This is a genomic window from Mesorhizobium sp. M7A.F.Ca.US.011.01.1.1, from assembly GCF_003998295.1.
Lineage (GTDB): Bacteria > Pseudomonadota > Alphaproteobacteria > Rhizobiales > Rhizobiaceae > Mesorhizobium.
The window spans coordinates 1-114,090 of sequence record NZ_RZRT01000014.1 but is presented as its reverse complement, the minus strand read 5'-3'; the positions used below and the strand labels follow the sequence as shown (position 1 = coordinate 114,090).

Here is a 114,090-nt window from a genome sequence, read left to right as displayed (position 1 = left end):
TGAAATGTCGGCGCCCGATTTCGCCATGCGCCTCGGCATGCTCAAATTGCGCCTTGCCACGGCCAGGGGCGACGACGCATCGCTCGACATTTCGGAGGAGATCCTCAATCACGTCGCCCGCACCGTGACCGGCAGCGGACGCGAGCTGGAAGGCGCCTTCAATCAGCTTTTGTTCCGTCAATCCTTCGAGCCGCAGATCACCATCGACCGGATCGACGAAATCCTCGGCCACATCTATCGGACCGGCGAGCCGAAGCGTGTCCGTATCGAGGACATCCAGCGCATCGTGGCGCGTCACTACAATGTGTCGAAGACCGAATTGCTGTCCAACCGGCGCACGCGCACCATCGTCAAGCCGCGGCAGGTCGCCATGTACCTGTCGAAGGTGATGACGCCGCGCTCGCTGCCTGAGATCGGACGTCGTTTCGGTGGCCGCGATCACACCACGGTGCTGCATGCCGTGCGCAAGATCGAGGACCTTTCCGGCAACGACAACACGCTGGCGCAGGAACTTGAGCTTCTGAGGCGGTTGATCAACGACCAGGCCTGATCCTCCGGGGATGGCCGAGCCGGAACAATACCGGAATTCAATGGCTTGCCAGTGCGGCGCTGGGCCTGGATCGGGCTCGTGGCGCCGCCTGGAAGCGATCTGGATTTCGGTTTTACGACACTGGCTCGCGGACTTCGGGCGCGTTATCCCCAGAAAGCCCGCGTAGCCGGCCTGAACCGGTGGCGCGGGCTTGCGTTCGCTGGTTTTTTCCTGTCAGTTTACGCAGATTCTGAGCCTGTTCAGACCTTTCGCGGGACGCCGCTCACTGGTGACCCGTCATTCATTCAAGCGAGCCTGTTTCGTCATGCGTGTTATCCTGGAACGGTCAAATCTCCTGAAATCGCTCAACCACGTCCATCGTGTGGTCGAGCGGCGAAACACCATACCGATCCTGTCCAACGTGCTGCTCAGCGCCGAGGGCGCCAGCCTTGAAATGAAGGCGACCGATCTCGACCTCGAGGTGACCGAAGCGACGCCCGCCAAGGTGGAGCGCGGCGGGGCGACGACGGTCCCGGCACATCTGCTCTACGACATCGTGCGCAAGCTCGCCGATGGCGCCGAGGTGATGCTGAAGACGGACGAGGACGGCAACGCCATGACGGTGACGTCTGGCCGATCGAGCTTCCGCCTTCAGTGCCTGCCGCAATCCGACTTCCCGGAGCTCTCGGCCGGATCATTCTCGCATATCTTCCGTCTCGACTCGGTTGCCCTGAAAGGCCTGATCGAGAAGACCCAATTCGCCATCTCCACCGAGGAGACACGCTATTACCTGAACGGCATCTACCTGCACACGCATGAGGTCGGCGGCAAGCTGAAGCTGCGCTCGGTGGCGACCGACGGCCACCGCCTGGCGCGCGCCGAGATCGATGCGCCAGCGGGTTCCGAAGGCATGCCGGGCATCATCATTCCGCGCAAGACGGTGAGCGAGCTGCAGAAGCTCGTCGACGATCCGGATGTCGCGGTCACCACCGAACTGTCGGACACCAAGATCCGCTTCACCATCGGCAGCGTGGTTTTGACCTCGAAGCTGATCGACGGCACCTTCCCCGATTATCAGCGGGTCATTCCGACCGGCAACGACAAGAAGCTCATCATCGACCGCCAGAGCTTTGCCGCCGCCGTCGATCGCGTCTCGACCATCTCTTCCGAACGCGGTCGCGCGGTGAAGCTGTCGATCAGCGAGGGTCAGGTGACGCTTGCGGTCAACAATCCGGATTCAGGCAGCGCCACCGAAGAACTGTCCGCCGACTATTCATCCGATCCGATCGAGATCGGCTTCAACGCCAAGTACCTGCTCGACGTTGCCGCGCAGCTGACCGGCACGGAGGCCAAGTTCATGCTGGCGGATGCCGGTTCGCCGACGCTGATCCACGACATGGCCGACGAGACCGCACTTTATGTGCTGATGCCGATGCGGGTGTAGCGGCGCGGTGTCAGCACTTCGGTCCTGTCGTGGACCGACGGCAAGCGCGATATTTACGGCGACTTCTAGAGCAATTCCAGGAAAGATGTGAAGCGGTTTTCCGTCCGGAATTGCGTCAAAACAAAGAGATAGAGCAGTTCTGCGTTTCCGTGAAACGATGGGTCGCTCTATAGGCGGATAGCGGTTGCCGGCACAGAACCATATAAGTAAGTTAACACTTACTAACTTCCGCAACTACGCGGCGCTGACGATCGATCTGGCGCCAGGTGCCGTGGTTTTTTCCGGCGACAACGGCGCCGGCAAGACCAATCTCCTCGAAGCGATCTCCTTTTTGACACCAGGGCGTGGCTTGCGCCGCGCCCCTTACGCGGATGTCGCCCGCGAGGGCGGCGACGGCGGCTTTGCATTGCATGCCCGGCTCGACGGACCTGACGGCCAGGTCGAGATCGGAACAGGCATTTCCGGCGGCGACACCGCCGGCGAAGGCGGCAGGCGGGTGCGCATCAATGGAGCTCCGGCGCGTTCGGCCGAGGACATGCTGGAATGGCTGCGCGTGGTGTGGCTGACGCCGGCCATGGACGCGTTGTTCACCGGGCCGGCCGCGGATCGCCGTCGTTTTCTCGACCGGCTGGTGCTGGCGATCGATCCCGGCCACGGGCAACGTGCGATCGACTACGAGAAGGCGATGCGCGGTCGTAATCGCCTGCTTACTGAAGGCTCTCGAGACGACCGCTGGTTCGACGCAATCGAGACGCAGATGGCCGAAACCGGTGTGGCGATCGCCGCAGCGCGGGCCGAAATGGTGCGCCTTCTGACCGCCATGATCGACAGGCTGCCCGACACAGGACCATTTCCGCAGGCCGATATCGGCCTTTCGGGAGACTTGGAAGCCGAAATTGCGACCGCGCCGGCAGTCGATGTCGAGGAGCGCTTCCGCCGGACCCTTGTCGAGGGTCGTGACCGCGATCGCGCTGCCGGGCGCACGCTCGAGGGCCCGCATCGTTCGGACCTGATGGTTCGGCACCGCCCCAAGGCGATGCCGGCCGAGCTTTGCTCGACAGGCGAGCAAAAGGCGCTGCTGGTCGGCATCGTGCTGTCGCATGCAAGGCTGACCGGCGAAATGTCGGGCATGACGCCGATCCTGCTGCTCGACGAGATCGCCGCGCATCTCGACAGCCGGCGCCGCACGGCGCTGTTTTCCATCCTGGAGGAACTGAACTGCCAGGCGTTCATGACAGGAACCGATGCTGCGCTGTTTTCCAGTCTCCAGGGACGCGCGCAATTCCTGACTGTCGACCATGGGACGGTTGGGCCAACCGAAGACCCCTGACAAGGTTTTTCAGTCCCTGTATGATCAGGCAATGACCACTGCCGCCCTGACCGCAGACGAGATCGAACGCTATGCCCGCCACATCGTGCTGCCGGAGATCGGCGGAGCCGGCCAGCAAAGGCTGAAACAGGCCCGGGTGCTGGTTATCGGCGCTGGCGGGCTGGGCGCGCCGGTGCTTGAATATCTCGCCGCCGCCGGCGTCGGCACGCTCGGCGTGGTCGATGACGACACCGTTTCGCTGTCCAATCTGCAGCGCCAGGTCATTCACGGCACCGACACTGTCGGCCTGCTGAAAACCGATAGCGCCAAGGCGGCAATCGCTCGCATCAATCCCAACACAATTGTTGAAGCGCACGCAATCCGGCTGACCACGGACAACGCGCCCACCCTCGTCGCCCGCTATGACATCGTCGTCGACGGCTCCGACAATTTCGAAACGCGCTATGCCGTGGCCGATGCCTGCGCGAGCGAAGGCAAGCCGCTGGTGCATGCCGCCGTCGGACGCTTCGACGGCTCCGTCACGGTGCTGAAGCCATTCGAAGACGGCAAGGACGGCAAGCCCAACCCGGGCTACCGCGATCTGTTTCCCGAGCCGCCGCCGCCGGGCTTGGTGCCGTCCTGCGCCGAAGCCGGCGTGCTTGGCGCGCTGACCGGCGTCGTCGGCACGCTGCAGGCCATGGAGGCGATCAAGCTGATCACCGGCGTCGGCGAACCGCTGGTCGGCCGGCTGCTGCTCTATGATGGGCTGGCGGCGCGCTTCGACACCATCCGCTACAAGAGAAGCTGAATTCTTGGACCGGATCGAAGCTGTCTCCACCGCGCGGATCCCGACCGATTTCGACCGCTGGGACGATGTGCTCGCATTGATCATGCGTGCCTTCGCCTCGATGGACGGCGTCATCGACCCGCCCTCCTCGGCCCACCTTTTGACCGCCGACACTCTGCGGGACAAGGCGCGGTGGGAGACCGGCTTCGTCGCGCTCAAGGGCGATCGGATCGTCGGCTGCGTCTTTGCCCTCGAGAGGGCGGCGGACCTTTATGTCGGCAAGCTCGCGGTCGCGCCGGACCGCCAGGGACAAGGTATTGGCCGGCGGCTGATGCAGGCGGTCGAAGACCTTGCCCGCAGCCGAGGCAAGGCGGCAATCGAGCTTCAGACGCGGATCGAGCTGACCGGGAATCATGCGGCCTTTGCTCGCCTCGGCTTTCGCGAAACTGAACGGACGGCGCACGAGGGCTATGTCAGGCCGACCTCGATCAAAGCTATCCCGTAAGGTTTATCTTACGGTTTGTGGGCCGCGACAGCGTCAGGTCCTGAGCGGCAGCACCCGATCCGGCGGGCGGTGGCCGTCGACGAAGGCGCGGATATTGATGATGACCTTCTCGCCCATGTCGATGCGGCCCTCGAGCGTCGCCGAGCCCATATGCGGCAAAAGCACGACCTTGTTCTTGGCGGCGAGCTTCAGCAGCTTGCTGTTCAAGGCCGGCTCATGCTCGTAGACATCGAGCCCGGCGCCGGCGATCTTGCCGTCCTGAATCAGCTTGACCAGCGCTTCCTCGTCGATGATGTCGCCACGTGCGGTGTTGACGACATAGGCAGTCGGCTGCAGCAGCGCCAGCCGCCGCGCTGAAAGCAGATGGAAGGTTGCCGGCGTCGAGGGACAGTTGACCGAGATGATATCCATGCGGGCCAGCATCTGGTCGAGGCTTTCCCAATAGGTCGCCTCCAGCCCGTCCTCCACGGCCGGCAGCACGCGGTGGCGGTTGTGGTAGTGGATCGACAGGCCGAAGGCCTTGGCCCGTCTGGCGACGGCGGTGCCGATTCGCCCCATGCCGACAATGCCGAGCCGCTTGCCCCAGATGCGCCGGCCCAGCATCCAGGTCGGCGACCAGCCGGCCCATTTCTTGTCACCGGTGAGCACATTGGCGCCTTCCGCCAGCCGCCGCGGCACCGCCAGCATCAGCGCCATGGTCATGTCGGCGGTGTCCTCGGTCAGGACATTCGGCGTGTTGGTGACGGTGATGCCCCTCTTGGCCGCGGCCGCGACATCGATCTTGTCGACGCCATTGCCAAAATTCGCGATCAGTTTGAGGTTGTCGCCGGCCTGGGCGATCAGTGCGGCGTCGATCTGGTCGGTTACCGTCGGCACCAGCACGTCGGCCTCCTTGACCGCCGCGACCAGTTCCGGCTGCGTCATCGGCCGGTCCTCGACATTCAGCCTTGCGTCGAACAACTCGCGCATGCGGGTCTCGACGGGGTCGGGCAGCTTTCGCGTGATGACGACGAGAGGCTTCTTTTTGCCTGCCATTGTTTCCCTCTCGAGTACTTGCCGCAATTCCGAACGCAAAACCGCTTCACACTTTTGCTGGAATTGCTTCTAACCCGATCTCGTTGAGACCTCTTTAACCAAGACCGGCGAAACTGAAAGCCGGTCGCGGTGCCGATTACTCCCTGTAACAAGCGGTGCCGCCGAAGACAAAGAAAAAGGGGCGCCGAGGCCGATGGGCAAGCGCCGAAAGGAATGAAAGTGTCTGGTTTCGCGTCGCTTCGCCTGATTGTCAGCGCAGCATTTCTCGGCGCTCTGCTTTATTCTCCGCTTGCGGGCGCGCAGAGCGCCGCTGCACCTGCCCAGGGCGTCGTCACGCTTGGTCCGAGTGGCCTGCCGCTGCCGCGCTTCGTCAGCCTGAAATCCGGCCGCGTCAACTCGCGCGTCGGTCCCGGGGCCAACTACTCGGTCGACTGGATGTATATGAAGGCCGGCCTGCCGATGGAGATCATCCAGGAATTCGACACATGGCGCCGCGTGCGCGATGCCGATGGTTCGGAAGGCTGGATCAACCAGTCGCTGCTTTCCGGCCGACGCACGGCAATCGTCGCACCATGGCAGCGCGGCAAGGGCGCCCAGATCGACCTTCTCAACAGTCCCGACAAGGACGCAAGAGTGGTCGCGATGATTGAACCTGGCGTCATGGGTACGATCAAATCCTGCGACGGCCAGTGGTGCGAAATGACGTTCGACGGCCACACCGGCTGGCTTGCCCAGTCGGTTGTCTGGGGCGCCTATCCCGGCGAACGGGTCAAGGACTGATTCTTTCACCCGTTGACCGCGACCTTTCGAAGGTTCGCGGTCGTGGTTTAGCCCCGATGCGGCCGAGATGGGTGTCCTGAAAGCCGGTCGACAGCTTCAGGCCGTAGCCCAGTGCTCGGTTGATGGCGATGTGGGCGATCCATATCAGCGCAACCGCCATTGCGGCCGCATTGCCCCACATGTGCCCGCCGAGCAGCAGCAGCACGGGCACGATCAGTATGTGCAAGGCGTTGTAGGCAAGGGCACCGACGCGTGGACCCGCCAGATAGCCTGATATCGACAGGTCCGGCGCCAGGATAAGCAATCCAAAGAGCCACAAGGACATACCGGTTGAGCCGTAGAAAACAACGGCTGCCACCGCCATGATTGCCCATTCAAGCCGGATGGCGAGATCGAGGCGTTTCATCCCTGGTCGAAGATTCTGGCCTGGTCGAAGATTCCGGCCTCGCCGGTCATTCGCGACGTTTGGGGCGCAGCCTCACCACGATGTCGACATTGGCGATCTCCATCCCTTCCGGCGGCTCCGGCAGGTTGGCAACCGTCACCGGACCGCTGTCGATGTCGAATATGCGGTTTTCGCCTTCGATGTAGAAATGGTGGTGGTCGGAGGTATTGGTGTCGAAATAGGTTTTCGCGCCCTCGACGGCGAGGATGCGCAACAGTCCCGCCTGGGTGAACTGGTGAAGGGCATTGTAGACGGCGGCCAGCGACACCGGCACGCCGGCGGCAACCGCCTCCTCGTGCAGTTCCTCGGCCGACAGATGCCGGTCGCCCTTGGCGAAAAGCAGATCGGCCAGCGCAATGCGCTGACGCGTCGGCCTCAGGCCGGCTTCACGGACCCGCTTGTCCACAGCGACATTTTCCTTCCGGCCGTCCAGGTCCATCTTCTCGTCGAACCCCACAGTTCCGCCTCAAGACACGCCCAGAATGGCAAAAAAATGAACGTCTGCCGAAACCGGACCTCTCAGGACATATATTCTGTCGCCCGAATGCGATCAATAGCGCGCATTGACCCAGGCAGACGAGCAGGCTAAGCGCAAACGCCGGTTTCCGGCCTGAAACAGATTGTGTTAGGAAACCAACGACAAGGGCACCCGATAGCCCGGAACGATATGGGATGAGATTGATGGCGGGTAAATCCAGCTACGAGTACGACGAATTGCTGGCCTGCGCCCGCGGCGAACTGTTCGGACCGGGCAACGCCCAGCTTCCTTATCCGCCGATGCTGATGTTCGACCGCATCACCGAGATCAGCGAGACGGGCGGCGCCTTCGAGAAGGGTTTCATCCGCGCGGAGTTCGACATCAAGCCGGACCTGTGGTTCTTTGCCTGCCATTTCATCGGCAATCCGATCATGCCGGGGTGCCTCGGCCTCGACGCCATGTGGCAATTGACGGGCTTCTATCTTGGCTGGCTGGGCGAACCCGGCAAGGGGATGGCGCTGTCGACCGGTGAAGTGAAATTCAAGGGCATGGTCACGCCCTCAGTGAAGAAGGTCGAATATGGCATCGACTTCAAGCGCGTGATGCGGGGCCGGCTGGTGCTCGGCATCGCCGATGGCTGGCTGAAGGCGGATGGCGAACCCATATACGCGGCAACGGATTTGAAAGTCGGTCTGTCCAAGCAGTCGGCGGTTGGCTGACCGGCATCCCTGGCCAACTCTCTGGCCAGCACCCCTGGAAGGAGTTGCGAATGAGACGTGTCGTAGTCACAGGCATCGGCATCGTGTCGTCGATCGGCAACAATGCCAACGAGGTGCAGACCTCTCTGCATGACGCCAAATCCGGCATCAGCTTCTCCGATTCCTTTGCCGAACACGGCTTCCGTTGCCAGGTCTGGGGAGCGCCGACGCTCGATCCATCGGCCATGATCGACCGCCGTGCGATGCGCTTCCTGAGCCAGGGGGCTGCCTGGAACCATGTCGCCATGGATCAGGCGATCGCGGATGCGGGCCTCGGCGAGAGCGACATCACCAATGAGCGCACCGGCATCGTCATGGGATCGGGCGGACCATCCACCCGCACCATCGTCGAAGCTGCCGAAACGACGCTGAAGAATGGCAGTCCCAAGCGCATCGGTCCGTTCGCGGTGCCGAAGGCAATGTCATCAACCGCATCGGCGACGCTTGCCACCTGGTTCAAGATCCACGGCGTCAACTACTCGATCTCGTCGGCCTGTTCGACCTCGGCGCACTGCATCGGCAATGGCTATGAATTGATCCAGTGGGGCAAGCAGGACATCATCTTTGCCGGCGGCCACGAGGATCTCGACTGGACGATGTCGGACCTGTTCGACGCCATGGGCGCGATGTCGTCGAAATTCAACGACAAGGCATCGACAGCTTCCCGCGCCTATGACGCCAATCGGGACGGCTTCGTCATCGCCGGCGGCGCCGGGGTGCTGGTGCTGGAAGAGCTTGAGCATGCCAAGGCGCGCGGCGCCAAGATCTATGCCGAGATCGTCGGCTATGGCGCGACGTCGGATGGCTACGACATGGTTGCTCCTTCAGGCGAGGGCGCGGTCCGCTGCATGCGCCAGGCGCTGGCCACGGTTTCCACACCGGTCGACTACATCAACACCCATGGCACCTCGACGCCGGTGGGAGATTCCAAGGAAATGGGAGCGATCCGCGAGGTGTTCGGCCCAGAGATGCCGTATATCACCTCGACGAAGTCGCTGACCGGCCATTCGCTGGGCGCGGCCGGCGTGCAGGAATCCATCTATTCGATCCTGATGATGCAGGGCGGCTTCATCGGCGAAAGCGCCCATATCGAGACCCTCGACCCCGAATTCGAGGGCATGCCGATCGTGCGAAAGCGCATCGACGACGCCAGGATCGATACTGTCTTGTCCAATTCCTTCGGCTTCGGCGGCACCAACGCCACGCTCGTTTTCCAGCGCTATTCCGCATAAGGATTTGCCGGCCATGGACGGATTGATGAAGGGCAAGCGCGGGCTTGTCATGGGTGTCGCCAACGATCATTCGATCGCTTGGGGAATTGCCCGGAAATTGTCCAAACATGGGGCGGAACTCGCCTTCACCTATCAGGGCGATGCCTTCGGACGCCGGGTCAAGCCGCTGGCCGACAAGCTCGGCGCCTCGCTGGTGGTGCCGTGCGACGTCGAGGACAGCGCTTCGGTCGCCGCCACATTCGAGACCCTGGGCAAGGAATGGGGCGGGCTGGATTTCATCGTCCACGCCATCGGCTTTTCCGACAAGAACGAGTTGAAAGGCCTCTACGCCGACACCAGCCGGGACAATTTCGTCCGTACCATGGTGATCTCTTGCTACTCCTTCACCGAGGTCGCCCGCCATGCAGCCACCTTGATGCAGGACGGCGGATCGATGATCACGCTGACCTATGCGGGCTCCGTCCGCGTCATGCCGAACTACAATGTCATGGGCGTCGCCAAGGCAGGGCTGGAGGCGAGTGTCCGCTACCTCGCCAACGATTACGGTCCGCGCGGCATCAGGGTGAACGGCATATCGGCTGGACCCGTACGCACGCTCGCCGGCGCCGGTATTTCCGATGCGCGCCATATGTTCTCCTATCAGCAGCGAAACTCGCCGCTGCGCCGCACGGTGACCATCGACGAGGTCGGCGGCTCGGCACTTTATCTGTTGTCGGATCTGTCTTCCGGGGTTACCGGCGAGATCCACTATGTCGATTCCGGCTATCACATCGTTTCCATGCCGACACTCGACGAATTGAAGCAGACCGACGGCGGACGAGACTAACGCCTGTCGCCCAAAGGTGCGCGGCGGTTTTGGAATGGCGACATTTGAAGACACGAAGCTTAAAGCGCGCCAACTGCATCCGTTTCAGCGCTAGGCGTATTGATCCGCTCAAGAAATACTTTCGGTCCAGTAAAATTGGATTCATTCGCCGAAACTCATTTTAAGGAGATATCCGCTAGAAAGCCCCGTACTCAGGGGAACTTTCAATGCTCGCCGTCAGCAACCCGAAGCGAACACCGGTGTTCCGACTGCTCACCATAGCGAGTTCGGGTCTCGGCAGTTTCGTCCTCGGGCTCTGGGGCCTGAAGCTCGGTCTCGGCGATGGTTTTGTCGGCATCTCCGCGGACATGATGGTCTCGGTGATGGCCGCTCTTTGCGCACTGGCGGCATCGGTCGCCGCGATGTCCTTCTTCGCCGGCGTCGATGAATCGGCGGATTTCGTCTTCACGGAAACCCATTTCGACAAGCTGACCGGCCTGGTGGCACGCCCGGCGATGGTCGGCAAGATTGCCGAGGCGGCATGCGCGACCAGCCGGACCGGCGAGCCGATGTTCCTCATCGATATCGACATCGACCGCTTCAAGCAGATCAATGACGCCATCGGCTACAGCCAGGGCGACGAGCTGATCCGCGCCTTCACCAAGCGCTTGAAGATGTGCGTGCCGCCGCGCGCGCTGATCGGACGCATCGGCGCCGGTGAATTCGCGATCCTGCTGCCCGACAATCAGGTGTCCGGATCGCTGGAAAGCACCGTCGAGAGGCTCATCGACGAGATGATGGAGCCCTATGATCTCGGTACGCACCTGCAATCGGTCAGCCTGTCGGTCGGCATCGTGGCGATGCCAAAGGACGGCGTCGATCCCGTCCTCATCCTGCGCCGCTCCAATCTGGCGCTGCAGAACGCGCGCGCCAGCGGCGTCGGCAACTGGTCGGTCTTCCATGCCGAAATGGGCAGGGTCGCCGACCATCGCCAATGGATCGAATCCGAACTGAATACAGCCTTCGAGCGCGGTGACTTCGACCTTCATTACCAGCCGCAGCTCGATCTCCCGACCGGCCGCATCGTCGGGTATGAAGCGCTTATCCGCTGGCGGCATCCGGAACGCGGCATGATCCCGCCGATGGAGTTCATTCCGATCGCCGAGGAAACCGGCATGATCGGCCCGATCGGCGAATGGGTGCTGCGCAAAGCCTGCAGCGACGCCCGGCATCTGCCCGACGATTGCTTCGTCGCCGTCAACATCTCGCCCGTCCAGTTCATGACCAAGGATTTCGTCGGCATCGTGCGCGACACTATGACGAGCACCGGCATCAAGCCGTCGCGGCTGGAGCTGGAAGTGACCGAGACGGCGATGATGCAGGACCGCGACCGCGCCGCCGCCATCCTGAAGGAGCTTGCGGATATGGGCATCTCGGTCGCCGTCGACGATTTCGGTACCGGCTATTCCAATTTGAGCTACCTGATCGATTTCTCATTCGGCAAGCTGAAGATCGACCGGTCCTTCGTCAGCCGCCTCGACACCGACTCCAGCTCCGGCGCGGTCGTCTCGACGATCGTCGGGCTTTCGCGCGCGCTCGGCGTCAGCATCATTGCCGAAGGCGTCGAGACCGAAAGCCAGGCGACGCTGCTCAGGGCAGCCGGCTGCGAGGTGGTGCAAGGCTACCTTTACGGCAGGCCCGCCCCCCTCAAGATCAGGGTCGGCGACGCGCATGTCACCGATGAGGTCCGGCGCGTCGCCAATCTGCATTGAGTGCGACGCGATGTCTGTTTTCGTCTGAGCATGACCTTTTCCGAAAACCGGTATCCACTTTTCGGGATCATGCTTCAACGACGAGCGACAAGCACCTTGAACATGCCGTCGCGAGCGAGTTCGGCATGGCTCGAAAAAGCGGCCGCCAGGATCGGCTCATAGGGAAGCTGGCGGTTGGCGACCATGAACAGCCGCCCACCTGGTTTCAAGGCCTTGGCCGCCGCGCGGATCATGCCGGCGCCGATCTCCGGCTCGGCCGCCCGGCTGCGGTGAAAGGGCGGGTTCATGGCGATCGCGTCGTAACGCTTCTCGACCGGTTCCTTCAGCAGATCGATCCAGAAGAAATTCCTGGCGATCGACTGGCCGACCCCTGCCAGATTGAGCTTTGCGGCTTCGAGCGAGGCGAAATCGGCCTCATAGAGGTCGAGCGCTGAAATGCCCGGTGAGCGGGCGGCGATCTCGGCAGCCAGATACCCCCAGCCGGCGCAGAAATCGGCAACGCTGCCCCGCAGATCATCGGGCAGGTTCTCGCCCAGCAATTTGGAGCCGGTATCGACCCGGTCGAAGGAAAACATGCCGGGCGCGGTGCGGAACCGGTTTTCAACCAGCAGAGCGGGATTGGCGGCGCGCAATTCTTCCGCGGCGGCCAGATCGGCGGGACGTCGCAACCAGAAGGCAATGCCGTGATATTTGGGCAAATGGCCTTCAAGCGGCACAAGCTCGTCAACGCGCTTGCGCAGGCTGGCAATGCCATCGTCCTTGCCGCCGGCAATGACGACCAGGCCGCCCGGCGCCACGCGCTCAAGCGCCTGCGCGAGGCGCACTTCGTTCAGGCCGCGATGTCGGCCGGCAAGCACAAGTGCCATATCGAAGCCATCGCCTTCCACTTGCGCGGTGACGACGAAGCCCGACGCCTGCAGCGCGCTAAAATGCGGCCGGAAGCCCTGTACGAGGTGAAGCGTCGCCTCAAAGCCTTCAGGCAGGCGAAAACCCGGCTCAGCGCCGAGAAACAGTGCGCGCGTGCCCTTTCCCGGCAGAGGAACAGCCTCCGCCTCGAAGGGATGGAAAAGCGTCTTCAACGGCTCGGCGGACATTGTTCGATCTCGACCTGTCTAGACGATCTGAAAGTGAAACGGAGCTAAAATGAAAACGGGCGCGACATAAGCCGCGCCCGTTTCGATTCATGGTCTCAGACCAATCAGGCGGCGTTTTCTTCGCCTTCGGTCTTCTTGTCGCGGGCGAGTTCCTTGCCGGTGGCCTGGTCGACGACCTTCATCGACAGGCGGACCTTGCCGCGCTCGTCGAAGCCCATCAGCTTGACCCAGACCTTATCGCCTTCCTTGACCACGTCCGAGGTCTTGGCGACCCGGTCGTTGGCAAGCTGCGAGATGTGGACGAGGCCGTCACGCGGACCGAAGAAGTTGACGAAAGCGCCGAAGTCCGCGGTCTTGACAACCGTACCTTCGTAAATCTCGCCGACTTCCGGCTCGGCGACGATGGTGTGGATCCACTTCTTCGCCGCCTCGATCTCCTTGGCGTTCGACGAGGCGATCTTGACCGTGCCGTCGTCCTCGATGTTGATCTTGGCGCCGGTCTTTTCGACGATCTCGCGGATCACCTTGCCGCCCGAGCCGATCACGTCACGAATCTTATCGGTCGGGATGTGCATCACTTCGATGCGCGGTGCGAACTCACCCAGTTCCGAACGCGCGCCGGTCAGAGCATGCGCCATCTCGCCGAGGATGTGCTGGCGGCCATCCTTGGCCTGGTCCAGCGCGATCTTCATGATCTCCTCGGTGATGCCTTCGATCTTGATATCCATCTGCAGCGAGGTGATGCCGCTGGCGGTGCCGGCGACCTTGAAGTCCATATCGCCGAGGTGATCTTCGTCACCGAGGATGTCGGACAGAACGGCGAAACGCTCGCCTTCCTTGATCAGGCCCATGGCGATACCGGCGACGGGCTTGGCCAGCGGCACGCCGGCATCCATCAGCGCCAGCGAGGTGCCGCAGACAGTGGCCATCGACGACGAACCGTTGGACTCGGTGATCTCCGAGACGACGCGCAGCGTGTAGGGGAACTGGTCGGCGCTCGGCAGCATCGGGCGAATGGCGCGCCAGGCGAGCTTGCCATGGCCGATTTCACGGCGGCCCGGCGAACCCATGCGGCCGGTCTCACCGACGGAGTAGGGAGGGAAGTTGTAATGAAGGAGGAACTTCTCCTTGTACATGCCGGTCAGCGAATCGACGTATTGCTCGTCCTCGCCGGTGCCGAGCGTGGCAACGACCAGCGCCTGGGTTTCGCCGCGGGTGAACAGCGCCGAACCATGGGTGCGCGGCAGAACGCCGACTTCGGAGACGATCTTGCGAACCGTGCTCAGGTCGCGACCATCGATGCGCGAACCGGTGTCGAGGATGTTCCAGCGCACGACCTTGGCCTGGAGTTCCTTGAACACGCTGCCGATCTGCTCGGAAGTGTATTTGGCGTCTTCGCCTTCGGCCGGGGCAAACGCTGCCTTGACCTTCGCCTTGACGGCGTCGACGGCGGCGTAACGCTTCTGCTTGTCGACGTTCTTGTAGGCATTACTGAGTTCGTCGCCGACGATCTTCAGCATCTCGGCTTCAAGCGCGGAATAGTCCGGCGCGGTGAAGTCGCGCGGCTCCTTGGCAGCAACTTCGGCCAGCTTGATGATGGCGTCGATGACCGGCTGGAAGCCCTTGTGGCCGAACATGACGGCGCCGAGCATCAGCTCTTCGCCCAATTCCTTGGCCTCGGACTCAACCATCAGCACGGCATCGCTGGTGCCGGCGACGATCAGGTCGAGCTTGGATTCCTGCATCTCGTCGACATGCGGGTTGAGCACGTATTCGCCGTTGATGTAGCCGACGCGAGCGCCGCCGATCGGGCCCATGAAGGGAACGCCGGAGAGCGTCAGGGCCGCCGAAGTGGCGACGATCGACAGGATGTCGGGATCGTTCTCGAGATCGTGCTGGACGACGGTGACGACGATCTGGGTGTCGTTCTTGTAGCCTGCGGCGAAGAGCGGGCGGATCGGGCGGTCGATGAGGCGGGAAACCAGCGTTTCCTTCTCGCTCGGACGGCCTTCACGCTTGAAATAGCCACCCGGGATCTTGCCGGCGGCGTAGGTCTTTTCCTGGTAGTTGACGGTCAGCGGAAAGAAATCGAGGCCGGGCTTCGGCTCCTTCATCGAAACGACGGTGGCGAGGACCTTGGTCTCGCCGTAGGTGGCGAGCACCGCGCCGTCTGCCTGGCGTGCGATCTTGCCGGTTTCGAGGATGAGCGGACGGCCGCCCCATTCGATTTCCACTTTGTGGTGATTGAACATGTCTTGTCCTTAATATGAGGAAAGGGCCGCGCCGTTTCACGGTGCGCGGAGATGCCCTTTCCCTGGCTTCCTTTCTCGGGCAGCCACGGGCAAGACAACGGGAGGCTCGGGTGATTTCGGCGCGGTGCGCGCGCGAGCGTCCTGCAATCCTGCCCCATGACCGTCCATGGGCGGTTTCGAGTGCCCTCTGCACGATCGAAACCGGGTCTGGCCAGTCGATGCGACTGGCAGAATGCGCGACCGGCGGGCTCTCCTTCGAAAGCCCGCCGGTCAATTCGTCAACGGCGCAGACCGAGCTTCTCGATCAGCGTCTGGTAGCGCGCGTCGTCCTTGCGCTTGAGATAATCAAGCAGGCTGCGGCGCTGGGAGACGAGAGCAAGCAGACCACGGCGGGAATGGTTATCCTTCTTGTGGTCCTTGAAATGGTCGGTCAGGTTCTTGATGCGCTCGGAAAGGATGGCCACCTGGACTTCCGGAGACCCGGTATCGCCCTTGGCGGTTGCGAATTCACCCATCAATTCCTGTTTGCGCTCGGCAGTAATCGACATCGTGTTTTTCCTTATCTGTTTGAGGAAACGGGTCGCCCTCAGCCGGGATGTCGTCCAGCAGGGGCCGGTGCAAGCAAAACGTCATAGCGCTATGCTGCGGCGCATATAGTGCAATTCCCCGGAAAACACCAGCCCAATTCACAAGCCGGCTTTTCAGGCCAAAATGGCAGGTTTTAGCCTTGTCAAAGCCATTTCTTCCATTTGAAGAAGGCAATCAGCCCGAACGCGACAAGCGCCATGAACAGCAGCGACAAGGGATAGCCATAATAGGCCTTCAGTTCCGGCATGTTCCAGGGCGAAGACTCCGGATCGAAATTCATGCCCCAGATGCCGACCAGGAAGGTGAGCGGCATGAAGATGACCGAGACGATGGTGAGATAGCTGATGACGTCGTTGGTGCGCGCCTGGCTCAGCGACAGGTGCATCTCGATCAGGCCGGTCAGCATGTCGCGCTGGGTTTCGACCAGCTCGATCAACCGTAGCGCATGGTCGAGCGTGTCGTTGAGGAAGATCTTGGTCTCGGCCTTCACATAGGGCACATCGTTGCGGATCAGCGTCGCCAGCGCATCGCGCATCGGCCACAGCACGCCTTTCAGCACGTTGGCGTCGCGCCGCAATTCATGCAGCTGCCGCATCTGATGCTTGTGCGGCGAATGCAGCATCTCGTCCTCGATGCTGTCGACCATGTCGCCGGCGGCCTCGATCGGCGGAAAGTAGCTGTCGACGATGGCGTCGATCAGCGCATAGGCGAGGTAATCGGCACCGCGGGCGCGCAACCGGTTGGGCACTGAGCTTTCGATGCGCTTGCGCACGGGATCGAACGGATCGCCTTCCCGTTCCTGAAAGGTGACGACGAAATTGTTGCCGAAGAAGACGGCGATCTGCTCATAGCGGTGCGAGGTGACATCGTCGATCATCCTGACGACGACGAAGGCATGGTCCTCGAAGAAGTCGACTTTCGGCCGTTGGCCGGTGTTGACGACGTCCTCCAGCGCCAGCGGGTGCAGGCTGAATATACGGCCGATCTCCTCGATCAGCGGGATGTTGGCGAGGCCGGTACAATCGAGCCAGAGGACCGGCCATTTATCGCAATGGGTGTTGAGATCGTCGATGCTGGCATTTTCGATGGTCTTGAATTTTTCAGGCGAGATCAGCGTCAGCCTGAGTTCGCTGCGCCGCGCCGAGGGGTCGGCGATCAGCGTGCCGGGCGACGCACCGACCGGCGGCCGCCGCGTTTTCACCGGCGCCCGCGTCTTCACGGTCTCAGCCTTTGCCATATGCCCCTCGTGCGAGTCCTCGCCTCGACATTAGACGACAGGAGTCACCCGGCAAAGACCCGCTTGGGCTTGAACATGCCTTGCTCGACGGCACCGATGGCGACCAGCTTGCCGCGCGCCGTGGCGCAGGCTTCCTCGGCTTCCACCGGTGCGTCGCGGCCGCGAATGATGACCGGGTTGCCAAGGCGGATCTTGGTCGCTGCATCGTCGCTGATGGCGATCTGCGGCAGGCAGTCGAGAGCCGCCGACGTATCGACCAGAAGCGCATCGATGGCGTCGAAGTCGATTGGTACTTCCACCTTGTCGACAGCCTCTGTCGTGTCAGCGGCTTCCGTTGCGTCAGTGACGTCCGTCGTGCTGTCTTCGTCCTGGACACCGAAACGGGCGGCTTCCAGTTCGGCGATGGTGACGAAATCCTCCGCCGTGAACGGCTCGACCTCGACCCGGCGCAATTCGGAAATGTGGCCGAAACAGCCGATGTCGCGGCCCATGTCGCGGGCCAGCGAGCGCACATAGGTGCCCTTGCCGCACTCGACCTCGAAAACAGTATGATCGGCGCCATGCTCGACAACGTCCAGACGGCCGATCTCGATCTCTCGCGCGGGTATGTCGACCGTCGCACCGTCGCGGGCCAGATCATAGGCACGCTCGCCCGCGATCTTGATGGCCGAGAATTGCGGCGGCGTCTGCATGATGACGCCAGTATATTTCGGCAGCAGGGCGAGCACTTGGGCTTGCGACGGGCGCAGGTCGGACTCTTTCGTCACCGGACCTTCGAGGTCATCGGTGGAGCGCTCCTGCCCCCAGGCAACGGTGAAGCGGTAGATCTTTGCGCCGTCCTGCACGTAGGGAACGGTCTTTGTGGCCTCGCCAAGCGCGATCGGCAGCATACCGGACGCCAGCGGGTCGAGCGTGCCGGCATGGCCGGCCTTTTCGGCCTGGAACAGCCATTTGATCTTGGAGACGGCTTCGGTCGAGCCCATGCCGACCGGCTTGTCCAGGATCAGCCAGCCCGAGATCGGCCGGCCCTTCTTCTTGCCGCGGCGCGCCACTATTCGGTGTCCTTGTTGCCGTCTTTGTCCTGGTCCGCGTTTTCCTGGTCCTCAGGACCCAGATCGCGCGCCACTTCCGGCGATTTCAAGAGGTCGTTGATCCTGGCAAAATTGTCGAAGGAGGTGTCGAGCTTGAAGCGGAATTCCGGCATGAACTTCATCTGCCGCAGCGCGCCGGAGACACGGCCACGGACGAATTTCGCATGCTTGTTCAGCGCCTCGACCACCGCATCGGTATCCTTGGCGCCGAGCGGCGAGACGAAAGCGGTAGCGACCTTCAAATCGGGCGACATGCGCACTTCCGAGACCGACACCACGGTGTTCTCGATCAGCGGATCGATGATCTCGCCGCGCTGCAGGGTTTCGGATAGCGCATGGCGCACCTGTTCGGCGACGCGCAGCATGCGCTGGGATGGGCTGGATGTGGTTGGACGGGGCATTTTTCTCTATCCTGAAAGCGTGAGGCGCGGGATGGGACCGTGCCGCATGTCTCATATGGGTCGTTCTCAATGGACCTCGGGCGGCGGCCTTTCGGCCACCGCCCGGTATGGACAAGTCATTCGAACTCAGAGTGTCCGGGTCACCATCTCGACGCGGAAGCATTCGATGACGTCGCCGACGCGCATGTCCTCGTAGTTCTGGAAGGCCATGCCGCACTCCTGGCCGCCGGGGACTTCCGAAACTTCGTCCTTGAAGCGCTTCAGCGTCTTCAGCGTGCCTTCGTGGATGACGACGTTGTCGCGGATCAGGCGCACGCCCGCACCACGCTCGACCTTGCCTTCGGTGACACGGCAGCCGGCGATCTTGCCGACCTTGGTGATGTCGAAGATTTCGAGGATCTGCGCGTTGCCGATGAAGGTCTCGCGACGCTCCGGCGACAGCAGGCCCGACAGAGCCGCCTTCACGTCATCCACGAGGTTGTAGATGATCGAGTAATAGCGAATCTCGATGCCAGCCGCCGCTGCGGCGGCACGTGCCTGGACGTTGGCGCGAACGTTGAAGCCGATGATCGCGGCACCCGAAGTCTCGGCCAGCGACACGTCGCTTTCGGTGATGGCGCCGGCGCCGGCATGGACGATGCGCGCACGCACTTCGTCGGTGCCGAGCTTGTCCAGCGCCGCGTTGATCGCTTCGATCGAGCCCTGCACGTCGCCCTTGATGACCAGCGGGAATTCCTTCAACCCGCTCGTTTGCAATTGCGACATCATCTGCTCGAGCGAACCGCGCTGGCCGGCATGCTTGGCAACCGCCTTCTCGCGCGCCAGACGCTGGCGGTATTCGGTGATCTCGCGGGCACGGGCCTCGTTGTTGACCACGGCGAAGCGGTCGCCGGCCTGCGGTGTGCCCTGCAAGCCAAGCACTTCCACCGGCATCGCCGGCGGCGCTTCCTTGATCTGCACGCCACGATCGTTGACCAGCGCACGCACCCGGCCCCATTCGTTGCCGGCAACCAGGATGTCGCCCGGCATCAGCGTGCCGGTCTGCACCAGCACGGTGGCAACGGGGCCACGGCCCTTGTCGAGCTGGGCTTCAATGACGACGCCTTCGGCGGTACGATCCGGATTGGCCTTCAGGTCGAGAATTTCGGCCTGCAGCAGGATCGCCTCGAGCAGCTTGTCGAGATTGGTGCCCTTGGTCGCCGACACTTCGACGTCCAGAACTTCACCGCCCATGGATTCGACGAAAACCTCGTGGCGCAGCAGCTCCGAGCGCACTTTCTGCGGATCGGCATCATGCTTGTCGATCTTGTTGATCGCCACGATGATCGGAACACCGGCCGCCTTGGCATGGCTGATCGATTCGATCGTCTGCGGCATGACGCTGTCATCGGCCGCAACCACCAGGATGGCGATGTCGGTCGCCTGGGCGCCACGAGCACGCATCGCCGTGAAGGCGGCGTGGCCGGGCGTGTCGATGAAGGTGATCTTGTGACCGTTCTTCTCGACCTGGTAGGCGCCGATATGCTGGGTGATGCCGCCGGCTTCGCCGGAGACGACATTGGCGTTGCGGATCGCGTCGAGCAGCGAGGTCTTGCCATGATCGACGTGACCCATGATCGTCACGACCGGCGGACGCGAAACCAGGTCCTCGGCATTGTCGGCGATGTTGAACAGGCCTTCCTCGATGTCGGACTCGGCAACGCGGCGGACCGTGTGGCCGAATTCGGTAGCAACCAGCTCGGCCGTGTCGGCGTCGATGACGTCGCCCGGCTTCAGGATCTGGCCCTGCTTCATGAAGAACTTGACCAGGTCGACCGCGCGCTCGGACATGCGTTGCGCCAGTTCCTGGATGGTGATGGTCTCTGGCAGGATCACTTCGCGCATGACTTTCTCGCGCGGCTCATTGTGCATCGCGCGCTTGAATTTTTCCTGGCGGCGACGCATCGACGACAGCGACCGGGCTCGCGCGTCTTCGTCGGACAATGCTGAATTCAGCGTCAGCTTGCCGCGGCGGCGGTCTTCCTCGGCCTTGGTCGGCTTGGCCGGACGCGCCACTTCGGGCGTGACCGGACGGCGCACCGGTGCGCCGGCACCAACACGTTTCGGCTTGGCCACTTCCTCGTCATCGACTGTTGCCAGTTCGGCGGCCAATGGCGCGCGTCGACGGGCCTCTTCCTCAGCCCGACGGCGGGATTCGGCCTCGGTCTGCAACCGCGCCTCTTCCTCGGCCTGGCGGCGTGCGGATTCATCGCGTTCGCGCTTGCGGCGCTCTTCGTCCTCGGCGCGACGCTTGGCATCCTCGGCGGCGCGCTGGCGGTCCTCGACCTCGCGAACCTTCGAGCCCTCGAGCGCCCTGCGGCGCGCTTCCATTTCACTGCGCGACAGTTCGTTCAGCACCATACCGCTGCGTTCGACCGGGGCCGGCGGGGGTGGTGGCGCCTTCGGTGCTTCCGGCACGACGACGGGCGCGGCCACGACCGCCGGCTTCGGTGTGAAGACGGGGGCGGCAACGGGCTCCGGCTTGTCGCCGGGCATCGAGAATTTGCGCTTCTTGGTTTCGACGACGACCTGCTTGGTGCGGCCGTGCGAGAAGTTCTGGCGCACAGTGCCCTGTTCCATACCGGGGCGCTTCAGCGTCAAGGTCTTCTTCGGCGTCACACTCAGCGTATTGTCGTCACCCGATTTCGTATCGCTCATTCCATATCCTCTGCGGCATCATCTTCGTCAGCAACAGCCGCAAGCATTGCCAGATCGTCCGGGGAACCGCCCCGATACCGGTCGAGCGCAACCATGCGCTTCTGGACCGCCCTGCCCGCGTCTCCCGCGAGAACGGCAGCATGTATCACATTTGTACCCCCCAATGCCAAGCTCAACTCGGCCTCGGAGAAAAGTTTGTAGGCAAGGATGGCGGGCCCACCGAGATGGACTGTCGCCCGTCGCGCCTGGCTGATCTTGCGCACGCCGTCGTCGGACGCCTCGGTCGCGTGGAGCACGAAAAGCGCCAATCCACCGCGGACAGCACTTTCGACCTTGGTAGCACCAAGCGAAATTGCGCCTGCCTTGCGGGCAAGACCAAGCATGCCCAGAGCGTGCCTGGAAAGTAGCCCGTCGATCATGCCGCCAAGATCGGGCGGCACGACCACCTGTGCCTTGAAGGCGCGGGCAAAGAGGTTCTTCGCCGCCGCCTTGTCGATATGTAGGCGGTCGGCGGTCACCCAGCAACCGCGGCCGGGCAGATTTCTCTTGATGTCGGGAACGACGGCCGAATCCGGGCCGACGACAAACCGGATCAGATCATCCGGTTCGGCTTGTGTGCGCGTAACGATGCAGGTGCGATCGTTCATCTCGTCCAAGGGCGGGTTCGGTGCGATGCGGTTTCACCTCACGCACCAACGGCTTCGTCAGCCGAGACTTCTTCGGCTGCAAGCTCGTCTTCGGTGATCCAGCCGGCCTTGAGGCGGGCGGCCAGAACCATCTGTTCGGCGTCTGCGCGGGTCACGCCATGATTGGCCAGCACACCCGGATAGACTTTTGTCTCGCCGTCCTTGCGTTCCTTCCAGCCGGTCAGGTCGTCGGCGGCATAGCCGGCGAAATCCTCGATCGTCTTCACGCCGTCCTCGCCGAGCGTCACCATCATGGCGGTGGTGACGCCGGGGATTTCGCGCAATTCGTCCGAAACGCCAAGCGCCTTGCGCTTGTCGTCGTGCTCGGCCTCGATCTTCTCCAGATATTCGCGAGCGCGGGTCTGGATTTCCGAAGCGGTGTCCTCATCGAAACCGTCGATAGAGGCAATCTCGCCGGAATCGACATAAGCGACTTCCTCGACGCTGGTGAAGCCTTCGGAGGCCAGCACCTGGCCGACCATCTCGTCGACGTCGAGGGCTTCCATGAACAGCGACGAACGCTCGACGAATTCCTTCTGGCGGCGCTCGGATTCTTCGGCCTCGGTCAGGATGTCGATATCCCAACCGGTCAGCTGCGACGCCAGGCGCACGTTCTGGCCGCGGCGGCCGATGGCCAGCGACAGCTGGTCGTCGGGAACCACGACTTCGATGCGTTCGGCATCCTCGTCGAGCACGACCTTGGCGACTTCCGCCGGCTGCAGCGCGTTGACGATGAAGGACGCCGCCGAAGGCGACCACGGAATGATGTCGATCTTCTCGCCCTGCAATTCGCCGACGACGGCCTGGACGCGGCTGCCGCGCATGCCGACGCAGGCGCCGACCGGATCGATCGAGCTGTCGCGCGAGATGACGGCGATCTTGGCGCGCGAACCTGGATCGCGGGCGACCGACTTGATCTCGATGATGCCGTCATAGATTTCCGGCACTTCCATGGTGAACAGCTTGGCCATGAACTGCGGATGGGTACGCGACAGGAAAATCTGCGGGCCGCGCTGCTCGCGGCGCACATCGTAGACATAGGCGCGGACGCGGTCGCCATATTTGTAGTTCTCGCGCGGGATCAGCTCATCGCGGCGGATGATCGCTTCGCCGCGGCCGAGATCGACGATGACGTTGCCGTATTCGACGCGCTTGACGGTACCGTTGACGATCTCGCCGATGCGGTCCTTGTACTCGTCATACTGGCGGTCGCGTTCGGCCTCGCGGACCTTCTGCACGATGACCTGCTTGGCCGACTGGGCGGCGATGCGGCCGAAATCCATGGGCGGCAGCTGTTCGGCGATGAAGTCGCCGAGCTGGGCGTCGGGATTGCGCTCGCGAGCCGAGGAAATGGCGATCTGCGTGGCGTAGTCATCGACCTTCTCGACCACTTCCATCAGCCGCTGCAGCTTCATCTCACCGGTGTTCGGGTTGATGTCGGCGCGGATGTTGGTCTCCTGACCGTAACGCGAACGCGCCGCCTTCTGGATCGCATCGGCCATGGCGGCGATGACGATCGACTTGTCGATCGACTTTTCACGCGCGACGGCGTCGGCGATCTGCAGCAATTCAAGTCTGTTGGCGCTTACAACCATCGTTTTTCTCCCGAGCCTGTTTGCCGGACCTTTGCGCCCGGCAGCTCAATCATAGTTCCTGTTCGTGTTCTTCCGTGGCGTCCGCTTCCGCACCCGACTCGTCGTCGTCCGGTTCGCCGCGGCGTTTCTTGGCTTCCTTGCGCGCCCTGTTGTCCTTCGACAGGGCATCGCGGATAAGATCGTCTGTCAGGATCAAGCGCACATCGGCAATCGCATCATAGGGGACGCGCACCGTCGGCTCCTCGCCATAGGCGGCCTTGTCGCGCTCGATCAGCACATCGTCTTCGCCTGCTTCGGCGATCTTGCCCTTGAAGCGCTTGCGGTCGGCAACGACGATCGATGTTTCCATCTTCACCAGATGACCCGTCCAGGTCGTGAAATCCGATTTGCGGACCAGCGGCCGGTCGATGCCGGGCGACGAGACTTCAAGATGATAGGCCTTTTCGATCGGATCGTCGACGTCGAGCGCCGGCGACACCGCGCGGCTGACCTCTTCGCAATCCTCGACGGTCATGGTGCCGTCCTCGCGTTCGGCCATGATCTGCAGCGTCAGCCCGTTCTGGCCCGACAGATGCACCCGCACGAGGCGGAAGCCGATGCCACGCAGGACCGGCTGGACGATCAGCGCGATGCGCGCATCGATGCCGCTTTCGCGGATGATGCGATCGTCGCCCTCGCTTGCCGTTGCAGTCATCGAAGCCCTGTCGTTCTACCAAGTTATCGGCAGGTAATAAAAAAGAGCGGGACCGGGTGGACCCACTCTTCGTCATACCGACCAAGAATTTGAGGTTGATATAAACGATCATGGCCTGTGTTTCAAGCCCGCTATGCTGGTCGGGCAACGCCGCCATCGAGGCGGCCCGCGCCAGCGTTGCATGGGGTGCATGGCGCCTATGCGGCGACCCCCATGGGATTGGCGCGGAAACGCACCTACCTATGTTGCGCTGCACAAATGTGGCCGTGCGTCACACGTGCGCGAAAGGACATGATCATGAGCAATCGCAAGATATTTTCTGCAATAGGCGACTTCTTCACCGTATTCGGCAGCGCCGTGGCCGCTTCACGGGCCGTGGAAGCCGGTCGCAGGCCGCGCGCCGACGACCTGCGCAACCTCGGCGTCGAGCCTGCCGCCTTCGATCGCATCGGCCGCCGCTTCTAGCTTTGACGCAATTCCGGACGGAAAACCGTTTCACACTTTTCCTGGAATTGCTCTAAGACTGCAAGCTTATTTCCGAATGAAGGTAAGATAGGCCGGCCGCCGGCCCTCACGAATGGCCTTGGCCTCGTAACGGGTGCCCGGCCAGCCTTCATAGGGCCGGTGCCAGTCCGCCGCCTCGCAAGCCTGCCATGCGAACGCGCCATGCGCGCGGCAATGCAGCAGGGTCCAGTTGACATAGGTGTCGATGTCGGACGCAAAGCGGAATTTTGAACCAGGCTTCAGCACACGCGCGAACCGCCCGAGATTGACCGGGCTGACGAAGCGCCGCTTCCAGTGTTTCTTCTTCGGCCAAGGATCGGGATAGAGCAGATCGATGCCGTCGAGCGAGGCTTGCGGCAGCCAGTCGAGCAGCCTTGTGGCGTCGTCGTCATAAACCCGCAAATTGGCGAGCGGTTTCTCGCGCACCGCCATCATCATCTTGGCCATGCCGTTGACGAAGGGCTCGACGCCGATAAAGCCGATCGCTGGGGCCTCGGTCGCACGATGCAGGAGATGCTCGCCACCGCCGAAGCCAATCTCGAGGCGAACCGCGCGGACATCCGTCTCAAACAAAGCGCTGAGATCCGCCGGCGGCTGGGCCGTCAGATCGAGCCGATATGTGCCAAAGCCGATTTCCAGTGCGGCCGCCTGCTGCGGGCGCATGGTCTTGCCGCGCCGGCGACCGAAAAAGGCTTCAGTCGCGCGGCTTGGTCTGTCCTTCGGATCCATGGCGGGACTTTGCGGTGCCGCTGTCAGGCGGCGACCGCGTCCTTGAGTGCCTTGGCGAGATCGGTCTTTTCCCAGGAGAAAGACCCATCACGGCCGGCCTTGCGGCCGAAATGGCCGTAGGACGACGTCTTGGCGTAGATCGGTTTGTTGAGATCGAGGTGACGGCGGATGCCCGACGGCGACAGATCCATTACCGTGCGCAACGCGTCCTCGAGCTTTGCCTCGTCGACCTTGCCGGTACCGTGCAAGTCGACATAGACCGACAGCGGCTGAGCAACGCCGATGGCGTAGGAAAGCTGGATGGTGCAGCGGTCGGCGAGTTTCGCCGCCACGACGTTCTTGGCCAGGTAGCGCGCCGCATAGGCCGCCGAACGATCCACCTTGGTGGTGTCCTTGCCGGAGAAGGCGCCGCCGCCATGGGGTGCGGCACCACCATAGGTGTCGACGATGATCTTGCGGCCGGTCAGCCCGGCGTCGCCGTCCGGCCCGCCGATGACGAACTTGCCGGTCGGATTGATGTACCACATGCAATCGTCGGCGATCTTGAGGTCGCCCAGTGCCTCGCGGATATAGGGTTCGACGACCTTGCGGACCTTCTTCGAATCCCAGCTCGCATCGAGATGCTGCGTGGACAGCACGATCTGCGTCGCCTCGGCGGCCTTGCCATCGACATAGCGAACGGTGACTTGGCTCTTGGCATCCGGCCCGAGCTTGCCGGCTTCACCGCTGCCTTCGTGACGGGCGGCAGCCAGCAGTTCGAGGATCTTGTGGCTGTAGTAGATCGGCGCCGGCATCAGATCCGGCGTCTCGCGGCAGGCGTAACCGAACATGATGCCCTGGTCGCCGGCACCCTCTTCGCCCTGACGGTCGGAGGCATTATCGACGCCCTGGCCGATGTCAGGCGACTGGCCGTGCAGCAGAACCTCGATCTTCGCCGTTTTCCAGTGAAAGCCGGCCTGCTCGTACCCGATTTCGCGGATCGCCTTGCGGGCGACCGATTTGAACTTGGCCGGATTGACGACCGAATGCCCCGCGGCATCCTTGAGAATATTGCCGGCCTTGTCCCGCTTGAGCAACGTGTCGGGAACACGCACTTCGCCGGCGATCACGACACGGTTTGTGGTGGCCAGCGTCTCGCAGGCGACACGGACTTTCCACGGGTCCATGCCGGTCTTCTTGGCTTCGCGATACACCAGATCGACGATCTCGTCGGAAATCCGGTCACAGACTTTGTCGGGATGGCCCTCGGCAACGGATTCCGAGGTAAAGAAGTAGTTCTGCCGCGTCACGGGTGTCCCCTCTTGAAAAACGATCGGCAGGCTGCCGATTTTGGCGCGCCACGTGTTAGCGGGGCGAAGCGCCGCTCGTCAAGCGGTGCTTCGGTTCTGGCATGAATGTCGATGCAGTTATCTTGTGCCACCGGCGGCAAGACGCCGCCAGTCCTGGCGTGATTGCCGATCAGTCGGGATCGTCGGTGGAGAGGGACTTGACCAGGTCTATGATCCTGCGGCGCACCTTGGCATCGGCGATCTTGACAAAGGCCCGGTTGAGCTGGAGTCCTTCGGGACTGCCGCAGAATTCGACGGCGAAAGCCATCGACGCGTCCTCGGCAAATCCACGGCCCGCCACGGGCTCCTGGCCGGGCGCATCCTCGAAAAAGAAGGCGACAGGCACGCCGAGTATGGACGCTATCGCCTGCAATCGGCTGGCGCCGACGCGGTTGGTGCCTTTTTCATATTTCTGAATCTGCTGAAATGTGATGCCGAGGTTTTCTCCCAGCTTTTCCTGGCTCATTCCCAGCATGTTACGGCGAAGCCGGATGCGACTGCCAACATGGATGTCGATCGGATTCGGTTTCTTCTTGTTGTCTTCTGTCATTTTTTCCTCGCCGAATTTTTTCGGCTTTCTCTATTTTTTTCCTGCCCAAACAAAGCCGGAGGCAACTGCCCCAACAGAACGATCCACCGGCTTCGAGAAATTTTCAGGCACTTACAGTATGAGTTTCTAATGTGTTGGCTGTCAATTCACCCGTAGTCTTTGCCTTACGTTCAACAGCGCTGCCCCAACGGCAAACAGCAACATGATCAGCATTCCGTTAATGCGCCGTTGGCCGGGAGATATGAGCGCCTGTCCGGAAATCGGTATGTGGGCATCGATGGCGCCGTGTGCGTCGATCGCAAGCGCATCGACGATGCGCCCGCGCGGATCGACGACGGCCGAGATGCCGTTGTTGGCAGCACGCACCAATGGCAATCCATTTTCCACCGCACGGATCTGGGCCTGCCTGAAATGCTGATACGGACCCGGCGTGTCGCCGAACCACGCATCGTTGGTAACGTTCACAATAAGCTGCGCTGACGCAGCGTCAACTGCCACAAGATCGGGAAAGATCACCTCATAACAGATAAATGGCAGCGCACGGATGCCATCGGGCAGCGTGATGGCGTGGCGCTCATTGCCGGCCGCGAAACTCATCGGCCCGGCAACCAGTTGCTCGATGCCGAAACGCTGGAGCAGATCGGCGAAAGGCAGGTATTCGCCGAACGGCACCAGGTGAACCTTGTCGACGGCGTCAGCGATTTCACCCTTGTCGTCGATCGCCACCACGGAGTTATAGTAACGGCTGTCGGCATTCGCGGCCGAACCGCCTTCCTCGCGAACGACGCCGGCAATCAGCATCTGGCCGGGTCCGAGCATGTCCCCCAGCGCCGTCAATGCGTCCGGACGCTCGGTGAAGAGGAACGGCACCGAGGTTTCGGGCCACAGGATCAGTTGCGGCTTTTGATGGCCTGGGTCCGGCGCCTTGGCCGAGAGCCCCATCAGGACCGCGAAGATGCGGTCGCGCACCGAGGCATCCCATTTTTCCGACAGGTCCACGGCCGGCTGGACGATGCGGACATCCAGGCTGCGTGAAGCTGGCGGTTCGGGAGCGGCAAGCCTGATATAGCCGAAGCCGACATGGGAGGCGGCGAGCACGACAAACAGTGCCGCGCCGAGGCGCAGGTGCCGACGTGCCGCCAGCAGTGCCGGCAATGCGAAGACGAACACCGCGAGCGCGTTCATGCCGATCATGCCCGTCACCGAGACGCTCTGCATCAGCAGCGGCACGGGCATGGCCGCGTAGCCGACCGCATTCCAGGGAAAACCGGTGAACAGGAAATCGCGCAGCCATTCCGCCAGGCCGAAGCCGAAGGCAAGGGCGGCGATGCGGCCAATGTCGTTGCTCCACAGCAGCCGGGCAACGATTGCCGCAAAGCCGTAGAAAAAGGCGAGCATGAAAGGAATGCCGACCACCGCGAAGGGAAGCGCCCAGGCAAAACTGTCGGCCTCGACCAGCAGCGCCGAACCGATCCACCAGAGGCCGGCGAGGAAATAGCCGAAACCGAACCACCAACCGACGGCGAAAGCCGGCCGCAGGCGACGAACCAAGCTGCCGGAAGCTTCGCCGGTGGCGCCATCCAGCAGCCAGACCAGCAGCGGAAACGAGACGAAACAGGCGGCGAAGAAATCGTAAGGCGCCTGCCCAAGCACGGCAAAAGCGCCCGCGAGAAACGCCACAAGCGCACGCCGCCAACCCCAAAGCAGAATTATCCGGCCGGTGAGGCGCTCCATGCATACTTCCGAGTCGCGAATCAGGACACAAGATTTAACAGGGAGCGCTCCGCGCTCCAAACGGCGGATGGGCTGGCTGAGATGCACAGCTTCGGCTCTGCCCTACCGGAACGCCGCCCAGCCGCTCGGCCTCCTCGCGCGGAACCGAACGGATGGTCTGCGTGAAGGTCCAGACATGGCCTTCAGGGTCGCGTGCACGATACTGGCGCTCACCGTAGAACTGATCCGCTGGCTCCTGGATTATATCAGCCTCGGCAGCCCGCGCCTTCTCGCAATGCGCATCCAGGCCGCGCTTCAGCCTGACATAGATCGACTGCGTGTTCTTGCCCAAGACCGAAGCCGGGCTGGCAACATAATCGCTCCATTCGGAATCTACGATGATGTAGCTGTCGCCGAATCGCATCTCTGCATGGACGAGTTTTCCCTCGGCATCGCTGACCACCATGCTGCGCGCGAAGCCGAAGGCTGCTTCCAGCCAGTCCAGCGCGGCACGAGGGCCCTAAAGAAAACACCGGAACCCAGACTTGGCTGCTTGAAGGGGTCCTCGACCGCCATCCCCTAAGCGCCTGGATTCGGGTTTTGCCGCATGATGTTCATCCGAAAAGTCTGCAACTTTTCGGCATCATGCTTAAGCTCTGGTTTTTGCCGCATGATGTTTATCCGAAAAGTCTGCAACTTTTCGGCATCATGCTTAAGCCTGTTCGGTGCGCGCGGTGGCGCGCCGGCGGCGCTCACCCTTCTGGCTCTGCACGATGCGCACGCGCTTGACGCGGCGCGGATCGGCGTCGAGGACGTGGAACTCGAAGCCGGGTATCGCCTGCACCACCTCGCCGCGGGCCGGAACACGGCCAAGCGTGTTGAAGATCATGCCGCCGATCGTGTCGACATATTCGCCATGTTCACCGGCGGCGAAATCCCCGCCAATCATCTTGGCGACGTCGTCGATCTCGGCCTTGCCGTCGACGATGAACACGCCGTCACCGCTCTGGGTGATCATCGGCTCGTCGTCGTCATGCTCGTCCTCGATGTCGCCGACCACCATCTCGACGATGTCTTCCAGCGAGGCGAGGCCGTCGGTGCCGCCATATTCGTCGATGACCAGCGCCATCTGGGTGCGCGTCGTCTGCATGCGGCCCATCAGGTCGGAGGCAAGCATCGACGGCGGCACGAACAGCACCGGGCGGATCAGATTGAGGTCGCCAATGGTGCGGGCGAGATCGACCTGGGCAAGATCGAGAACCGTGGCAGCAGGGGTTTTCCTGGTCGTGCGGCCCTTCTTGACGCGCGCGATCTTGGTGATGTGGGCCAGCACGTCACGGATATGGACCATGCCGCGCGGATCATCGAGCGTCTCGGAATAGACCGGCATGCGGGAATGGCCGGATTGTTCGAAAGTGCCCAGGAGATCGCCGAGCGTCGTCGTGATTTCGACCCCCTGAATGTCGGCGCGCGGTACCATGACGTCCTCGACGCGCACTTCGCGCAGCCGCAGGATGTTGTTGAGCATGGCGCGTTCGCCGGGCGAAAAGGCGCCGGCATCGCTCGTCGTCTCGGCAAGCGCGCCGGCAATTTCCTCACGCAGGCTGGTTCCGTTGCGTTGCCTGAACAGGCGCAGAACGCGGTCGAACAGGGAGGGACCGGCAGGCGATGTCTCGCCGGCAGCGCTGCCGGTGCCGGCAGCAGCGGATGTACTGCTAGCGCCAGAGGTAACGGTACTCGGACTTGATCCCTCTTCCGACGTGTCGGAAGCCTTGGTCGCACTGCCGGCGTCGGGGCGGGCGGCAGTCTCTGGTTTGTCGTTCATCGTCGTCCGGTCAATTGGTCAGATGTAGTTACGCGTAGGGGTCGGGAATGGCAAGCCTTGCAAGCGCCGCGCGTTCGACGGCTTCCATCGCCTCGGCCTCGGCCTCGGTCTCGTGATCGTAGCCCAGCAAATGCAGCAGGCCGTGGATGACGAGATGGGTGATATGGTTCTCGACCGGCTTGTCTTCCAGTGCCGCTTCATGGGCGACCGTTTCGGCGGCCAGCACGATGTCGCCCAGCATCGGCGGCAACGGACCGCCTTGCGCAAACGGAAAAGCCGGAAAAGACAAGACGTTGGTCGGCTTGTCCTTGCCGCGCCAGCCGGCATTGAGGAGTTGGACATGGGCGTCGTCGGTAAAAACGAGGCTGAGTTCGGAACGGCCCGCCACGCCGGTTTCGGCAAAAGCCGCCTTAACGGCGCCATCGACCAGCCGCGTCAGGCTCACCTCGTCGGGCCAGTTGCCCGCCTCAACCGATATGTCGATGTCGACGGGAACATTCCCGTCGCCGGATATTATGTCCTCAGGCATGAAGCCGCATCGTCAACATCAATTCTCGGCGCCGAGGCCGCGCGCCAGCTTGGCGTCCCGGTCGTAGGCCCTGACGATTTCCGCCACAAGCGGATGGCGGACCACGTCGCCGTCGTTGAAGCGCACGGTGACCGCGCCCGCCACGCCGTCCAGCACCCGCAAGGCTTCGACCAGCCCCGATTTGGTGTTCGAGGGAAGGTCGATCTGGGTCGGGTCGCCGGTGACGATCATGCGCGAGTTTTCGCCCAGGCGCGTCAGGAACATCTTCATCTGCATCGGCGTGGTGTTCTGCGCCTCGTCGAGGATGACGGCGGCATGCGCCAGCGTGCGGCCGCGCATGAAAGCGAGCGGCGCGATCTCGATCACTTCGGCGGCAATGGCGCGCTCGACCTTGTCGGCGGGCATCATGTCGTAGAGCGCGTCATAGAGCGGCCGCAGATAGGGATCGACCTTCTCCTTCATGTCGCCGGGCAGGAAGCCCAGCCGTTCGCCGGCCTCGACCGCAGGCCGCGAGAGAATGATGCGCTCGACCATGCCGCGCTCGAGCAGCATCGCCGCATGCGCCACCGCCAGATAGGTCTTGCCGGTGCCGGCCGGGCCGATGCCGAACACCAGTTCCGACCGTTCCAGCGCCCGCATATAGGCGTCCTGGTTGAGCGAGCGGGCATAGATCGTCTTCTTGCGGGTGGTGATCTGGGCGGCGGAGACCTTGCCCTTGCGTTCCAGCGTTGGCAGCGTCAGCTGATCGTCGGCGGCAATCGCCATGCGCACGGCGCCGTCGACGTCGGACTGGCCAATATCGACGCCCTTCTGGAGAATGCCGTAGAGATTGTCCAGGGCGCGGCGCGCCTGCTCGGCGGCCGACGCTGAGCCCTTGATGGTCAGCTGGTTGCCGCGTGAGCGGATGTCGACGCCAAGCTTCTGCTCCAGCCTGGCGAGGTTTTCGTCGAACTGACCATAAAGGGCGCTGGCAAGCTTGTTGTTGTCGAAAGTCAGAACGATGTGCGCCATGTCAGAAGCCCCAGATGCCGGTACCGGGGGCAGGTTCTTCAGCTCTGCTGCGCTCAACCGTCTCTCCTCATCTGCCGAGACCCTCAGGCCAATTCGGCGAACAGGCTGTTGTAGCCCGTCTTCGTGATTCGCACCTGGATAATGTCACCGATTTCGCCGGCCTTTTCATCAACAATAACCGGCTGCAGCCAAGGTGAGCGGCCAACCTTCTGGCCGGCCTGACGGCCGGGCTTCTCGATCAGGGTGTCGATGGTGCTGCCGATGAGGCTCTCGCCGAAATCCTGCTGCTGTTTCACAAGCAAGGCTTGCAGCCGCTGCAGGCGCTCGTCCTTGACCGTTTCCGGCACATGATCGGACATTTCGGCGCCCGGCGTGCCGGGGCGCGGCGAATATTTGAACGAGAAGGCCGAGGCGTAATTCACCTGACGCACCAACTCCATGGTCGCCTCGAAATCCGCCTCGGTCTCGCCGGGGAAGCCGACGATGAAGTCGCCGGAGAGCGCGATGTCAGGACGCGCGGTACGAATACGGTCGAGCAGCGCCAGATAATCCCTCGCCGTGTGCCGGCGATTCATCGCCTTGAGGATGCGGTCGGAGCCGGATTGCACCGGCAGATGCAGATAGGGCATCAACGCCGGCAGATCGCGATGGGCCGCGATCAGTTCGTCATCCATGTCGCGCGGGTGGCTGGTGGTGTAGCGCAGACGCGCCAGCCCGGGGATTTCGGCCAGCCTGAACAGCAGGCGGCCAAGGCCCCACTCCTCGGTCTTGTCCCCTTTGGCCTCGCCCCGGCCATGCCATGCATTGACGTTCTGGCCAAGCAGCGTCACTTCGCGCACGCCGGCTTCGGCCAGGCGCTCAGCCTCCGCGACAATCTGCGCCACCGGCCGGGAGACTTCGGAGCCCCTTGTGTAGGGCACAACGCAGAAAGTGCAGAACTTGTCGCAGCCTTCCTGCACGGTGAGGAAGGCGGTGACGCCGCGCTTGATGACCTCGGCGCGCTTGGGCTGCGGCAGATGCTCGAACTTGTCCTCGATGGCGTAGTCGGTCTCGACGATCTTTTCGCCGCCGCGCACCCGCGCCAGCACGTCCGGGAGCCGGTGATAGGTCTGCGGACCGATGACCAGGTCGACGGCCGGCGAACGGCGGATGATCTCGGCGCCTTCGGCCTGCGCGACGCAGCCGGCGACGCCGACCAGCATCTCACGGCCGGGCAGGGCACGCTCGGCTTTCATGTCGCGGATACGGCCGAGCTCGGAATAGACCTTTTCGGCCGCCTTCTCCCTGATATGACAGGTGTTCAGCAACACCAAGTCGGCCTCGCCAATGGCATCGGTCGCGGAATAGCCGTCGGCAGCCAGCGCATCGGCCATACGCTGTGAATCATAGACATTCATCTGGCAGCCATAGGTCTTGATGAAGACTTTTCTCGCTGCCGCGGGAAGCACCGCCGGCTGTCCAGCCGTAGTGCCGATGTCGTCGCTTTCTATCGTGTTCAAGTCCATAAGGCGGCTTCTAACGCCTTTCCGTGACAAAAAACAGACGATTCTCGGCCCGCGCCAGCAAGGGCGTGCCGGAGCTACCGGCTCGGCCGCGGGTCGGCAAGCGCCGCCTGCATCATCTCACGCACCTGGCTTTCCATCAGTTTCGACGTCTCCTTGCGGTTCGAACCCTTGGAAAAGGCGATTGCCTCGCCGAAATGCACCTCGACGTCGAGGGCGCCCTCCGCCAGCAGTACCCTAAGATGCGGCATCAGGTCCTCATCGCCGATCCAGGCGGCAAGCGGGCGGTGGCGGCGGCCGAGCGGCACACCGTGCAGGCGGGTATAGGCAATCGCCACCGGCTGGATGAAGACCTGCTCGGCCGCGCCTTCCGAAATGGCCATCGAGGCGGCGCCAAACAGCGTGCTCTTGAACGGCAGGATCATGTTGCCGTCGCCGGTCGAGCCCTCGGCAAACAGCACCATGGCATCGCCCTTGGCCATGCGGCTGGCAATCTCGCTTGCCTGGTCGCCCGAGGACCGCTTGCGTTCGCGCTCGATGAACACGGTGCGCTGCAGCTTCGACAGCATGCCGATCAGCGGCCAGCCTTCCATATCCGCTCGGGCAATGAATTTCACGTCGGCAAAAGAGCCGAGCACCATGATGTCGGTCCAGGAGATGTGATTGGACGCAACCAGCAGCGGGCGCTTGTCGGACAGCGCTCCCTTGACATGGATGCGCATGCCGAGCGCTCTGACGATCAGCCTGTGCCAGACCTTGAGGATGAAGGTTTCCGGCCACCAGCCAGTCTTCATCGACAGGATCTGTAACGGCACGAGGACCAGCGAACCGGCGACAACGAGGCCCAGCGCCAGGAGAATCCTGATTTTCTTGATCATCGCCCCATCCGGCCGTCTCGCTAGCGAAGATCGCGGCGCATGACAAGCGCGCCGGTCGGTCCGTGTTCGGCCGATCTGTAGTAATTCGGCCGCTTGCCGACCTCGCGGAAGCCCAGCCGACGATAAAGCGCGATCGCCGCGACATTGGTCTCGTCGACCTCGAGGAACAGCGCTTCGGCGCGCTGCGCGTGCAGTTCGCGCAACACCGCGTCCATCAATTGCCAGCCCAACCCCTGGCGACGATGCGATCGCGCCACCGCGACGGTCAGGATCTCGCCCTCGCCTGCCGCAAGCCTCGCCAGCACGAAGCCGACGGGCGGCTTGGAGCCCTGCCCGGTTTCGCGCGCGGCATAGCCGAACACGGTGTCCTGTTCGAGCAGGGCGGCGAATTCGCCATCGGTCCAAGGGCGGACAAAGTCCTCGCGATGCAGCAGCGAGACCGCCGGACTGTCGGCGATCCTCAGCGGCTCGAGCGCGTAGTCCCGGCGGCGTGGTTGGAGAAAAGGTATGCGCATTTATCTTTCTTGCCTTGATAGAATAAAGCCAGCCTGCGGCTTGGCGTCGGCGCCGCGCATATAGAGTGGTTTCGGCCGTTCGCCTGCGCCCTTGGCGGCAGCCAGGCGGGCGTAGGTGACAATGTCGGCGGTGGCTGTCCGAGGGCCGACATCAAATTCGCGCCCGGCCGATGCGCTGATGAGCGCTGCCGCGGTGCCGGCAAGCACCGGAGACGTTTCCTTCGCCATGGCCACCACGTCAGCCAGCGTGGCCGCGGCCGGACCGTAAGTCAAGGCTAACCTTTTGTCGTAAAAGGCCGCGTGGATCTCTTCACGGCCGGCATCGAGCGCCGCCAGCACGGCGCGACCGGGAAATACCGCTGCTGCTTCGGCGGCCAGCGCCTCCAGTGTCGTCACCCCGATTGCCGGTATCTTCAGCGCCAGCGCCAGGCCACGCGCGGTCGAGACGCCGACCCGCAGACCGGTGAAGGAACCTGGGCCGACGGAGACGGCAATGGCGCCAAGACCCGCATAGTCGGTTGCGCTTGCCTCCAGCGCTTCGGCGATGACCGCCATCAGCTGCTCGGCATGGCCCTTGCCGAGATCGAGCACCGAGCGGCCAAGCTCCTGCTTCGCCGCCGCGTCATAGACGCTAGCGGCGCAGAGGTTGGCGGCACAGTCGATGGCAAGCAATTTCATGAGGCAACCGGTTCGAAAAACAATCCCCTGTGCCCGCCACGGCCCGCCACCGCAAGGGGATAATTTGTTAAACGGCTTCGCTCCGGCTGGCGAGCGATCAGACCTGCTCGATGCGCAGCATGTGGTTGTCCCAGACATAGTCCGGTTCGGAGCGTGTCGCGCCGCTGCCCTCGACGATCTCGCCGGCGCCGGTGGTGACCATGAAGCCGGTTCCATCGGGCGCCACGCCGCAGACCTCGACCAACGCGCTGTTCGCAACGACCCGGCCGCTGGCCGCATCGATCACGACAAGCGAGTTGCCTTCCGGCGAGGAGACCGCCACGGTGCCGGCAGCCCGATTGGCGGCGACCGAGCCTATGTAGTTGCGGAAGCCGGACAAAACGTCCTGTGGCATGTCGAGCAGCTGCAGATCCTTGCCGCGGGCGGCGCGACCGACCAGCAATGGACGATCGGTGCCCGGCCCCCTGTACTGGCAGCCGAACCAGACGGTGCCGGACGGATCGGTGTCCATGTGGCGGATCGACAGCTGATGCAGTGCCGCCGGCAATTCGTGCTTCTCGATAAGGTCGCCGGTGACGCGGTCTATCAGCACATAGGACGGCTTCATGGTCGCAATGTTGAGCTCGGCGCGGCCGTAATCCGGATGGGTCTCGATGCCGCCATTGGCAACCGCAATCGTCCTGCCATCGCCCAGCAGCAGAAGCTCGTGCGGACCCATGCCATAGGTCGGGAATTCGTCAACACGGCTGAATTTGGCCCGCGCATCGTAGACGCCGACGACGCCGGCGGCGTTGTCGAAGTCGTTTTCGGTGGCATAGAGCAGCGCACCGTCGGCCGAAAACACGCCATGGCCGAAGAAATGCCGGCCGGCGATGCTGGCGATGGTCAGTGGTTCCTCGCGGCCCGAATGATCGAAAACCACCGCGAAAGTGCCGGGCTGGCGAGCAAACACCACCGAGCGCTTCGACACCGGATCGAAAGTGACGTCGTGGCCGCGATCGGGCAGGTCGATCGCATGCAGGAGCTTGCCGGTCTCGGACAGGACGGCGGCGCCATAGCTGCCGTCGCGCTTGACGAAGGCGGTGGCGAAGACGGCATCGGCCGCAAGCGTCGTTGCCCAGGCCGAAGGCGCCATCGCCGCGGCAAAGCCGATACCCGCAGCCCTCAGGAAATCGCGGCGATCGATGAGGGAGGTTTTCAAGAGACTATCCTCCCCTGCACTGGCTCGCTCCAGGACACGGTGATTATTACGGATCGGAGCTGACGCTTGGCACCTACCGATGCTTGGAATGATCCATCGCAGACATTGGAAGTTGGCCGAAGCCTCCGGAACTTCGTCATCCACGGGCGGAGCAGGAGCGAAGCTCCGTCGCGGAGACCCGAGGATCCATGCCGTGACCTTGACCGTCGGGTGCAACGGAGCAAAATTCTGGACCGCGGCAGCGCTTTGAAGTCGCGGCATGGATCCCGGGGTCTGCGCTGCGTCGCTTCGCTCCTTGCTTCGCCCCAGGATGACGAAGCTATGGGCGTTTCGGCCAATCTCAAGGTCATGCTCAGTCCCCATCCAGCGAGGAGAAGCCTGCGGTCAGGCCGAATTCGGCGGTCAGCCTGGTGCCGATCAAGGTCGACAGGCTGGAGGTGATCAGCGCGAAATGATCGAGCTTGTCACGCAGCGCCGGATCGGCAAGCGCCTTGTCGATTGGACCGCTGACCGCCTTGGCGGTGGCGACACCGTTGACCAGCTGGATATGGATCGATTCGGCCATCCAGCGCGCATCGGCCGGCAGAGCATCGCCAAGTTTCGAGGCCTGGAACAGCGTATCGATGCCGGAGAGATTGCCGGCCAGTGACGCGGTGGTGTTTTGCGAGCGCCAGTAGATTGCCTGTTTCGGCTTGTCCGCATCCGGCTTGCCGCCGAAAAACCCTTTCAGGCGCACGTCGCGGACCATTTCCAGCTCATTGATGAAGACGCCGACCAGTTCCGTCACCGCTTCGTTGCCGTCGCGGTAGAGCGCGTTCTGCGGCCCCGGATTGGCCCAAAGCGCGGCAAAGCCGTCCGGCTTGTTCCAGGCGGCGCTGACCTCGCCGGCCATGGTTTCGATGTTGCCGGCAACAGCAGTGCCATAAGCGCAGCGGTAGGGATCATCCTTGCCGGCAAGTGCATCGGCACCATCGCCGTAAAGAACGAATTCGAGCGCGCCCAGCCCCTGCATGGCAACGCTCTTGCCGGCCAGTTGGGCCGGATCGGTGGCGATCGGATCCCTGGCCGACAGCGCCGCCTGCACCTGCTTCAGGCCAATGCTCTTGCGATCCGGCCAGAACAGCATGCGTTCCAGCCGGTTGTTCTCCTTGATCGGCCCGAAACCGATGATTTCGGCCGACGACCAGGCATAGACAGTGGCGGAAAATTCAGCGCGCGCGGCATCGAGTTCTCCTTGCGAGGGCGCTTCGCAGAGCTTGTGCATCGCTTTCGTCAAGGCTTCCGCATGCTGATGCAGGCCGGCATAGGCCGGGCGGACAAAGCCATCGATCGCCCGCTGGACGATGTCGGAGGCTTTGACCGCCGCCGACGCCGGGACGACGCCCAGCAGAGCCAGCGGAAGAACGAGAAACAATGCAGAACGCTTGAACATCACAGTGACTCCAGGAATTTGAGCAGCGCATTGCGGTCGGCCGCATTGGCTGCGGCAAAGCGGTCGCGCGCTTTCTGCGCCTCGCCGCCATGCCACAGGATCGCCTCGGTCAAGCTGCGCGCGCGCCCGTCATGCAGGAAGAAGGAATTGCCGTTGACCGTCTCGGTCAGGCCGATGCCCCACAGTGGCGGCGTGCGCCATTCATTGCCCGTCGCATCGCCCACGGCCTGGCCATCGGCCAGATCTGGCCCCATGTCGTGCAGCAGGAAGTCGGAATAGGGCCAGATCAACTGGAAGGCCTGGGCTTTGTTGGGGGTATCGCGGCGCGTGACGAATTTCGGCGTGTGGCAGGCAATGCAGCCGATCTCGTAGAATGTTTTTTTGCCCGCGAGCACGTCCGGCCGGTCGAGGTCCCGGCGCGACGGCACGGCCAGGTTCTGCGAATAGAAGGTGACGAGATCCATCACCGGCGGCGGCGCCTCGACCGGGCCAAGACGCTGCTGCACGCCGTTCGGCATGGCGAGGCATTTTGCCTCCGCAGCAGTGCAATCGCCCCAATGCTTCGGCTCTTCGGGCGTCGAGATGCCGATGTCGCCGGCAAAGGCGTCCGCCGCCTGCTGGCGGATCGACGCGGTCTGCGCCTTCCAGCCGAAGCGGCCGAGCGTCAGTTCCCCGCTCAAGCCATCGCGCACGATGTTCGGCCTGCCGGAAATGCCGTCGCCGTCCCTGTCGTCCGGATCGGCGTGGGCGAGAATATCAGCCGGCGCGATCTGTTCGATCAGGCCCAGGCCGATCATCGGCGGCGTCAGGCGCGGCGACAACGTGGTGCGTGGGTCAAGCGGCCCGTAGCCAAGGCCGTCAACCGAATAGCTCGGTTTGCGCAAGGAGATCACTGTGCCGTCCGTCAGCTCCACCTTACGTTCCTGATAGTCGATGTGCATCCTGCCTTCACCGGGCAGGCCGGGTACGGCGAGCTCCTGCAGTTGCCTGCCATAGACCGGGTCGGGGAAGTTAGGCACCTCGTGGTCGGCAAGCGCCGCCCTCTCTTGCGCGCTGCTGGCGTCGCGGGCCAGCCGCAGGAACATCGACGTGGTGCCGGCGTCGCCTAGCGGCGGGCGGCCGCGGCCATCCTTCAGATGGCAGTTCTGGCAGGCACGTTCGTTGAACAGCGGGCCGAGCCCGTCCGAAGCCTGCGTCGAGGATGGCGACGACACCCAGTTCTTGCGGAAAAGGGCATTGCCGAGCTTGAAGTCGCCCTCTTCCTCGAAGGTGATGTTGGCCGAGGATTGCGAGAAGGAATCGCGGCTGACCTCCTTTCGGGACGTGCCGGCGGCACCTTGCATCAGTTCGAACTGCTCTGGCCTGGAAAAATCCATGGTCGGCCTGGTGACGGCGATGACGCGCGCCTGATCCTTCACATTGAGATCGGTGCGCGTGACGGCGAGGCCGGCCGGCTGAAGATCACCCGCCATCGCCGAAGAGGCAAGCGCAAACACGAGCATGACACAGTGCCGACGCGCCAATCCGGCCGACGTCTTTGGAAGGGACGGCGAGCCATCGGCCCGCCGCGAGCGGCGCACGAATTCTAGCAGGCGCCGCATTCCCGCATGCCCTTACTCCGCCTCGTCCGCCGATGCGGCGTTGAGCTGGCCGTATTTCTCCTCGCCGATCGAGGCAAGCAGGTCGAGTTGCGTCTCGAGAAAGTCGATATGACCCTCCTCGTCGGCCAGCAATTCCTCGAACAGCTTCATCGTCACATAGTCGCCGGCGTCGTTGCAGATTTCGCGTGAGCGCTTGTAGGCGGTACGCGCGTCATATTCGCCGGCAAGGTCGGATTCGAGCACTTCCTTGACGTTCTGTCCGATGCGCAGCGGCGCTACGGACTGCAGGTTCGGATGGCCTTCGAGGAAGATGATGCGGGCGACGAGCTTGTCGGCATGGTGCATCTCCTCGATCGATTCCGCCCGCTCCTTCTTTGCCAGCTTGGCGTATCCCCAGTCCTCGAGCAGGCGGAAATGCACCCAGTACTGATTGACGGCCCCGAGTTCCAGAAAAAGGGCCTCGTTAAGCCGCTCGATGATCTGCGGATCGCCTTTCATGAATTCTGCTCCCGTATTGGACGCGCAGGCCTCTGACGCGATCCAGGTGTGAAACGACATCCACGCCGCTCGCCTCCGAGCGGGCGTGGTAATTTTCGGTGACCCGAATGATCGTTTCCACCACATTTGGGAAGCAGCCGCAACAGCGACCGCGCTTTTGCATGGCATGATAGATCTTCGCCGGCACGATCAGCTGCCAGGGATCCTGGTCCAGCAGCCCGACGATCGTCTGCTCGATCTCCTTCTCGGTGATGATATTGCAATGACAAATCAGCATTGGCTTGCTCGGCTGGCTGACGGCGTCTCCCGCGCCGTGTGGCTTGATTTTCTAGCGGAGGCCGTTCCAGAGCCGGTTTTCCGGCTCCGGATCAGTCTCCTGTCTTTCGACCCTTACTTGAACACCTTGTCCGGTGCGTCGAGGCTGTCGGACCCTTCGAAGGCGATGGTGCTGAGCTTCAGGGAGCCGACGGCGCGCTCAATCGACTTGGTCTGATCGATCAGCGCATCGATCGCCGCCTGCACGGTGGCGTTGCCCTCGATGTTGCCCTCGGCGATCTGCTGGTCATAGGCCTCGCCGGCCAGTGCACGCGCCTTGATCGCCTCCATCTTGGCGACCGAAACATCGAGCTTGTCAGACAGTTCCTTGTCGATCGTCGGATCGGCCGCCTTCACCATATCGGCCACTGAAGGACCCGAAACGACGGTGCCGTCGAGACGCGTGTAGCTCGCATGATAGGCCGCGCGAATGCCGATGGCGTCGTAGAGATGCGAATTGTAGGTGTTGTCGGAGAAGCAATCGTGCTCCTCTTCCGGATCATGCAGCAGCAGGCCGAGCTTCATGCGCTCGCCGGCCAGTTCGCCGTAGGACAGCGAGCCCATGCCGGTGAAGATGGTCGAGATAGCCGTGTTCGGCTCGCCATCGACAAGAGCCTTGCGGGCAGCGCCGTCTTCCTTCCAATTGCCGACCATCTCCTGAAGATCGGAGACCAGAAGGTCGCTGGCCGACTTCAGATACTGGGCGCGGCGGTCGCAATTGCCGCCGGTGCAGTTCTTGAGGTCGTATTCAGTGTAGGGGCGCTCGCCGGCACCCGGTCCGGTGCCATGCAGGTCCTGGCCCCAGAGGAGGAATTCGATGGCGTGGTAGCCGGTGGCGACATTGGCCTCGACGCCGCCGGCTTCCTGCAGCGTGCCGGAGAGGAATTCCGGCGAAAGCTTCGATGCATCGACCTTCTTGCCGTTGATCTCGATCTCCTTGTTGGCGATCACATTGGCCGTATAGAGCGCGTTCGCGTCCGATTCGGTGCCGTAGCTCTTGGCGACATAGTCGATCAGGCCTTCGTCCAGCGGCCAGGAATTCACCTTGCCTTCCCAGTCGTCGACGATCTTGTTGCCGAAACGGTAGACCTCGGTCTGCTGGTAGGGAACGCGCGATGCCTTCCAGGCGTCGCGCGCTGCATTGAGGGTTTCCGCCGAGGGGTTGGCGAGCAGCGCGTCGACTGCCTTGTCGAGCGCCTGCGCTGTGGTCAGCGAATCCTCATACTTGGCCAGAGCGATGTCGGAATAGGTCTTGATGACCGCCTTCGCATCGGTCTCCGCCTTGGCCGGCAACACGAACACCGCCGCCGTCAGCAGGGCCGTGGCGCCAATCGCGGCAAACCTGCCGCCATATCGTGCTGTCATAATCACTCTCCAGTTTCTCGGAAATTCTGTAAACGGCGCGCGCGGCAACGGGCGCATGGCCATCTGCAAGCCATTGGGCGCAAGAGATGCCGCGCCATCGCGCGGTTCGCGGAAGAAAGACACCAAAATGCCTCCAATCGAAAGGGTTCAAGGCCCAGACATTAAAGGGATGCGCTGACGCGCGAGCCTCCATAAAGCTGCGACATCGTCGGATGTCAATGGAAATCAGCAAGAAAAATCAATTGAAACAATAGTTTAGAATTATTCTAAACTGCAACTGTCAACTTTATGCATCGGCCCTGCACCGGTCTTGTCGCTGAACTGTACGATTGACAGCCGCCATCCCGAGTGCGACCCGCAAAAGCTCTCTTGCGGCGGCGCCAGACAATTGCCACTTGGCGAGACATCCTAGGATAGAAGCGGGATTGGAATGCGATGAAGAACGGTGTGGTCATTGTCGGCGCGGGCCATGCGGGCGTGCAAGCGGCCGCGAGTTTGCGTGAGGACGGCTATGACGGGCCGGTGATCCTCGTCGGCGACGAGAACGAACTGCCGTACCACAAGCCGCCGCTGTCGAAGACCTTCATCAAGGATGCCGAGGCCAAGCCGCAACCCTTGCGCGGCGAGGCGTTCTACACGGGCAGCGCCATCGACTATCGGCCGGGTGTCAGGATCGATCGCATCGATGCCACGCGCCGCAGCCTTGATATTGCCGGCGGCGGCACACTTGCCTTCAATCAACTGATTCTGGCGACCGGCTCGCGCCCGCGCGTCCTGCCGCTGCCCGGTTCGGACCTGTCCGGCGTGCTGTCGCTGCGCTCGCTCGCCGATGCGCGGCTGATCCGAGAGCTGAGCGCACAGAGCGACGAGGTCGTTATCCTCGGCGGCGGCTTCATCGGGCTGGAGATCGCGGCGACGCTGCGGGCAGCCGGCCGCACGGTGACCGTGGTCGAAGCGGTCGACCGGCTGCTTGGCCGCGCCGTGGCGCCGGTCGTGGCGAGCCACGTCCGCCAACGGCTGGAAGCGATAGGTGTGCGCATCCTCACCGGCACCTCGATTGCAAGGCTCGAAGGCGAAAACGGCCATGTCGTAGCCGCGATCACGTCTAGCGGCGAAAGGCTGCCGGCGCGCATGGTCATCGTCGGCATCGGCGCCGTGCCGAACGTTGAACTGGCGCAGCAAGCCGGCCTCAGCATCGCCAACGGCATCCGCGTCGATCACCAGATGCGCACTTCGGTGCCTGAAATCCTCGCCATCGGCGACGCCGCCTCCTACCGGCACTGGTTCACCGGCGGCGACGTGCGGCTGGAATCGGTGCAGAACGCCACCGACCAGGCCCGGCTTGCCGCGCGCACGATATCAGGCCACACCGACGCCTATTCGGCGGTGCCATGGTTCTGGTCGGACATCGGCGACATGAAATTGCAGATGGTCGGCCTGACCGCCGGCGGCGACAGCCATGTCGTGCTGGGCGACCTGCCCGAAAACAAATTCTCGATCTACCACTATGCCGGCGACCGGCTGCTCGGCATCGAATCGGTCAACCGCCCCGGCGACCACATGCTTGGCCGCAAGATGCTCGGCGCCGGCTTCTCGCCGACGCCGGAAACGATCGCGGCTGGCCCCGAGGGGTTGAAAGCGGCACTGGCGGCATTTCAGAACATGGAGCCAGTCAAGGCCAGTGCGTAGGTTGCCAATTTTTGCCATACGCAATAAAATGCATGAATGAGCACCATGAATATCTCACTGCCCGACAGCTTGAAGCATTTTGTCGATCAGCAAGTGACGGATCGCGGCTATGGCACGAGCAGCGAGTATGTGCGTGAATTGATCCGCCACGATCAGGATCGTCAACTTCTGCGCGGTTTGCTCCTCGAGGGCGCATCATCCGCGCCGGGGGCTCCCGTAGACGATGACTATTTCGCCGCGCTTCGAAAACGAGCGCAGGGCCAATAAATTAAGTGGCCACGAAGGCAATTATTCCTCGAAGCCTTGCTCTGCGGGATATCGAGGACGCCGTTGATTATTATGCACGCGAAGTTGGTTCGCATATGGCGTTGGGCTATGTCGAGGACCTTCAAAACGCCTACAAACTGATAGCCAGCCATCCGGCATCGGGCTCTCTCAGGTATGTTTATGAAATCGGATTGCCTGGGCTGCGTAGCGTGCAACTCAAGCGCTACCCATACCTGATTTTCTATCTTGAGCAGATCGACCATATCGATGTGTGGCGGGTCCTGCACGCCAAGATGGACATTCCAGCCTGGTTACAGAATCCAAGCTCCTGACGGCACGTTCACCCGCTCGCGTAGGCCGTCAGGAGAAATGGGCGCCGCCGATCAGGCGGCGCAGACTTCGCGGATCGAGCTTTCCAGGATGTCGAGTGCTTCGTTCATGACTTCGTCCTGGATGGTGATCGGCGCCAGGAAGCGGATGACGTTGCCGTAGACACCGCAGGTCAGCAGGATCAGGCCCTTGTCGAGCGCCTTCAACCGGATCGCATTGGCGATCTCGGCCGACGGCAGGCCCTTCTTGACGTCGTTGAACTCGACCGCGTTCATGAAGCCGAGGCCTCTGATGTCGACGATCTCGGGCACGTCGTCGCGGATCGACTGCAGCCGCTGCTTCAGCCTTGCACCCAGCGTGTTGGCGCGGTCGCACAGCTTTTCGTCCTCGATCACGTCGAGCACGGCGTGCGCCGCGGCGACGCCGATCGGGCTGCCGCCATAGGTGCCGCCGAGCCCGCCGGGGCCGGGCGCATCCATGATTTCGGCACGGCCGGTGACCGCGGCCAGCGGGAAACCGCCGGCCAGGCTCTTGGCCATGGTGGTGATGTCGGCCGCCACTTCATGGTGATCCATCGCAAACATCTTGCCGGTGCGAGCAAAGCCGGTCTGCACTTCGTCGGCGATCAGAAGCATGCCGTGCTGGTCGCAGAGCTTGCGCAGCGCAACCAGGAAGTCACGCGGCGCCTCGTAGAAGCCGCCCTCGCCCTGAACCGGCTCGATGATGATGGCGGCGACGCGGGCCGGGTCGACATCGGCCTTGAACAGCCGGTCGAGCGCCGCCAGCGAATCGGCGACCGAGACACCGTGCAGCGGCACAGGGAACGGCGCATGGTAGACGTCGCCCGGCATGGCGCCGAAGCCGACCTTGTAGGGCACGACCTTGCCGGTCAGTGCCATGCCCATGAAGGTGCGGCCATGGAAGCCGCCGGCGAAGGCGATGACCGCCGGGCGGCCGGTGGCGTTGCGGGCGATCTTGATTGCGTTCTCGACCGCCTCGGCGCCGGTGGTGACGAAGATCGTCTTCTTCTCGAATTTGCCGGGCAGCATGCCGTTCAGCCGTTCGGCCAGCCGCACATAGCTCTCATAGGGCACAACCTGGTGGCAGGTGTGGGTGAAGCGGTCGAGCTGCGCCTTGACCGCCTCGATCACCTTCGGGTGACGGTGACCGGTGTTGACGACGGCGATGCCCGACGAGAAATCGATGTAGCGGCGGTCTTCGACATCCCAAATCTCCGAATTCTCAGCCCGGTCGGCATAGATCTGCGTAGTCATGCCGACGCCGCGCGAGATCGACTGGTTCTTGCGTTCGGAAATGGCTGAATTCTTCATGGTATCCTCATCGGGCCGGCGCCCGTTCTTGTTTGATGCCGTTGAGACGTCTTCTGACCTTATTTCACGTTTTCCTCAAGTCGGCACCACCGGCAGGCGATTGGGCCTGCGGTGGGCAGATCCCGGCGCTTACCAGTCAGGCGATACACGTACGAGACCGGTTTCCTTTTCCCGGGGATCGACTATCCTCTGGATGTCCACGAGGCATCGCGATCAGCGAGCCGCCCGCGGCCGGGGGAGCCCATGAGCAGGAACGTGACTTCGCCCGTCTCGCAGCCATCGGTCCAAGCTCCCGGTCTTTTGTCTTTTCCAGCCGCCCCGGCGCTTTTCGCCTGCACGGCTGCGCTGCTTTTGGTCGGCTGCCAGAAGCAGGAAGCGGTGGACAAGAAACTGCAGATCATGGTGCGCACCGAAACGGTGGCGATGGCCGACTATTCGCCAAGGACCTCGCTGACCGGGGTGATCGCGGCGCGTACGCTGAACAATCTGTCGTTCCGGGTCGGCGGCCGCGTCGCCGAGCGGCTTGTCGATGTCGGCCAGCATGTCGATCGAGGCACCGTGCTTGCCCGGATCGATCCGCAGGAGCAGGAATCCGATTTGCGCTCGGCGCAAGCCGATCTCGACGCGGCACAGGCGCAATTGACCCAGTCCGCCGCCGCCTTCGAACGGCAGAAGACGCTGCTCGCCCAGGGTTTCACCACCAGGCGCGATTATGACGCCGCGGACCAGGCCCTGAAGGTGGCACAAGGCAGCGTCGATGCCGCGCAGAGCGCTTTCTCCAACGCCCAGCAAAACCTGTCCTTCACCGAGCTCAAGGCCGGTGCCGCCGGCGTGATTACCGCCCGCCAAGTCGAAACCGGCCAAGTGGTGCAAGCCGCGCAAACCGTCTTCACCGTCGCCGAGGACGGTGACCGCGACGCGGTGTTCAACGTGCAGGAGACGCTGATCGCCAAGACACCGGCATCGCCTGCGGTGACGATCACGCTGTTGTCCGATCCGCAGGTCAGGGCGACGGGCAAGGTCCGCGAAATCTCGCCTGCGGTCGACCCGGCTTCGGGCTCGATCCGGGTCAAGGTCGCCATCCCCGACACGCCCGCCGGCATGCCGCTGGGGGCAGCCGTCATCGGCTCGGTAAGCGCCAAGCCGGCGAAGGCGATCCTGCTGCCTTGGCAGGCGCTGACGTCCAGCGGCGGCAAGCCGGCGGTCTGGATCGTCGATCCCTCGACCAAGGCGGTGACGATGGCGCCGGTCGAAGTGCTGGCGTTCAATTCGGGCACGGTCGTGATCGCCAAGGGGCTGGACGCGGGCCAGAGTGTGGTCACCGCTGGAGGACAGCTGCTCAGCCCTGGACAGACGATCGAGATATCGGGAGCGGGCCAATGAGCCGGACGCCACGCATCCTGCTCGGCGTGCTCATGCTCGGCGCGCTGGCATCCTGCTCCAGGTCGGAGGAAAAGCCGCCCGAGATCATCCGACCGGTGCTGTCGATGGTGATCGAGCCGCGCACCACGCAAATCTTCGGTTTTGCCGGCTCCGTCGAACCGCAGGTCAGCGCCGATCTGGCCTTCCGCCTGCTTGGCCGGGTCGTCTCGCGCGACGTCCAGGTCGGCGACATCGTCAGCAAGGGCACGACGATAGCGGCACTCGATCCGACCGCGCTGGAGTTGGGCCTCCAGGCGGCCAAGGCGGAACTGTCCAATGCCGAGGCGCAGCTCGCCAACGCCGCCGCCAGCGAGGAACGGCAGCGCCAGTTGCTCGCCTCGGCCAACGCCACGCAAGCTGTCTTCGATGCCGCGCAGCAGGCGCGCAAAGCTGCGGAGGCAGGTGTCGAGCGGGCCAAGGCTTCGCTTGCCAAATCGCAGGAGCAGCTCGGCTATGCCAGGCTGTTCTCTGATTTCGACGGTGTCGTCACCGCGGTCGGCGCCGAAGTTGGCCAGACGGTCTCGCCCGGCCAGACCGTCGTCACCGTGGCGCGTTCGGACCTGCGCGAGGCGGTGGTCGACATTCCCGATCAATTGACCGGTGATCTTGAGGCCGGCACGCCCTTCCAGGTGATCCTGCAGTCGCTGCCGACGATCCAGACCGGGGCCAAGCTGCGCGAGATCGCACCGCAATCCGAGGGCTCGACCCGCACGCGGCGCGTCAAGCTGACGCTCACGGATCCGCCACAGGCCTTCCGGCTCGGCTCGACGGTAACGGCGACCCGCGTGACCAAGGTGGCACCGACGATCGAACTGCCGATGTCGGCGCTGTTCGAAAAGAACGGTTCCGCGAAAGTGTGGATCGTCGACCCGCAGACATCCAGCGTGAACGCACGCGACATCAAGATCGCGTCGAAGAATGGCGTTATCTTCACCGTGGCCGAAGGGCTTGACGCGGGCATGCGTGTCGTCACGGCGGGCGTCCACAGCCTGAGCGAAGGCCAGAAGGTGAAAGTGCTCGAGGGAGGCGCCTCATGAAAGGCTTCAATCTCTCCGACTGGGCGCTCAACCACCGCTCCATGGTCTGGTATTTCATGCTGGTCTTCGTCGTGGCTGGCGTGTTCTCCTACCTCAATCTCGGCCGTGAAGAAGACCCCAACTTCACCATCAAAACGATGATCATCCAGGCCAACTGGCCCGGCGCCTCGGTCAAGGAAACCGTGCAGCAGGTGACCGACCGTATCGAGAAGAAACTCGAGGAACTCGACAGCCTCGACTACACCAAGTCCGTCACCACGGCCGGCCAGACCGTCATCTTCGTCAACCTGAAGGACACCACCAAGGCACGCGATGTCGTGCCGAACTGGATTCAGGTGCGCAACATGGTCAACGACATCGGGGCGCAGTTTCCGCAGGGGGTGCAGGGACCGTTCTTCAACGACCGCTTCGGCGACGTCTATGGCAACATCTACGCCTTCACATCGGACGGGCTGACGCCGCGCCAGTTGCGCGACTATGTCGAGGAGGCCAGAACAAAAATCCTGACCGTGCCCAACGCCGGCAAGGTCGACCTGGTCGGCGCCCAGGACGAGGCGATCTATCTCGAATTCTCGACCCGCCAGATCGCCGCCCTCGGCCTCAACCAGCAAGCGATCGTGGCGAGCCTGCAGGCGCAGAACGCGATTACGCCGTCCGGCGTCATTCAGTCCGGGCCGGAGCGCATCAGCGTGCGTGTCGGCGGGCAGTTCACCTCCGAGGACAGCCTGCGCGCCATCAATCTGCGCGTCAATGACCGTTTCTTCCGCCTCAGCGACGTGGCGACGATCACGCGCGGCTATGTCGATCCGCCTACGGCGCTATTCCGCTTCAACGGCCAGGACGCGATCGGGCTCGCCATCGGCATGAAACCCAACGCCAACCTGCTCGAATTCGGCGAGGCGCTGCACAAGGAAATGGACAAGGTGCTGGCCGACCTGCCGGTCGGTGTCGGCGTGCATCTGGTGGCCGACCAGCCGGTCATTGTCGAGGAGGCCGTCTCGGGCTTTACGCGCGCGCTGTTCGAGGCGGTCGCCATCGTGCTCGCGGTGTCGTTCATCAGCCTCGGCATGCGCGCCGGCTTCGTCGTGGCGCTGTCGATCCCGCTGGTGCTGGCCATCACCTTCACGGTCATGGCCTATCTCGGCATTTCGCTGCAGCGAATTTCCCTGGGTGCGCTGATCATCGCGCTCGGGCTTCTGGTCGACGACGCGATGATCGCGGTCGAGATGATGGTGGCGCGGCTGGAGGTCGGCGACAATCTGCGCAAGGCGGCGACCTATGTCTACACATCGACCGCCTTTCCGATGCTGACCGGTACGCTGGTAACGGTCGCCGGCTTCATCCCGATCGGCCTCAACAACAGCGCCGCCGGCGAATATACCTTCACCCTGTTCGTGGTCATCGCCGTTTCGCTGCTGGTGTCATGGGTCGTGGCGGTGCTGTTTGCGCCACTGCTCGGCGTCACCATCCTGCCGGCGACGATGAAAACCAAGCATCACGACCAGCCCGGCCGCTTCACCTCGCTTTTCCGGCGCGTGCTTGTCGGCTCGGTGCGCCATCACTGGCTGACCATCATCGTCACCGTGCTTTTGTTTGCCGGCTCGATCGCCGGCTTCGGGCTGGTGCAGCAGCAGTTCTTTCCGCCATCGGACCGGCCGGAGCTGATCGTCGACTGGAACCTGCCGCAGAATGCCTCTATCGCCGATACGCGCGACCAGATGGAGCGGTTCGAGCAGCGGGCGCTGGTCGGCAATCCCGACATCGACCATTTTTCGTCCTATATCGGCCAGGGCGCGGTGCGTTTCGTGCTCGCCTATGACGTGCAGCCGGCCAACCCCTATTTCGGCCAGACCGTCATCGTCACCAAGAGCATCGCGGCCCGCAACCGGGTCAAGCCGGCGCTTGAAAAACTGCTGCGCGAGGAGTTCGTCGGCACCGACGCCTTCGTCAAGCCGCTCGAACTCGGGCCCCCGGTCGGCCGCCCGGTGCAGTATCGCATCGGCGGTCCCGACATCCAGACGGTGCGCGAACTGGCGCAGCAATTCGCCGGTGTCATCTCCGCCAATCCAAAGCTTGCCGCGCCTACCTTCGACTGGAACGAGCCGCAACGCGTGCTGAGGGTCGACGTGCTGCAGGACAAGGCACGCCAGCTTGGCATCACCTCTTCCGACATCGCCAGCGCGCTCAACAGCACCGTCGGCGGCGCTACCATCACGCAGGTGCGTGACGCCACCTACCTGATCAATGTCGTGGCGCGCTCGCGTGGGTCCGAACGCGGCTCGATCGAAACGTTGCAGAACATGCAGCTGCCGACCAGTACCGGCGAGGCGATCCCGCTCGCGGCCGTCGCCAACTTCCGCTACGATCTGGAGCAGCCAACGGTGTGGCGACGCGACCGCATCCCGACCATTACCGTGCGCGCCGGACTGGTCGGCGACGTGCTGCCGGCCACCGTCGTCAACGAATTGAAGCCGTCGGTCGATGCCTTCACCGCCAAGCTACCGCCGGGCTATTCGATCGCCACCGCCGGCTCGGTCGAGGAGAGTGCCAAAAGCCAAGGACCGATCGCCGCCGTCGTGCCGTTGATGCTGTTCGTCATGGCGACGATCCTGATGGTGCAATTACAGAGTTTCCAGCGCCTGTTCCTGGTGGTGGCGGTGGCGCCGCTCGGCCTGATCGGCGTTGTGGCGGCCCTGGTGCCGAGCGGCGCGCCGCTCGGCTTCGTCGCCATCCTCGGCGTGCTGGCGCTGATCGGCATCCTGATCCGCAACTCGGTCATCCTGATCGTGCAGATCGAGGATCTCGTCCGGGAAGGCAAGGACCGCTGGGCGGCCGTCATCGAGGCGACGGAACACAGGATGCGCCCGATCGCTCTGACGGCGGCCGCCGCCAGCCTGGCGCTGATCCCGATCGCGCGCGAAGTGTTCTGGGGCCCGATGGCCTATGCCATGATGGGCGGCATCATTGCCGGCACGGCGATTACGCTGCTGTTCCTGCCGGCGCTTTATGTGACGTGGTTCAGGATCAAGGAGCCGAAAGATCGGGAAGACCCACCCGTTTCGGAGAGCGGTGAACTGGTGCAAGGTTTCAGTTAAGGCTATGCCGGATCATTCGTTGTCGTTGGAGGGTATAGGGTGCGACCTGGCGCGTTGCCACGGCGACGATTTCGAGGTGCGCCAGGCATGCCAGCCCTCTGGCAATCGACCAATTCAAGGACGCTTTCATCCCGCTGCACGACGTTTTGCAAGCTGACGATCATTATGTCACCTTCGCCAACAGGCCCAGTTTCGCTGTTGTGAAATTGCCAACTGCCGTCATCATCATCATGCGAAACGTACGCGATCCAGTCGCCGCGGGTGACTATACCCCTATCCAGAAACACCGCGACATTGGGTGGATCTGCAAACTTCCACTCCTCCATGGTAGCCCCCCAAGACGGTTGTTCTGCGCACAGGAAGAACGAACTCAGGCGGTTCTCACAAACCCGTCGCTCGCTTTCAGCAGGTTGCGAGTATAGTCCTTCGTCACGCGACGTTCGACGAGATCCGCCGCCGCCAGGTTCTCAACCGCCTCGCCGCTTTGCATCACCATCAGCCGCTCGCACATATGGGTGATGATGGCGAGGTCGTGGCTGACCATCAGGAAGGTCAGCTTGCGCCGCTTGCGTACCTCTTCCAACAGGTTGAGCACTTCCGCCTGCACCGAGGCATCGAGCGCCGAGGTCGGCTCGTCGAGCAGCAGGATCGACGGTTCGAGAATGAGTGCACGCGCAATCGCCACGCGCTGGCGCTGGCCGCCGGAGAGCTGGTGCGAATAGCGGAACCGAAAACCGTTGCCGAGGCCGACCTCGTCAAGCGCCCGCTGGATGCGCTTTTCGCCGTCGGCAAAGCCATGGATGGCAAGCGGCTCCTGCAGCAGGCGGTCGACGGTCTGGCGCGGGTGCAGCGAGCCGTACGGATCCTGGAAGACCATCTGCACTTCGCGGTAGAAGGCCTTGTCGCGGCGTGGCCCGAGCGTCTTGCCGTTGACGGCGATGCTGCCCGATGCGACCGGCGCAAGGCCGGCGATGGCCCGAAGCAGCGTCGATTTGCCGGAGCCGGATTCACCGACCAGGCCAAAGGATTCACCCGGCTGTACGTCGAGGCTGACGCCCTTCAGTGCGCGAAAACGGTCGAAGATCACTTCCAGCCTGTCGACGGCGATCGCTGCTGTCATGCCGCCCACTCCGGCTTGCGGTCGAGCACCGGCAGTGGGTGACGGTCGGCGCCGATCTTGGGCATGCAGTTGAGCAAGCCGCGCGTGTAGGGATGCTGGGCATGGCCGAGTTCGGACGCCTTGAGCTGCTCGACCACCTTGCCGGCATACATGACGATGACGCGGTCGCAGAAGGATGAGACCAGGCGCAGATCGTGCGAGATGAAGATCAGCCCCATGCCGCGCTCACTGACCAGCCGGTCGAGAATGCCGAGCACATCAAGCTGCACGGTGACGTCGAGCGCCGAGGTCGGCTCGTCGGCAATCATCATTTCCGGACCGGCGATCAGCATCATGGCGATCATGGCGCGCTGGCCCATGCCGCCGGACACTTCATGCGGATGCAGGTCGAAGACGCGGGCCGGGTCGCGGATCTGCACCGCTTCCAGCATCGCCAGCGCGCGGTCGCGCGCCTCGGCCTTGCCGACCTTTTCATGCGTGCGCAGCGTCTCGACGATCTGGCGGCCGATGCTCATCACCGGGTCGAGCGAGTATTTCGGATCCTGCAGGATCATGGCGATGCGCTTGCCGCGCAGCGCCCGGCGTTCGCGCGGCGAGACGCTGAGCAGGTCGATGCCGTCGAAGGCGAGCTTGTTGGCCGATATCCGCGCCTGCGGCGGCGTCAGACCCATGATGGCGCGGCCGGTCTGCGATTTGCCGGAGCCGGATTCTCCGACGATGCCGAGCCGTTCGCGGCCGAGCGAGAAGGAGACGCCGCGAACCGCCTCGATCAGCCCGGTGCGGGTCGGGAAGGTGACGCGCAGATCATCGACGTCGAGAAGCGCGCTCATTGGTCACCGCTGCGGGGATCGAGCGCGTCGCGCAGCCCATCGCCAAGCAGGTTGAAACCGAGGCTGACGATGAGGATGGCGAAGCCCGGCGCACCGGCCACCCACCATTGATCGAGCACAAAGCGGCGGCCGGACGCGATCATCGTGCCCCATTCGGGCAGCGGCGGTTGCGCGCCGAGGCCGAGGAAACCGAGCCCGGCGGCGGTCAGGATGATACCGGCCATGTCGAGCGTCACCCTGACGATCAGGGACGAAATGCAAAGCGGCATGATATGGCGCAGCACGATGCGGAACGGCGAGGCGCCCATCAGCTGCACCGCCTTGATGTAATCGGAATTGCGCACCGTCAGCGTCTCTGCCCGCGCGATGCGGGCGTAGGGCGGCCATGAGGTGATGGCGATGGCCAGCACCGCATTCTCGATGCCGGGGCCAAGCGCTGCGACAAAGGCCAGCGCCAGGATCAGCTTGGGAAAGGCGAGAAAGATGTCGGTGATGCGCATCAGGATGGCATCGGTCCAGCCGCCGGCATAGCCGGCCACCGTGCCGACCAGAAGGCCGATCGGTGCCGCGATGATGGCGACCAGGATGACCACATAAAGGGTCCAGCGCGAGCCGTAGAGGATGCGCGAAAGGATATCGCGGCCGAGATCGTCGGTGCCGAACCAGTGCTCGGCGCTCGGCGCCAGCAGGCGCGCGTTCTTCAGGTCGCCGAACGTCGGAGAATAAGGTGCCAGCACGCCGGCAAGGGCGGCAACGACCAGCAAGGCAATGATGATGAGCAGGCCCAGAAACGCCAACCGGTTGGCGGAAAAGCGCCGCCACGCCACATAGGCGCGTCCGAGCCTCGCCTGGGTGCGCGAGGCCGGTCGTTCGCTGAGCAGCCAGTCGCGACGAGAGAGAGGACGGGCGTCGGAGGCGGTCATGACGATGCCTCTTGGAGCCGTCGACCCCCACTCCGGTCTGCTTCGCAGACGACCTCTCCCCCGCTCGACGGGGGAGGGGAAAGGCGCCAAGCGTGCGACCGGCTTTTCCTCTCCCCCGGGCAGGGGGAGAGGTGGCCCGAAGGGCCGGAGTGGGGGTGATTGGCCGCAGCTGGAGCAATTCCAGGAAAAGTGTGAAACGGTTTTCCGTCCGGAATTGCGTAAAAACAAGGAGTTAGAGCGGGTAGCCGTTTCCGTGAAACGGTGAACTGCTCTAGGCCCGAAAGTGGAATACCTCTGCTCATTGAACCTTCGTCCTCGGATCGAGGACCCGATACAGAAGGTCGGAGAGGAGATTGATGGCGATGAACACCGAGCCGATGACTATGGTGCCGCCGAGCACCGCATTCATGTCGGCGTTCTGCAGCGAGTTGGTGATATAGAGGCCGATGCCGGGCCATGAGAAGACGGTCTCGGTCAGCACCGAACCTTCGAGCAGCCCGGCATAGGAGAGCGCGATCACCGTCACCATCGGCACCGCCGCATTGCGCAGCGCGTGGCCCCAGATGATGCGGGTTTCCGACAGTCCCTTGGCGCGCGCCGCGACGATGTATTCCTGGGACAGTTCGTTGAGCATGAACGAACGCGTCATGCGGCTGATATAGGCGAGCGAGAAGTAGCCGAGCAGCGAGGCCGGCAGGATGATGTGGCGGAAGGCGTCGTAAAAAACGTCCCACTGCCCCTGCATCGCGGAGTCGAGGAGATAGAAGCCGGTGATCGGCGTAAAAGTGTATTCGTAGACGACGTCGAGCCGCGCCGGGAAGGCAACCCATTGCAGCTTGGCGTAAAACAGCACCAGCCCCAGCAGCCCCAGCCAGAAGATCGGCACGGAATAGCCGATCAGGCCGATGACGCGCACGATCTGGTCGATGAGGCTGCCGCGCTTGACCGCCGCCAGCACGCCGAGCGGCACGCCGAACAGCGCGCCGATCAGCGTTCCGAGCGTCGCAAGTTCCGTGGTTGCCGGAAGCGCCCGGCGAATGTCGGTCATGACCGGATTGGTGGTCAGCACGGAGACGCCGAAATTGCCGTTCAGCGCATTCTTCACATAGATGTAGAACTGCTCGATCAGCGGCAGGTCCAGGCCCATCTCGCGGCGCGTGCGCTCGACGACATTGGCCGGCGCCCGGTCGCCGAGCACCGCCAGCACCGGGTCGATCGGGATGACGCGACCGATGAAGAAGGTGACCGCGAGCAGACCGAGATAGGTCGTGATCGCAATGACCAGGAAACGGCCAAGCGATGATGCGATAGCGACGGCGCGGGCGCTGCCGCGCCCCGCCGCCACTTCCTTTTCAACCGTGCTCATGCGGCGTGTCCGCGAGCACTATTCCTTGGACACCGGCCCGACGAAATTGCTGTCGAAGCTCGGGCCGAGGGCAAAGCCCTTGAGGTTCTTGCGCAGGCCGGCCACTTCCAGCTGCTGGTGGATGACGACGAAGGGGCTGGTGTCCAGGATCTTCTTCTCGAGATCCTTGTACATGTCAGCGCGCTTGCCGGCGTCCTTCTCAAGCAGCGCTGCTTCCGTCTCCTTGGTCAGGTCCGGAATGTCCCAGGCATTGCGCCAGGCCAGCGTCTTGGACTTGCCCGCATCCGAGTTGTCCGGATTCGAGGCAAAGGTCTGGGCGTTGGAGTTCGGATCGAAATAATCCTGGCCCCACTGGCCGATATAGATGTCGTGGTTGCGGGCGCGGTACTTGGTCAGCGTCTGCTTGCCGTCGCCCGGGATGATCTCGAGCTTGATGCCGGCCTGTCCGAGCGTCTGCTGGATCGATTCCGCCATGCCGGTCGTCGGCTGACCGGTGCGTACGTCCATGGTTACGCTGAAGCCGTCGGGCAGACCGGCCTTGGCCAGCAATTCCTTGGCCTTGGCGACATCGAACTTGAACGGATTCTCATCCAATTCGCCGAGCACACCCTTCGGCAGGAAGGTCTGGTGGATTTCGCCGATGCCCTTGAGGATCGTCGAGCTCAGCGCATCATAGTCTACCAGATATTTGAATGCCTGGCGCACCTCCGGCTTGGCAAGGTTGGCATTCTTCTGGTTGAGGCTGATGTAATAGACCGTGCCCTTCGGCGCGCTGGTGGTGGTGAGGTCGGCGTTCTTGGCGATGGCGTCGAGGTCGTTCGGCTCGAGATTGCGGGCAACGTCGATGTCGCCGGCCTCCAGCGCCAGGCGCTGGCCCGAGCTTTCCTTCATGTTGCGGTAGATGACGCGGGCGAGTTTGGCCTTCTCGCCATGGTAGTTGTCGTTGCGCTCCATGACGACGGCTTCGTTGGCGCGCCATTCACGCAGCTTGTAGGCGCCCGAACCGGCATAGCCGGTTTTCAGCCAGGCATTGCCGAAATCATTGTCCCATTTGTAGTCGGCGCTCGGCGTCACCGCCGCGACATGTTCCTTGACCAGCTTGGCATCGACCACCGAAGCGACCGTTGCCGACAGGCAGTTCAGGACGAAGCTCGGCGCATAGGCCTTGTCGACGGTGAACTGGAAGGTGCCGTCGTCGACCGCCTTGGCCTTTTCGGTGACGTTGTCGCCGCTGATGCCGAACTGGCCGATGATGAAGGCCGGGCTCTTGTCGAGCTTGACGGCGCGTTCGAACGACCAGGCGACGTCAGCCGCCGTGATCGGATTGCCCGAAGCGAATTTGAGGCCGGGTTTGAGCTTGAATGTGTAGGTCAGGCCGTCATCGGAGACGGTCCAGCTTTCGGCAAGGTCGCCCTTGACCTTGGAGGTGTCGCTGAGGTCGAGACGGACAAGCAGATCATAGGTGTTGCCGGTGACCTCGGCGGTCGACAGCTCGAATGCCTCGCCCGGATCCATGGAGATGATGTCGTCGATCGCGAAACCTTCGACCAGCGTGTCGGCGGGCGTGACCGCACCGGCGGGCGCGCCGGCCAGAAGCAGCGCGGACATGGCTGCACCCGCCAGCAGGAAGCGAGAGCGTAGAGCAAACTTTTCCATCATCATCGTGATTGTTCCCTGTTTTGTTGTTTGTTGACCTGAGTTCCCGGCTCAGGGTTGTGCAATTCTTTTCGGGCCTGGAGAAGGCCCCACTGATCTCTTACCGTTGCGGTTTTTGTCCAGTTGGTCAACACCATATTCGGCACCCTCGTGGCGGGCAACGAGCATTTATACGATGGCTCAATGGGCCAGAAAGGCCGGTGGGATGTCGACGCACCGGCCAGCCAATCGAGGCTGCCGATCGGGGACAATCTGGCGAATGTCGCGGCTATCTCAGCGCCGCGACCAGGCCGGCATCAGGGAAGCAGGTTGCGGCGCGGCCGTTCTTGGCTTGCCAAATGCCGATCGAACGGCGGGTCTTGAAGCCGGGCAAGCCATCGGCGCTGCCGACATCGTAACCCTTGGCTTCCAGCGCGCGTTGCAGAGCGGCGATGTCCGAACGATGCAACCCGCCGACCGCGCCCCAGCTGCCGGCGAAATTGCCGTCGCCATGGGCGATGCGGTCGGCGCCATGGCCGATGAACAGCGCGTAGAGGTCGCTGGTGTTGTACTGCTTCAGCACGTAGAAATTGGGCGTGGCGATAAAGGCCGGGCCGCTGCGCCCTGCCGGCATCAGCAGGAAGCCTTCGGCCTTCAGCTCACTCGCGGGAAACGGTTTGCCGCCGACGCGCTTGATGCCCATATCAGCCCATTCGGAGATTTTCTTGCCCTGGTCCGGGCCTTCCAGCGAACAGGAAACGCTTTCCGGCACGGTCACCTCGAAACCCCAGCCACGGCCCTTTACCCATCCATAGTGGACGAGATAGTTGGCGATCGAGGCCAGCACGTCCGGCGTCGATTTCCAGATGTCGACGCGGCCGTCGCCGTCGAAATCGACGGCATGTTTCAGGAACGAGGTCGGCATGAACTGCGGCTGGCCGAGCGCGCCGGCCCAGGACGATTTCATCGCGCCGACCGGAGCCAGACCACGCTCGACGATCTCGAGTGCGGCCAAGAGTTCGGTGCGGAAGAAGTCCTTCCTAGGCGACATGAAGGCCTTGGTGCCCAGCACTTCGAAGGCGTCGCAGGGCATCTTCGCCGCGCCGAAGCCGGTCTCGCGGCCCCAGATCGCCAGCAGCACTTCGCCCGGCACACCGTAGCGCTTTTCGATGGCCGCAAGTGTCCTGGCATTGGTGGCTTCACGCGCCCGCCCGCCCGCCGTCACTGCGCGAACCGTCTTCTCGGCGAAATAGGCGCCGGGCGAACCGAATTCGGCCTGGTGCTGTTTTTGGGGCGTGGTCGCCTTCTCGCCCGGCTTGACCAGGTCCGGCAGCTTCAGATTGGGCTTGATGCCGTCGAAGGCGGCATCGAAGGTGGTTTTGGAAATGCCTTTCGCCCTGGCTTGCGGCCAGAGGTCGTTCTGCAGCCAGGCGCGGAACTGGTCGTCGATCTTTGCGGCGGAGGCGGGGGTGGAAAGGAGGACCGCGAGAAGAACTGCAAAAAAGGAAAACAGAGCCAATCTGAGAGGTTTGCGTTCCTTCACACCCCCCTCTGTCCTGCCGGACATCTCCCCCGCAAGGGGGGAGATTGGCCGCTTCATCGGCGGCACTCTTGTTGCAATGTCGGCGATTTGCGAAAACAAAGATGACATCCGACCTCCCCCCTTGCGGGGGAGATGTCCGGTAGGACAGAGGGGGGTGCTTGGCACCAGCCTGGAAGGACGCGCAACAATCATGATCCGCATCCTCTGCCGCAACTTTGTCAAAACGCCGTCCGCGAGCGCAGCGCCGCGGCCAGCGTGCCCTCGTCGAGATAGTCGAGTTCGCCGCCGACAGGCACGCCATGCGCCAGTCGTGTCACCTTGATATCGAAGCCGGACAGCTGATCGGTGAGGTAATGCGCGGTCGTCTGGCCCTCCACCGTAGCATTGACGGCGAGGATGATCTCCTTGACCTCGCCGCCGGCGACGCGGTCGACCAGCGAGCGCATGTTGAGCTGCTCGGGGCCGATGCCGTCGAGTGGCGACAATGTGCCGCCGAGAACGTGGTAACGCACATTCATCGCCGCCGCGCGCTCCAGCGCCCACAGGTCGGAGACGTCCTCGACGACGATGATGGTGCCGGCATCGCGGCGCGGATCGGTGCAGATCATGCAAGGGTCCGATGTGTCGACATTGCCGCAGGTCGAGCAGATGCGCACCTTGTCGGCCGCCTCGGCCATGGCGGCGGCCAGCGGCGACAGAAGCTGCTCCTTCTTCTTGATCAGATGAAGGGCGGCACGCCTGGCCGAACGGGGACCCAGCCCCGGCACCTTGGCCAGGAGCTGGATCAGACGTTCGATCTCGGGACCGGCGATTCGCTTCGACATCGCTCTGATCTAGGATTTTTCAGAGCGCTTTGGAACATCCCGCATCCGCATGACCCGCCATATTGGCTTGGTGGACCATTGGGTGGAGCATGGAGCGCAGATCAGTTGGCTTCGAGCGGCCGGCCCTGGCTGACGATCATCGCGCCGACAGCGTCGGTGTTCTCAGGCGTCGACTGGAAACCCATAGACGCCTCTTGCGGCGCTTCCTCGACCGAGGAGATGACCCTTGTCCTTGTGTTCAAGGTTCCGCCAAAACGGGCGGCATCCGGTTCCTCCATCGGCTCCTGCATCGCCACCACCGTCGGCTCCGCCGAGACCCGCGCGGATTTCGCGGCCGGCGCGGCGGCCGCGGTCATATAGGTCTGTTGGGCAGGAGCGGACCGGACGGTGGCCGGCTTGGCCGGACGCACCGGCTCGGCGGACGCGACCAGCGTCACCGGCTCCGCTGGCTTCTGCGGCGCGGCCGAGGCCATGGCGACCTGCGGCTCGTCCGGCAGCGGCTGCCAGTTGCGGCCGCGCTTCTCGTAAAAGGCATTGCCGCCGGCAACCATGGTGTAGTGCATGTTCTTGTAGGGGAAGCGTAGGCCGGCGGTGTGGAAGAACATGGTGTTCTTGAGCTTGGACTTGCGCTCGCCCTTCAGCACCGCGTCGGCGGCTTCCTCGACATCGGGCATTGCGCGTGAATTCATCGGCCTTGTCATGACGCCGGGGGCAAACTGGCCGGGCTCGCCCACCACTTGGCAAATGGTGCTGCCGTGATTGCCGGAGCGCAGCCGGTTCATCACCACCGTGCCGACCGCGATCATGCCGTCACGGCTCGAGCGGTTGGACTCGAAGAACATCGCCCGTTCCAGGCATTCCTTGTCCTTCGGCGTGTGGCTGTAGGCCTGGGAGCTCAGGAAACCCGGCGTGATGGCGTCGGTCAGGCTGGCGACGGACATGCCGTGTGAAGTGGTCTGGCTGCAGGCAGCCAAAAACAGGGGTGAAATGACGGCGCCGAGCAACAGCGGCGTCTTCCATCGCGTAGAAATCAACAGGTAACCCTCTCACTTCGTGCCCGCCCCCAGGCTGCGGCAAGAATGAGACACTTTCGGGCAAAATGATGGCCAAAACGTTATTAACAATGCACTGTTGCCAAATTAGCACAATTTCGTGGCTTTCCAAATAGATCGGGCCATCATTTCACAAAAGCGATGACCCCTCTCTCTTTGTTTCGCCGCAATTGCCCCAAGGGAAAGCACTACGCGGCTTCCCGGGGCAAACGCTGTTAATTTCTCCTGGAATCGGCCTGCAGCCCGGCCGCAATCACGGCCGCTGGCCCGGCTCAAGTTCCTCGACCTTCTCCGAAAACAGGCCGCGCCGGAGGAACAGCGTCCGCGCCTCCCTGGCCGTCGGGGCGATCTTTCCCGGCCAGTCGCTGTCAATGAACTCAGCCTTGGTGAAGTCCGGATTTGTCTCGCTTGCCGCCTCCAGGAATTCGGCGATCTCCAGCACGATCGCGCGCTCGTCCTTCGAAAGCGCCGATGTGCCGGCTTCGATCGAAGGGCGATGGACGAAATCCTCGAACAGATAGAAATAACCCTTGATGCCGACGAGATCGACGCCGTCGTCACAATCGGCCAGGATTTCCAGGATCTCGTAGATCCGGTTGCGGATACGCTGCTCGATCAGTCTTTCGGAGGGCTCTTCGGTCATGTCGATGATGGGCGCGCGCGCCGAATGCTAGAAGGGCAGTTTCATTCCCGGCGGGATCGGCAGACCTGCGGTCAGCGCCTTGGTCTTTTCCTGCATGATCTGCTCGACCTTGGTCTTGGCGTCGTTGTGAGCGGCCAGCACCAGGTCTTCCAGGATCTCGACATCGTCTTCCTTGAACAGAGACGGATCGATCTTCAGCGACTTCATCTCGAATTTTCCGGTCAGCGTCACGTTGACCAGACCGCCGCCGGCCTGGCCGGAGGCTTCCAGCGTGGCGATCTCGTCCTGCATGGCCTGGAACTTGGCCTGCATTTCCTTCGCCTTGCCCATCAGGCCGAGAAGATCTTTCATGGTCGGGTGCTTTGCGGATTCGTGGCTGGATCAGGGTTCATCGTCGTCAGCCGGCGGCTCGACCGGCACTTCGGCTTCGGTCGTTTCGGCTTCCGGCGCGTCTGGAATGCGCACGTCGATGATCTTGGCGCCGGGAAAGCGCGCCAGGATAGCGGCCACGGTCGGGTCGCTCTTGGCATCGAGAAAAGCCGTCTCGCGCTTGGCCGATTCCATTTCGGCGAGCGTCTGGCCGCCCTCTTCCTTCGACAGCGAGACCAGCCAGCTGCGGCCGGTCCAGGCGCGCAATTTCGTCGTCAGGTCGTTGAGCAGCATCTTGGGAGCATCGCCGGTCAGGCCGACGTCGATGCGGCCGGGCTCGATGCGCACAAACCGGATGCAGCTCTTGACCAGCACCTTGAAGGCGATGTCGCGCTGCGCGTCGGCGAGCGCAATGATGTCGGCCAGCGATTTCAGCGGCGCCGATTGCGCCTCCATGACCGGCTCCGGCGGAGCGACGTAGGCAACGGGAGCAGGCGAGGCTTCGACCAGCCGCATGGTCTGCGCACCGCCAGGACCGGCGGGCATGCGCGTCTGCGCCACCGCGCCGGCGCCACCGCCGTTGCCGGAACTTGCAGGCGCGCCATTCGGGCGCGGCGCGCCGCTTTGGACCGGCGCTCCGCCCTCGAGCGATCTCAACGCCTCGTCCAGCGTCGGCAGGTCGGCGGCATGCGCCAGCCGGATCAGCACCATTTCGGCGGCACTGACCGGCCGGTTGGAGGACTGCACTTCGGGAATGCCCTTGAGCAGCATCTGCCATGTCCGCGACAGCACCCTGACCGACAGCGTCCTTGCGAAATCGGCGCCGCGCTGCCGCTCGTCCTCGGACAGCGAGGCATCCTCGATGGCCGTCGGCACGAAACGCAGCCGGGTGACGAGGTGGTTGAACTCGGCAAGATCGGTCAGCACGGCTGCCGGATCGGCGCCGGTGTCGTATTGCGCGCGGAATTCGCCGAGCGCTGCCGCCACATCGCCCTTCATCACATGTTCGAACAGGTCGACGATGCGGGCGCGGTCGGCAAGTCCCAACATCGCCCGCACAGCCGCGGCACCGACAGTGCCGGCGCCATGGGCAATCGCCTGGTCGAGGATGGAGAGCGAATCACGAGCCGAGCCTTCGGCGGCGCGCGCAATCATCGCCAGCGCGTCGTCGTCGACCGAAATGCCTTCCTGGGCCGAGATCGAGCCGAGATGCGCGACCAGCGCGCCGGCGTCGATGCGCCTCAGGTCGAAGCGCTGGCAGCGCGACAGGACGGTGATCGGGACCTTGCGGATTTCGGTGGTGGCGAAGATGAATTTGACGTGCGGCGGCGGCTCTTCCAGCGTCTTCAGCAGGCCGTTGAAGGCCTGCGTCGACAGCATGTGCACTTCGTCGATGATATAGACTTTGTAGCGGGCCGAGACCGGCGCATAGCGCACGCGCTCGATGATATCCCTGATATCGTCGATGCCGGTATGCGAGGCGGCGTCCATCTCGATGACGTCGACATGGCGGCCCTCCATGATCGCCTGGCAATGCTCGCCGAGCACCGCGAGGTCGACCGAAGGCTGGTCGATATCAGCGGTTTTATAATTCAGGGCCCGCGCGAGGATGCGCGCCGTCGTGGTCTTGCCGACGCCGCGCACGCCGGTCAGCATCCAGGCCTGCGCGATGCGGCCGGTGGCAAAGGCATTGGTGAGGGTACGCACCATCGGCTCCTGGCCGACCAGCTCGGAGAAGTTCGAAGGACGGTACTTGCGCGCCAGCACGCGATAGGCGGCGGCCTTGCCTATCTCCAGGCTTTTTGGTCCCGAATTTCCGGCTTCGCTCATTCGCCCGTAAAGCTCCAAATGACCGCGCCCGAAGGCGGCCGATTCCTGCGCATAGTCTCGCCCGCGCTGCAATGCGTCGTCAATGTCGCGAGAGGGGCCGATGAGGTGGGAGGCTGGAACAATGACCCGTTCCGGGCTCGTTAGGGCTGCTTCCTTCCGGACCTGACCCGGTTGGCGAGTGGATCGTCCACCACCAACCTCCCGCTTTCCATATCGGCAATTGCGCGACGAAATGCAAGTCCGCCGAAGAAATCGTTAAATGTCGAATCGGCGCACCAAACCGTGAGGGCGCAATGATTCACTTGCAGCCCCCTTGCCGCCGCTCTAGCCTTCATGTGTTGAGCAAACCAAGAAAAGCAAGGGAAACGCCGATGCTGCCGGGCCTGGAGGCCGGATTCACGCTGGACGCACGGCTGGAGGCGGACAGCGAGCAGTTGATGTGGCTTGGGCTGTGCGAATTGCGGGTGATGAACGACCGCCGCTGGCCATGGCTGCTGCTGGTGCCGCAGCGGCCTGGCGCGGAGGAAATCCATGACATGACGCCGCTCGACCAGACGATGCTGACCTTCGAGACCAATATGGTGGCGCAGGCGCTGAAGAAGGCGACCGGCTGCACCAAGATCAACACCGGCGCGCTCGGCAACATCGTGCGCCAGTTGCACATCCATGTCATCGCGCGTTCGGAAGGCGATCCCGGCTGGCCCGGCCCCGTATGGGGACACGGCCTGCGAGAGCCCTATCAACGTTCCGACTTGCGACGGTTTGCCGAAACGATCAAGGCGGCGCTATAAGCGTTCCCAGTGTCCATCCCTCAACATATTCCAGAGTCCCCATGAGCTTCCGCCTGTTTGACGCGCCTTTGCGCGAGCCGAGCCAGTTCGTCGGCTTCGCCGGCAACACGATCGACCGGCAGTCCGAGAACCGGGCCGACGATTCGGTCGACAAGGCGCTGGCCGATCCGGCGACGCGGCTGCTTCTGATGCATGGCGGCCGGCTCTATCTGAAGCTCGGCGATAGCGGCGCTCTCGACCCCTGGTTCGGCGCGACCGAAAGCGAGCCCTTCAAGGTTTCCCTGGCGCAAGGCATCCTGCTCGGCTTTTCCGAACGAGGACCGGTGCTGGCCGTGCCCGCTGGCGTCGAACCCGAACAGCTTCCGGAAACAGTCAAGGCCATCGACTACCGCTCGGTCTACATGCAAGGGCTGATCGACGAGGCGGCGGCTGGCGCGATGGCGCAAGGGGCGGCCCTGCTTGCCTGGCATGCCAGCCATCGTTTCTGCAGCAAATGCGGTACAGAATCACAGATGCGGGCCGGCGGCTACAAGCGCCATTGCCCGAATTGCGGCACCGAGCATTTTCCGCGCACCGACCCGGTGGCGATCATGCTGACGGCGACGCGGGAGAAATGCCTGCTCGGACGCGGCCGTCATTTCGCGCCGGGCATGTACTCGGCCCTTGCCGGCTTCATCGAGCCGGGCGAGACGATCGAGGCCGCGGTGCGCCGCGAGACGCTGGAAGAGGCCGGTATCCGGCTTGGCCGCGTCGTCTACCACGCCAGCCAGCCCTGGCCGTTCCCCTATTCGCTGATGATCGGCTGCTTCGGCGAGCCGCTCAATGACGATATCCAGGCCGACCTCAACGAGCTTGAGGACTGCCGCTGGTTTTTTCGCGACGAGGTGCGCCTGATGCTGGAAAGGACGCACAAGGACAATCTGGTCACGCCGCCGAAAGGCGCCATCGCGCATCACCTGATCCGCGCCTGGGTCGATTCAGAATGATGGCAGCGAACACCGAAAGACATTGCAGGAGCAGGACATGATCCGTCACACCGTCGTTTTCACGCTGAAGCATCCGCCGCACTCGCTGGAGGAAAAGCGGTTCCTGGTCGACGCCAAGAAAATCCTAACCGCGATCAGAGGCGTCACGCATTTCGAGCAATTGCGGCAGATCAGCCCCAAGAACGACTATCATTTCGGCTTCTCGATGGAGTTCGCCGACCAGGCTGCCTACAACAGGTACAACGACCATCCGGACCATGTCGCCTTCGTGCGCGACCGCTGGGTGCCGGAGGTCGAGGCCTTCATGGAGATCGACTACGTGCCGCTGGGCGCGGTGATCTAGTCCGCAACCTTCCACTGCTCACGCGACTCGCTGGCCGGATAGACGCCGAGAATCCGCACTTCGCGCGAGAAGAAACGAAGCTCGTCCAGCGCCAGCTTGACCAGCGGATCGTCGGGATGGCCCTCGATGTCGGCGTAGAACAGCGTCGCCGTAAACGCCCCCAACTGGTAGCTCTCCAGCTTGGTCATGTTGATGCCGTTGGTAGCGAAGCCGCCCATCGCCTTGTAGAGCGCGGCCGGCACGTTGCGGACGCGGAAGATGAAAGTCGTCATCATCTTGACGTCGGGCGACGGGCGCTCGGCCCATTGCTTGTTCTTGGTCAGGACGACAAAGCGGGTGACGTTGCTGTCGGTGTCCTCGACGTTTTGCTCGATGATATCGAGCCCGTAGAGCGTCGCGGCCAGTGCCGGCGACAGCGCCGCCATGGTGCGGTCCTTGACCTCGGAGACCATCTTGGCGGCGCCAGCCGTGTCGCCGGCGACGATCGCCTTCCAGCCGTTCTTGCGGATGTATTTGCGGCACTGGCCAAGCGCGTGGATGTGGCTGTGCACCGTCTTGATCTCGTCACGCCTGACGCCCGGCAGCACCATCAGCTGGAAATGGATGGGCAGGAAATATTCGCCGATGATGTGCAGCTTCGATTCCGGCAAGAGATGATGGATATCGGCGACGCGGCCGGCAATGGTGTTCTCGATCGGGATCATGGCAAGGTCGGCCTTGCCGGTCTCGACCGCGTTGAACGCATCCTCGAAGGTCGGGCACGGCAACGGCTCCATCGATGGATAGACGTTGCGGGAGGCGGTGTCGGAATTGGCGCCCGGCTCGCCCTGGAAGGATATTCTGTTGGTCTTTTCAGGCATGCCGATATCTCAGGTTGAAAGGATCTGTCTGGCGCGTTCGAGGTCTTCCGGCGTGTCGACGCCGAGCGGCAGCGACTGGACGATCTCGACGTCGATGCGCATGCCGGCTTCCAGCGCCCGCAACTGTTCCAGCCGCTCGCGCCGTTCGAGCGGCGACGGCTTCAGCGCGACGAAGCGCTCGAGTGCCTCGCGGCGGTAAGCGTAGAGGCCGACATGATGGTAAAGCGGCCCCTCGCCCCAGGGCGCCGTGGCACGGGTGAAATAGAGCGCCCTCAGCCTGCTGCCGGAAACCGGCGAACCGACGATCTTGACGACATTGGGATTGGTCTTTTCCTCGTCGCGGACGATCTCGACGCCGAGCGTGGCGATGTCCACCGCACTGTCCTCGAAAGGCCTGAGCGACGCGGCGATAATCTGGGGATCGATGGTCGGCAGGTCGCCTTGCACATTGACGATGGTTTCGACCTTGCGCCCGGGGTCGAGCGCGATCAGCGCCTCGTGGATGCGGTCGGAGCCGGATTCGTGATCCATACGCGTCATCACGGCCTCGAAACCGTGCGCGCGCACCGCTTGCGCCACGCTTTGCGTGTCGGTCGCCACCACCACCCGGCCAAGGCCGGCTTCGGCGGCGCGGCGGGCGACATGGACGATCATCGGGGCGCCTGCGATGTCGGCCAGCGGCTTGCCCGGCAGGCGGGTCGAAGCCATGCGGGCCGGGATCAGGATCAGCGTGGACATTTCGGGTGCAAGGCGTCTCGAAAGAGGACAGGGAAAGTGGCAAAAGGTCTCACTGGAAGCGCCCTTATAGGTGTTGCAACGCCGCAGCAAAAGACCTAGTTTCCGCCCGATTTGACCGCCCTGGCAGGACGGGTCACGATACCGACGGACGGAGTGGACGGTTCTGTCCGCCGGAAAAGGGAGCAAGGGGCGTATGGATTCCAACGAAGTCAACAAACTGCTCGCCGGATTGCTCGGAACCGTTTTCGTCGTCTTTTCGGTCGGCATTGTGTCCGATGCGCTGTTTGCCTCGCCGGCGCCGGAAAAGCCCGGCTTCGCCATCGAGGCCGCGGAGCCCGCCGAAGGCGGCCCGGCCGCTCCTGCTGCCGCAGCCAAGCCGATCGCCGATCTGCTGGCGACCGCCAATGTCGAGCAGGGTGCTGCCGTCTTCAAGAAGTGCCAGGCCTGCCATTCCGGCGAAAAGGGCGGCCCCAACAAGGTCGGCCCGGACCTGTGGGATCTCATCGACCGCCCGGTCGCCGAGCATGAAGGCTTTGCCTATTCGGCCGGCATGAAGGAATTCTCCAAGGGCGGCGCCGAGAAGTGGACCTACGACAACATCAACCACTTCATCACCTCGCCGAAGAAATTCGTGAAGGGCACCGCCATGGGCTTCGCCGGCCTGCCCAAGGACGAGGACCGCGCCAACGTCATCGCCTATCTGCGCACGCTGTCCGACAATCCCAAGCCGCTGCCGGCACCGGGTGCCGCCGCCGATGCAGGCGCCAAGCCTGCCGATGCAGCCGCCCCGGCAAAGCCGGCTGAGGGTGCCGCGCCCGCGAAACCGGCCGCTCCTGCCGCCCCGGCTCCGGCCGCACCCGCACCGGCGCCTGCCCAATAGCCCGATATCATCTCGACGACCTTGAAAAAGCCGGGTTCAGCCCGGCTTTTTTGTTGGGAAAACCGCATAGGCGGCGACAAAGCCGCGCATGGCGGTTTTCACGAGCGCCAAATCATCTAGATTGTCCGTGAACGGGCATTGCGAAGAGGATAGTGCATGACGGTTGGCCGGACGCTTCTCAGGTCGTTGCTGGCGGCAGCCCTTCTGGCGGCGGGATTGCAGGCTGCCCGCGCCGACGAATGGCGCACCACCTCATCGCTGATCGGCGAGTCCAAATACGGCGCCAATTTCCAGCACTACGACTACGTCAACCCCGACGCGCCCAAGGGCGGCACGCTGAACTCGGTGGTGCCCGGCACATTCGACAGCTTCAATCCCTACGTCGTCCAGGGGTCGCCGGCTGCCGGCCTCGTCGGGTTCGGTGGCGGTCTGCTCTACGACACTCTGATGGAGCAGGCGACCGATGAAGGCAGCACCAGCCATCCGCTGATCGCCGATGCCTACAAATATCCGGCCGACTGTTCCTCCGCGACCTACCGGCTCGATCCGCGCGCCAAATGGCATGACGGCCAGCCGATCACCGTCGATGACGTGATCTGGTCGTTTCATGTGCTCAAGGCCAACAGCCCGCAATACAGCCGCTATTTCGAGAATGTCACCGATGCGGTGGCGATTTCGGATCGCGAGGTGGAGTTCCATTTCAACCAGAAGGGCAATCGCGAACTGCCCAAGATCATCGGCGACCTTGCCGTGCTGCCGAAACATTGGTGGGAAGGCACCGATGCCAATGGCAAGAAGCGAGACGTGACCAAGCCGACGCTGGAAATTCCACTCGGTTCAGCCGCCTACAAGATCGCCAGCTTCAAGCCGGGCTCGGAGATCATCTGGCAGCGTGTGCCGGATTACTGGGCGGCCACGCTGCCGGTGAAGATCGGCCGTGAGAATTTCGACACCCGACGCTACACCTATATCCTCGACGACAACGCCGCCTGGCTCGCCTTCACCAAGGGTGGGCTGGAAGACATCAACCGCGAATACAGTTCGCGCAAATGGGCGACGGCTTACAATTTCCCGGCATTCCAAGCCGGCGATGTCATCAAGAAGGATTTCCAGACCCAAGCGCCGGAACCGATGCAGGGCTTCGTCCTCAACCAGCGGCGGCCGCTGTTCCAGGACCGGCTGGTGCGTGAAGCGCTGACCATTCCGTTCGATTTCGAGAGCATGAACCGCACGCTGTTCTTCGGCTTCAACACCCGCACATCGAGCTATTTCCAAGGCACCGAACTGGCCTCGAGCGGGTTGCCGCAGGGCAAGGAACTGGAGATCCTGGAAAAATATCGCGACAAGCTGCCGCCCGAACTTTTCACCCAGGAGTTCAAGCTGCCGGTCTATGATTCGCCGCAGGCGGAACGGAAGTACTTGAAACAGGCGGTCGATCTCTTCGCCAAGGCGGGCTGGGTGATCAAGGCCGGCAAGATGGTCAATGCCAAGACCGGCGCGCCGTTCAAGTTCGAAATCCTCGGCTGGAACGACACAGACCAGGTGATCGCCAGCCCCTACATCGCCAATCTGCGCAAGATCGGTGTCGACGCCACTTTGCGCATCATCGACCAGACGCAGTACATCAACCGCGTCAATAATTTCGATTTCGATGTCGTGACCGGGATTCTGCAGCAGTCGGATTCGCCGGGCAACGAGCAGCGCGACTTCTGGAGCTCTCGAGCCGCCGGCTCGCCCGGTTCGCGCAATCTGATGGGCATCAAGGATCCGACCGTCGACGCGCTGGTCGATCGCATCATCTTCGCCACCGATCGCGACGATCTCGTCGCCGCCACCCATGCGCTCGATCGCATCCTGTTGTGGAACTTCTACGTCGTTCCGCAATATTACCGGTCGGCGGTGTGGCTGGCCTATTGGGACAAGTTCAAATTCCCCGACAAGCAGCCTGCCTATGTCGGAGCCGACATCGATTCCTGGTGGATCGACCCGGACAAGGAGAAGGCCTTGGCAGCCAAATACAAGGGCGGCAATTGATGGCGGCCCTTGCCCGCCGCGACTTTCTCGCCCTGGGCAGTGCCGTGGCAGCAGCCGCCCTGCTGCCAGGCCGGGCCTTCGCCGACACTGCGACCGGCACCAAGCTGCACGGCCTGTCGGCCTTCGGCGACCTCAAATACAAGCCCGATTTCGCGCATTTCGACTACGTCAATTCGGACGCCCCCAAGGGCGGCCAGATGAATTTCGCGCCGCCGAACTCGATCCTCAATCAGAGCTTCCTGACCTTCAACACGTTGAATTCACTGGTGTTGAAGGGGGAGGCGCCGCCGCGTACCGAACTCTGTTTCGATTCCCTGATGACAAGCGCGCTCGATGAGCCGGATGCGGTCTATGGCCTGCTTGCAGAAAGCGTTTCCCTGTCGCCAGACCGCAACGGCTTCCGCTTCGTGCTTCGACCGCAAGCGCGTTTCCACGACGGCTCGCCGCTGACCGCGCAGGACGTTGTCTTTTCGCTGAAGCTTTACAAAGACAAGGGCCATCCGAACCTTTCCCAGGCGTTGCGGTACATGACCGACGCGGTTGCGGTCGATCCCGCTACCGTCGATCTCACCCTCAACGGCAAGCAGTCGGCGCAAAACATCCTTGCGATCGTGGGAATGCCTATCGTCTCCAAGCCCTTTTATACGGCCAATGATTTCGATGCTTCGACCATGACACCGCCGCTTGGCTCGGGTCCCTACAAGATTGGACGCGTGGCGGCCGGGCAGACGGTCGAATATGACCGCGTGGCCGACTATTGGGGCCGCGATCTGCCAGTGAACCGCGGCCTCTACAATTTCGACCGCATCCGCATCGACTTCTATCTTGACCGGCAGGCGGCGTTCGAAGCCTTCAAGAAAGGCGACACGCATTTTCGCGAGGAATTCACCTCGCGGGTATGGGCGACCGGATATGACTTTCCGGCGCTGAAGGACGGCAAGGTCGTCAAACGGGAATTTCCCGGCGAAAAAACACCCTCCATGCAGGCTGCCGCAGTGAACCAGCGGCGACCGCAGTTCCGCGATGAGCGGGTACGGCGGGCGATCGCCAGGTGCTTCGATTTCGAATGGATGAAGCGGGCGCTGTTTTACGGCTCCTACGAGCGCTCTCATTCGAACTTCGAACGGTCGGATTACAAGGCCGAAGGCCTGCCCTCACCTGACGAATTGAACCTGCTGGAGCCGTTCCGGGCCGAGTTGCCGCCAGAGGTCTTTGGTGAAGCGGTGACGCAGCCCCTTTCCGACGGTTCGGGCCATGACCGCAAGCTGCTGGGCGAGGCTTCGAGATTGCTTGCGCAAGCCGGCTGGAAGCGTACAGGCAGTTTCGTCGTCAACGACAAAGGCGAGCGGCTGCGGGTGGAAATGCTGGCCGAAGACGACGGCATGGTTCGCATCTTCACCCCATGGTCGGAAAGTATGAAGGCGATCGGGATCGACGCCTCGATCCGGCAAGTCGATTCGGCGCAATATGAACAGCGGCAGAGCGATTTTGACTTCGACCTCATCGTGCTCGCATGGTCGATCGGGGCGACGCCGACCGACGACAGCCTGCAGATGCTCTATGATTCCCGCATGGCGAAAATCCCGGGGCAACGCAACTATCCGGGCACCGAAAGCAAGGCAATCGACGCCCTGATCGCGGCAGCCGGCAAGGCGAAAAACCGTATAGAACTCGTCACGGCGCTCAGAGCGCTCGACCGGGTCTTGCGCGCGCGGCTCGACTGGATTCCAACATACTATCTGGCGAATCACCGCGTCGCCTATTGGGACATGTTCGGCTTTGTCGAACAGAAGCCCGATTTCGGCTTTCCGGTCGAGACGCTGTGGTGGTTCGATAAGGGCAAGGCGGCAAGAATTGGCAAAGGCTGAGATGTTCGCTCAACGAGGGCAGAAGGCCTGATGGGCGCCTATATCCTGCGCCGCATCCTTTTGATGATCCCGACGCTGTTCGGCATCATGGCGATATCCTTCGCCGTCATCCAGTTCGCGCCGGGCGGTCCGGTCGAACAGGTCATCGCCCGGCTGACCAATCAGGGCGGCAGCGACCGCCTCGGCGGCGGTGGTGGCGACGCGGGCGCTGGCGGCAATTTCGATGCCGCCGGTGACGTCAGTTCGAAATATCGCGGTGCGCAGGGACTCGATCCGGAATTCATCAAGAAGCTGGAGAAGCAGTTCGGCTTCGACAAGCCGCCGCTCGAGCGCTTCGGCATGATGCTTTGGAACTACGCCCGCTTTGATTTCGGCGACAGCTATTTCCGCGACATTTCGGTGCTCGACCTGATCCTGGAGAAAATGCCGGTGTCGATCTCGATCGGGTTGTGGATCACGCTGTTGTCCTACCTGATCTCGATCCCGCTCGGCATCCGCAAGGCGGTCAAGGACGGCACTCCCTTCGACGTCTGGACCAGCGGCGTCGTCATTGTCGGCTATGCCATTCCGGGCTTCCTGTTCGGCATCATGCTGATGGTGCTGTTTGCCGGCGGGTCGTTCTGGGACTGGTTTCCGTTGCGCGGCCTCACATCGGACAATTGGGATCAATTGTCCTGGTCGGGCAAGATCATCGACTATTTCTGGCACATGACCTTGCCGCTGACCGCGCTGGTGCTGTCGGCCTTCGCCACGACGACGCTGCTGACCAAGAACTCCTTCCTCGAAGAAATCCGCAAGCAGTATGTGGTGACGGCGCGGGCCAAGGGCCTGTCGGAACGGCAGGTGCTCTACGGCCACGTGTTCCGCAATGCCATGCTGATCGTCATCGCCGGCTTTCCCGGTGCCTTCATCTCGGCCTTCTTCACCGGCTCGCTGCTGATCGAGAACATCTTTTCCCTCGACGGCCTCGGCCTGCTCGGCTTCCGGTCGGTGGTCGAGCGCGACTATCCGGTGGTGTTCGCCAATCTTTACATCTTCTCGCTGCTGGGGCTGTTCGTCGGTCTCTTGTCCGACCTGCTCTACACCTGGGTCGATCCGCGCATCGATTTCGAGCGGAGAGACGTCTGATGTCGGAGGCTACAGTCCCCGTGGACGCGGCACCCGCGCGGATAAAGCGGCCGTTTCTGTCGCCGCTCAACAAGCGCCGCTTGCAGAACTTCAAAGCCAACCGCCGCGGCTACTGGTCGCTGTGGATCTTCCTCGTCCTGTTCGTGCTGTCGCTGTTTTCCGAGTTCATCGCCAACGACAAGCCGATCATCGCCTCCTACAAGGGCGAGATCCTGTTTCCGGTGCTGGTCGCCTACCCCGAGGAAAAATTCGGCGGCTTCTATGCCGTGACGGACTATCGCGACCCGGTCATCCAGGACGAGATCAACGCCAATGGCTGGATGATCTGGCCGCCGGTGCGCTACTCCTATCAGACCGTCAACAACGCCATTCCGGAAGCAGCGCCGGCCAGGCCGTCGTGGCAATATGACGCCAAGATGCGCTGCAACCAGTATCCGCAGGGTGCCGCCGACCCGGCCTGCATGGTCGGCAACTGGAATTGGCTCGGCACCGACGACCAGGCGCGCGACGTGCTGGCGCGCGTCATCTACGGCTTCCGCATTTCGGTGCTGTTCGGCCTGATCCTGACCGCCGGATCGGCCTTGATCGGCGTCGCGGCCGGCGCCGTGCAAGGCTATTTCGGCGGCTGGACGGATCTCCTGTTCCAGCGTTTCATCGAAATCTGGTCCGCCATCCCCGTGCTCTACCTCCTGCTCATCGTCGCCGCCATCCTGCCGCCGGGTTTCTTCATCCTGCTCGGCCTGATGCTACTGTTCTCCTGGGTGGCGCTGGTCGGCGTGGTGCGGGCCGAGTTCCTGCGCGCCCGCAATTTCGAATATGTCAACGCGGCCCGGGCACTCGGCGTGCCCAACCGCACCATCATGTTCCGGCACCTGCTGCCCAACGCCATGGTGGCGACATTGACCTTCATGCCCTTCCTGCTCTCAGGCTCGATCTCGACGCTGACCTCACTCGACTACCTCGGCTTTGGCCTGCCGCCCGGCTCCGCCTCGCTCGGCGAACTGCTCAAGCAGGCGCAGCGGAACCTCAATGCGCCGTGGCTCGGCATCTCCGGCTTCGTCGTCATCTCGCTGATGCTGTCGCTGCTGGTCTTCGTCGGCGAGGCGACGCGCGATGCCTTCGATCCGCGCAAGACCTTCAGATGAGCGAAGCCCCCTTGCTCAGCGTACAGGACCTCAGCGTCGCCTTCAGCCAGGGCGGTAGCCAGTCGACGGCCGTCGACCACATCTCGTTCGACATCGCCAAGGGCGAGACGGTGGCGCTGGTCGGCGAATCCGGCTCCGGCAAATCGGTCTCGGCGCTTTCGGTGCTGAAGCTGCTGCCCTATCCAAGCGCCAGCCACCCCTCGGGAAAGATCCTGTTCCAGGGCGCCGACCTGCTGGCGATGAGCGAGAAGCAGTTGCGGCAGGTGCGCGGCAACAAGATCACCATGATCTTTCAGGAGCCGATGACCTCGCTCAATCCGCTGCACACGATCGAGCAGCAGATCGTCGAGATCCTGAAGCTGCATCAGGGCATGGCCGACCGCCCGGCCAAGGAACGCACACTGGCCTTGCTCAACGAGGTCGGCATCCGCGATCCGCACAAGCGCCTCGATGCCTATCCACACCAGTTGTCCGGCGGCCAGCGTCAGCGCGTGATGATCGCCATGGCGCTGGCCAACGAGCCCGAACTTCTGATCGCCGACGAGCCGACGACGGCACTCGACGTCACCGTGCAGGCGCAGATCCTCGAACTGCTGGCCGGCTTGAAGAGCCGCAAGGGCATGTCGATGCTGTTCATCACCCATGATCTCGGCATCGTGCGCAAGATTGCCGACCGCGTCTGCGTGATGACCAAGGGCAAGATCGTCGAGACCGGGCCGACCAAGGAGATCTTCGCCAATCCGCAGCATGCCTATACGCGGCATCTGCTGGCGGCCGAGCCGAAGGGCAAGCCGCCGGCCGCCAATGCCGCCGCCAAGCCTGTCATGACCGGCAAGGACATAAAGGTCTGGTTCCCGATCAAGCAGGGCTTCTTCCGCCGCACCGTCGACAATGTGAAGGCGGTCGACGGCATCGATGTCACCGTGCGCGCCGGCCAGACGCTTGGCGTGGTCGGCGAATCCGGCTCCGGCAAGACGACGCTCGGCCTGGCGCTGGCAAGAATGATTTCGTCGACCGGAACGATCCAGTTCAACGGTCGCGACATCAACCAGATGACTTTCAACGCCATGCGGCCGCTCAGGCGCGAATTGCAGATCGTCTTCCAGGATCCGTTCGGCTCGCTCAGCCCGCGCATGTCGATCGCAGAGATCATCGAAGAAGGCCTCAAGATCCACGAGCCGAAGCTGTCGCCCGACGAGCGCGACGACAAGGTGGCCGCCGTGCTGAAGGAGGTCGGGCTAGACCCTGCGACACGCAACCGCTATCCGCACGAGTTTTCCGGCGGCCAGCGCCAGCGCGTCGCCATCGCACGCGCCATGGTGCTCAACCCGCGCTTCGTCATGCTGGATGAGCCGACATCGGCACTCGACATGAGCGTGCAGGCGCAGGTCGTCGACCTGCTGCGCAGCCTGCAGGCCAAGCACGATCTCGCCTATCTCTTCATCAGCCATGATTTGAAAGTCATCCGCGCGCTCGCCAACGACGTCATCGTCATGCGCAATGGCAGGATCGTCGAAGCCGGTCCTTCCCAGCAGATTTTTGAAAATCCGCAAACCGACTATACTCGGGCGCTGATCTCGGCCGCCTTCAAGATCGAGACGGCACCGGTCGGCATCGTCAGCGAGTGACTTGCGTAGAGAGGGACTAAAAGACCGCAATGGAAAAAGGCCGTATCCTGCTTGCCGTCACCGGCTTTCATCCGCAGCGCTGGCGCGAGCTCCTGTCGGCCGAGCGCGAGGTGGTGCTGGAGCCCGACGGCGCCAGCGACCCCTCGATCACCTATGCCGTGGTGTGGAAGCAGAAGCCGAACCTGTTGTCGTCGCTGCCCAATCTGCGCGCCATCTTTTCGATCGGCGCCGGCGTCGATCATATCTTCGCCGATCCCGGCCTGCCCGATGTGCCGATCGTCAAGGTCGTCGCCGACAACCTCACCCAGTACATGACCGAATATGTCGTCTGGCGGGTGCTCGACCATCATCGCCAGGGCCTGCTCTACAGGTCTCAGCAGCCGAAGAAGATCTGGCACGAGCCACAGCAAAGGCCGGCCGGTGACATTTCGGTCGGCATCATGGGCCTCGGCAGTCTCGGCCGCGCCGCGGCCTCGGTGCTTTTGTCGCTCGGCTTTGCCGTCAATGGCTGGTCGCGCACCGACAAGACCATGGAAGGCGTCGCGACCTATTCCGGCGAGGCTGGACTGATCCCCTTCCTCAAGGCGACCGACATCCTGGTGGTGCTTTTGCCACTGACGCCGGAGACCAAGGGCATTATCAACTACGGCGTGCTGAAGGAGTTGCGGAAGCGCAACGGCCTCGGCGGCTCTGTGCTGATCAATGCCGGGCGCGGCCGCCTGCAGAAGGATGCCGACATTTTGCGGGCACTGGATGACGGCACGCTGAAGGAGGCAAGCCTCGACGTGTTCGAGGTCGAACCGCTGCCGAAGACCAGTCCGCTGTGGGGGCATCCGAAAGTGTTCGTGACGCCGCACGCGGCAGCGACCTCCGACCCTGTCCATTTGGCGCCGATCATGCTGCGCCAGATGGACGCTTTCGAACGCGGCGAAAAGCTCGACAATCTGGTGGACCGTAAAGCCGGATATTAATCAGGCAGCGCCAATTTCTTCTGCTTGTCCGGATGCTCACAGTCGCGGCGATCAATCGACCGGTTCATGGCATCGATCTCGCCGCTCGCCTTGTCGGTATCGCGCTTGGCCTTGGAGCGCATGTCAGGCGTGAACGGGCCGAAGCCCATCGCCGGATTGGAGAATGTCGGCTTGGCCTTCGTCGCAAGGCTGTATTGCTGCGCCAGCCTGTTGCGCTGCGCCAGCAACTGGTCGCAGGGCACGTTGTCATATTGCAGGGAGGACTGGACGTTCGCATCCTGCTGTTCCGACATCGAAGTGCCGCCGACACAGCCGGCGGTCAGCAGGCAAGAGGCCAAGATCATCATGTTCCAGCGCATCGACTATGCTCCTCCTGATATCCCACCCTGATGCGAGCAGATCGCAAATATCAGTCGCGCATGCAAATCGGACTTTTTCACAGCAAGAATGTTTGCGAGGCGGCGACGGACCCCTCCGCCGGCAGCTTGCCTGCCACAACGGCAGGGCTGCGAGTTCGGGGCAACGGGTTCCTTCGGAGCCTTGGCCGGCGCGTGGCTGACCGGCATCAAACGAAAAACCCGCCTCAACGGCGGGTCACTGGCACAAATCAGCACCATGGGCAAAAATGTACCATAGCTGAGGGCATGGTGTCAAGAAAAAATTCCTATCGCGCTGCCCGGCAAAAACGGCGGACACCGCGGAACTGGCTGTCGTCAGGTCTTTTGTTAAGCTGAGTTCGGAGCCCCGGCCACAACGACCAACCCGTAGACGTGTTCCCCGCGATCCTGCCGGATCACGGTTGGTTCCAGTGAAAGGACCGAAAGCCCGTTGGCGGCCAGGACGTCGCGCACATAGTGTTGCGCATGCGCATAGCGGCGCGACGGCAGCAGCATGAAATCGCCGTCGCCAGCCAGCGTCTCCACGGAAAATGCGAACAGGCCATCCGTGGCCAGCAGCCCGGCAATCGTCTTCACCACGCCGTCCAGCGCGCCGACATAGATGAAAACATCGGCCACAGTCACCAGATCGGCTTTCGGACCGGCATAGGGAAAATCCCGCAGATCGGCCTTATCAAGGAAATCGTAGACGCCCTTGGCCCGCGCCTTTCTCAGCATCCTGGCCGAAATGTCATACCCCTCCAGCCGATCGACGATTGGCCGCAGTCTCTGCCCCATCAGGCCGGTGCCGCAGCCGAGATCGAGCGCCAGCGCGAAGCGGCCCGGCCTTGCCGTTCGAATGGCCTGGTCGAGCATCTCAGGCAGCCGGTACCCCAGCCTGCCGACCAGGGACTCGTCGAAGCTCTCGGCATAATGGTCGAACAGTGTCTCGACGAAGGCGCTGGGGAGCGCGTCGAGCGCCGGCGCCTTGCCGATCAATTGCAGGTTCAGTGCAGCGCCTTGACGATCCGATGGATCGAGCTGCAGCGACATCGTCCAGGCCTGTGCAGCCAGATCCGCCGCGCCCGCCGCCTGCTGCATCTCACCGAGGCGAAACCAGCCCATGGCCCATTGCGGCGTCATTTCCAGCGCACCGAGCAGCAATTCCGCCGCTGCCGCATGATCGCCATCCGCGTGAAGCATCTCGGCATAATCGGCACGGCGATCGGCGTTCAAGTCGCCGGACGAGGCCTGAAGCGGTTTCATGGCGATGGGTCCTGCCGGCGGATCGAGCCGACGGTGCTCTATGCGGGAGTCAGCAGTGAGTTACAACAGGCTTCCCGCCGCGGAATTATATCCTATCTTGGGGATTATGCGCGCCAGCGACCTGCTTCATCCCCGGCCCGAGGGCCTCTATTGCCCGCCGGGCGATTTCTTCATCGACCCGGTGCGGCCGGTCGATCGCGCGTTGATCACGCATGGCCATTCCGACCATGCGCGTTCCGGCCACCGCTCTGTGCTGGCGACGCGGCAGACACTCGACATTATGGGCCTGCGCTATGGCGAGGATTTCGCGGGAACAACGCAAGCGGCACAACTGGGGGAGACGATTGCGCTCAACGATGTCAGCGTCAGCTTCCATCCAGCCGGCCATGTGCTGGGCTCGGCGCAGATATCCGTCGAGCATCAGGGCACGCGCATCGTCGCTTCCGGCGACTACAAGCGGCGGAGGGACGCGACCTGCGCGCCATTCGAGCCGATCCAGTGCGATGTGTTCATCACCGAAGCGACCTTCGGCCTGCCGGTGTTTCGCCATCCTCCCGACACAGAAGAAATCGCCCGCCTGCTGAAATCGGCAGCGCAGTTCCCCGAGCGCTCGCATCTGGTCGGCGCCTATGCGCTGGGCAAGGCGCAAAGGGTGATGCGGCTGTTGCGCGACGCCGGCTACGACAGGCCGCTCTACATCCATGGCGCGCTGGCCAAGCTCAGTGAGTATTACCAGAGCCAAGGCATCGATCTCGGCACCCTCGAACCGGCGACCGTCGAAAGCGGCGGCAAGGATGATTTTACCGGCGCCATCGTCGTCGGCCCGCCATCGGCCTTCGCCGACCGCTGGGCGCGGCGTTTCCCCGATCCGATCTCGTGCTTCGCGTCGGGCTGGATGCGCATTCGCCAGCGCGCCAAGCAAGGCGGCGTCGAACTGCCGCTGATCATCTCGGACCATGCCGACTGGGATGAGTTGACCGCCACCATCAAGGAGACCGGAGCCGAAGAGATCTGGGTGACGCATGGCCGCGAGGAAGCGCTGGTGCGCTGGTGCGAACTCGAAGGCATCGCCGCCCGGCCGCTGCATCTGGTGGGATACGAGGACGAGGGCGATTGATGCTAGTTGCTGATCCACCAATCACCGGCGCCGCGATCCTTCACACCCCCCTCTGGCCTGCCGGCCATCTCCCCCGCAAGGGGGGAGATCAGATGTCACCGCCGCTTTCGCTAATCACCAACCGCGCAAGGAGAGTGCTGGCATCGAAGCTGCCAATCTCCCCCCTTGCGGGGGAGATGTCCGGCAGGACAGAGGGGGGTGTGCCGAAGTGCCAAGCCCATCCAGTAGTGTCACCATGAACCGCTTCGCCGAGCTTCTCGACCGCCTGGTGCTGACACCGTCGCGCAACGGCAAGCTGACCTTGCTGACCGACTATTTCCGCACCGTCGAGGATCCCGATCGCGGCCTGGCGCTGGCTGCCATCACCGGCGATCTCCACATCGCCGCGGTCAAGCCGGCGATGCTGCGCATGCTGGTCACCGAACGCATGGATCCGGTGCTGTTCGGCTATTCCTACGACTATGTCGGCGATCTCGCCGAAACGGTGTCGCTGGTCTGGCCGCAAACGCCCGGAAACATCGCGAACCGCGAGCCGACGCTTGGCGAGGTCGTTGCCAAACTGCAGGCGGCAAGCCGCTCCGACGGGCCGAAGGTATTGGCCGGGCTGCTCGACAGCGCCGGCATCTCGGCGCGCTTTGCCATCATCAAGCTGGTCACCGGCGGGCTGCGCATCGGCGTGTCGGCGCGTCTGGCCAAACAGGCGCTGGCCGATTTCGGCAAGGTCGAAGTGGCCGAGATCGAGGAACTCTGGCACGGGTTGACGCCGCCTTACACAGCGCTGTTCGCGTGGCTGGAGGGCAAGGCCGAAAAGCCCAGGAACACGGCGTTGGCATTGTTTCGCCCGGTGATGCTGTCGAACCCGGTCGGTGACGGCGACCTCGAAAAGCTCGATCCGGCGGATTATGCCGCCGAATGGAAATGGGACGGCATCCGTGTCCAGGCGGTGGCCGAGGGCGGTATCCGCCGGCTCTATTCGCGCACCGGCGACGATGTCTCCGGTGCCTTTCCGGATCTTGCCGAGGCCATGCATTTTTCCGCAACGCTGGACGGCGAGTTGCTGGTCGGCGATCCCCGACAGGCGACAGGAACCTTCTCGGACCTGCAGCAACGGCTTAACCGCAAGACCGTGACACCGAAGATGCAGCAGCAATACCCGGCCTTCATGCGCTGCTACGATCTGCTCCAGGTCGGCGCCGAGGATTTGCGCGCGCTGTCGTTTCGCGAGCGGCGCGGTCGGCTGGAAGCGTTTGCCGGGACGCTCGACCCGAGCCGTTTCGATATTTCGCCATTCGTCGACTTCACGGATTGGCAAACGCTGGAGGAACTGCGCCGGGTGCCACCGCATCCGATCATCGAAGGCGTCATGCTGAAGCGCTGGGACTCAGCCTATGTCGCCGGCCGCCCGAAAGGCCCGTGGTTCAAATGGAAACGCGATCCGCACACAGTGGACGCGGTGCTGATGTATGCCCAGCGCGGCCATGGCAAACGTTCGAGCTTCTATTCCGACTATACGTTCGGTGTCTGGACAGGTGCCGAAGGCGAAGAGGAACTGGTGCCGGTCGGCAAGGCCTATTTCGGCTTCACCGACGAGGAGCTGAAGCAGATCGACAAATATGTCCGCGACAACACGATCGAGCGTTTCGGCCCGGTGCGCTCGGTGCGGGCCGACCGCGACAACGGCCTGGTGCTGGAAGTCGCCTTCGAAGGGCTCAACCGCTCGACCCGGCACAAATCCGGCGTCGCCATGCGCTTTCCCCGCATTTCGCGGCTGCGCTGGGACAAGCCGGCCAACGAGGCCGACCGCATCGAGACGCTGCAGGCGCTGCTCGACCGCTAGACCGTTCAGCGCTCTTACGGCTCGACCGAAACGCGGATTTCGTAGATGTCCGCGGCCTTACCCTGCTTGTCGAAGTCGGAATTGATGGCAATGGTGCCGGCCGAGCCCGGACGCTTGTCCGGAAACTGCACATCGAACAGATATTCGTTCTGCTGCTGGCCGACCGCATAGCGCTTGCGGCCGCAATCGCCGAGTTCGCCGAAATTGCAGTCGACCGAAATCTGCGTCTCCTTGCCTTCTTCGGAGCGGGCAATGATGTCGAACACGGCATGTTTGCCGGCCAGCTTCTCCAGCACGCCTTGTCCGACGTCGAAACTGATCGCCGAACCGGACGCGCCGGAACGGATGCGCAGGAACGAACCGGTATCGTCCTTCATCACCTCGGCCCTGGCGTCAGACGGCGCGCTGACATGGGATGCATCGGCCGGCGAAAACACATTGATCCAGTCGCGCGCCTGGTCCGCGGCGCCGGGTTTTGCCGGACCGCCATCGGCCGGTGTGAAATCGTCGTCCTCGACGGTCGGCGGCGCCTGCGGCGGGGCGGTGTCGAGTTGCGCGGATGTCTTGAACACGCCGGTCTGCACGGCGAAGAACAGGCCGATGCCAACCGCGGCGAGCAGTGTCACGGTCAGGAAGATGGCGGTCAGCGGCAGGCGACGCCCCCTTATGCGCCGTTCATCGCGGTCGGGCGCCACTTCCGTCGTCGCGCCGGCCGAGGCCGGAACCGACATGTCGATGGCCGGAGCATCGGGAAGCGTGGCGTCCGGCATGATGTCGGGAACGACGGGCAGAACGCGCGAGCGCGGCGCATCGGCAGCGGATTGCACGGGTCCGTCGACGACGACATCCGGGGACGATGCCTCTCGGCCGGTTTCGACCGCGGGCGCCGAGTCCGCTCCGAGTTCGACCGCCGGTGCATCGCCCTGCGGGCCGACATCCGGCACCGCCGGCAGGAACTCGGATTCGATTTCGGTGATTTTCGCCTGGATTGCCTTACGGCGCTTGATGGCGACCTCGACGGTCACACCGGGATTGGCCTGGAGCGCGCGATCGAGCGCGGCAAAAGCCGAGCGATAGACTCTCTCGCGGAACGCGCGGTCCTCGGCATTGCCTTTCTCCAAGGCGTTCCGGATCGCTTTTTCGATCGCGTCCAAGCAGGTCCCTCTGTCTTTGCCAACCTTGCCGTGATCGTTAGCCGCAGGCGACCAATCAATCAACGGGCGAGCGGCGTATTCTGCCTCGCAGAGGTGTGCAAAGTCCATTCCGGCGCTGTTCCGGCAACAAAATCAGCATGTTTGGCCGATTTTCACGCGCAGGGAGCGCACGCACCGTGTGCAGCATCCCTTGGCGATTGATCGGCGGACAAGGCGGCGGCCGGCTTTCGGAGGTGCCATGACGCCGCCGCAGGAATTGCCAAGTCGCATCTTGAATTCGCGCCCGGTTGCGTCTATCACCGCCGCATCTTGGAGGCCTTGGCTTCCTGGGCCGCTTTAGCTCAGTTGGTAGAGCACCGCATTCGTAATGCGGGGGTCAGGTGTTCGAGTCACCTAAGCGGCACCATTCCTCCTCCGTTTTGTCGTCTGCCCCTTCGCAGCTGGTGCAAAGGATTGCGACGCCGGCCTGGCAGATCTGCCATTGTCGAGACCCCGGTTTGGTGTGAAACTCATGGCCTCAGCATGGGAGGTCAAAAAATGCCCAACAATTTCAAGACCGGAGACGTCGTCAGGCTGAAATCCGGAGGCCCCAGGATGACGATCAGCGATGGCGCAGCCTCGGGCATGTATCTGTGCCACTGGTTCAATCGCGAGGGCGAGGTGTGGACCCCGCAACATGCCGGGTTCAAGCCCGAACAACTGATTGCGGCCGACCAGTCGGACTAGAGTTTCTTCCATCCCGATCAGGTCGGGATGGGCACCCTCTGTTGTCCGGGCATGAACGGATCAGCACGCGCGACCGACGGATTTTCCGGGTCGCGGCGTTTAACGGTTGAAGCGCGATTGCGGCACAAGCCGTCTGCGTCGCGCCAACCTGGAGACGCACAACATGATCAGTCGTTCGATATCAGTCGTTGCCTTGAGTTTGCAGACCGTTGCGGCTTTCGCCCAGGCAGCGACGCCGCCTGCACCGCCAACGGCCGCGCCACTTGCCGCGCCGGGCGCTTCGGGGACCAGGTCCGACATCACGCTGGCCAAATTCCAGAAGCGGCGCGAGAAGGCGATCATGGCGGCCGATACCGACGGCGACGGCAAGATCAGCCTGCTGGAGTGGGAGGCCTTTCAGACGAAGCGCAACGCCAAAGGCGACGCCGCCAAATCCTTCGCGCGGATCGATTCCAACCATGACGGCTTCATCGATCGCGCCGAACTCGATGCATTCTTCGCCAGGCGCTTCGCCCGGCTGGACAAGAATGCCGACGGCATTTTGACGGCCGACGAACTGCCGGGCCACAAAACCGCTCCCAAGCAGGAACAATGACCAAGAGGCAATGACGCGCGATGAACATCGGGAGTGCGCCGACTGATGGCTGCGGATCCGGACGAGGAGCTGGTTCGCCGTGTTGGCGCCGGCGAGCCCGCAGCCGTGCAAACGCTCGTCGCGCGCAAGCTGCCGCGTATCCTGGCGCTTGCCGTGCGCATGCTCGGCGATGCGGCGGAGGCCGAGGATGTCGCGCAGGAAACCTTCGTGCGGATCTGGCGCCATGCCGCGAGCTGGCGGCGCGGCAATGCGCGCTTCGACAGCTGGATCCACCGGGTGACGCTCAACCTTTGCTACGACCGGCTGCGTCGCAGGCGCGAGTGGGTGACCGGCGACCTGCCGGACGTGGTCGACCCTACGGCACTTCCCGACGCCCCTCGCCAAGAGGACGCGCTTCGGGTCGAACGGGCACTGCAAGCCATAGCGCCGCGCCAGCGCGAAGCGATCGTTCTGGTCTACTATCAGGAGATGTCCAATATCGAGGCGGCAGCGACCTTGCAGATCAGCGTCGATGCCCTGGAGAGCCTGCTTGCGCGCGGCCGGCGGTCGCTGCAGGCGATCCTGACGGGGGATGGCGCCGATGAGTAAGCACCGGGCAAGCACCAACGCACTACGGCCATTGCGCCTTGCTGGTGCCGCCTGGCGCTCGGCGCCGACGGGCAAGGAGGAGACACATGGCTGAAGGGTCCAGAAACGAAATGGATGCCAGGCGCTTTGCCGCCTTGGCCCAGGCCTATGGCGGCGACTTGCGGCGATGGCCCGAGGCTGAGCGAATGGCCGGCACGGCCTTTGCCGCGAGCGGCGCGGGCAAGGCCATCTTGAGGCAGGCCGGGACACTTGACGCGCTGCTCGACAGCTACCGCGTCGACGCCCCGGACAAGGCACTGCACAGCAGCATTCTGCAGGCTGCCGGCCGGCACCTCGTCCAGCGCCGGCGTCAGTGGTTCTGGTGGCTGGGACTTGGACTTGCCGGCATTGGTCTGGCCGGTGCCGTGGCAGGACTGGCCCTGGTGACCATCGTGACGCCGGAGGTCCAGCCGGACCATTATGTGCTGGATGCCAATGTGACGGCGTTTGGCGATGCCGGCCCGGATGCCGAGAACGGTGAGGAAAGCCTATGAGCCCGCGCTGGATCCGTGGTCTGGTCATTGCTTCCGTGGTGTTGAACGTCTTTCTTGCAGGCGCATTTGCCGGCGGTGCGGTCTGGCTGAGAAATGCCAAAGCGGGCGCGGGTGTCTCGCTGGAATCGGCTGGCCGACAGCTTCCCAACCAGGACCGCAAGGCGTTCCGCCTGGCGCTGCGCCAGGTTCGCGTGGAGTCCCGGCAGATCATTCTCGATGGCCAGCAGGCGAGGCAGGAGGCAGCGGACCTGTTGCAGCAGCCTGTCATGGACAAGGCCGCCTTGTCCGCCGCGCTGGAGCGGGCACGCAATGCCGATGTGACGGTGCGCAGCCGGCTTGAACAGGCCATTGTCGACTTCGCGGCGAACACGTCACACGAAAACCGGAGCGTGCTGGCACAGGCATTGCTGCGCCATATGGAACGCCGCGCCGCCGTTGCGCCGAAAAAATCGCCATGACGACCGACGGAAAAGGCCGGAGACGCCGTTTAACGATGCGAAGGGACAAGCCTGCCCGATCGCACCATGCAGGGCGGCCATCTTCAAACTCGAAAGCACTCGGAGTCCAATTATGAGTCGCCTGAAAAACTACGCAGCAGCCGCTATGCTGGCCCTCAGCGGAACGGTCGTGACAGCCACCGCGTCCAGCGCAATGCCCATCGTGTCCGTTGCCCAGCCGGCCGCCCAGGCATCGGTCGAGCATGTCCGCTGGGGCTGCGGCATCGGCTGGCACCCTAACAGATGGGGCCGCTGCGTGCCGAACGGCGTCGTCGTCGTGCGCCCGCGCTACCATTACTGGCACGGTCCGGCCTACGTCTGGCACCCGCATCATCACTGGCGCCACTGGCGCCACTGGCGCCATTACTGATCAAAGCACCGCGGGGCCAGGCACCTTTCGGGGCGGCCCCGCGCGAGCGCTGGCGCGCACCGGACAATCCCGACCAGCCGAGTTAAGGTTAAATTCACTATGCATTTGTTCTTGGCCCACGAATAATCGAAGAGTTTCCTGACACTATGCTCAGGCATGTTCATGGGAAAATCTGTGGCTCAGCTTCAAATCCTTGGGCGGGTGCTCTGTCATCCGCTGACGCTGGCCGTGGTCAGCCTAGCCGGTGTCTTCGCCGCCGGACGGGCCGAGCACGAATGGCTGTCGGTGCCGTTCTCGCTGGCGCTGGTGGCTGCCCTTGCCGGACTTCTGTTCCTGGCTTCGGGGCGCCTTGTCTTTTCCGTCTATCTCGCCTGGATGGGCATCGCTTTCATCACAGTGGTGTCAGCGATCAAATTCAGGATGAAGGGGTTTTCGCTGCACTTCTACGACACGGTCTTCGTGTCGAGGGATCCGGAAGTGTACCGCTTCCTGCTCGGCTCCTACCTCCATCTGATCGCGCCGGTCGTTGTTGCCCTGGTGCTCGGCATTACGGCGGCGATCCTTCTGTTCCGGATCGATCGAAAAATCGGCTGGCCGGTGTCGGCACGCGTCCTGGTGATGGCGGCGCTCGTCGTTCTGGTGCCGCTGACCTTTCCGGCCGAGGCCTCGAAGGACCGTTATTTTTACTACATGCAGGGCCGGCACATGTCGGCCTTCTTCGTTTCGCTGCTGGATTTGCACAACCTCATTGTTGAATCGGGCTTCGAAAAGCGGCTGCAAGCCGTCGCGCCGCAGCCGCCTTTTGCCGATGCCGTCGATTGCGGTGACCGCTCGAACCTTCCCGATGTCTTCTTCGTGCTCAGCGAAAGCCAATCCGATCCCGGCTATTTTCCGCAGGTCGGCAATGGCGCGGGATTCCTGCAGAGATTCGCACCGGGGGCCGGCACGCCGCATCCGATGCAGGTCGAGACATTTGGCGGCGGCACCTGGATCACCAATCTGTCGCTGATGACCGGCCTGTCGGCCACCGATTTCGGCTGGCGAAGCCCCTATCTGACCATCACCCTGCAGGACAAGGTCGCCGGCGCCTTGCCGGAGGTGCTGGCGCGCTGCGGCTATCGAACTGTCGTGATGACGCCGATGAACTTTTCGTTCGTCAATGAAGGGCCGTTCCTGAAATCGATCGGTTTCGAGACCGTGCTCGACATCAAGGACATCGCCGCGCCCTTCTACCACCTGCGCGATATCTTTTATTACCAGGCGGCCGAGGCATTCATCGCCAGGCACCGCAAGGAAGACGGCCGGCCGCTGTTCCTCGAAATCCAGACCATGTTTCCGCACTCACCCTATGAGGGGCGGATGGAGCCCGAACTGAAGGTCGAGGGCGAGCCTTTCTCGGGCGATTTCCAGGCCAATGAGTATCTGCGCCGGATGGCGGTAGCGCGCGGGGATTTCCAGCATTTCCTCGACAAGAGGGAAGCGGATGCCGGTGAACGCGGCGCCGTGGTGCTCGAGTTCGGCGATCACCAGTCGTCGGCGACCAAGCCGTTCGTCGACGCGATCGCCGGGGACGACGCCCTGGCGACCCCTGGCTCGCTTGCCTACCGCACCTTCTACACGCTCACCACCTTCAACCATCCTTTGCGCCATCCGATGCCTGACCTGGCTCCGCTTGACGTCGGCTTCCTCAGTGCAAGCCTGCTCGATGCCGCCGGCCTGCCGATGTCGCCTGTCATGGCCGATCTCGTGCGCCTGCGCGACCGTTGCGGCGGCAGGTTCCATGGCTGCAAGTATCGTGCGGAGGTCGATGCGCATCTGCGTAGGCGCGTCGATTCAGGCCTGCTGCATCTGTTCCCGGAGGCGGCGCCGCTGCATGCGCTGGCGCCGCTCCAATCGGTAGACGCCCGCTAGATATTTCAGTCGATTTTATCCGGTCCCAGCGTCGCCACCGTCTTCAGCGCACCGTCGAGCATGTCGCCCTTCTCGTCCTTCAGCGCCATCTCGCGCAGGCGGCGGATCCAGTCGGCGGCGTCCGCTCGGCCCTTGACCAGGTCGAGCGCCGACAGCACGCGGTCGAATTTCGACTGTGCGCGCACATGGGTGTCGCTGTAGCCCTTGATCAGCCGGCGGCAATTGAGGATCTCGACAGCCAGCGCGTAGTTCTGGCGAACATGGTCGAGCGCCAGCGCGTACCAGCGGTCGAGATGCGCGATCTCAACCTTGTGGCGCAGCAGACTACGGCGCCAGCGGCGCAGGCCGCCGATGAACCACAGAGCGGCAAAGCCGGCAAAACTGTCGGTGCGGATGCGGCGGCCATGGTTGATGCGGCGATCAAGAAAGGCGGCGAGCTTCGGCCGGTCCTCGATGTAGCTGCCCAGACCCGCCGGCAGCGTGCCGCAGAACTCCTCGATGCGCGGGTGGAAATATTCGGTCACCTGCAGGATCGAGCCGTCCTTGACGCCGACCTCGCCGCGCACGCGTTTGCCGCGCGTCGAGCGCGTCTTGAGATCGGCGACGCGGATCATATCGTCGTAGCATAGCGCGTTGGCCAGATGCTTGGCGGCAGCGATCGACAGGCCATAGCCGCGATCCGGCCCGTCCAACGCGACGGCCTCGTCCAGCCGGTCGAGATACTCGCGCCCGTAGGCGATGTCCTGATAGTCGACGACCTTTCTCAAGCCCCGAAGTGCCATGTCGCGTACGGCCACCGGCAACAGATCGATGCGGGCAGCCAAGGCCTGCCAGCCTTGCAGCAGGTTTTGCGGGCCACTCACCTGTCCTGTGCCCAAGGCAGATTCGACAATCGCGGGCTCGGCCGGCCTAGGCGCCGGTGCTGCCGTGCCGCGCGCACGATCAAACGCGGCACCGAAGGCGGCGAGGCTGGCCTTGACGCCCCGGCCGCCGGCACCGATCGCCTGTTCGTAGCTTTCGCGCGTGAACGGCAGGGCGTCGGACCCCGCCAGCGCGCCAAGCAGGCTGGCCGAGATCATCGAGCCATTGGCGGCGGCGATCTTTTCCATGTCGAAAGCGATGAAGCGCTTCGATGCGGCTTCCGCCGTTGCATGCACCTTGGACGACGAGGCCCGGCCATCGCCCGGTTCGATTTTTTCCGACACGGCGGCGATGCGGTGCGAGGAGGCGATCAGCGTGGTCCGCTCGGGCGTGACGAAGCCGCGAATGATGGCCCGGCCGGCTTCCATCAGTTCAGCCGCGATCAGGATGTCGACATCGCCCTGCGAGGGCGACAGGGCAAAGACCGGCAGCCGGCCGGTGTCACGGGCCATCTCGACATAGTAGATGGTGGCGCCGGTGCGCTGGGCGACGCCGGCGACCGAGGTCGATTGCGCGACAAAACCGTTGCGCTCGGCGACGTCGGTGATCCAGTCGGCGAGCACGCCACCGCCCTGGCCGCCGACGGCCAGCACGGCGAGCTTGATGACGCGCTCACTATCCTGAGCGCCGGCGTGGGCGCGAAATGGGGGGACGGCGTCAAGCATCGGCGAAGGTCAGGCGCCGGCTTTCACGGCGACGCTGCAACAGGCTGATGGTGGCGCGGCGCGCGGCTTCCAGGAAGCGATCCCAGCGGCTCGGATTGTGTACGACGTCGGCGCGATAGAAGGATGGGCACAGCACCGCCGCATCGGCGACCTCGCCGCAATTGCCGCAGCCCACGCAGCTCTGGTCTATATGCGCGACCGGATCGTCGCGCAGCGGATCGTCGAGCGACTTGACCGACAGCGAGGGACAGCCGGACAGCCGCATGCAGGCATGGTCGCCGGTGCAGATGTCCTCATCGACGCCGAACTTCGGTTTCACCACACGCTCGCCACCCTTGATCGCCTTGTCGACCAATGGCTTTTCGCGGCGCTGCCGGTTGAGCATGCATTCGGACGAGGCGACAATGACCTTCGGCCCTTTCTCTTCCGTCGTCAGCGCCTCACGCAGCGTGTCCTGCATCCTGGTCACATCATAGGTGCGGTCGACATGGCGCAGCCATTTGACGCCCATCCCTTTCACCGCCTCGGTGATCGGATGCTTCGTCGACTTGGTTTTGTTGCCCGCGCGGGATGAGAGAATGTCCTGACCACCGGTGGCGGCCGAGTAAAAATTGTCGACGATGACAATGACGCCGTCGTTCTTGTTGAACACCGCGTTGCCGATCGAGGAGGTCAGGCCGTTGTGCCAGAAGCCGCCATCGCCGACGAAGGAGATCGAGCGGCGTTTGGCGTCGGGCGAATTGAACGCCGAGGCCGAGGCCGGCCCCAGCCCGTAGCCCATGGTGGTGGCGCCGAGCTCGAAGGGCGGCATGATCGAGAAGAGGTGGCAGCCGATGTCGGAGGCGATGTGATGCTTGCCGAGTTCCTGCTCGACCAGCTTGGTGGCGGCAAAGATCGGCCGCTCCGGGCAGCCGATGCAGAAACCGGGCGGTCGTCCTGGAACGACGTTGATCAAATCGGCGGTGTCGACGCCGTCGCCGACCTTGTTTGGGGCACGCACTTCGCCAGGCAGCAGATGCGGCGCCTCGGCGCGCAGGAAGGCGCCGATGCCGTCCAGCATGACCTGGCCGGTATACTCGCCGGCCATCGGCAGATGTTCCTTGCCGACCAGCCTGGTGCCGCGACCGGCCTTGTGCAGCATCGAAGCGAAGGCCTGCTCGATATAGTTGGGCTGGCCCTCCTCGACGACCAGCACCGACTGCTTGCCCTCGCAGAACGACAGGAACTCGTCATCAATCAAGGGATATACGGCGTTGAGCACATAGAGCGGCACATCGGTGTCGCCATAGGTGTCGGCGAGGCCGAGCCGCTGCAGCGCGCGGATGACCGAATTGTACATGCCGCCCTGCATGACGATGCCGACCGAACCATGATCCGACCCGAAGAACTCGTTGATCTTGTTCTCGCGGATGAAATCCACCGCCGCCGGCCAACGCTTCTGCACCTTTTCCTTCTCATGCAGGAAGGATGCAGGCGGCAAAACGATGCGGCCGGTGTCGCGGCGCGGCGCGTCGAGCGCATCGGCGACCGTCATCGGCGGCCGCTTATTGTCCTTGGCGATGAAATGGCCGTGGACGTGGCAGCAGCGGATGCGGACCTGCAGCATGACCGGCGTGTTGGAAATCTCGGACAGCTCGAAGCCGTCCTCCACCGCCTTGACGATCGACGGCAGGTTGGGGCGCGGGTCGAGCAGCCAGACCTGGCTCTTCATGGCGAAGGCATGGCTGCGCTCCTGCATGATCGAGGAGCCTTCGCCGTAATCCTCGCCGACGATGATCAGCGCGCCGCCGGTGACGCCGCCGGAGGCGAGATTGGCGAGCGCGTCGGAGGCGACATTGGTGCCGACGGTCGACTTGAAGGTCGCCGCACCACGGATCGGGTAGTGCACCGAGGCGGCCAGCATGGCGGTGGCGGTGGCTTCCGAGGCACTGGCCTCGAAATGCACGCCGAGCTCGCCCAGAATGTCCTGCGCGTCGGCCAGCACGTCCATCAGATGGCTGATCGGCGCGCCCTGATAGCCGCCGACATAGCCGACGCCGCATTGCAGCAGCGCCTTGGTGATGGCGAGAATGCCTTCGCCGGCAAACTCCTCGCCGGCGCCGAGTCTGAGCTTTTCGACTTCCTTGGCAAAAGACCGTTCGGCCATTTCTTTCTCCCTTCCGTTGCCGCCCAGGGCTGGCGGCGCGTAGGTCTATCTGTTTGAGCATGACCTCTTCCGAAAACCGGGGCCACTTTTCGGGGTCATGCTAGATGTCGTGCTTGCGAATGTTCTTCAGCATCTTCAAAAGCGTAGCGATGAGCGCGGAATATTCGGCGTCGTCGATATCGTCGAACATCGCCTCGAACGCGTCATGCATGGCCGGCCAGGCGCGGGTGAACTCGGCGCGGCCGTCATCGGTCAGGAACACATGGCGGATGCGGCTGTCGGTGACGCCCTGCTCGCGCCGCACCAGACTTTGGCCTTCCAGCGAGTCGAGCGTTCGGCTAAGGTCGACTGCTCGATGACAGTATAGACCGAGAGATCGTTGACGGTGATGCCGTCGGTGACCGACAACACGGCCAGCGTGCGCACCTGTGGGATGGTCAGGCCCTGCTTACGGAAATCGTCGCGTAAGGTCGCGTTGTAGCGACCCATGATGCGGTTCATCAGATAGGGCGCGAATTGCTGCAGCCCGATTTGGCCCAAGGTCGAAATGCGCTGGCGCTTTTCGGCAACCTTCTCTTCCATCACAGCCTCCCCGCCAGGAGAAAGCCGGAGCCGCCGCCAAGGCCGGCACCCGGATGGGTCGAGGCGCCGATATGGTAGAGGTTCTTGATGCCGGTCTGATGGTTGCGGCTGGTCTTGAACGGCCGCCACAGGAACGACTGGTCGATGGTCGAGGAGCCGCCATAGGGGTCGCCGCCGACCAGATTGATGTTCATCGCTTCGAGGTCAGCGGGCGAATAGGCGCGACGCGCAATGACGCTATCTCTGAAGCCGTCGATATGGCTGGCAAGGATCGCTTCCGCGCGGTCGGCATAGGCTTCGCGCAAAGCGTCGGTCCATTGCCCGTCAGCCGGCGCCTGCAGTTTGCCTGCCGCATCGCCCTTGATGTGGCGAGGCGCCTCGGGCAGTTGCAGCCACAGGATCGCCTTGCCCTCCGGACAGCGCGACGGATCGAGCGCATGCGGCTGGCCGACACAGATGGTCGGCACTTCCGGCAGCATGCCGCGCGCCGCCTCGTTGCAGGCTTTCGAGACACCATCCAGCCCCGGTGTCAGATGCAGCAGCGCGACCGTGTCCAGGCCTTCGCCCCGCCATGCGGGCGGTTTGTCCAGGGCGTAGTGGATCTGGAAATTGCCTTTGCCGTAGCGGTATTTCTGCGTCGCCTCGACATCGGCTTTGGGAGCATCCGCGCCAAGCAGCCTGCCGTAGAGCTGCGTCGGCGTGACCGAGCAGATGACGCTCTTGTTGGCCGTGATTGTCTCGCCCGAGGCCAGCCGCACGCCAGTTGCCCGGCCATTGCTTTGAACGATCGAAGCGACATCGGCGCCGGTGCGGATGTCGCCGCCGCGTTCCCGGATTAAAGCCTCGAAGGCCGCCAGCAGGTTTTTTGCCCCGCCCTTGACGATCGGCGCGCCCGCCGCCTCAAGCGCGAAGGCGATGACCTTGGCGATCTGGCCGGAGAAAGCATCCTCCGGGCCGAGCCCGGCATGCAGTACCCAGGGTGCCCACAGTGCACGGATGGTTTCGGACTGGTAGGTGCTTTCGAGCCAGCCGCGCGCCGGCACCAGTGCCTCGCCGAGAAAGGCGGCAAGACCGCGCGGGCCGCGCCGCCAGCCATCGCCGGCCAGCAGCTTGGCGGTCGGATAGGACCACAGGCTGCCGCCGAGCAGGCCGAACAGCAGGCCGGCATTGCGCTCGATGTTGCCGACATCCTCCGCATGCCGGTCGCCGTCGCCTGCCGCGATTGCATTGAGCGCGGCGACGTTGGCGGCGCGGTCGGTGCTGAGCACGGCATGGCTGCCATCCGGCCGCAGCACGCCGGTCGGCGTGCCCGTGTGGCAGAACTCCAGCCCGTGCCGTGCAAGGTCGGCGCCCAGCGCCGCAAAGGCCGGCGAGGTGATGAACAGCACGAAGGTCGTCGCCATCACATCATGGATGAAGCCGGGCGCGGTGATCTCCTCGGTGCGCATGCAACCGCCAATGCGGGCGTTGCGCTCCAGGACGAGCACACGCGCCCCTTTGCCGCCGAGCATCGCCGCGCAGACCAGCGCGTTGATGCCGCTGCCGACGATGATGTGATCCGGCTGGGTCACGGCAAACGCTTTCGCTTAGCCCTTCGACACCAGCGCCAGCGCGCGGATCGGGCTGCCGGTGCCGTGTTCGATCTTGAGCGGTGCGGCGATCAGGATGGCGCCCTTTGGCGGCAGCTGGTCGAGGTTGCAAAGGCTGGCGAGGCCATAGCGGTTGGCTTTGTGCATCAGCGTGTGCGCCGGGAATGGCGGCTCCATGCCACCGGCTTTGCCGGCATCGGTGCCGATCGTCTCCGAGCCCCAGCCCTTGATGTCCTTGCTGATCAGGAACTGGATGGCTTCGGCCGTCGGGCCGGGCGTGTGCGGGCCGGTCTCGTTGGCATTGAGGAACTCGGCTTCCGAGCCGTTGCGCTTGTACCAGTCGGTGCGCATCACCACCCATTCGCCGGCATTGATCGCGCCATGCTCGGCTTCCCAGGCCTTGATGTGGTCGACGGTGAGCAGGAAATCAGGGTCGGCGGCGGCTTCCTTCGAACAGTCGATGACATTGACCGGGCCGACGAAGTTCTGCGCCGGGATGGTGTCGGTGGCGCCGTCCGGATAATCCTTGCCGGAGATCCAGTGCTGCGGCGCATCGAAATGCGTGCCGGAATGCTCGCCGAGCTTCAGCCAGTTCCAGGCCCACCAAGGGCCATTCTTGTCATAGCGGGAGATGTTGTGGATCTCGACCTTGGGCGTGTCGACGGCGAGCTCCGGCGGAAGCTTGATCAGCGGCGTGTCGGGTCCGAGCGGCGCCGACAGGTCGACCACCCTGATGGCGCCTGAAAGAAGCTGGCCGGCGACTTCGCCGAGGAGTTTTTGGGTATCCATGGTCTCTGTTCCCTCTTTCGTGATGATGATCAAGGCTCGTCTCGGCCCTTAATATCCTACTAGACGAAAACATATGCATCTGCAATTATCTTTAAGCATAAAGGAAATGGGAACGGGGCGTGAGCGAGTTCGACGCCATCTTTGTCGGGGCGGGCCACAACAGTCTGGCATGCGCCGCGCATCTGGCGCTCAAAGGCTGGAAAACCGGGATTTTCGAGCGTAACGCAGCGATCGGCGGCGCCGTCCAGACGCGCGAATTCACCCTTCCCGGCTTTCGCCACGACTTCGGCGCGATGAATCTGAGCCTGTTCGCCGGCTCGGCCTTCCACCGGAAATATGCAAATGAATTGAAAGCGCAGGGGCTGGAGTTCGCGCCCGTTGCCGACTGTTTTGCCAGCGCGTTCCCGGACGGACGCTGGTTCGGCGTCAGCAACGATATGGAAAAGACCACTGCGCGCATGGCCGCCTTCTCCGCCACTGACGCCACGACATGGCGCAGGCTGGTCGCCGCCTTCCCGGCGGAGGCCGAACATCTGTTCCGGCTGCTGGGCTCGCCGATGAGCGCCCGCGCGCTTGCCGGCATCGCGTGGAACCTGTGGCGCAAGAAGGGCATGTCTGGGGCGCTCGATACAGGCCGGCTGTTGCTGTCCTCACCCCGCGCCTGGCTGGAGGAAAATTTCGAGTCGCTGCATATCAGGGCAACGCTCGCCACCTGGGGCATGCATCTCGACTTCGCGCCCGACATCGCCGGGGGTGCGGTGTTCCCCTATCTGGAATCAATGGCCAACCAGAGCTTTGGCATGGTGCTGGGCAAGGGCGGCGCCGACACCATCATCCGCGCCCTGTCGGGCATGGTGACCTCCGCCGGCGGCAAGATTGTCACCGGCGCCGAAGTGGCCGAGATCACGATCTCCGCCGGCAAGGCGACCGGCGTGCGGCTCGCTTCGGGCGAGACGCATACCGCCACCAAAGCGGTCATTGCCGGCGTCGCGCCGACGGCGCTGACCGGCAGATTGCTTCCCAATGGTTCGGGTGACGCCGGTTTCGACACGGCGATGCAAAGGTTCCGCCACGCGCCAGGCACGATGATGATCCATCTGGCGCTCGAGGAATTGCCGGACTGGCGTGCCGGAGCGGAGCTTCGGCAGTTCGCCTATGTGCATCTGTCGCCGTCGCTCGACGCCATGTCGCGCACCTATCAGCAGGCGATGGCAGGCATGCTGCCGGACGAGCCGGTGCTGGTCGTCGGCCAGCCGACGGCGATCGACCCGTCGCGGGCGCCTCAGGGAAAGCATGTGCTGTGGGTGCAGGTGCGCATGCTGCCCGCCGAAATCCTGGGCGATGCCGCCGGCAAGATCGCGCCGGCGCATTGGGACAAGGTCAAGGAGGTCTACGCCGACCGCGTCCTCGACATCATCGAGACCTACGCGCCCGGCCTGCGAAACCAGATTCTCGGCCGGGCCGTGTTCTCACCCATCGATCTCGAGCGCGAGAATCCGAACCTCGTCGGTGGCGACCAAGTCTGCGGCAGCCATCATCTGGCGCAGAACTTTTTGTTCCGGCCGGCGCGTGGCTATGCCGGATGGAACACGCCGGTGGCCAATCTGCACCTCACCGGGGCCGCGACATGGCCGGGCGCTGGCACCGGTGCGGCGTCAGGCTTCATGCTCGCACAACAGCTTGGCGGGAGGTAGGAGCCGAGGATTTCCTTGAGGCTACGAGGGGCAAGGCGCTGCTGCCCGAGAAGCCTGAACCAATGAACTGAAGACGCCGCGCAGAAACAAAACCAACAAGGGGAACGACCATGACAATCAACAGACGGGAATTGCTGGGATACAGCGCCGCGGCACTCGGGGCGGCCGCCGTCGGCCTGCCGCAGATCGCCAAGGCGGCGGCCGGCGAACTGACCATCGCCTACAACGTCAACCTGCCGTCCTGGGATCCGACCACTGGACCCTCGGCCGTCAACCCGACCATCCAGGGGCTTTATCAATCGGTGTTCGACCAGTTCATCCCGCAGAAGCCCGATTTGTCCTTCGCGCCGGGCCTGCTCACCGAATGGGGCTGGAACGACGACCGCACCAAGATCACGATGACGGTGCGCGAAGGCGTGACCTGGCATGACGGCTCGCCGTTCACGGCCGAGGACGTCGTCTGGTCGCTGCAGCGTGCGGGTGACGAGAAGACCGGCAACCCGATCCAGTTCGTCTGGAAGAACGTCAACAACTTCAAGATCGACGGCAACAAGATCACCGGCGACGTCGTGCAGTTCGACCCGGTCTATTTCAAATGGATGTCGTTCCTGACCGGCTACATCATGCCGAAGGCCTATTACGAGAAGGTCGGCGCCGAAGGCTTCGAGAAGGCGCCGATCGGCACCGGGCCCTATATGGTCGAAAAATTCGAGCGCAACGCGTTCCTGCGGCTCAAGGCCAATCCGAACTATTGGGGCGGCAAGCCGGCCTTCGAAAATGTGACGATCAAGTTCGTGGCCGACGCGGCAAGCCGCGTCGCCGAGATCGAATCCGGCTCCTCGCAGGTGACGCTGGAAATCCCCTATGAGGAATACGACCGGCTGATCGCCAAGGACGGGCTGGCCGGCTCGTGCAAGAACGTCTCCGACATCGGCATGATCTTCTTCAACGACATCGAGGCAATGCTGGACAAGAACGTCCGCCAGGCCGCCGTGATGGCCGTCGACAAGAAGCTGCTGGTCGATCGCCTGCTGCGCGGCTACGGCCAGCCGATCGATACGCTGGAAACGCCGGAATACGCATCCTACGACGGGTCGATCAAGGTCGAGCACAATCCGGAAAAGGCCAAAGAATTGCTGGCCGCTTCCGGCTATTCGCCGGAAAAGCCGGTCAAGTTCACCATCCAGACGACCAAGGGCTTCAAGCCCAAGGACTATGAGATGATCCAGGCGATCGTCGGCATGTGGCGCAAGGTCGGCATCGAGGCGACGATCGAGGTCTACGAGATCGCCAAGCACTACGAGCTGCGCGCCGCCGACAAGCTGGCGCCGGCCGCCTTCTACAATTGGGGCAATGCCATCGGCGATCCGACCACCTCGACCGGCTTTGCCATGTACGGCCCGAGCCCGCATTCGGTGTGGGACAGCCAGGATTTGATCGACATGATCAATCCGCTGTGGGGCGAAAAGGACGAGGCCAAGCGCATCGCCGGCTGGAAGGCGGTCGACAAATACATCGCCGAGCAGGCCTATGTGCTGCCGCTGATGCAGTATGCGCAGCCGATCGTGCATGCCAAGGGCGTCAATGTGGTACAGCATGTGTCCGGCGCGCTGCTGCCGGCTCTGATGACCCCGGCCTGACCAATATGGGAGGGCACGCCGTTCGCGAGACGGCGTGTCTTCTTTAACGACGCAGGCCCCCTCATCCGGCCCTTCGGGCCACCTTCTCCCCGCTGGGGAGAAGAGACTGGCTCAGCCGTCGGCGACCTCTTCTCCCCTCGGGGAGAAGGTGGCCGCAAGCGGCCGGATGAGGGAGCTGTTCGTTCCATCTGTCACTGAAACGCATTAGGCCTGGGCCAGAATGCTCCTGCAACGATTCCTGATCCGTCTGCTGACGATGCTGATCACGCTGTTCGGCGTGGCCGTCGTCGTCTTTGTCGTGATCCGCGTCGCGCCCGGCGATCCGATCGCCATGATGCTGCCACCCGGCGCGACGGATGCCGACATCGCCCGGCTGCGCGCGCTCTATGGGCTCGACAAGACCATCGTGCAGCAGTTCTTCATCTGGCTGTCTGGTGTCGCCCAGGGCGATTTCGGCACCTCGATTTCGCTCAGGCAAGATGTGCTCGGCCTCGTCTTCAACCGGCTGCCGGCGACGCTGGAGCTTGCCATCGTCGCGCTTGTAATGGCGGTGGCGCTCGGCGGCACGACGGCGATCATCGGCGCGCGCGAACGCGGCACGGCGGTCGAGGCCGGTATCGACATCGCCAGCGGCGCGGCACTCTCCATTCCCGATTTCCTGTGGGGCCTGGTGCTGATCCTGCTGTTCGGTGTGCTGGTGCCGATCTTCGACGTTTCCGGCCGGGTGTCGCCGCAGCTCGACCTGCCCTTCGTCACCCAGTTCTATCTGCTCGAGAGCCTGTTGCGCCTGCGCCTCGACCTGACCTGGGATCTCCTGAAGCACATGCTGATGCCGGCCGTGGCGCTGGCGCTGCCGCTCGCCGCAATCATCTCGCAGCTGCTGAAACAGTCGCTGAAGGAAGTGCTCGACCTCGACTATGTCGTGCTTGCACGGGTGAAGGGGTTTTCGGAAACGCAGGTCATCCTGCGCGAGGCGCTGAAGAACGCAGCCCTGCCGACGCTGACACTGGTCGGCGTGCAGTTCACCTTCCTGATCGGCGGCACCGTCATCGTCGAACGGCTGTTTTCCTATGAGGGCCTCGGCAACATGGCGATCGACGCGGTCATCAACCGCGACCTGCCGCTGATCCAGGGCATCGTGCTGGTCTTCGCGCTGCTGTTCGTGCTGATCAACCTCAGCGTCGACATGATGTATGCCCTGCTCAATCCGAGGCTGCGCCATGGATGAGGCGCGCATCTCGAAACGCGGTGTGTCGCCGCGCCTGTGGCTTGCCGGCGGCTGGCTGCTGCTGGCGCTGCTGGCGGCGATCTTCGCGCCGCTGGTCGCGCCGCAGGATCCGCTGGCGCAGGATCTGATGCTGGAGCGGCTGCCGCCATTCTGGATTGATGGATCCGAGCCTGGCTATTGGCTGGGCACCGACAGCCTCGGCCGCGACCTGCTCTCCCGGCTGATCTTCGGCGGCCGTATCGCTTTCATCGTTGCGTTCGCCGCCGCGATCGCCGCCTGCCTGGTCGGTTCGGCGCTTGGCCTCATCGCCGGTTATTTCGGCGGCTGGGCCGATCGCATCATCTCGCGCATCGTCGATGTCTGGATGGCCTTCCCGCCGGTGCTGTTCGCCATCCTGCTGGTGGCGGTGCTCGGCACGGGCTTGAGCTCCGTCATCCTCGCCATCGCCATCATTGACTGGACGCGCTTTTGCCGGGTGATCCGCGCCGAGACGATGGGCCAGTCGCGCATGGACTATGTCGAGAATGCGCGCATCGCCGGCTATGGCCGCATCGGCATCATGCTGCGCGAAGTGCTGCCCAATGTGGTGCCGTCGATCGTCGCATTGCTGTCGCTGGAAATGGGCATCGCCGTCATCGTCGAGGCGATCCTGTCCTTCGTCAATCTGTCGATCTCGACCGACGATCCAACCTGGGGCGGCATCATCGCCGAGGGCCGGCTGTCGATCCACCAGGCGTGGTGGGTTCTGGTGTTTCCGCTGATCACATTGATCCTCACCGTGCTGTCGTTCAGCCAGTTCGGCGAGGCACTGAAGACGCGCTTCGATCCGGTGCTGCGATGAGCGCTTGCCTCGGCATCCGGGATTTGAGCGCCGTGCTGCCCAACGGCCAGCGCGTGCTGCGATCGGTGTCGCTTGCCGTCCAGCCCGGTGAAGTCCGCGCGCTGGTCGGCGAAAGCGGCGCCGGCAAGACGATGATCGGCAAGGCGGTGCTCGGCGTCCTGCCGTCGAGTGTGCGCATTGTCGAGGGCGACATGCTGCTCGAGGGCGAAGACCTCGGCAAGCTCCAGCCCAAGGCGCGGCGCACGCTGATCGGGGCACGCACGGCACTGATCCCGCAGGACCCGCTGACCGCTCTCAACCCGTCGCGGCGCATCGGCTCGCAGATGACCGACCGGCTGGTGCGCATCCTCGGCTGGAGCGGCGAGAAGGCCGATACCCGCATCCGGCAACTGCTGGACGAGGTGCAAATCCGCGATCCCGACCGCGTGCTGAAAAGCTATCCGCACGAACTGTCAGGCGGCATGCGCCAGCGCGTGCTGATCGCTGCCGCCTTCGCCGCCGAGCCACGGCTGATCGTCGCCGACGAGCCAACCACGGCGCTCGATGTGACCGTGCAGAAGCAGATCCTGCGGCTGATCGTGCAGTTGCAGCGCGAGCATGGCACCGCGATCCTGTTCGTCACCCATGATCTCGGCGTCGTCGCCAAGATCAGCCAGAAGGTATCGGTGCTCTATGCCGGCAAGGTGGTGGAGGAGGCCGAGACCGCAGCGCTCTTCGCCGCGCCGCAGCACCCCTATACACGAGCGCTGATGGCGGCGACGCCGCGCTACACCGATCCTTTCGCCTCGCTGAAACCCGTGGACGAGGCGGTGCTGGCCGGACTTGCCGCCGAGATCGCAGCCGCCGACCAGGCATGGAGGCGGCCGCATGGCTGAGCCACTGTTCTCCGTGCGCGGTCTGAAGGTCGCACTGCCCGACATGACGCGCAAGCCGCTGATCGGCCGCGCGCCATTGGTCGAAATCCTGAAGGGCCTGGACTTCGACCTGCCCAGGGGCTCGGTGGCCGGCATCGTCGGCGAATCCGGATCGGGAAAATCAACACTCGGCCGCGCTTTGGTGCGCCTGCTGGAACCCAGCGCAGGCAGCATCACTTTCGACGGCCGCGACATTACCCATCTGCCGGAAGCGGAACTGCGGCCGCTGCGCCGCAATCTGCAGATGATCTTCCAGGATCCGATGTCGTCGCTCAACCCGCGCCGCACCATTGCCAGCATTATCGCCGCGCCGCTCAAGCAGAATGGCCTTGGCGACAATCTGAAGGCACGCGTCGCCGAGGCGCTGCAGCGTGTCGGCCTGCCGCAGAGTTTTGCCAGCCGCTACCGCCACGAACTGTCGGGCGGCCAGCGCCAGCGCGTCGGCATTGCGCGCGCTCTGGCGCTGTCGCCGAAATTCGTGCTGGCCGACGAGATCGTCTCCGGCCTCGACGTATCGACGCAAGCGCAGATCCTGACCCTGCTGGAAAAGCTGGCGGCGGAGATGGGGCTGACCGTCGCTTTCATCAGCCACGATCTGTCTGTTATTCGGCGGCTGTGCCGGCAAGTCATCGTCATGCGCGAAGGCGTGATCGTCGAAGCGAGCGCCACCGACGCGTTGTTCGACAAGCCGCGGCAAGCCTACACGCGCGATCTCATCGCGGCCATTCCGCTGCCCGAGATCGATGCGAGCTGGCTCGACATTCCTGCCGCCGCCAAGGCGCCGACATGAATGCATACGCACGCCGAAGAGCGGGCCTCGGACGTGCGACCACAAAGACCCAAGTCCCGTCAAATGGAGAGGACTGACATGAAGACCAAAATCGCAATTGCAACGCTCGCCGCCGCGATGCTCGGCAGCGCCGGCATAGCCTCGGCGGATTCGATCCCGGGCATGCGCGGCCACGACCACACCGGCATCACCGTTCCCGACATGAAGCTGGCGGTCGACTTCTTCACCGAAGTGGTCGGCTGCAAGAAGGCGATGTCGTTCGGCCCGTTCGCCGACGACAAGGGCACCTTCATGCAGGATCTTCTGGGCGTCGATCCCAAGGCGGTGATCGAGCAGGTCACCATGGTGCGTTGCGGCTATGGATCGAACATCGAGCTGTTCAAATACACCGCGCCCGACCAGAAGGACCTGACGCCGAAGAACAGCGACATTGGCGGCTTCCACATCGCCTTCTATGTCGACGACGTCGCAGCCGCCAAAACCTATCTCGACGGCAAGGGCGTCAAGACACGCATGGGACCATTGCCGGTCAAGGAAGGACCCGCCGCAGGCCAGACCATTCTCTACTTCCAGGCGCCTTGGGGGCTGCAACTGGAAGCGATCAGCTATCCCGACGGGATGGCCTATGAGAAGGGCGCCGAGACGGTGCTGTGGAGCCCGAAGAACCCGGAAAAGTGATCCGGCAGCGCGCTTGCGCGATGACACGCAGGCGCGCTTTCGCCATATCAGGACAATCGTTTTCGATATAAAACTTTAAGCTTGAAATATCTTGTCGCCGGCGCAATACTGAACTCCAGCAAGCGAAGAGGAGATCGCACAGATGAAGGTTGCGGTTCTCGGCGGCGGGCCAGCCGGCCTCTACTTTGCCATTTCGATGAAGCTGAGGGACGCCGCGCACGATGTGACGGTGTTCGAGCGCAACCGCGCCGACGACACGTTCGGCTGGGGCGTCGTGCTGTCGGCCGAGACGCTCGACAATCTGTCGAAAAACGACCCGGTCAGCGCCGTCTGGATCAAGAAGCACTTTGCCTACTGGGACGACATCGCCGTCATCCATGACGGCGTGCGTACGGTCTCGTCAGGTCACGGTTTTTGCGGCATCGGCCGCAAGCGGCTGCTGGTCCTGCTGCAGCGCCGGGCGCGCGAACTCGGCGTCAAGCTGATGTTCGAGACCGACATTGCCAATCCCAAGCCCTACATGGAGACGCATGATCTCGTCGTCGCAGCCGACGGCCTGAACTCCAGGGCGCGCAACAGTTTCGTCGACATCTTCAAGCCCGACATCGACACTCGCAAATGCAAGTTCGTCTGGCTCGGCACCAACCAGAAGTTCGACGACGCCTTCACCTTTATCTTCGAGAAGACCGAGCATGGCTGGGTGTGGGCGCACGCCTACCAGTTCGACAGCGACACCGCGACCTTCATCGTCGAGTGCAGCGAACAGACCTGGACTGCCTTCGGCTTCGGCGCGATGTCGCAGCAGGAATCGATCGCCGTCTGCGAGCGGATCTTCGAAAAACATCTCGGCGGCCACGCGCTGATGACCAATGCCAACCACATCCGCGGTTCGGCCTGGATCAATTTCCCGCGCGTGCTATGCGAGCGCTGGTCGTACAAAAACCTGGCGCTGATGGGCGATGCGGCGGCGTCAGCGCATTTCTCGATCGGCTCTGGCACCAAGCTGGCGCTGGAAAGCGCCGTGGCGCTGGCCGAGTATGTCGAAACCGAGCCTGACCTCGAGGCCGCGTTTCGCAAATATGAGGATGCGCGGCGCACCGAGGTGCTGAAGCTGCAATCGGCGGCACGCAATTCGCTGGAATGGTTCGAGGAGGTCGAGCGCTATCTTGGCCTCGATCCGGTGCAGTTCAACTATTCGCTGCTGACCCGCTCGCAACGCATCAGCCACGAGAATTTGCGGCTGCGCGATGCCGAATGGCTTGAAAGCGCCGAGGAGTGGTTCCAGCGCCAGGCGGGCGCCGGCGGCATGCGCCGCGCGCCGATGTTCGCGCCGTTCAAGCTGCGCGACATGCGGCTGCACAACCGTATCGTCGTGTCGCCGATGGCGCAGTACAAGGCCGTCGACGGCTGCCCGACCGACTGGCATTTCACCCACTATGCCGAGCGGGCCAAGGGCGGCGCAGGGCTGATCTACATCGAGATGACCTGCATCAGCCCGGAAGGGCGGATCACGCCCGGATGCCCCGGCTTCTATGCGCCCGAACATGAGGTGGCGTGGAAACGGCTGGTCGATTTCGTTCACACCGAGACCGAGGCCAAGATCTGCGCCCAGATCGGCCATTCCGGCGCCAAGGGTTCGACCCGGCTTGGCTGGGAAGGCACCGACGTGCCGCTGGTATCGGGCAACTGGCCTGTGATGGCGGCCTCGGCCGTCGCGTGGTCGCCTGGGAATCAGGTGCCGAAGGCGATGGAGCGCGCCGACATGGACAACGTGCGCGACGAGTTCGTGGCCTCCGCCGAAATGGCCGATCGTTGCGGCTTCGACATGCTGGAGATCCACGCCGCACATGGCTATCTCCTGTCGTCCTTCATCACGCCGGTCACCAACCGGCGCACGGATGCCTATGGCGGCTCGCTGGAAAACCGCATGCGCTATCCCCTGGAAATCTTCCGCGCGGTGCGCGCCGCCTGGCCGGCGGAGAAGCCGATCTCGATGCGCATTTCGGCCAATGACTGGGTCGGCATCGAAGGTGTGACCCCGGCCGACGCGGTCGAGATCGCGCGGCTGCTGCATGAGGCCGGCGTCGACATCTGCGACGTCTCGGCAGGCCAGACCTCGGCGCTGGCCAAGCCGGTCTATGGCCGCATGTTCCAGACGCCGTTTTCCGACCGCATCCGCAACGAAGTCGGCATGGCGACGATGGCGGTCGGCAACATCTACGAGCCGGACCATGTCAATTCGATCCTGATGGCCGGCCGCGCCGACCTCGTCGCACTGGCACGGCCGCATCTCGCCGACCCCTACTGGACGCTGCATGCCGCCGTCACGCTCGGCGACCGCGGTGTCAAATGGCCGGATCCCTATCTGCCCGGACGCGACCAGCTCTACCGGCTGGCCGAGCGCGACGCCGCAGCGGGGCTGAAAGTATGAGTGTTTTTCATTTGCCACGTCGGCGCTATACCCCCACCCCTAGCCCCTCCCCACAAGGGGGAGGGGGACCAAGTCGCAATCGGCTCTGGAACCGCAGAAGTTTGCAATGGATGGGCGCTGTCGTAGCCTTCTCCCTCCCCCTTGTGGGGAGGGTTAGGGGTGGGGGTACTTGGCGCCAAGTTTCGAGGATTGGCGCATGATCGCGGGCAAGCATGCGCTGGTCACAGGCGGCGGCTCCGGTGTCGGCCGGGCCGTTGCGCTGGCGCTGGCTGCTGCCGGCATCGACGTGACCATCTGCGGCCGCCGGGAACCGGAGCTCACTGAGGTGGCCGGCGAGAACGACCGCATCTTCGGCATTGTCGCCGATGTCACCGACGAGGCGGCAATGGCGGCGCTCTACGAGAGGGCGCAAGCCGCGCGTGGCCCCTTCGACATCGTCGTCGCCAATGCCGGCATGGCCGGCAGCGCCCCGGCGCACAAAACCGCGCTCAGCGACTGGCAGCGGACGCTCGACGTCAATCTGACCGGCGCCTTCCTGACGGTGAAGCCGGCGCTGGCCGGCATGGCCGCGCGGAAAACGGGACGAATTGTTTTCATCGCATCGACCGCCGGCCTGAAAGGCTACGCCTATGTCGCGCCTTACGTCGCCGCCAAGCACGGCGTCGTCGGCCTGATGCGGGCTCTTGCCGCCGAAACAGTGAAATCGGGCGTCACCGTCAACGCGGTGTGCCCAGGCTTTGTGGAAACCGAAATGCTGGAAGAGTCCATCCAGCGCATCATCGAGAAGACCGGCCGCTCGGTCGAGCAAGCGCGGTCAAGCCTTGCCGCGACCAACCCGCAAGGCCGCTTCATCCAGCCGCAGGAGGTCGCCGCCGCCGTGCTGTGGCTCTGCGGCGACGCCGCCCAATCAATCACCGGACAGGCGATTTCCATCTCAGGAGGCGAAACATGGTAGCCGGCCCCCTGCCCGCGCCGTCGGGACCCGGCAAGGACCGCTTGCGGCTATGGATCAGGCTGCTGCGCGCCTCGCGCACGATCGAGGCCGAGCTGCGCGAGCGGCTGAAGAAGGACTTCAACACGACGCTGCCGCGCTTCGACGTGATGGCCGCCCTCTATCGCGCGCCGGAAGGCATGCTGATGAGCGACCTGTCGCGTTTCCTGCTGGTCTCCAACGGCAATGTCACGGGCATCGTCGACCGGCTGGTTTCGGAAGGACTTGTCGCCCGCGCGAGGCGCAATGGCGACCGCCGCACGTCGATGGTGCGGCTGACCGAGGAAGGCACGCAGGCCTTCGCCACCATCGCCGCGGCGCATGAAGGCTGGATCGGTGAATTGCTGGGCAAGGTCAGCGAGGACGACGCGCGCCGGCTGACCGGCATGCTGACCTCGTTCCGCAGCAACTGGGAGGGACGCGAATGACTGTGATGGCCGGCCGCAAGCCGAAGCATTTCCTGTGGGAGGTCGAGGGCAGGATCGCCAAGGTCCGGCTCGAACGGCCGGAGCGCAAGAATCCGCTGACCTTCGACAGCTATGCGGAATTCCGCGACACGTTCCGCGACCTCGTCTATGCCGACGACGTCGACGCCGTGGTGTTCCTGTCCAATGGCGGCAATTTCTGCTCCGGCGGCGATGTCCACGACATCATCGGCCCGCTGGTCAATATGGACATGAAGCAGCTTCTCGCCTTCACCCGCATGACCGGCGATTTCGTCAAGGCGATGCTGAATTGCGGCAAGCCGATCATTGCGGCGGTCGACGGTGTCGCGGTCGGCGCCGGTGCCATCATTGCGATGAGCTCCGATATCCGCATCGCCACGCCGGAAGCCAAGACCGCGTTCCTGTTCACCCGCGTCGGCCTCGCCGGCTGCGACATGGGCGCCTGCGCGATCCTGCCGCGCATCATCGGCCAGGGCCGCGCCGCCGAACTGCTCTACACCGGCCGCACCATGACGGCGGCGGAAGGCGAACGCTGGGGTTTCTACAACCGGCTGGTCGATGCCGCCTCGCTGGAGGCCGACGCGCTCGATATGGCGGCGCGCATCGTCTCCGGCCCGACCTTTGCGCACGGCATCACCAAGACGCAGCTCAACCAGGAATGGTCGATGGGTCTCGACCAGGCGATCGAGGCGGAAGCGCAGGCGCAAGCGATCTGCATGCAGACCCGCGACTTCGAGCGCGCCTACAAGGCGTTCGTGGCCAAGGAAAAGCCGGTGTTCGAGGGGGATTGAGGATGACAGGTTTGCGCCCAGGCACCCCCCTCTGCCCTGCCGGGCATCTCCCCCGCAAGGGGGGAGATCGGCTGTACGTCTTGTTTTCGCCAATCTCCAACGTTGCCAGGTCGCCGTCGGCAAAGCTGCCAATCTCCCCCCTTGCGGGGGAGATGTCCGGCAGGACAGAGGGGGGTGCGACGGATCGCGACGAAAATCGAGGGCGCGCCAATGCCTGACCGTTCCTTCCTCAACTGGCCGTTCTTCGAAGACCGCCATCGCAAGTGGGCTGAGCGCCTAGAGACGTGGTGCGCAAAAAACCTGCCGGTCGATCACCATGATGTCGATGCCGCCTGCCGCGAGCTGGTGGGCAAACTTGGCAGGGACGGCTGGCTGAAGCCGACGGCGCTCGACCCCAACAATCCGGGGCCACTCGACGTGCGCACTTTGTGCATCACGCGCGAGACACTCGCCCGCCATGACGGGTTGGCCGATTTCGCCTTCGCCATGCAAGGGCTCGGCACCGGCGCGCTCAGCCTGTTCGGTACGCCGGAGCAACAGCAATGGCTTTCGAAGACACGTGCCGGCAAGGCGATATCAGCCTTCGCCCTGTCGGAACCGCGCTCGGGGTCGGATGTCGCCAACACGGAAATGACGGCGACCCGCGACGGCGACAGCTATGTTCTTTCCGGTGAAAAAACCTGGATCTCCAATGGCGGCATCGCCGACCTCTATGTCGTCTTTGCCCGCACCGGCGAGGCGCCGGGCGCCAAGGGGCTTTCCGCCTTCCTCCTGCCTGGCGACGCCAGGGGCCTTGGCATCGCCGAACGGCTGGAAGTAATCGCGCCGCATCCGCTGGCGCGGCTGTCTTTCGACCAGGTCCGCCTGCCGGCCGCCGCACTGATCGGCAAACCGGGCGATGGCTTCCGCATCGCCATGTCGGTGCTCGACGTGTTCCGTTCGACCGTCGGCGCGGCGGCGCTCGGCTTTGCCCGCCGCGCACTGGACGAAAGCATCAAACGCGTGGCCGAGCGCAAACTGTTCGGCGCCCCGATGGCCGAATTGCAGATGGTGCAGGGGCATATCGCCGATATGGCGCTCGACGTCGATGCGGCGGCGCTTCTGGTCTACCGCGCTGCGTGGACCAAGGACATGGGTGCCGCGCGGGTCACACGCGAGGCGGCGATGGCCAAGCTGTTTGCCACCGACAAGGCGCAAGAGGTGATCGACAAGGCTGTGCAACTGCATGGCGGCGACGGTGTCCGCAAGGGCCACATCATCGAAAGCCTGTATCGCGAGATCCGCGCGCTGCGCATCTATGAAGGTGCCTCCGACGTGCAGAAAGTGGTGATTGCACGGCAAGTGATGGGCGCGGCCTGACGGCAGAGATTTTGACGAGCGTTCGATTTTGAAAATTGGGTTTTGGAATACCGGGAGGTTTTGAATGCACAGGATTCTGCAGCCCGAAGGCTGGGCAAAACCTGTCGGCTACGCCAATGGCGTCGCCGCGCGCGGGCAGCTCGTCTTCGTCGGCGGACAGGTCGGCTGGAACGGGCAATGCCAGTTCGAGACCGACGATTTTGTCGGCCAGGTGCGGCAAACGCTTCAGAACATCGTGGCGGTGCTGGCCGAGGCCGGTGCCGGACCGCAGCACATCACCTCGATGACCTGGTATTTTACCGACAAGGCCGAATACCTAGCCAACCTCAGGGGCATCGGCGAGGCCTATCGCGAGGTCATCGGCCGGCATTTTCCGGCGATGGCCGCCATGCAGGTGGTGGCGCTGGTCGAAGACCGGGCCAAGGTGGAGATCCAGGCGACTGCCGTTATTCCGGAATAGGGAATTCGTTCGTCCGGAGTAAACGCCCATTACTTCGTCATCCACGGGCGAAGCAAGGAGCGAAGCGACGCGGCGCAGACCCGAGGATCCATGCCGGGACTCCAAAGCGTCACCACGGTCCAGAATTCTGCACCGCTGCACACTCCACGGCCGAAGTCGCGGCATGGATCCCAGGGTCTCCGCGACGGAGCTGCGCTCCTGCTTCGCCCAGGGATGACGACGTTGGGGAGGGCTTCGGCTAATTCCGAATATCCGCGATGATCCACCGCAACTGATCACCACTACTATGCGCGAAGCCCCGCCTTCCGCAAAATCGGCAGCACGTGATCGCAGAAATAGGGCAACTCCCTGGTGTAATTGACGAAGGACAGCGCGATGCCCTGGTAGCCATGCCCGGCAATGGCGACCATGTCGGCGGCGATCGTTTCCGGCGTTCCGATCAGCGGGTAGGTGCCGGCGCCGCCGGCGAAACGCTGCCGGTAGCGGTCATAGGCGTGCGGGTCGTGCGACTGCGAGAATTCCTTCTTGCCGGCCATGTGGGCATCGACGGCGTCGTGGTCGGCCATATGGACCGCATAGCGCGTGTAATATGCCCGCGCCTCTTCCATCGTCGGGCGGCAGACGACATGCGCCACGGTGTAGACGCCGACATCACGGCCCACCTTGTCTGCCCGCTCGCTGATGTCGGCGACATGTTTGCCGGCATCGCCCATTTCGGAAAAGGTCGTGAACAGATAGTCGCATCTCGCGGCGGCGAAATCGCGGCCGGGCCCGCCGAAAGCGGCGTTCATGGTCACCGGGCGCGGCACCTGCAGACTGGCCGGACGGCTGACGGCTTCCTTGAGGCGGTAGTAGGTGCCCTCATAGTCGAGCGGGTCGGGCGAGGCATAAAGCTTTTCGAGGATTTCGATCCATTCCGCTGCCTGGTCGTAGCCCTTCTCGACCAGAGGCGTGCCGAACATGCCGAATTCCTTCGGATTCCAGCCGCAGACGATATTCAGGCCGGCGCGACCCTGGCTGATGTGGTCGACCGTCGCCAGCGCCTTGGCGGCATAGAGCGGATGCACCAGCGGCACATGCACGGTCATGAACAGGCCGATCTGCTCGGTGGCCATGGCAAGGGCCGCCGCCCAGGTGAAGGTCTCGAACGACCATTCCCGCACCTTGTTGCGGCCGCCAAAACCGCGCCAGCGGGCGATCGGCAGCATGAACTCCAGCCCGGCACGGTCGGCGATCTGGGCTGCGGTCAGATTGTCCTGCCAGCTTGCCGTCCAGCGTTCAGGCACATCGGTTATGGCCAGCCCGCCATCGGCATTGGTCGAAAAGACCCCCAGCTTCAATCTGTTCGGGCCGTGCAAGGGGTGTGGTTTGTTCATGTCGCGACCTCCCGGCGAGAGAGCACACGCTAGGCCCGCGCGGAGATATTTCAAGCCTGAAATAGCTTCGCGTCGCCATCGCTCGCGGGTATCGGTTCCAGCGGGCCGCACCGTGTCGGCCACGCAACGGACACCGCAGCTTTTTAAGCTTAAACTTTCGCCTTGAAAAGCGCCGCACTTTGGATAAGCATTCCAGAGTCGATGGCGATTGCCGTGCCGGACGGGCTTGCCGGCCAGTCCATCGTGCAGACCAGTTCATCGTGCCGGCCAGTCCATCGTGGGTGCTCCGGGTGGGAGTCTCAGTTCTTGTCGTTCATACTGCCCCAGTCATCATCCAATGCGCGCCATGCCTTCGATGAAGTGCGCGCGCAGATCCGCGATCTGCAACACAAAACGTCGCCAACCATGACCGCATGGTCGCTGCCATGAATTGACGTCCTGCGTGAAGCGGGGCGGCAAAAAACCGTGCGGGAGCAACCCGCCCGATCAACAACAGAGGGAACACAAATGAGCTTCACGCGTCGCAAATTGCTTCTTCTGGCCGCCGCCATCGGCATCGCCGCCGGCCCCGCCCCCGCCTATGCCGCCGATGTGCTCAATGTCGGCGCCTATCCGACCAACCCGCCCTTCGAATTCAAGAACGAGAGCGGCACCTTCGAAGGCTTTGAAGTCGACATCGTCAACGAAGCCGCCAAGCGCATCGGCATGACCACCGACATCGCCGATCTCGGCTTCCAGGCGCTGTTTGCCGCCACCACCTCGAAGCGCATCGACGTCGCCATCTCGTCGATCACCATCACGGCCGAGCGGCTGAAGTCGCAGTCGTTCACGCAGCCCTATTACGACTCCGACATGGGCATCGCCACCAAGGCCGACAGCCCGATCAAGGCCGAGGCCGACCTCAAGGGCAAGATCGTCGGCGTGCTGTCGGGCTCGACCGGCGAGACCTGGGTCAAGGCGCATCAGGAAGCCGGCGGCTTCAGCGACGTGAAGGGTTACGACACGCAGCAGAATTTGCTGCTCGACCTCAGCGCCGGCCGCGTCGATGCCGCCGTCAGCGACATTCCAGGCATGGAGTATTCCTTCACCAAGATGAAGGACCTGGTCGTCAAGGAGCGCATCAAGACCGGTGAGCAATACGGCCTGATGATGACCAGGGACCACCCGCTGCTCGGCAAGCTGAACGACGCGCTCAGCGCGATGAAGAAGGACGGCACGCTGGCCGCCATCCACAAGAAGTGGTTCGGCAGCGACGCGCCCGCCGACTCTTCGACCATGAAGGAAATGCCGCTGCCGAAGGCCTGAGCTGAAAGCTGCGCTGACATCGTGCCGGCTTTCCAGGCCGGCACGATTCATTTCATGCTCCAGCGCCGGCTTCCGCGCAGACCGCCTCGCCATCTGCGAGGCATATTGGTTTTAACCTGAGCATGATTGCTCTCGGGTTCGGGAACGCTCCCATGTCGCTGCTGGATACCTTCTTCAACCCCGACGTCATCATGTCCAGCCTGCCGGCGCTGCTGCGCGGCTTCCTGAACACGCTGCTGCTCGGCATTCTGAGCATCGGCATCGGCATTCCCATCGGCCTGGGGATCAGCCTGGTCCGGCTCTATGCGCCGAAGCCGCTGCGCTGGCTTGCGGTCGGCTACACCGACATCTTCCGCGCCCTGCCGGTGCTGGTCGTGCTGATCCTGATCTACTACGCGCTGCCCTTCCTGGGCATACGCCTGTCGTCCTGGGCCTCGGCGGTGACGGCCTTCGCCTTCATCATGTCGGCCTACTCGGCCGAGGTGTTCCGTTCCGGCATCGAAAGCATTCCGCGCGGCCAGTTCGAGGCGTCGCAAGCGCTTGGCCTGCCGTTCCTGCTGACACTGCGCAAGGTTGTGCTGCCGCAAGCGATCCGTGTGGTCATCCCGCCGATGACCAGCAACTGCGTCTCGATGTTCAAGGACACCTCGCTCGCCTCCACCGTGGCGCTGCCGGAACTCTTGAAGGAGGCGACCAACGCGCAGTCGCTCTACGCCAACCCATCGCCGCTGATCGGCGCAGCGCTTGTCTATCTCATCTTTCTCTGGCCGATGGTGCGCCTCGTCAGCCTGCTTGAAGAGCGCTTCAAGACTGAAAAGAAGCGCTGACGTCACCAACTGATCCCCGCCCAAGTCCTTTTGCAGGAGCCTACCCGTGAACAGACATCAAACCGACAATGCGAGCGCAGACGCGTTTCCCGTCGACACCATTCGCGCCATGTTTCCCGCCTTGCAGCGGGCCGGCGACTTCATCTTTTTGGACAATGCCGCCGGCGCGCAGATCCCGCAGAGCGTGCTCGACGCGGTGACCAACCATCTGGTTTCGCACAATGTGCAGCGCGGCGGCCGCTATGGCCGCAGCGTCACCGTGGACCAGTCGGTCGCCGATGCGCGCGAGAGTGTGGCCCTGCTGATCAACGCTTACCGCCCGGCGGAAATCTGCTTCGGCATGAACGCCACTTCGTTCATCCGCCTGGTCAGCCTCGGCATCGGTCAGATGCTCGGGGAACGTGACGAGATCGTCGTCACCGATATGGACCACGACGCCAACATCGCGACCTGGCTGGCACTGGAATCGGCCGGTGCGAAATTCAAATGGTGGCGGATGCGCGAGGACGGCAATCTGCATGTCGACGATCTGCGTCCGCTGGTTTCGGACCGTACTCGTCTCGTCGCCTGCACGGTCACCGCGCATTCGATCGGCTCGATCGTCGATGTCGCCGCGGTGGCTGAGATCGCGCACGCGGCCGGCGCCGAAGTGTTCCTCGATTGTGTGCATTACGGGCCGCACGGTCTGATCGACGTGCAGGCCTGGGACTGCGACTATCTCGTCTGCTCCGGCTACAAGAATTTCTCGCCGCATATGGGCTTCCTCTGGGGCCGCTTCGAAACGCTGAAGCGGCTGCCGACCTTCCGCGAGGATTTCATCCCCGACGAGCCGCCCTACAAGGTCGAGGCCGGCACCTTCATCTACGAGAACGTCTCCGGCATGGATGCCGCCGTGCAGTATCTCGAACTGATCGGCCGCAATCTGGCGCCCTCCAACAACCGCTCGCGGCGCGACAACATCGTTGCCGGCATGGGCGCCATCCGCGACTATGAGCTGGTGCTGGCGCGTGAGATGCTCGCTGTGCTCAAGGACTGCGGCGCGACCATCTATGGTGTTGCCGACGTGGCTCGCATCACCGAGCGCGTACCGACCTTCTGCTTCAACATCGGCACATTGTCGCCGCAGCGGATCGTCAAGGAAATGGCCGAGATGCAGATCGGCATCCGCGACGGCCATATGTATGCGCCACGGCTGATGAAGCGCCTCAACCTATCGATGGACAGCGGCGCCATCCGCGCCTCGCTGGTCCACTACAACACGGTCGAGGAAGTCCGGCGCTTCGGGGAAGCGCTACGCAGCATCATCGCCAAGCTGTCCTGAGCGGCGGCCTCTCCAGCGTCGTCATCCACGGGCGGAACAAGGAGCGTAGCGACGCAGTGCAGACCCGAGGATCCATGCCGTGACCTTCGAGTGTTGCCACGGTGCAGAATTCTGCTCCGCTGCACCTTTCGGCTGAGGTAAACGGCATGGCAACTGTGTTCATGCGAAAGCTTTTTTATCACGGATGATGGCGTTTAGGACGACGAGGAGCTTCCTTGCGACGGCGATGATAGCCTTCTTCTTTGACGCTGAGCGAGCTGCGATGGCGC

105 protein-coding genes, 1 tRNA gene, 1 other RNA gene and 1 pseudogene (1 of these 108 only partly in view) are annotated in these 114,090 nt (G+C 63.4%); 53 read left to right on the top strand and 55 right to left on the bottom strand.

Features of this window, described 5'->3' with window-relative positions; all coding sequences use genetic code 11:
- The 5 genes from dnaA to EOA13_RS16360 all read left to right on the top strand — a co-directional run.
- A protein-coding gene (gene dnaA, locus EOA13_RS16380; RefSeq protein ID WP_245490396.1) for a chromosomal replication initiator protein DnaA crosses the window boundary here: on the top strand, positions 1–550 show its 3' portion. Its footprint begins 926 nt before the window's first position; only the last 550 of its 1,476 coding nucleotides appear in the window; its start codon lies beyond the left edge, outside the window; it ends in the stop codon at positions 548–550.
- A gap of 304 nt (positions 551–854) precedes the next feature.
- Positions 855–1,973, top strand: coding sequence for a DNA polymerase III subunit beta (gene dnaN, locus EOA13_RS16375; RefSeq protein ID WP_023811387.1), 1,119 nt, complete (start codon positions 855–857; stop codon positions 1,971–1,973).
- A gap of 184 nt (positions 1,974–2,157) precedes the next feature.
- Entirely contained in the window at positions 2,158–3,303 is a 1,146-nt protein-coding gene (recF, locus tag EOA13_RS16370; protein WP_127294068.1) for a DNA replication/repair protein RecF, read from the top strand.
- 31 nt (positions 3,304–3,334) lie between these two features.
- Positions 3,335–4,090 (top strand): molybdopterin-synthase adenylyltransferase MoeB, encoded by a 756-nt coding sequence (locus tag EOA13_RS16365; protein WP_127294066.1) that lies wholly within the window; start codon positions 3,335–3,337, stop codon positions 4,088–4,090.
- A gap of 4 nt (positions 4,091–4,094) precedes the next feature.
- Positions 4,095–4,574 carry a GNAT family N-acetyltransferase gene (locus EOA13_RS16360; protein ID WP_127294064.1) on the top strand — a complete coding sequence of 160 codons (480 nt, stop codon included), beginning with the start codon at positions 4,095–4,097 and terminating at the stop codon, positions 4,572–4,574.
- 33 nt (positions 4,575–4,607) lie between these two features.
- On the opposite strand, the gene EOA13_RS16355 is transcribed toward EOA13_RS16360, so the two are convergent.
- Positions 4,608–5,609 (bottom strand): D-glycerate dehydrogenase, encoded by a 1,002-nt coding sequence (locus EOA13_RS16355; RefSeq protein WP_023811391.1) that lies wholly within the window; start codon positions 5,607–5,609, stop codon positions 4,608–4,610.
- 219 nt (positions 5,610–5,828) lie between these two features.
- Here EOA13_RS16355 and EOA13_RS16350 point away from each other — a divergent pair, with 219 nt between their 5' ends.
- A complete protein-coding gene (locus EOA13_RS16350) occupies positions 5,829–6,389 on the top strand; it encodes an SH3 domain-containing protein (RefSeq protein WP_127294062.1) in 561 nt (186 codons plus the stop codon).
- On the opposite strand, the gene EOA13_RS16345 is transcribed toward EOA13_RS16350, so the two are convergent.
- On the bottom strand, positions 6,379–6,795 hold the full coding sequence (locus EOA13_RS16345) for a DUF4260 domain-containing protein (protein ID WP_127294060.1): 417 nt from the start codon (positions 6,793–6,795) through the stop codon (positions 6,379–6,381). The genes EOA13_RS16350 and EOA13_RS16345 overlap by 11 nt on opposite strands.
- A 46-nt stretch (positions 6,796–6,841) precedes the next feature.
- Positions 6,842–7,273, bottom strand: a complete 432-nt coding sequence (gene irrA, locus EOA13_RS16340) for an iron response transcriptional regulator IrrA (protein ID WP_164780102.1) — start codon at positions 7,271–7,273, stop codon at positions 6,842–6,844.
- 242 nt (positions 7,274–7,515) lie between these two features.
- Here irrA and fabA point away from each other — a divergent pair, with 242 nt between their 5' ends.
- The 4 genes from fabA (at position 7,516) to EOA13_RS16320 (ending at position 11,879) form a co-directional block, all read left to right on the top strand.
- Positions 7,516–8,031: a 3-hydroxyacyl-[acyl-carrier-protein] dehydratase FabA gene (gene fabA / locus EOA13_RS16335; RefSeq protein ID WP_013527885.1), complete on the top strand. Its 516-nt coding sequence runs from the start codon at positions 7,516–7,518 to the stop codon at positions 8,029–8,031.
- Between the two features lie 50 nt (positions 8,032–8,081).
- Positions 8,082–9,302, top strand: coding sequence for a beta-ketoacyl-ACP synthase I (gene fabB, locus EOA13_RS16330; protein WP_127294056.1), 1,221 nt, complete (start codon positions 8,082–8,084; stop codon positions 9,300–9,302).
- Positions 9,303–9,315: 13 nt separating this feature from the next.
- Entirely contained in the window at positions 9,316–10,128 is an 813-nt protein-coding gene (gene fabI / locus EOA13_RS16325; RefSeq protein ID WP_127294054.1) for an enoyl-ACP reductase FabI, read from the top strand.
- A 206-nt stretch (positions 10,129–10,334) separates the two neighbouring features.
- Entirely contained in the window at positions 10,335–11,879 is a 1,545-nt protein-coding gene (locus tag EOA13_RS16320) for a bifunctional diguanylate cyclase/phosphodiesterase (protein WP_127294052.1), read from the top strand.
- A 74-nt stretch (positions 11,880–11,953) separates the two neighbouring features.
- Here the strand turns inward: EOA13_RS16320 and EOA13_RS16315 are convergent, their stop codons facing one another.
- From EOA13_RS16315 to rimP, 10 genes are all read right to left on the bottom strand, one after another.
- Complete coding sequence (locus EOA13_RS16315; RefSeq protein WP_127294050.1) at positions 11,954–12,973, bottom strand: class I SAM-dependent methyltransferase; 1,020 nt, start codon at positions 12,971–12,973, stop codon at positions 11,954–11,956.
- 104 nt (positions 12,974–13,077) lie between these two features.
- Complete coding sequence (gene pnp / locus EOA13_RS16310) at positions 13,078–15,225, bottom strand: polyribonucleotide nucleotidyltransferase (protein ID WP_127294048.1); 2,148 nt, start codon at positions 15,223–15,225, stop codon at positions 13,078–13,080.
- A gap of 278 nt (positions 15,226–15,503) precedes the next feature.
- Positions 15,504–15,815 (bottom strand): 30S ribosomal protein S15, encoded by a 312-nt coding sequence (gene rpsO / locus EOA13_RS16305; RefSeq protein WP_269470859.1) that lies wholly within the window; start codon positions 15,813–15,815, stop codon positions 15,504–15,506.
- A gap of 140 nt (positions 15,816–15,955) precedes the next feature.
- Positions 15,956–17,050 (bottom strand): magnesium/cobalt transporter CorA, encoded by a 1,095-nt coding sequence (gene corA, locus EOA13_RS16300; RefSeq protein ID WP_127294046.1) that lies wholly within the window; start codon positions 17,048–17,050, stop codon positions 15,956–15,958.
- 44 nt (positions 17,051–17,094) lie between these two features.
- Positions 17,095–18,102, bottom strand: a complete 1,008-nt coding sequence (gene truB, locus EOA13_RS16295; RefSeq protein ID WP_127294044.1) for a tRNA pseudouridine(55) synthase TruB — start codon at positions 18,100–18,102, stop codon at positions 17,095–17,097.
- A complete protein-coding gene (rbfA, locus tag EOA13_RS16290) occupies positions 18,102–18,542 on the bottom strand; it encodes a 30S ribosome-binding factor RbfA (RefSeq protein WP_127294042.1) in 441 nt (146 codons plus the stop codon). The genes truB and rbfA overlap by 1 nt, the downstream gene beginning before the upstream one ends.
- Before the next feature lie 126 nt (positions 18,543–18,668).
- A complete protein-coding gene (gene infB, locus EOA13_RS16285; RefSeq protein ID WP_127294040.1) occupies positions 18,669–21,239 on the bottom strand; it encodes a translation initiation factor IF-2 in 2,571 nt (856 codons plus the stop codon).
- Positions 21,236–21,886, bottom strand: a complete 651-nt coding sequence (locus EOA13_RS16280) for an RNA-binding protein (protein ID WP_127294038.1) — start codon at positions 21,884–21,886, stop codon at positions 21,236–21,238. The genes infB and EOA13_RS16280 overlap by 4 nt, the downstream gene beginning before the upstream one ends.
- Before the next feature lie 38 nt (positions 21,887–21,924).
- Complete coding sequence (nusA, locus tag EOA13_RS16275; RefSeq protein ID WP_013527896.1) at positions 21,925–23,520, bottom strand: transcription termination factor NusA; 1,596 nt, start codon at positions 23,518–23,520, stop codon at positions 21,925–21,927.
- A gap of 49 nt (positions 23,521–23,569) precedes the next feature.
- On the bottom strand, positions 23,570–24,214 hold the full coding sequence (gene rimP / locus EOA13_RS16270) for a ribosome maturation factor RimP (RefSeq protein WP_013527897.1): 645 nt from the start codon (positions 24,212–24,214) through the stop codon (positions 23,570–23,572).
- Positions 24,215–24,511: 297 nt separating this feature from the next.
- Here rimP and EOA13_RS16265 point away from each other — a divergent pair, with 297 nt between their 5' ends.
- A complete protein-coding gene (locus EOA13_RS16265) occupies positions 24,512–24,679 on the top strand; it encodes a hypothetical protein (protein ID WP_013527898.1) in 168 nt (55 codons plus the stop codon).
- 66 nt (positions 24,680–24,745) lie between these two features.
- Here the strand turns inward: EOA13_RS16265 and EOA13_RS16260 are convergent, their stop codons facing one another.
- The 18 genes from EOA13_RS16260 to EOA13_RS16175 form a co-directional block, all read right to left on the bottom strand.
- Positions 24,746–25,447: a tRNA (guanosine(46)-N(7))-methyltransferase TrmB gene (locus EOA13_RS16260; RefSeq protein ID WP_127294036.1), complete on the bottom strand. Its 702-nt coding sequence runs from the start codon at positions 25,445–25,447 to the stop codon at positions 24,746–24,748.
- Positions 25,448–25,470: 23 nt separating this feature from the next.
- Positions 25,471–26,736: a methionine adenosyltransferase gene (metK, locus tag EOA13_RS16255; protein ID WP_023811409.1), complete on the bottom strand. Its 1,266-nt coding sequence runs from the start codon at positions 26,734–26,736 to the stop codon at positions 25,471–25,473.
- Positions 26,737–26,905: 169 nt separating this feature from the next.
- Positions 26,906–27,325 (bottom strand): helix-turn-helix domain-containing protein, encoded by a 420-nt coding sequence (locus tag EOA13_RS16250; RefSeq protein ID WP_023811410.1) that lies wholly within the window; start codon positions 27,323–27,325, stop codon positions 26,906–26,908.
- 141 nt (positions 27,326–27,466) lie between these two features.
- Complete coding sequence (lnt, locus tag EOA13_RS16245) at positions 27,467–29,059, bottom strand: apolipoprotein N-acyltransferase (RefSeq protein ID WP_127294034.1); 1,593 nt, start codon at positions 29,057–29,059, stop codon at positions 27,467–27,469.
- Between the two features lie 34 nt (positions 29,060–29,093).
- Positions 29,094–29,504, bottom strand: a complete 411-nt coding sequence (locus EOA13_RS16240) for a VOC family protein (RefSeq protein WP_245490395.1) — start codon at positions 29,502–29,504, stop codon at positions 29,094–29,096.
- A 246-nt stretch (positions 29,505–29,750) separates the two neighbouring features.
- Positions 29,751–30,863 (bottom strand): hemolysin family protein, encoded by a 1,113-nt coding sequence (locus EOA13_RS16235; protein WP_127294032.1) that lies wholly within the window; start codon positions 30,861–30,863, stop codon positions 29,751–29,753.
- Between the two features lie 28 nt (positions 30,864–30,891).
- A complete protein-coding gene (ybeY, locus tag EOA13_RS16230; protein ID WP_023811413.1) occupies positions 30,892–31,392 on the bottom strand; it encodes an rRNA maturation RNase YbeY in 501 nt (166 codons plus the stop codon).
- 18 nt (positions 31,393–31,410) lie between these two features.
- On the bottom strand, positions 31,411–32,403 hold the full coding sequence (locus EOA13_RS16225; protein WP_224699087.1) for a PhoH family protein: 993 nt from the start codon (positions 32,401–32,403) through the stop codon (positions 31,411–31,413).
- An 83-nt stretch (positions 32,404–32,486) separates the two neighbouring features.
- Positions 32,487–33,908: a tRNA (N6-isopentenyl adenosine(37)-C2)-methylthiotransferase MiaB gene (gene miaB, locus EOA13_RS16220; RefSeq protein ID WP_127294030.1), complete on the bottom strand. Its 1,422-nt coding sequence runs from the start codon at positions 33,906–33,908 to the stop codon at positions 32,487–32,489.
- A gap of 74 nt (positions 33,909–33,982) precedes the next feature.
- Positions 33,983–34,783: a 1-acyl-sn-glycerol-3-phosphate acyltransferase gene (locus EOA13_RS16215; RefSeq protein ID WP_127294028.1), complete on the bottom strand. Its 801-nt coding sequence runs from the start codon at positions 34,781–34,783 to the stop codon at positions 33,983–33,985.
- Between the two features lie 20 nt (positions 34,784–34,803).
- Positions 34,804–35,298, bottom strand: a complete 495-nt coding sequence (gene rimI / locus EOA13_RS16210) for a ribosomal protein S18-alanine N-acetyltransferase (protein ID WP_024503455.1) — start codon at positions 35,296–35,298, stop codon at positions 34,804–34,806.
- Positions 35,299–35,976, bottom strand: coding sequence for a tRNA (adenosine(37)-N6)-threonylcarbamoyltransferase complex dimerization subunit type 1 TsaB (gene tsaB / locus EOA13_RS16205; RefSeq protein WP_127294026.1), 678 nt, complete (start codon positions 35,974–35,976; stop codon positions 35,299–35,301).
- Positions 35,977–36,073: 97 nt separating this feature from the next.
- Positions 36,074–37,177 (bottom strand): DUF1513 domain-containing protein, encoded by a 1,104-nt coding sequence (locus tag EOA13_RS16200; RefSeq protein WP_127294024.1) that lies wholly within the window; start codon positions 37,175–37,177, stop codon positions 36,074–36,076.
- 352 nt (positions 37,178–37,529) lie between these two features.
- Positions 37,530–38,609, bottom strand: a complete 1,080-nt coding sequence (locus EOA13_RS16195) for an imelysin family protein (RefSeq protein ID WP_127294022.1) — start codon at positions 38,607–38,609, stop codon at positions 37,530–37,532.
- Positions 38,609–40,210 carry a di-heme oxidoredictase family protein gene (locus tag EOA13_RS16190; protein WP_127294020.1) on the bottom strand — a complete coding sequence of 534 codons (1,602 nt, stop codon included), beginning with the start codon at positions 40,208–40,210 and terminating at the stop codon, positions 38,609–38,611. Before EOA13_RS16190 ends, EOA13_RS16195 begins: the two co-directional genes overlap by 1 nt.
- Before the next feature lie 12 nt (positions 40,211–40,222).
- Entirely contained in the window at positions 40,223–40,708 is a 486-nt protein-coding gene (gene bfr / locus EOA13_RS16185; RefSeq protein ID WP_013527914.1) for a bacterioferritin, read from the bottom strand.
- A complete protein-coding gene (locus tag EOA13_RS16180; RefSeq protein WP_023811421.1) occupies positions 40,674–40,985 on the bottom strand; it encodes a (2Fe-2S)-binding protein in 312 nt (103 codons plus the stop codon). The genes bfr and EOA13_RS16180 overlap by 35 nt, the downstream gene beginning before the upstream one ends.
- Positions 40,986–41,098: 113 nt before the next feature.
- Positions 41,099–42,388 carry an imelysin family protein gene (locus EOA13_RS16175; RefSeq protein WP_127294018.1) on the bottom strand — a complete coding sequence of 430 codons (1,290 nt, stop codon included), beginning with the start codon at positions 42,386–42,388 and terminating at the stop codon, positions 41,099–41,101.
- A 435-nt stretch (positions 42,389–42,823) separates the two neighbouring features.
- Between EOA13_RS16175 and EOA13_RS16170 the strand changes: the two genes are divergently transcribed.
- The 3 genes from EOA13_RS16170 to EOA13_RS16160 are packed head-to-tail and all read left to right on the top strand — an operon-like array spanning position 42,824 to position 44,676.
- Entirely contained in the window at positions 42,824–44,077 is a 1,254-nt protein-coding gene (locus tag EOA13_RS16170) for an FAD-dependent oxidoreductase (RefSeq protein WP_127294016.1), read from the top strand.
- Positions 44,078–44,113: 36 nt separating this feature from the next.
- On the top strand, positions 44,114–44,344 hold the full coding sequence (locus EOA13_RS16165; protein WP_027061046.1) for a type II toxin-antitoxin system ParD family antitoxin: 231 nt from the start codon (positions 44,114–44,116) through the stop codon (positions 44,342–44,344).
- 5 nt (positions 44,345–44,349) lie between these two features.
- On the top strand, positions 44,350–44,676 hold the full coding sequence (locus tag EOA13_RS16160) for a type II toxin-antitoxin system RelE/ParE family toxin (protein ID WP_127294014.1): 327 nt from the start codon (positions 44,350–44,352) through the stop codon (positions 44,674–44,676).
- A gap of 51 nt (positions 44,677–44,727) precedes the next feature.
- On the opposite strand, the gene EOA13_RS16155 is transcribed toward EOA13_RS16160, so the two are convergent.
- Positions 44,728–46,005 (bottom strand): 4-aminobutyrate--2-oxoglutarate transaminase, encoded by a 1,278-nt coding sequence (locus EOA13_RS16155; RefSeq protein WP_127294012.1) that lies wholly within the window; start codon positions 46,003–46,005, stop codon positions 44,728–44,730.
- Between the two features lie 243 nt (positions 46,006–46,248).
- Between EOA13_RS16155 and EOA13_RS16150 the strand changes: the two genes are divergently transcribed.
- The 3 genes from EOA13_RS16150 to EOA13_RS16140 are packed head-to-tail and all read left to right on the top strand — an operon-like array spanning position 46,249 to position 51,559.
- On the top strand, positions 46,249–47,388 hold the full coding sequence (locus EOA13_RS16150; RefSeq protein ID WP_127294010.1) for an efflux RND transporter periplasmic adaptor subunit: 1,140 nt from the start codon (positions 46,249–46,251) through the stop codon (positions 47,386–47,388).
- Positions 47,385–48,464, top strand: coding sequence for an efflux RND transporter periplasmic adaptor subunit (locus tag EOA13_RS16145; protein ID WP_127294008.1), 1,080 nt, complete (start codon positions 47,385–47,387; stop codon positions 48,462–48,464). The genes EOA13_RS16150 and EOA13_RS16145 overlap by 4 nt, the downstream gene beginning before the upstream one ends.
- Positions 48,461–51,559 (top strand): efflux RND transporter permease subunit, encoded by a 3,099-nt coding sequence (locus EOA13_RS16140; protein WP_127294006.1) that lies wholly within the window; start codon positions 48,461–48,463, stop codon positions 51,557–51,559. The genes EOA13_RS16145 and EOA13_RS16140 overlap by 4 nt, the downstream gene beginning before the upstream one ends.
- Positions 51,560–51,929: 370 nt before the next feature.
- Here the strand turns inward: EOA13_RS16140 and EOA13_RS16130 are convergent, their stop codons facing one another.
- From EOA13_RS16130 to ffs, 12 genes are all read right to left on the bottom strand, one after another.
- Positions 51,930–52,679, bottom strand: coding sequence for an ABC transporter ATP-binding protein (locus EOA13_RS16130; RefSeq protein ID WP_127294004.1), 750 nt, complete (start codon positions 52,677–52,679; stop codon positions 51,930–51,932).
- Entirely contained in the window at positions 52,676–53,509 is an 834-nt protein-coding gene (locus EOA13_RS16125) for an ABC transporter ATP-binding protein (RefSeq protein ID WP_127294002.1), read from the bottom strand. The genes EOA13_RS16130 and EOA13_RS16125 overlap by 4 nt, the downstream gene beginning before the upstream one ends.
- Positions 53,506–54,432 carry a nickel transporter permease gene (gene nikC, locus EOA13_RS16120; protein ID WP_127294000.1) on the bottom strand — a complete coding sequence of 309 codons (927 nt, stop codon included), beginning with the start codon at positions 54,430–54,432 and terminating at the stop codon, positions 53,506–53,508. Before nikC ends, EOA13_RS16125 begins: the two co-directional genes overlap by 4 nt.
- Positions 54,433–54,730: 298 nt before the next feature.
- Complete coding sequence (locus EOA13_RS16115) at positions 54,731–55,798, bottom strand: ABC transporter permease (RefSeq protein ID WP_127293998.1); 1,068 nt, start codon at positions 55,796–55,798, stop codon at positions 54,731–54,733.
- Positions 55,799–55,816: 18 nt separating this feature from the next.
- Positions 55,817–57,460 carry an ABC transporter substrate-binding protein gene (locus EOA13_RS16110; RefSeq protein ID WP_127293996.1) on the bottom strand — a complete coding sequence of 548 codons (1,644 nt, stop codon included), beginning with the start codon at positions 57,458–57,460 and terminating at the stop codon, positions 55,817–55,819.
- A gap of 262 nt (positions 57,461–57,722) precedes the next feature.
- Positions 57,723–59,000 (bottom strand): lytic murein transglycosylase, encoded by a 1,278-nt coding sequence (locus EOA13_RS16105; protein ID WP_164780105.1) that lies wholly within the window; start codon positions 58,998–59,000, stop codon positions 57,723–57,725.
- A 194-nt stretch (positions 59,001–59,194) separates the two neighbouring features.
- The gene (gene recR / locus EOA13_RS16095) at positions 59,195–59,800 is read right to left on the bottom strand and encodes a recombination mediator RecR (protein WP_013527928.1); all 606 of its coding nucleotides are present in this window, start codon (positions 59,798–59,800) and stop codon (positions 59,195–59,197) included.
- 101 nt (positions 59,801–59,901) lie between these two features.
- A complete protein-coding gene (locus EOA13_RS16090; RefSeq protein ID WP_127293992.1) occupies positions 59,902–60,834 on the bottom strand; it encodes a cell wall hydrolase in 933 nt (310 codons plus the stop codon).
- 271 nt (positions 60,835–61,105) lie between these two features.
- Positions 61,106–61,495 carry a hypothetical protein gene (locus EOA13_RS16085; protein WP_127293990.1) on the bottom strand — a complete coding sequence of 130 codons (390 nt, stop codon included), beginning with the start codon at positions 61,493–61,495 and terminating at the stop codon, positions 61,106–61,108.
- A gap of 27 nt (positions 61,496–61,522) precedes the next feature.
- On the bottom strand, positions 61,523–61,846 hold the full coding sequence (locus EOA13_RS16080; protein WP_013527931.1) for a YbaB/EbfC family nucleoid-associated protein: 324 nt from the start codon (positions 61,844–61,846) through the stop codon (positions 61,523–61,525).
- A gap of 30 nt (positions 61,847–61,876) precedes the next feature.
- Positions 61,877–63,694 carry a DNA polymerase III subunit gamma/tau gene (locus tag EOA13_RS16075; protein WP_127293988.1) on the bottom strand — a complete coding sequence of 606 codons (1,818 nt, stop codon included), beginning with the start codon at positions 63,692–63,694 and terminating at the stop codon, positions 61,877–61,879.
- 105 nt (positions 63,695–63,799) lie between these two features.
- An RNA gene (gene ffs, locus EOA13_RS16070) (signal recognition particle sRNA small type) lies at positions 63,800–63,896 on the bottom strand.
- Positions 63,897–64,065: 169 nt separating this feature from the next.
- Between ffs and EOA13_RS16065 the strand changes: the two genes are divergently transcribed.
- The 3 genes from EOA13_RS16065 to EOA13_RS16055 are packed head-to-tail and all read left to right on the top strand — an operon-like array spanning position 64,066 to position 65,814.
- Complete coding sequence (locus EOA13_RS16065) at positions 64,066–64,485, top strand: HIT family protein (protein WP_127293986.1); 420 nt, start codon at positions 64,066–64,068, stop codon at positions 64,483–64,485.
- 41 nt (positions 64,486–64,526) lie between these two features.
- A complete protein-coding gene (gene nudC, locus EOA13_RS16060) occupies positions 64,527–65,471 on the top strand; it encodes an NAD(+) diphosphatase (protein ID WP_127268464.1) in 945 nt (314 codons plus the stop codon).
- A 37-nt stretch (positions 65,472–65,508) separates the two neighbouring features.
- A complete protein-coding gene (locus tag EOA13_RS16055) occupies positions 65,509–65,814 on the top strand; it encodes a Dabb family protein (RefSeq protein WP_127293984.1) in 306 nt (101 codons plus the stop codon).
- Here EOA13_RS16055 and EOA13_RS16050 read toward each other — a convergent pair.
- Positions 65,811–66,674: a prephenate dehydratase gene (locus tag EOA13_RS16050; protein ID WP_127293982.1), complete on the bottom strand. Its 864-nt coding sequence runs from the start codon at positions 66,672–66,674 to the stop codon at positions 65,811–65,813. The genes EOA13_RS16055 and EOA13_RS16050 overlap by 4 nt on opposite strands.
- A gap of 9 nt (positions 66,675–66,683) precedes the next feature.
- Positions 66,684–67,412 (bottom strand): 3-deoxy-manno-octulosonate cytidylyltransferase, encoded by a 729-nt coding sequence (locus EOA13_RS16045; RefSeq protein WP_127293980.1) that lies wholly within the window; start codon positions 67,410–67,412, stop codon positions 66,684–66,686.
- A gap of 193 nt (positions 67,413–67,605) precedes the next feature.
- Here EOA13_RS16045 and EOA13_RS16040 point away from each other — a divergent pair, with 193 nt between their 5' ends.
- The 7 genes from EOA13_RS16040 to EOA13_RS16010 all read left to right on the top strand — a co-directional run bounded on the left by EOA13_RS16040 (position 67,606) and on the right by EOA13_RS16010 (position 77,066).
- Positions 67,606–68,292: a cytochrome c family protein gene (locus tag EOA13_RS16040; protein ID WP_127293978.1), complete on the top strand. Its 687-nt coding sequence runs from the start codon at positions 67,606–67,608 to the stop codon at positions 68,290–68,292.
- 156 nt (positions 68,293–68,448) lie between these two features.
- Complete coding sequence (locus EOA13_RS16035; RefSeq protein WP_127293976.1) at positions 68,449–70,326, top strand: extracellular solute-binding protein; 1,878 nt, start codon at positions 68,449–68,451, stop codon at positions 70,324–70,326.
- Positions 70,326–72,194 (top strand): extracellular solute-binding protein, encoded by a 1,869-nt coding sequence (locus tag EOA13_RS16030; RefSeq protein ID WP_127293975.1) that lies wholly within the window; start codon positions 70,326–70,328, stop codon positions 72,192–72,194. Before EOA13_RS16035 ends, EOA13_RS16030 begins: the two co-directional genes overlap by 1 nt.
- Positions 72,195–72,224: 30 nt before the next feature.
- The gene (locus EOA13_RS16025; protein ID WP_127293973.1) at positions 72,225–73,322 is read left to right on the top strand and encodes a microcin C ABC transporter permease YejB; all 1,098 of its coding nucleotides are present in this window, start codon (positions 72,225–72,227) and stop codon (positions 73,320–73,322) included.
- A complete protein-coding gene (locus tag EOA13_RS16020; RefSeq protein ID WP_127293971.1) occupies positions 73,322–74,467 on the top strand; it encodes an ABC transporter permease in 1,146 nt (381 codons plus the stop codon). Before EOA13_RS16025 ends, EOA13_RS16020 begins: the two co-directional genes overlap by 1 nt.
- Positions 74,464–76,095 (top strand): ABC transporter ATP-binding protein, encoded by a 1,632-nt coding sequence (locus tag EOA13_RS16015; protein WP_127293969.1) that lies wholly within the window; start codon positions 74,464–74,466, stop codon positions 76,093–76,095. Before EOA13_RS16020 ends, EOA13_RS16015 begins: the two co-directional genes overlap by 4 nt.
- Before the next feature lie 29 nt (positions 76,096–76,124).
- Complete coding sequence (locus tag EOA13_RS16010) at positions 76,125–77,066, top strand: glyoxylate/hydroxypyruvate reductase A (RefSeq protein WP_127293967.1); 942 nt, start codon at positions 76,125–76,127, stop codon at positions 77,064–77,066.
- On the opposite strand, the gene EOA13_RS16005 is transcribed toward EOA13_RS16010, so the two are convergent.
- Together EOA13_RS16005 and EOA13_RS16000 are read right to left on the bottom strand one after the other, a co-directional pair.
- On the bottom strand, positions 77,063–77,425 hold the full coding sequence (locus tag EOA13_RS16005) for a hypothetical protein (RefSeq protein ID WP_127293965.1): 363 nt from the start codon (positions 77,423–77,425) through the stop codon (positions 77,063–77,065). The two genes, EOA13_RS16010 and EOA13_RS16005, sit on opposite strands and share 4 nt — an antisense overlap.
- Before the next feature lie 366 nt (positions 77,426–77,791).
- Positions 77,792–78,709, bottom strand: coding sequence for a methyltransferase domain-containing protein (locus EOA13_RS16000; RefSeq protein ID WP_127293963.1), 918 nt, complete (start codon positions 78,707–78,709; stop codon positions 77,792–77,794).
- A 106-nt stretch (positions 78,710–78,815) separates the two neighbouring features.
- On the opposite strand from EOA13_RS16000, the gene EOA13_RS15995 reads away from it, so the two are divergent.
- Both EOA13_RS15995 and EOA13_RS15985 read left to right on the top strand, forming a co-directional pair.
- Positions 78,816–79,826 (top strand): ligase-associated DNA damage response exonuclease, encoded by a 1,011-nt coding sequence (locus EOA13_RS15995; protein WP_127293961.1) that lies wholly within the window; start codon positions 78,816–78,818, stop codon positions 79,824–79,826.
- A 235-nt stretch (positions 79,827–80,061) separates the two neighbouring features.
- Positions 80,062–81,663 (top strand): cisplatin damage response ATP-dependent DNA ligase, encoded by a 1,602-nt coding sequence (locus EOA13_RS15985; protein WP_127293957.1) that lies wholly within the window; start codon positions 80,062–80,064, stop codon positions 81,661–81,663.
- Between the two features lie 14 nt (positions 81,664–81,677).
- Here the strand turns inward: EOA13_RS15985 and EOA13_RS15980 are convergent, their stop codons facing one another.
- Positions 81,678–82,817 (bottom strand): hypothetical protein, encoded by a 1,140-nt coding sequence (locus tag EOA13_RS15980; RefSeq protein WP_164780099.1) that lies wholly within the window; start codon positions 82,815–82,817, stop codon positions 81,678–81,680.
- 330 nt (positions 82,818–83,147) lie between these two features.
- Here EOA13_RS15980 and EOA13_RS15975 point away from each other — a divergent pair.
- The 8 genes from EOA13_RS15975 (at position 83,148) to EOA13_RS15940 (ending at position 88,037) form a co-directional block, all read left to right on the top strand.
- A tRNA-Thr gene (locus tag EOA13_RS15975) sits at positions 83,148–83,223 on the top strand.
- A 131-nt stretch (positions 83,224–83,354) separates the two neighbouring features.
- Complete coding sequence (locus EOA13_RS15970) at positions 83,355–83,543, top strand: DUF2158 domain-containing protein (RefSeq protein ID WP_023811455.1); 189 nt, start codon at positions 83,355–83,357, stop codon at positions 83,541–83,543.
- 163 nt (positions 83,544–83,706) lie between these two features.
- Positions 83,707–84,138, top strand: coding sequence for an acid-shock protein (locus EOA13_RS15965; RefSeq protein WP_023811456.1), 432 nt, complete (start codon positions 83,707–83,709; stop codon positions 84,136–84,138).
- 45 nt (positions 84,139–84,183) lie between these two features.
- On the top strand, positions 84,184–84,726 hold the full coding sequence (locus EOA13_RS15960) for an RNA polymerase sigma factor (RefSeq protein WP_127293953.1): 543 nt from the start codon (positions 84,184–84,186) through the stop codon (positions 84,724–84,726).
- Positions 84,727–84,812: 86 nt separating this feature from the next.
- On the top strand, positions 84,813–85,259 hold the full coding sequence (locus EOA13_RS15955) for a hypothetical protein (RefSeq protein ID WP_127293951.1): 447 nt from the start codon (positions 84,813–84,815) through the stop codon (positions 85,257–85,259).
- The gene (locus EOA13_RS15950) at positions 85,256–85,717 is read left to right on the top strand and encodes a periplasmic heavy metal sensor (RefSeq protein WP_023811459.1); all 462 of its coding nucleotides are present in this window, start codon (positions 85,256–85,258) and stop codon (positions 85,715–85,717) included. Before EOA13_RS15955 ends, EOA13_RS15950 begins: the two co-directional genes overlap by 4 nt.
- A gap of 112 nt (positions 85,718–85,829) precedes the next feature.
- Positions 85,830–86,126 carry a hypothetical protein gene (locus EOA13_RS15945; RefSeq protein WP_127293949.1) on the top strand — a complete coding sequence of 99 codons (297 nt, stop codon included), beginning with the start codon at positions 85,830–85,832 and terminating at the stop codon, positions 86,124–86,126.
- A 174-nt stretch (positions 86,127–86,300) separates the two neighbouring features.
- Positions 86,301–88,037: a sulfatase-like hydrolase/transferase gene (locus tag EOA13_RS15940; protein ID WP_245490394.1), complete on the top strand. Its 1,737-nt coding sequence runs from the start codon at positions 86,301–86,303 to the stop codon at positions 88,035–88,037.
- Between the two features lie 5 nt (positions 88,038–88,042).
- Here the strand turns inward: EOA13_RS15940 and EOA13_RS15935 are convergent, their stop codons facing one another.
- From EOA13_RS15935 to EOA13_RS15915, 5 genes and pseudogenes are all read right to left on the bottom strand, one after another.
- A complete protein-coding gene (locus EOA13_RS15935; RefSeq protein WP_127293945.1) occupies positions 88,043–89,623 on the bottom strand; it encodes an indolepyruvate oxidoreductase subunit beta family protein in 1,581 nt (526 codons plus the stop codon).
- Positions 89,616–91,769 (bottom strand): indolepyruvate ferredoxin oxidoreductase subunit alpha, encoded by a 2,154-nt coding sequence (locus EOA13_RS15930; protein WP_127293943.1) that lies wholly within the window; start codon positions 91,767–91,769, stop codon positions 89,616–89,618. The genes EOA13_RS15935 and EOA13_RS15930 overlap by 8 nt, the downstream gene beginning before the upstream one ends.
- 100 nt (positions 91,770–91,869) lie before the next feature.
- A pseudogene (locus tag EOA13_RS15925) lies at positions 91,870–92,351 on the bottom strand (MarR family transcriptional regulator).
- Positions 92,351–93,922, bottom strand: coding sequence for an NAD(P)/FAD-dependent oxidoreductase (locus EOA13_RS15920; RefSeq protein ID WP_127293941.1), 1,572 nt, complete (start codon positions 93,920–93,922; stop codon positions 92,351–92,353). Before EOA13_RS15920 ends, EOA13_RS15925 begins: the two are co-directional and overlap by 1 nt.
- A gap of 15 nt (positions 93,923–93,937) precedes the next feature.
- Positions 93,938–94,729, bottom strand: a complete 792-nt coding sequence (locus EOA13_RS15915; protein ID WP_127293939.1) for a cyclase family protein — start codon at positions 94,727–94,729, stop codon at positions 93,938–93,940.
- Positions 94,730–94,848: 119 nt separating this feature from the next.
- On the opposite strand from EOA13_RS15915, the gene EOA13_RS15910 reads away from it, so the two are divergent.
- The 13 genes from EOA13_RS15910 to EOA13_RS15845 all read left to right on the top strand — a co-directional run bounded on the left by EOA13_RS15910 (position 94,849) and on the right by EOA13_RS15845 (position 108,992).
- A complete protein-coding gene (locus tag EOA13_RS15910) occupies positions 94,849–96,423 on the top strand; it encodes an NAD(P)/FAD-dependent oxidoreductase (protein ID WP_127293937.1) in 1,575 nt (524 codons plus the stop codon).
- Between the two features lie 110 nt (positions 96,424–96,533).
- The gene (locus EOA13_RS15905; protein WP_127293935.1) at positions 96,534–98,063 is read left to right on the top strand and encodes an ABC transporter substrate-binding protein; all 1,530 of its coding nucleotides are present in this window, start codon (positions 96,534–96,536) and stop codon (positions 98,061–98,063) included.
- A 220-nt stretch (positions 98,064–98,283) separates the two neighbouring features.
- Positions 98,284–99,291 (top strand): ABC transporter permease, encoded by a 1,008-nt coding sequence (locus EOA13_RS15900; protein WP_127293933.1) that lies wholly within the window; start codon positions 98,284–98,286, stop codon positions 99,289–99,291.
- The gene (locus EOA13_RS15895) at positions 99,284–100,132 is read left to right on the top strand and encodes an ABC transporter permease (protein WP_127293931.1); all 849 of its coding nucleotides are present in this window, start codon (positions 99,284–99,286) and stop codon (positions 100,130–100,132) included. Before EOA13_RS15900 ends, EOA13_RS15895 begins: the two co-directional genes overlap by 8 nt.
- Entirely contained in the window at positions 100,129–101,007 is an 879-nt protein-coding gene (locus EOA13_RS15890) for an ABC transporter ATP-binding protein (RefSeq protein ID WP_127293929.1), read from the top strand. Before EOA13_RS15895 ends, EOA13_RS15890 begins: the two co-directional genes overlap by 4 nt.
- Positions 101,000–101,836: an ATP-binding cassette domain-containing protein gene (locus EOA13_RS15885; protein WP_127293927.1), complete on the top strand. Its 837-nt coding sequence runs from the start codon at positions 101,000–101,002 to the stop codon at positions 101,834–101,836. The genes EOA13_RS15890 and EOA13_RS15885 overlap by 8 nt, the downstream gene beginning before the upstream one ends.
- Before the next feature lie 78 nt (positions 101,837–101,914).
- A complete protein-coding gene (locus EOA13_RS15880; RefSeq protein WP_127293925.1) occupies positions 101,915–102,514 on the top strand; it encodes a VOC family protein in 600 nt (199 codons plus the stop codon).
- Positions 102,515–102,656: 142 nt separating this feature from the next.
- Positions 102,657–104,945 (top strand): bifunctional salicylyl-CoA 5-hydroxylase/oxidoreductase, encoded by a 2,289-nt coding sequence (locus tag EOA13_RS15875; protein WP_127293923.1) that lies wholly within the window; start codon positions 102,657–102,659, stop codon positions 104,943–104,945.
- A 196-nt stretch (positions 104,946–105,141) separates the two neighbouring features.
- Positions 105,142–105,900, top strand: coding sequence for an SDR family NAD(P)-dependent oxidoreductase (locus tag EOA13_RS15870; protein WP_127293921.1), 759 nt, complete (start codon positions 105,142–105,144; stop codon positions 105,898–105,900).
- The gene (locus EOA13_RS15865; RefSeq protein ID WP_027039644.1) at positions 105,894–106,364 is read left to right on the top strand and encodes a MarR family transcriptional regulator; all 471 of its coding nucleotides are present in this window, start codon (positions 105,894–105,896) and stop codon (positions 106,362–106,364) included. Before EOA13_RS15870 ends, EOA13_RS15865 begins: the two co-directional genes overlap by 7 nt.
- Positions 106,361–107,173 carry an enoyl-CoA hydratase family protein gene (locus EOA13_RS15860; protein ID WP_127293919.1) on the top strand — a complete coding sequence of 271 codons (813 nt, stop codon included), beginning with the start codon at positions 106,361–106,363 and terminating at the stop codon, positions 107,171–107,173. The genes EOA13_RS15865 and EOA13_RS15860 overlap by 4 nt, the downstream gene beginning before the upstream one ends.
- Positions 107,174–107,383: 210 nt before the next feature.
- Positions 107,384–108,532, top strand: a complete 1,149-nt coding sequence (locus tag EOA13_RS15850) for an acyl-CoA dehydrogenase family protein (protein WP_127293916.1) — start codon at positions 107,384–107,386, stop codon at positions 108,530–108,532.
- A 64-nt stretch (positions 108,533–108,596) separates the two neighbouring features.
- Entirely contained in the window at positions 108,597–108,992 is a 396-nt protein-coding gene (locus tag EOA13_RS15845) for a RidA family protein (RefSeq protein WP_023811478.1), read from the top strand.
- A gap of 284 nt (positions 108,993–109,276) precedes the next feature.
- Here EOA13_RS15845 and EOA13_RS15840 read toward each other — a convergent pair whose 3' ends face one another.
- Positions 109,277–110,368: an LLM class flavin-dependent oxidoreductase gene (locus EOA13_RS15840; protein ID WP_023811479.1), complete on the bottom strand. Its 1,092-nt coding sequence runs from the start codon at positions 110,366–110,368 to the stop codon at positions 109,277–109,279.
- 507 nt (positions 110,369–110,875) lie between these two features.
- Here EOA13_RS15840 and EOA13_RS15835 point away from each other — a divergent pair.
- The 3 genes from EOA13_RS15835 (at position 110,876) to EOA13_RS15825 (ending at position 113,821) form a co-directional block, all read left to right on the top strand.
- Positions 110,876–111,673: an ABC transporter substrate-binding protein gene (locus tag EOA13_RS15835; protein ID WP_127293914.1), complete on the top strand. Its 798-nt coding sequence runs from the start codon at positions 110,876–110,878 to the stop codon at positions 111,671–111,673.
- 152 nt (positions 111,674–111,825) lie between these two features.
- Positions 111,826–112,500, top strand: a complete 675-nt coding sequence (locus EOA13_RS15830; protein ID WP_023811481.1) for an amino acid ABC transporter permease — start codon at positions 111,826–111,828, stop codon at positions 112,498–112,500.
- A 46-nt stretch (positions 112,501–112,546) separates the two neighbouring features.
- Entirely contained in the window at positions 112,547–113,821 is a 1,275-nt protein-coding gene (locus EOA13_RS15825) for a cysteine desulfurase-like protein (RefSeq protein WP_127293912.1), read from the top strand.
- The last annotated feature ends 269 nt before the right edge of the window (positions 113,822–114,090 follow it).

Excerpts from the sequence above, each read along its gene's own strand:
- dnaN (WP_023811387.1), top strand. The coding sequence starts at position 855 with ATGCGTGTTATCCTGGAACGGTCAAATCTCCTGAAATCGCTCAACCAC.
- EOA13_RS16365 (WP_127294066.1), top strand. The coding sequence starts at position 3,335 with ATGACCACTGCCGCCCTGACCGCAGACGAGATCGAACGCTATGCCCGC.
- EOA13_RS16355 (WP_023811391.1), bottom strand. The coding sequence starts at position 5,609 with ATGGCAGGCAAAAAGAAGCCTCTCGTCGTCATCACGCGAAAGCTGCCC.
- EOA13_RS16345 (WP_127294060.1), bottom strand. The coding sequence starts at position 6,795 with ATGAAACGCCTCGATCTCGCCATCCGGCTTGAATGGGCAATCATGGCG.
- irrA (WP_164780102.1), bottom strand. The coding sequence starts at position 7,273 with ATGGACCTGGACGGCCGGAAGGAAAATGTCGCTGTGGACAAGCGGGTC.
- fabA (WP_013527885.1), top strand. The coding sequence starts at position 7,516 with ATGGCGGGTAAATCCAGCTACGAGTACGACGAATTGCTGGCCTGCGCC.
- fabB (WP_127294056.1), top strand. The coding sequence starts at position 8,082 with ATGAGACGTGTCGTAGTCACAGGCATCGGCATCGTGTCGTCGATCGGC.
- fabI (WP_127294054.1), top strand. The coding sequence starts at position 9,316 with ATGGACGGATTGATGAAGGGCAAGCGCGGGCTTGTCATGGGTGTCGCC.
- EOA13_RS16320 (WP_127294052.1), top strand. The coding sequence starts at position 10,335 with ATGCTCGCCGTCAGCAACCCGAAGCGAACACCGGTGTTCCGACTGCTC.
- EOA13_RS16315 (WP_127294050.1), bottom strand. The coding sequence starts at position 12,973 with ATGTCCGCCGAGCCGTTGAAGACGCTTTTCCATCCCTTCGAGGCGGAG.
- pnp (WP_127294048.1), bottom strand. The coding sequence starts at position 15,225 with ATGTTCAATCACCACAAAGTGGAAATCGAATGGGGCGGCCGTCCGCTC.
- corA (WP_127294046.1), bottom strand. The coding sequence starts at position 17,050 with ATGGCAAAGGCTGAGACCGTGAAGACGCGGGCGCCGGTGAAAACGCGG.
- rbfA (WP_127294042.1), bottom strand. The coding sequence starts at position 18,542 with ATGCCCCGTCCAACCACATCCAGCCCATCCCAGCGCATGCTGCGCGTC.
- infB (WP_127294040.1), bottom strand. The coding sequence starts at position 21,239 with ATGAGCGATACGAAATCGGGTGACGACAATACGCTGAGTGTGACGCCG.
- EOA13_RS16280 (WP_127294038.1), bottom strand. The coding sequence starts at position 21,886 with ATGAACGATCGCACCTGCATCGTTACGCGCACACAAGCCGAACCGGAT.
- nusA (WP_013527896.1), bottom strand. The coding sequence starts at position 23,520 with ATGGTTGTAAGCGCCAACAGACTTGAATTGCTGCAGATCGCCGACGCC.
- rimP (WP_013527897.1), bottom strand. The coding sequence starts at position 24,214 with ATGACTGCAACGGCAAGCGAGGGCGACGATCGCATCATCCGCGAAAGC.
- EOA13_RS16265 (WP_013527898.1), top strand. The coding sequence starts at position 24,512 with ATGAGCAATCGCAAGATATTTTCTGCAATAGGCGACTTCTTCACCGTA.
- EOA13_RS16260 (WP_127294036.1), bottom strand. The coding sequence starts at position 25,447 with ATGGATCCGAAGGACAGACCAAGCCGCGCGACTGAAGCCTTTTTCGGT.
- EOA13_RS16250 (WP_023811410.1), bottom strand. The coding sequence starts at position 27,325 with ATGACAGAAGACAACAAGAAGAAACCGAATCCGATCGACATCCATGTT.
- lnt (WP_127294034.1), bottom strand. The coding sequence starts at position 29,059 with ATGGAGCGCCTCACCGGCCGGATAATTCTGCTTTGGGGTTGGCGGCGT.
- EOA13_RS16240 (WP_245490395.1), bottom strand. The coding sequence starts at position 29,504 with ATGGTGGTCAGCGATGCCGAGGGAAAACTCGTCCATGCAGAGATGCGA.
- EOA13_RS16235 (WP_127294032.1), bottom strand. The coding sequence starts at position 30,863 with ATGAACGACAAACCAGAGACTGCCGCCCGCCCCGACGCCGGCAGTGCG.
- ybeY (WP_023811413.1), bottom strand. The coding sequence starts at position 31,392 with ATGCCTGAGGACATAATATCCGGCGACGGGAATGTTCCCGTCGACATC.
- EOA13_RS16225 (WP_224699087.1), bottom strand. The coding sequence starts at position 32,403 with ATGGCGCACATCGTTCTGACTTTCGACAACAACAAGCTTGCCAGCGCC.
- miaB (WP_127294030.1), bottom strand. The coding sequence starts at position 33,908 with ATGGACTTGAACACGATAGAAAGCGACGACATCGGCACTACGGCTGGA.
- EOA13_RS16215 (WP_127294028.1), bottom strand. The coding sequence starts at position 34,783 with ATGATCAAGAAAATCAGGATTCTCCTGGCGCTGGGCCTCGTTGTCGCC.
- rimI (WP_024503455.1), bottom strand. The coding sequence starts at position 35,298 with ATGCGCATACCTTTTCTCCAACCACGCCGCCGGGACTACGCGCTCGAG.
- tsaB (WP_127294026.1), bottom strand. The coding sequence starts at position 35,976 with ATGAAATTGCTTGCCATCGACTGTGCCGCCAACCTCTGCGCCGCTAGC.
- EOA13_RS16195 (WP_127294022.1), bottom strand. The coding sequence starts at position 38,609 with ATGTTCAAGCGTTCTGCATTGTTTCTCGTTCTTCCGCTGGCTCTGCTG.
- EOA13_RS16190 (WP_127294020.1), bottom strand. The coding sequence starts at position 40,210 with ATGCGGCGCCTGCTAGAATTCGTGCGCCGCTCGCGGCGGGCCGATGGC.
- bfr (WP_013527914.1), bottom strand. The coding sequence starts at position 40,708 with ATGAAAGGCGATCCGCAGATCATCGAGCGGCTTAACGAGGCCCTTTTT.
- EOA13_RS16180 (WP_023811421.1), bottom strand. The coding sequence starts at position 40,985 with ATGCTGATTTGTCATTGCAATATCATCACCGAGAAGGAGATCGAGCAG.
- EOA13_RS16175 (WP_127294018.1), bottom strand. The coding sequence starts at position 42,388 with ATGACAGCACGATATGGCGGCAGGTTTGCCGCGATTGGCGCCACGGCC.
- EOA13_RS16170 (WP_127294016.1), top strand. The coding sequence starts at position 42,824 with ATGAAGAACGGTGTGGTCATTGTCGGCGCGGGCCATGCGGGCGTGCAA.
- EOA13_RS16165 (WP_027061046.1), top strand. The coding sequence starts at position 44,114 with ATGAGCACCATGAATATCTCACTGCCCGACAGCTTGAAGCATTTTGTC.
- EOA13_RS16155 (WP_127294012.1), bottom strand. The coding sequence starts at position 46,005 with ATGAAGAATTCAGCCATTTCCGAACGCAAGAACCAGTCGATCTCGCGC.
- EOA13_RS16150 (WP_127294010.1), top strand. The coding sequence starts at position 46,249 with ATGAGCAGGAACGTGACTTCGCCCGTCTCGCAGCCATCGGTCCAAGCT.
- EOA13_RS16145 (WP_127294008.1), top strand. The coding sequence starts at position 47,385 with ATGAGCCGGACGCCACGCATCCTGCTCGGCGTGCTCATGCTCGGCGCG.
- EOA13_RS16140 (WP_127294006.1), top strand. The coding sequence starts at position 48,461 with ATGAAAGGCTTCAATCTCTCCGACTGGGCGCTCAACCACCGCTCCATG.
- EOA13_RS16130 (WP_127294004.1), bottom strand. The coding sequence starts at position 52,679 with ATGACAGCAGCGATCGCCGTCGACAGGCTGGAAGTGATCTTCGACCGT.
- EOA13_RS16125 (WP_127294002.1), bottom strand. The coding sequence starts at position 53,509 with ATGAGCGCGCTTCTCGACGTCGATGATCTGCGCGTCACCTTCCCGACC.
- nikC (WP_127294000.1), bottom strand. The coding sequence starts at position 54,432 with ATGACCGCCTCCGACGCCCGTCCTCTCTCTCGTCGCGACTGGCTGCTC.
- EOA13_RS16115 (WP_127293998.1), bottom strand. The coding sequence starts at position 55,798 with ATGAGCACGGTTGAAAAGGAAGTGGCGGCGGGGCGCGGCAGCGCCCGC.
- EOA13_RS16110 (WP_127293996.1), bottom strand. The coding sequence starts at position 57,460 with ATGATGATGGAAAAGTTTGCTCTACGCTCTCGCTTCCTGCTGGCGGGT.
- EOA13_RS16105 (WP_164780105.1), bottom strand. The coding sequence starts at position 59,000 with ATGTCCGGCAGGACAGAGGGGGGTGTGAAGGAACGCAAACCTCTCAGA.
- recR (WP_013527928.1), bottom strand. The coding sequence starts at position 59,800 with ATGTCGAAGCGAATCGCCGGTCCCGAGATCGAACGTCTGATCCAGCTC.
- EOA13_RS16085 (WP_127293990.1), bottom strand. The coding sequence starts at position 61,495 with ATGACCGAAGAGCCCTCCGAAAGACTGATCGAGCAGCGTATCCGCAAC.
- EOA13_RS16080 (WP_013527931.1), bottom strand. The coding sequence starts at position 61,846 with ATGAAAGATCTTCTCGGCCTGATGGGCAAGGCGAAGGAAATGCAGGCC.
- EOA13_RS16075 (WP_127293988.1), bottom strand. The coding sequence starts at position 63,694 with ATGAGCGAAGCCGGAAATTCGGGACCAAAAAGCCTGGAGATAGGCAAG.
- EOA13_RS16065 (WP_127293986.1), top strand. The coding sequence starts at position 64,066 with ATGCTGCCGGGCCTGGAGGCCGGATTCACGCTGGACGCACGGCTGGAG.
- nudC (WP_127268464.1), top strand. The coding sequence starts at position 64,527 with ATGAGCTTCCGCCTGTTTGACGCGCCTTTGCGCGAGCCGAGCCAGTTC.
- EOA13_RS16055 (WP_127293984.1), top strand. The coding sequence starts at position 65,509 with ATGATCCGTCACACCGTCGTTTTCACGCTGAAGCATCCGCCGCACTCG.
- EOA13_RS16050 (WP_127293982.1), bottom strand. The coding sequence starts at position 66,674 with ATGCCTGAAAAGACCAACAGAATATCCTTCCAGGGCGAGCCGGGCGCC.
- EOA13_RS16045 (WP_127293980.1), bottom strand. The coding sequence starts at position 67,412 with ATGTCCACGCTGATCCTGATCCCGGCCCGCATGGCTTCGACCCGCCTG.
- EOA13_RS16040 (WP_127293978.1), top strand. The coding sequence starts at position 67,606 with ATGGATTCCAACGAAGTCAACAAACTGCTCGCCGGATTGCTCGGAACC.
- EOA13_RS16035 (WP_127293976.1), top strand. The coding sequence starts at position 68,449 with ATGACGGTTGGCCGGACGCTTCTCAGGTCGTTGCTGGCGGCAGCCCTT.
- EOA13_RS16030 (WP_127293975.1), top strand. The coding sequence starts at position 70,326 with ATGGCGGCCCTTGCCCGCCGCGACTTTCTCGCCCTGGGCAGTGCCGTG.
- EOA13_RS16025 (WP_127293973.1), top strand. The coding sequence starts at position 72,225 with ATGGGCGCCTATATCCTGCGCCGCATCCTTTTGATGATCCCGACGCTG.
- EOA13_RS16020 (WP_127293971.1), top strand. The coding sequence starts at position 73,322 with ATGTCGGAGGCTACAGTCCCCGTGGACGCGGCACCCGCGCGGATAAAG.
- EOA13_RS16015 (WP_127293969.1), top strand. The coding sequence starts at position 74,464 with ATGAGCGAAGCCCCCTTGCTCAGCGTACAGGACCTCAGCGTCGCCTTC.
- EOA13_RS16010 (WP_127293967.1), top strand. The coding sequence starts at position 76,125 with ATGGAAAAAGGCCGTATCCTGCTTGCCGTCACCGGCTTTCATCCGCAG.
- EOA13_RS16005 (WP_127293965.1), bottom strand. The coding sequence starts at position 77,425 with ATGCGCTGGAACATGATGATCTTGGCCTCTTGCCTGCTGACCGCCGGC.
- EOA13_RS16000 (WP_127293963.1), bottom strand. The coding sequence starts at position 78,709 with ATGAAACCGCTTCAGGCCTCGTCCGGCGACTTGAACGCCGATCGCCGT.
- EOA13_RS15995 (WP_127293961.1), top strand. The coding sequence starts at position 78,816 with ATGCGCGCCAGCGACCTGCTTCATCCCCGGCCCGAGGGCCTCTATTGC.
- EOA13_RS15985 (WP_127293957.1), top strand. The coding sequence starts at position 80,062 with ATGAACCGCTTCGCCGAGCTTCTCGACCGCCTGGTGCTGACACCGTCG.
- EOA13_RS15970 (WP_023811455.1), top strand. The coding sequence starts at position 83,355 with ATGCCCAACAATTTCAAGACCGGAGACGTCGTCAGGCTGAAATCCGGA.
- EOA13_RS15965 (WP_023811456.1), top strand. The coding sequence starts at position 83,707 with ATGATCAGTCGTTCGATATCAGTCGTTGCCTTGAGTTTGCAGACCGTT.
- EOA13_RS15960 (WP_127293953.1), top strand. The coding sequence starts at position 84,184 with ATGGCTGCGGATCCGGACGAGGAGCTGGTTCGCCGTGTTGGCGCCGGC.
- EOA13_RS15955 (WP_127293951.1), top strand. The coding sequence starts at position 84,813 with ATGGCTGAAGGGTCCAGAAACGAAATGGATGCCAGGCGCTTTGCCGCC.
- EOA13_RS15950 (WP_023811459.1), top strand. The coding sequence starts at position 85,256 with ATGAGCCCGCGCTGGATCCGTGGTCTGGTCATTGCTTCCGTGGTGTTG.
- EOA13_RS15945 (WP_127293949.1), top strand. The coding sequence starts at position 85,830 with ATGAGTCGCCTGAAAAACTACGCAGCAGCCGCTATGCTGGCCCTCAGC.
- EOA13_RS15935 (WP_127293945.1), bottom strand. The coding sequence starts at position 89,623 with ATGCTTGACGCCGTCCCCCCATTTCGCGCCCACGCCGGCGCTCAGGAT.
- EOA13_RS15930 (WP_127293943.1), bottom strand. The coding sequence starts at position 91,769 with ATGGCCGAACGGTCTTTTGCCAAGGAAGTCGAAAAGCTCAGACTCGGC.
- EOA13_RS15915 (WP_127293939.1), bottom strand. The coding sequence starts at position 94,729 with ATGGATACCCAAAAACTCCTCGGCGAAGTCGCCGGCCAGCTTCTTTCA.
- EOA13_RS15905 (WP_127293935.1), top strand. The coding sequence starts at position 96,534 with ATGACAATCAACAGACGGGAATTGCTGGGATACAGCGCCGCGGCACTC.
- EOA13_RS15900 (WP_127293933.1), top strand. The coding sequence starts at position 98,284 with ATGCTCCTGCAACGATTCCTGATCCGTCTGCTGACGATGCTGATCACG.
- EOA13_RS15895 (WP_127293931.1), top strand. The coding sequence starts at position 99,284 with ATGGATGAGGCGCGCATCTCGAAACGCGGTGTGTCGCCGCGCCTGTGG.
- EOA13_RS15890 (WP_127293929.1), top strand. The coding sequence starts at position 100,129 with ATGAGCGCTTGCCTCGGCATCCGGGATTTGAGCGCCGTGCTGCCCAAC.
- EOA13_RS15885 (WP_127293927.1), top strand. The coding sequence starts at position 101,000 with ATGGCTGAGCCACTGTTCTCCGTGCGCGGTCTGAAGGTCGCACTGCCC.
- EOA13_RS15880 (WP_127293925.1), top strand. The coding sequence starts at position 101,915 with ATGAAGACCAAAATCGCAATTGCAACGCTCGCCGCCGCGATGCTCGGC.
- EOA13_RS15875 (WP_127293923.1), top strand. The coding sequence starts at position 102,657 with ATGAAGGTTGCGGTTCTCGGCGGCGGGCCAGCCGGCCTCTACTTTGCC.
- EOA13_RS15870 (WP_127293921.1), top strand. The coding sequence starts at position 105,142 with ATGATCGCGGGCAAGCATGCGCTGGTCACAGGCGGCGGCTCCGGTGTC.
- EOA13_RS15865 (WP_027039644.1), top strand. The coding sequence starts at position 105,894 with ATGGTAGCCGGCCCCCTGCCCGCGCCGTCGGGACCCGGCAAGGACCGC.
- EOA13_RS15860 (WP_127293919.1), top strand. The coding sequence starts at position 106,361 with ATGACTGTGATGGCCGGCCGCAAGCCGAAGCATTTCCTGTGGGAGGTC.
- EOA13_RS15850 (WP_127293916.1), top strand. The coding sequence starts at position 107,384 with ATGCCTGACCGTTCCTTCCTCAACTGGCCGTTCTTCGAAGACCGCCAT.
- EOA13_RS15845 (WP_023811478.1), top strand. The coding sequence starts at position 108,597 with ATGCACAGGATTCTGCAGCCCGAAGGCTGGGCAAAACCTGTCGGCTAC.
- EOA13_RS15840 (WP_023811479.1), bottom strand. The coding sequence starts at position 110,368 with ATGAACAAACCACACCCCTTGCACGGCCCGAACAGATTGAAGCTGGGG.
- EOA13_RS15835 (WP_127293914.1), top strand. The coding sequence starts at position 110,876 with ATGAGCTTCACGCGTCGCAAATTGCTTCTTCTGGCCGCCGCCATCGGC.
- EOA13_RS15830 (WP_023811481.1), top strand. The coding sequence starts at position 111,826 with ATGTCGCTGCTGGATACCTTCTTCAACCCCGACGTCATCATGTCCAGC.